The following is a 114,350-nucleotide window of genomic DNA, read 5'->3' on the forward strand; positions in this document are numbered from 1 at the left end:
ATCACCGAGGTCAATCCGGGGCGCAGCCTGACTTTCGAGCGGGTCAAGGACTGGTGGGGCGAGAAGCTGCCGGTCAATAGCGGCAAGTACAACTTCGACCGGGTCGAGGTCGAGTTCTACCGCGACAACCACGTCGCCTTCGAGGCGTTCAAGGCCGGAGAATTCGACTTCTATATCGAGCACCAGGCGAAGAACTGGGCCAGCGGCTACCGCTTTCCAGCCGTTGAGCGCGGCGAGGTGGTGAAGGCCGAGATTCCCCACCAGATCCCCACCCAGACCCAGGCCCTGTTCATGAACGCGCGGCGCACCACCTTCGCCGAGCGCAAGGTGCGTGAAGCGATCGGCCTGATGTTCGATTTCGAGTGGACCAACCGCGCCCTGTTCAACGGCTCCTATACCCGGGCCAAGAGCTACTACCCGAACAGCGAGTTCTCCGCCACCGGCAAGCCCAAGGGGGCCGAGTGGCTGTTGCTGTCACCCTACCGCAAGCAGCTGCCGGCGCGCCTGTTCACCGAGCCGTTCAGCATGCCGCAGACCGCCGGCCGCGGCATTCCGCGAGAAACCCTGCGCCGCGCCCTGGGGCTCTTGGCCGAAGCCGGCTGGAAACCCCGCGGCCAACGCATGCTGAACGATGACGGCCAGCCGCTGAGTTTCGAGATTCTGCTGGTCAACCCCAGGCTGGAGCGGATTCTTCAGCCCTACGCCGAGAACCTCGCGCGCATCGGCATCGAAGCCAACCTGCGCACCGTCGACCGGGCCCAGTACAAGCAGCGTCTGGATCAGTTCGATTTCGACATGATTCTGCTGACCCTGCCACAGACCCTCAGCCCCGGCCTGGAACAGTGGCTGTACTTCCACTCCAGTCAGGCCAAGATCAAGGGGGGCAAGAACTACGCGGGCATCAGCCATCCGGTGGTCGACGCCCTGCTCGACAAGCTGCTGGCCGCCAGAACCCGCGACCAGCAGGTCGCCGCGACCCGGGCCCTGGACCGCGTGCTGCTGTGGCAGCACTACACCATTCCCAACTGGTACATCAGCCATCACCGCCTGGCGTACTGGAACCGCTTCGCCTTCGTCGCCACGCCGCCCTACACCCTGGGCCTGCGCACCTGGTGGCTGAAACCTTCGGAGATCACCCGATGACGCATCCGTTGCGCTCATTCTTCGCCCACAGCAGCGGCCTGTTGCTGCTGGCCCTGGCCAGCCTGAGCCAGGCCGCGCCGCAGCACGCGCTGACCCTGTATGGCGAGCCGCCCAAGTACCCCGCCGACTTTCACCACTTCGACTACGTGAATCCCGATGCGCCCAAGGGCGGCACCTTGCGCCAGTCCGGCTTCGGCGGCTTCGACAGCCTCAACCCTTTCATCAACAAGGGCGTGGCGGCAGACGACATCGGCCTGATCTACGAGACCCTGACCCGCCATAGCCTGGACGAACCCTTCACCGAATACGGCTTGCTGGCGGAGAAAATCGAGAAGGCCCCGGACAACGCCTGGGTGCGCTTCTACCTGCGTCCCGAGGCGCGCTTCCATGACGGCCAGCCGGTGACCGCCGAAGACGTCAAATTCACCTTCGAAGCCTTGATGACCCACGGTGCCCCGACCTACCGCGCTTACTACGCCGATGTAGATCGGGTCGAGGTCGAAGGGCCGCGCCAGGTGCGCTTTATCTTCAAACAGGCCGGCAACCGCGAGCTGCCGCTGATCCTCGGCCAGCTGCCGGTGCTGCCCAAGCACTGGTGGGCGGACCGCGACTTCAGCAAGGGCAACCTGGATGCCCCGCTGGGCAGCGGGCCATACAAGGTGGCACAAGTGAAAGCCGGCCGCTCCATCGTCTATGAACGTGTCGAGGACTGGTGGGGCAAGGACCTGCCGGTCAATCGCGGCTTCTACAACTTCGACCGCATGCGCATCGATTACTACCGCGACAACACCGTGGCCCTGGAGGCGCTCAAGGCCGGACAGTTCGATTATTGGCTGGAAACCAGCGCAAAGAACTGGGCCACCGCCTACGACGTCGCCGCGGTAGCCAACGGTCAACTGATCAAGGAAGAGATCGAGAACCACAACCCCACCGGCATGCAGGGTTTCATCTTCAACATCCGCCGACCGCTGTTCGAGGATCGCCGGGTGCGCGAGGCCCTCGGCCTGCTGTTCGACTTCGAATGGGCCAACAAGCAGCTGTTCAACGGCGCCTACACCCGCACCCACAGTTACTTCGACAATTCCGAGCTGGCCTCCAGGGGCCTGCCGAGCGAGGCCGAGCTGCAGATCCTCGAGCCGCTGCGCGACAAGCTGCCGCCCGAGGTCTTCAGTCAGGCGTTCAGCCTGCCGGTCACCGACGCCAGCGGCATCATCCGCGAGCAGCAGCGCCGCGCCTACCAATTGCTGCAAGAAGCCGGCTGGCGGATCGAAGGCGATCACATGCTGGATGCCGAGGGCAAGCCGGTGAGCTTCGAGTTCCTGCTCGCCCAACCCGAGTTCGAGCGGGTGCTGCTGCCCTTCAAGCGCAACCTGGCGGACCTCGGCATGGACCTGGTGATTCGCCGAGTGGACGTCTCCCAGTACATCAACCGCCTGCGCTCGCGGGACTTCGACCTGATCGTCAGCGGCTTCGGCCAGTCCAACTCGCCGGGTAACGAGCAGCGCGAGTACTGGCACTCCAGCAGTGCCGACAAGCCCGGTAGCCGCAACTTCATCGGTCTCAAGGACCCGGCCATCGACCAGTTGGTCGAGGGCCTGATCAATGCCGACTCGCGCCAGAGCCTCATCGACCACACCCGCGCCCTGGACCGTGCGTTGCTATGGGGCCATTACGTCATTCCCAACTGGCACATCAAGACCTGGCGCGTGGCCTACTGGAACCACCTGGCCCACCCACAGGTCACGCCGCTCTACGACATCGGCCTGAACACCTGGTGGTTCCGCGAGTTGCCGCAGGCGGAGGCGCCCAGCGGCGCCGAAGCTTCGAGCACGGAGCAGTAGCATGCTGGCCTATATCCTGCGGCGCCTGCTGCTGATCATCCCCACGCTGTTCGGCATCCTGCTGCTCAACTTCGTCATCATCCAGGCCGCTCCCGGCGGCCCGGTGGAGCAGATGATCGCCCAGCTGGAGGGCTTCGAAGGGGCCACCAGCCGCATCGCCGGAGGCGGCGCCGAGGTGGCCGTGGCCAGCGCCAACTACCGTGGCGCCCAGGGCCTGGACCCCGAGCTCATCGCCGAGATCGAGCGCCTGTACGGCTTCGACAAACCGGCGCCCGAGCGCTTCTGGATCATGCTGAAGAACTACGCGCAACTGGATTTCGGCGAGAGCTTCTTCCGCGACGCCGAGGTGATCGACCTGATCGTCGAGAAAATGCCGGTATCGGTGTCCCTCGGGCTGTGGAGCACCCTGATCATGTACCTGGTATCCATCCCCCTGGGCATCGCCAAGGCCGTGCGCCATGGCAGCGCCTTCGACGTCTGGACCAGCTCGGCGATCATCGTCGGCTACGCCATTCCGGCGTTCCTGTTCGCCATTCTGTTGATCGTGCTGTTCGCCGGCGGCAGCTACTTCGACTGGTTCCCCCTGCGTGGCCTGACCTCGAACAACTTCGATGAGCTCAGCCTGGGCGGCAAGATCATCGACTACTTCTGGCACCTGGCCCTGCCTGTCACCGCCTTGGTCATCGGCAACTTCGCCACCCTGACCCTGCTGACCAAGAACAGCTTCCTCGACGAGATCAACAAGCAGTACGTGACCACCGCCCGCGCCAAGGGGCTGTCGAAGAACGGCGTGCTCTACGGCCATGTATTCCGCAATGCCATGCTGATCATCATCGCCGGCTTCCCTTCGGCGCTGATCGGCATCTTCTTCACCGGCTCCCTGCTGATCGAGGTGATCTTCTCCCTCGACGGCCTCGGCCTGATGAGTTTCGAGGCGGCGATCAATCGCGACTACCCCGTGGTGTTCGGCACCCTGTTCATCTTCACCCTGCTGGGACTGGTGTTGAAACTGATCGGCGATCTCACCTACACCCTGGTCGATCCGCGCATCGACTTCGAAAGCCGGGAGAACTGAGATGGCCTTGTCTCCTATCAATCAACGGCGATTCGAACGCTTCAAGGCGCACAAGCGCGGCTGGTGGTCGCTGTGGATCTTCCTGGTGCTGTTCGTCCTGACCCTGGGTGCCGAGTTGATCGCCAACGACAAGCCGCTGGTCGTGCAGTACGACGACCAGTGGTATTTCCCCGTGCTCAAGCGCTACCCGGAAACCACCTTCGGCGGCGAATTCCCACTGCAGGCCAACTACAAGAGCCCCTATATCCAGGGGCTGATCGAGGAGAAGGACGGCTGGATGATCTGGCCGCCCATCCCCTTCAGCTATTCCAGCATCAACTACGACCTTGAGGTGCCGGCGCCGGCGCCGCCGTCCACGGCCAACTGGCTGGGCACCGATGACCAGGGCCGCGACGTGCTAGCCCGGGTGATCTACGGCTTCCGCATTTCGGTGCTGTTCGCCCTGACCCTGACCGTGCTCAGCTCGATCATCGGGGTGCTCGCCGGCGCCCTGCAGGGCTTCTACGGCGGCTGGGTCGACCTGCTCGGGCAACGCTTCCTCGAGGTCTGGTCGGGCCTGCCGGTGCTCTACCTACTGATCATCCTGGCCAGCTTCGTGCAGCCGAACTTCTGGTGGCTGCTGGGCATCATGCTGCTGTTCTCCTGGATGAGCCTGGTCGACGTGGTGCGCGCCGAGTTTCTCCGCGGGCGCAACCTGGAGTACGTGCGTGCCGCCCGCGCCCTGGGCATGGAGAACGGCGCCATCATGCTCCACCACATCCTGCCCAACGCCATGGTCTCGACCATGACCTTCATGCCCTTCATCCTCACCGGCGCCATCGGCACTCTCACCGCCCTGGATTTTCTCGGCTTCGGCCTGCCGCCGGGCGCGCCGTCGCTCGGCGAACTGGTGGCCCAGGGCAAGTCCAACCTGCAGGCGCCCTGGCTGGGGATCAGCGCATTCGCCGTCCTGGCCCTGATGCTCAGCCTGCTGGTGTTTATTGGCGAAGCGGCGCGCGACGCCTTCGACCCGAGGAAATGAGATGAACGACTCAGCCCCCCTGATCGAAGTCCGCGACCTGTCCGTCGAATTCGTCACCGGCGAGCAGAAGCAACGCGTGGTCGAGGGCGTCAGCTTTTCCATCAAGCGCGGCGAGACCCTGGCCCTGGTCGGCGAAAGCGGCTCAGGCAAGTCGGTCACCGCGCACTCGATCCTGCGCCTGCTGCCCTACCCTCTGGCACGCCACCCGAGCGGCAGCATTCATTACGCCGGCGAAGACCTGCTCAAGCTCGACGAGAACCGCCTGCGCGGCATCCGTGGCGACCGCATCGCCATGGTCTTCCAGGAGCCCATGACCTCGCTGAACCCGCTGCACAGCATCGGCAAGCAGATCAACGAGGTGCTCGCTCTGCACAAAGGCCTGAGCGGCGCGGCCGCCACCGAGCGCACCCTGGAGTTGCTCGATCTGGTTGGCATCCCCGAGCCACGCAAGCGGCTCAAGGCCTACCCCCATGAGCTGTCCGGCGGCCAGCGCCAGCGCGTGATGATCGCCATGGCCCTGGCCAACGAGCCGGAATTGCTGATTGCCGACGAGCCAACCACCGCGCTGGACGTTACCGTGCAGCTCAAGATCCTCGAACTGCTCAAGGAATTGCAGGCTCGCCTGGGCATGGCGCTGCTGCTGATCAGCCATGACCTCAACCTGGTGCGAAGAATTGCCCACCGCGTATGTGTCATGCAGAGCGGAAAGATCGTCGAACAAGCGTCGTGTGAAAAGCTGTTCCATTCGCCGCAGCATCCCTATACCCAGGAACTGCTCGGCGCAGAGCCCAGCGGTGATCCGGTGGCAGTCACTGCCGGCCCGCCACTGCTGGAGGTCGACAATCTGCGGGTGTGGTTTCCGATCAAGAAGGGCCTGCTGCGGCGCACCGTCGACCATGTCAAGGCAGTGGACGGAATCAGCTTCAGCGTGCCCCAGGGTCAGACCCTCGGCATCGTCGGCGAAAGTGGTTCCGGTAAGTCGACCCTGGGCTTGGCGATCCTGAAGCTGCTCGGCAGTCAGGGCGCCATCCGTTTTCAGGGGCAGGCCCTGGAGGATCTGTCGCAACACAGCGTGCGGCCCTTGCGGCGGCAAATGCAGGTGGTGTTTCAGGATCCGTTCGGCAGCCTGAGCCCGCGCATGTCGGTGGGTCAGATTGTCGGCGAAGGCCTGCACATCCATCGCATGGGCACGCGGGCTGAACAGGAGCAGGCGATCATCGACGCACTTGTGGAGGTGGATCTGGACCCGGAAACCCGGCACCGCTATCCCCATGAGTTTTCCGGCGGGCAACGGCAGCGGATCGCTATCGCCCGTGCGCTGGTGTTGAAACCGGCGCTGATACTGCTAGACGAGCCCACCTCGGCGCTCGATCGCACAGTCCAGCGCCAGGTCGTGGAATTGCTGCGATCGTTGCAGGTCAAGTACAACCTGACCTACCTGTTCATCAGCCACGATCTGGCAGTGGTTCGGGCGTTGAGCCACCAGCTGATCGTGGTCAAGGAAGGGCAAGTGGTGGAACAGGGTCCCGCGGAGCGGATCTTCGCCGCGCCGCAACATATTTATACTCAGCAGCTGCTGGAAGCCGCCTTTCTGGCTCCAGGCGCTACTGACTAATCCTTGAAAGCAGGAAGAGGAAGAGCACAATGGGTTTTCTAACCGGTAAACGCGTTCTGATCGTTGGCGTTGCCAGCAAACTGTCCATCGCTTCGGGCATCGCCGCGGCCATGCACCGCGAAGGCGCCGAACTGGCCTTCACCTATCAGAACGAGAAGCTCAAGGGGCGCGTCGAAGAGTTCGCCGCCGGCTGGGGCTCGGGCCCCGAGCTGTGCTTTCCCTGCGACGTGGCCAACGATGACGAGATCGTCAGCGTCTTCGAGGCCCTGAGCAAGAAGTGGGACGGCCTGGACTGCATCGTTCACTCGGTCGGCTTCGCCCCGGGCGACCAGCTGGACGGCGACTTCACCGAAGTCACCACCCGTGAGGGCTTCCGCATTGCCCACGACATCAGCGCCTACAGCTTCGTGGCCTTGGCCAAGGCCGGTCGCCAGCTGATGCAAGGCCGCAATGGCAGCCTGCTCACCCTGTCCTACCTGGGCGCCGAGCGCACCATGCCCAACTACAACGTCATGGGCATGGCCAAGGCCAGCCTGGAAGCCGGCGTTCGCTACCTGGCCGGCAGCCTCGGCCCAGAAGGCACCCGCGTCAACGCCATCTCCGCCGGCCCCATCCGCACCCTGGCGGCTTCGGGCATCAAGAGCTTCCGCAAGATGCTCGCCGCCAACGAGAAGCAGACCCCCCTGCGTCGCAACGTGACCATCGAGGAAGTCGGCAATGCCGGCGCCTTCCTCTGCTCCGACCTGGCCTCGGGTGTCAGCGGCGAGATCATGTACGTCGACGGTGGCTTCAACACCACGGCCATGGGCGCCATGGAAGACTGATCGGCGAACCGCTGACCATAAAAAAGCCCGCATCTACGCGGGCTTTTTTGTCGAGCGCAATTCAGCTTCGCTCGGCCTCCGAGGAGGTCAGCTCGAACGGGCTGTTGCTGCGCCGCTGGTTGCGGTCCTCGCGCGGGGTGGCGCCGAAGAAGTTGCGGTAGGCGCTGGAGAAGTGCGGCCCGGAGGAGAAGCCGCAGGACAGGCCGATCTGGATGATCGACTTGCTGGTCTGCATCAGCAACTGACGCGCCTTGTTCAGGCGCAGCTCCAGGTAGTACTGGCTCGGTACGCGGGTCAGGTACTGCTTGAAGATGCGTTCCAGCTGGCGGCGCGACACGCACACGTGCTGGGCGATCTCGTCGGTGGTCAGCGGCTCCTCGATGTTCGCCTCCATCAGCAGCACCGCCTGGGTCAGCTTCGGGTGGCTGGACCCCAGGCGGTTCTGCAATGGAATGCGCTGACGCTCGCTGCCCTCGCGGATGCGCTCGACCACCAGCTCCTCGGAAACCGCGCCGGCCAGTTCGGCACCGTGATCGCGGGCCAGCAAGGCCAGCAGCAGATCGAGCACGGCCAGGCCGCCACAGGCGCTCAGGCGGTCGCGATCCCAGTCGAACAGGTGGCTGGTGGCGATCACCTTGGGGAAGCGCTCGGTGAAATCGTCCTGCCAGCGCCAATGCACGGCGGCGCGGTAACCGTCGAGCAGGCCCAGTTGCGCCAGGGGATAGACCCCCGCCGAGATGCCGCCGATCACGCAGCCGCCGCGCACCAGGTGCTTGAGGGCACTGGACAGCGCCGGGGCGATTGCCGCCGGCGGCTCATCGGCGAGCAGGAAGAGCTTGTCAAAGCCCTCCAGCTCGCCTTGCCAGGGCACGCCCGGCAGGCGCCAGGCGCCCTCCTCGGGCACCTCGGCCTGGAGGAAGGACAGCTCGTAGACCACCTCGGGGTGGACGCGCTGGGCGACACGCAAGGCTTCTTCGGCCAGGGCCAAGGTCAGGGGCTTGGTATTGGGCCAAAGCAGGAAGCCGATTCGATGGGCAGTCATGGGGGGCAGTTTAGGCTCTGATGGCTTCTTGTGGCATACCGCGACGCATGCGCTGGCGCTTATTTAAGGCTACCGGACAAGAATTGCTGAAGCCGCTCGGACTGGGGATTGACCAGCACTTCCTTCGGGCAGCCACGCTCTTCTACCACGCCCTTGTGGAGGAATACCAGCTGGTTGGACACCTCGCGGGCGAAGCCCATCTCGTGGGTCACCACCACCATGGTGCGGCCTTCCTGCGCCAGGTCCTGCATGACCTTGAGCACCTCGCCGACCAGTTCCGGATCGAGCGCGGAGGTCGGCTCGTCGAACAGCATCACCTCCGGCTCCATCGCCAGTGCACGAGCGATGGCCACGCGCTGCTGCTCTCCGCCGGACATGTGCCCCGGGTAGGCGTCCTTGCGGTGCGCCACGCCGACCTTGTTCAGGTAGTGCTCGGCCTTCTCCCGGGCCTCCTTCTTCGCCACGCCGAGGACGTGCACCGGCGCCTCCATGACGTTCTCCAGGGCGCTCATGTGCGACCACAGGTTGAAGTGCTGGAACACCATCGACAGGCGTGAGCGCATGCGCTGCAGCTGCCTGGGGTCGGCGGCCTTGAGCCCGCCCTCCTTGTTGGCCACCAGCTTGAGCTCCTCGCCGTTGAGCAGGATCTTGCCGCCGTAGGGCTGCTCCAGCAGGTTGATGCAGCGCAGGAAGGTGCTCTTGCCCGAGCCGCTGGAGCCGATGATGCTGATCACGTCACCGGCCTTCGCCGCCAGGGACACGCCCTTGAGGACTTCATGGCTGCCGTAGCGCTTGTGCAGATCCTGAACTTCGAGTTTGTACATGGTTTCCACTCTCTTGAATCAGTCGCTCAGCAGGCGACCCTGGCGAATAGGGGTTTTGCCGGCCACCTTGGCCAGCCATAGACCGGGTTGGGCGAAGCGCATCCGCTCACGCACGTAGAGCACGCCGTCGGTGGAGGCGCGAACGACGCTATGACGGTCGTCCAGCGGGTCGATCACCTCGAACAACGGATCGCCGACCTTGACCCGTGCGCCCAGCGGCTGCAGAAAACTCACCACCCCGGCATGGGGGGCGTAGGCGTATTCGGCACCTTCGAACGGCGTTGCCTCGCAGCAGTCCCGCGGCGCGGCCGGCCAATCGCCGGCGACCAGTCCCTGTTCGGCGAGGAACGCCAGGATGCTCTCGGCACTGGCCTCGGCACGCTTCGCCTCGGTATCGGCCATGCCGCCCAGCTCCACGGTGGCAGCCAGGCAGGCCAGCGGAATCTTCGCCGCCGGAAAGCGCCGGGCCAGCTGCAGCCAGGGGGCCGAGCAGGCTTCGTCGAAGGAGCTGCCGCCGCCGTCTTCGGTGGTCAACACCGCACCGGCCATCAGTCGCGCGGCCAGGGGCCGCAGCTGCGGCCACTGCTGCGGCAGGGCATACAGATGCACCAGCGCCTCGAAGTCGCAATGCAGATCGAGTACCAGGTCGGCATCGCAGGCATGCCCCAGCAGCAGGCGCTGCAGGCCCTGCAGCTCGGATTCGGCCGGCGGCAGCGCCTCGAGCGCCGCCTGCATGGCGGCGCGGATCAGCCGCACATTGGCCGGACCGTCCTGCCCCAGGCTGCCATCCAGGGCCGGGGCGATGGCGCCCGCCAGGTCGAAGAAGTCGCGGTTGAAGTTCTTGCCGCTGGCGAACTCGAAACGCCCCTGGTGGGTGGCCTGGAACAGCTGGGCCAGGCCGATGGGGTTGGCCACCGGCACCAGCTCGACCACCCCGGTCAGCCGCCCCTGGGCCTCCAGCTCCAGCAGCCGGTGCTTCAGCGCCACGGCCACCCGCATGCCCGGCAGCTCGTCGGCGTGCAAGGACGCCTGGATATAGGCCTTGCACGGCCCGCTGCCGAAACGGAATACGCTCAACCGGCGTTCGGTGCCCGGGCAACCCCAGGGCAGGACATGCTCGATCCGTTGCATGCTCGCCTCCTCAGGCCTTGCGCGGCGCCATGTAGCCCAGCCAGCGGCGCTCGGCCAACTTGAACAGGCGCACCAGGACAAAGGTCAGGCACAGGTACAACAGGCCAGCGGTGATGAAGGCCTCGAACGGCAGGTAGTGCTGGGAGCTGACGGTGCGCGCCGCACCGGTGATGTCGATCAGGGTGACGATCGACGCCAGGCTGGTGGTGTGCAGCATCATGATCACTTCGTTGCTGTACTGCGGCAGGGCCCGGCGCAGCGCCGAGGGCAGCAGGATGCGGCGGTACAGCTTGGCCCGCGACATGCCCATGGCCTTGGCCGCCTCGATCTCGCCATGGGGCGTGGCGCGCAAGCTGCCGGCGAGGATCTCGGCGCTGTAGGCGCTGGTGTTGATGGCGAACGCCAGGCAGGCACAGAAGGTCGCGTCCGACAGGTACGGCCAGAGCATGCTGTCGCGCACCCCCTCGAACTGGGCCAGGCCGTAGTAGATCAGGAACAGCTGCACCAGCATCGGCGTGCCGCGAATCACGTAGGTGTAGAGCCAGGCCGGGAAGTTCACCAGCTGCGACTTGGACACCCGCATCAGGCCCAGTGGCACGGCCATCGCCAGGCCCAGGGCCAGGGAGATCAGCAGCAGCTTGATGGTCACCAGCACACCGTCAAGGTACAGCGGCAGGTTCGACCAGATAACGTTGTAATCGAAGATCATGCGCTCGCTCCCTTACTCACAGATCCGCGGCTTTGACGCCGACCGAGTAGCGTTTTTCCAGGTAGCGCAGCGCCAGCAGCGACACGCTGGTCAGCACCAGGTAGAGGGCCGCGACCGCGAGGTAGAAGGTAAAGGGCTCGCGCGTGGCATCGGCCGCGCTTTTCGCCTTGAACATCATGTCCTGCAGGCCGACCACCGAGATCAGCGCGGTGGCTTTCGTCAGCACCAGCCAGTTGTTGGTGAAGCCCGGGATGGCGAAGCGGATCATCTGCGGCACCAGGATGCGGAAGAACACCTGCACCCCGCTCATGCCGTAGGCTGCGCCCGCCTCGCCCTGGCCCTTGGGGATCGCCATGAAGGCGCCGCGGAAGGTCTCGGACAGGTAGGCGCCGAAGATGAAGCCCATGGTGAACACGCCGGCGATGAACGGGTTGATGTCGATGTACTCGTCATGGCCGAGCATCGGCGCCACGCGGTTCACCAGGTCCTGGCCGCCGTAGAAGATCAGCAGGATCAGCACCAGGTCGGGAATGCCGCGAATCACCGTGGCGTAGGCTTCGCCCAGCATCGCCAGCCACCTGATCGGCGACAGGCGAAAGGCCGCGCCGATCAGGCCGAGGAAGACCGCCACCGCCACGGAGGACAGGGCCAGCTGCAGGGTGAGCCAGGCGCCGTCGAGAATGGTCGAGCCGTAGCCGTTGAGCATGCGCTAGTTACCTCATGCGGGCGCCGCAGGGCGCCATGGAGCACAACGAAAAAGTGGCGCAAATTCACCCTAGGTCAATGTGCGCCACTTTCGGTGGATTGCGATTACTCGCCGTAGACGTTGAAGTCGAAGTACTTGTCCTGGACTTCCTGGTACTTGCCGTTGGCGCGGATCGCCGCGATGGCCGCGGTGATCTTGTCGGCCAGCGCGGTGTCGCCCTTGCGCACGGCGATACCGGCACCCTGTCCGAAGTACTTGTGCTCGGTGAAATCAGGGCCGACCAGGGCGAAGCCCTTGCCGGCATCGGTCTTGAGGAAGCCGTCGTCGATGTTCACCGCATCGGCCAGGGTGGCGTCCAGTCGCCCCGCGGTCATGTCGAGGAAGATCTCGTTCTGCGAGCTGTAACGCACCACTTCGATACCCGCCGGAGCGAAATTGTCGGTGGCGTAGCGATCGTAGATCGAGGCGCGCTGCACGCCGACCTTCTTGCCCTTGAGGTCGACCAGCGGATCCTTGATCTCGGTATCTGCCTTCATCGCCAGCTTGGCCGGGGTGTGGTAGTACTTCTTGGAGAAGTCCACCGACTTCAGGCGGTCTTCGGTAATGCTCATGGACGACAGCACCGCGTCGAACTTGCGTACCTTTAGCGCCGGAATCAGGCCGTCGAACTCCTGCTCGATCCACTTGCACTCGACCTTCATCTCTTCGCACAGGGCCTGGCCGATGTCGTAGTCGAAGCCGGTGATGTTGCCCTCCGGAGTCTTGTAGGCGAACGGCGGGTAAGCCGCTTCGATGCCGATACGCAGCGGCTTGGCGTCTTCGGCCATGGCCAGCGGGGACAGCATGGAGAGCGCCAGGGCGCCGAGAAGTGCAATCTTCTTCATCTTGTGACTCCTTCGAGTGGAATGGGCTTCGCTTGGCAGCCTGCCGGTGCGTGCGCATGCATCCAGCCATGCACGAATTGCCGGGAACGTCGCCGTCTTTGCCGCCTTAGACGCGGGCAAAAAGCGCCCCGACTGGGTGAGCGGCATTCTAGCGAGAGGCCCGAAGTCGAAATTTCCTCAATGCGACAAGTAATTACAAAAGGCCAGGAAGGACGGGTAAGACGCATTGACAGCCTCCAGCAAACATGCAGAGACCAGAAGAAGGGATAACCGGTAACTAAAGCAATAAGCGCGCCCATTTAGCCTCAAGCCAATGGATATCGACCTTCCAAGGCTTTCGGGCACGTACTTGCGGGCGCCGGGCGGTGAAATTGCGAGTCGAATGTTTCCGTTCGCCCCAGCGCCACCGGCAAAAACGTTACCTGGAACCGCGCTGCGTACGGGACCACCAGACGGGCTCGACGACCCGAGGACGGTTGCTCATGAGCACGGCGCCGTTGGGCCCGCCCAAAGCACAACGCCCGCCACGGCTTGTGGCCGGGGCGGGGCGCTGTCGGCAGGCGCCGGTCAGGCGGCCTGCATGCCGCGATGAGTGTCGATGAGGTGCTGCACCACGCCGGGATCGGCCAGCGTGGAGATATCGCCGAGTGCATCGTATTCGCCGGTGGCGATCTTGCGCAGGATCCGGCGCATGATCTTGCCCGAGCGGGTCTTGGGCAAGCCCGGGGCCCACTGGATCACATCCGGCGAGGCAATCGGACCGATTTCCTTGCGTACCCAGTTCTTTAGCTCCAGACGCAGCTGTTCGCTGGGCTCTTCCCCCTGATTCAGGGTGACATAGACGTAGATGCCCTGCCCCTTGATGTCGTGGGGCACACCGACCACGGCGGCCTCGGCGACCTTGGCGTGCGCGACCAGGGCGCTCTCGATTTCGGCGGTGCCCATGCGGTGGCCGGAGACGTTCAGCACGTCATCCACGCGACCGGTGATCCAGTAGTAGCCGTCTTCGTCGCGGCGGGCGCCGTCGCCGGTGAAGTACATGCCCTTGAAGGTCTTGAAGTAGGTGTCGACGAAGCGCCCGTGATCGCCATACAGGGTGCGCGCCTGGCCCGGCCAGGAATCGACGATCACCAGGTTGCCCTCGGCGGCGCCCTCGATCAGCTGGCCTTCGTTGTCCACCAGCGCCGGTCGCACGCCGAAGAACGGCAGGGTCGCCGAACCCGGCTTGAGCGCGGTGGCGCCCGGCAGCGGGCTGATCAGGATGCCGCCGGTCTCGGTCTGCCACCAGGTGTCGACGATCGGGCAACGCTCCTGACCGATGGTGCTGTGGTACCAGCTCCAGGCCTCCGGGTTGATCGGCTCGCCCACCGAGCCGAGCAGGCGCAGGCTGGAACCGTCGGCGCCCTGCACCGCCGCATCGCCCTGGGCCATCATGGCGCGGATGGCGGTTGGCGCGGTGTAGAGAATATTGACCTGGTGCTTGTCGATGATCTTCGACAGACGGGTGATGTCCGGATAGTTCGGCACGCCCTCAAACAGCAAGGTGGTGGCGCCGTTGGCCAGCGGACCGTAGACGATGTAGCTGTGGCCGGTGACCCAGCCGACGTCGGCGGTGCACCAGTAGATGTCGCCGGGCCGGTAGTCGAACACCCGCTCATGGGTCAGCGCGACGTACAGCAGGTAGCCGCCGGTGGTGTGCTGCACGCCCTTGGGCTTGCCGGTGGAGCCCGAAGTATAGAGGATGAACAGCGGGTCCTCGGCGCCCATCTCCGCCGCCGGACAGTCGCTGCCGGCCGCCTTGACCAGCTCCTCGTACCAGAGGTCGCGGGACGCGTCCCAGGCGATATCGCCGCCTGTGCGCTGGCACACGATGACCTTCTCCACGCTGGCAGTTTGCGGATTGTTCAGCGCCGCATCGACGTTGGCCTTGAGTGCGGTGCGCTTGCCGCCGCGCACGCCTTCGTCGGCAGTGATCACCACCTTGGAACGGCAATCGATGATGCGCCCGGCCAGGGCCTCCGGGGAAAAGCCGCCGAAAACCACCGAGTGGATCGCGCCGATGCGGGTGCAGGCCAGCATCGCCACCACCGCCTCGGGGATCATCGGCATATAGAGGGTCACCACATCGCCACGCTGCACGTCCTGACTGCGCAGAGCGTTGGCAAACCTGCAGACCTGCTCGTGCAGTTCGCGGTAGGTGATGTGCTTGTGCTCGGCCGGGTCGTCGCCTTCCCAGATGATCGCCACCTGCTCGCCACGCTCGGCCAGGTGGCGATCCAGGCAATTGTGGGCCACGTTCAGGGTGCCATCGGCGAACCACTTGATATCGACATGCTGATCGTCGAAGGACGTCTGCTTGACCTGAGTGAAGGGCTTGATCCAATCGAGCCTCTGGGCCTGTTCACGCCAGAAGCCATCGGGATTGCTCACCGATTCCTGGTACATGGCTTGGTAGGTGGCTTCGTCGGTCAACGAACGGGCAGCCACCTCTGGGCGCACGGGATACAGGGACGCAGCACTCATCGATTACACCTCGGTGGGGTAGTTGTTGTTCTTCAAGTAGGGGCTTTTTAGCGCGAGGAGCCGATTACGGACCATTCGACCATGGTATGACCGCCCTGCAGCAGGGCGCCGCGGGCGGACAAAAAAAAGGCGACCCAACGAGGGGCCGCCTGGAAACTAACTCCAAAGGGAATGGAGATATGCTTGCATCCAAATCACGCAGGGTTCGGATGGACTCAGTCTCCACTACGGGCGCCCGGGTGGACTATTGCACCAAGGTCTAACAGGACTCGCTCGCCCGGCCATCGAGGCTGTCGGCGGACGCCCGGCCGATGCCGGCGACCACCAGACAGGCCACCGCAGTGGCCAACAACCAGAACCCGCCGAAGATCCCCATCACCTCCCCGTAGGACATGCCGTGATTCCAGGGCCGGGCCACGCCGAGAAAGGCGGCGAATAGCCAGGCGCTCATGGACAACGCCCCCAACAGGGCCAGGCGAATCCGCGCCGCACCCGGCAGGGCAACCAAAGGCGCCTGATGCAGCAGGGGAAAACCGGTCCGGTGCAGCAGCACCCCGTTCAGGGTCAACAGCACGACGACGCTGCCCTTGGCCCAGAGTTTCTGATTGAGCAGGTATTCGAGGCCTTCGCTGAGGTATCCCTGGGTCACCAGCGCCAGGCCAGTCAGCCACAGGGCCAGCAGCGCCAGGCTGACCAGCTGCATGACTTCCGCCAACTGGTCCCGCTTGACCGCATCCAGCTCGGCCTTGCGCCAGCGCCAGAGCTTGTGATCGGTCTGCAGGAGGGTGCCCAGGGCGATGCAGGTAGCCAGCAGATGGCTGTAGACGAGAAGCGTTTTGAGCATGGATTCACCTTCTTATTATCGGGCTGCATTCCATGCGGCCAAAAAATTGAAGGCGAATGCTACGGCTTCTCATTTAGATCAACAACTTATCCTCAGCGCCCGCCCTACTCCTTGCCGAGACCGTGTTGACGCAGCTTGTTGGCGATGGTGGTGTGCGACACGCCGAGTCGCTTGCCCAGTTGCCGGCTGCTCGGATGGTCCTGATACAGGCGCTCCAGCACGGCCCTCTCGAAACGCCCGAGGATGGCGTCCAGGCCGCCCTCCAGGGAGAAATCGCCGAGGGGCTGCGGCGCACCGTAGTCGGGCAGGCGGATATGCTCGGCCTTGACCGTGCCGCCCTCGCACAGCGACACGGCCTGGAACAGCACGTTCTCCAGCTGGCGCACGTTGCCCGGCCAGTGGTAGTGGGCGAGCTTGTCCAGCACCGGGGGCGCCAGCCTGGGCAACGGGCAACCGATCTGCCGGCTGGCCTGGTCGAGGAAGTGCTCGACCAGCGGCGCCAGGCCGTCCAGGCATTCGCGCAGCGGCGGAATGTGCAGGCTGAGCACGTTGAGGCGATGGTAGAGGTCCTGGCGGAACTCGCCCCGGGCGCACAGCTCGGACAGGTCGACCTGGGTGGCGCAGACCACGCGCACGTCCAGGTACACCTCCTCGTCGCTGCCAACCCGGCGGAAACAGCCATCCTGCAGAAAGCGCAGCAGCTTGGCCTGCAGGCGCGGACTCATCTCGCCGACGCCATCGAGAAACAGGGTGCCGCCCGCGGTCAGCTCGAGCAGCCCCAGCTTGCCCTCCGGCCGTGCGCCCTCGAAGGCACCGGGGCCGTAGCCGAACAGTTCGGTCTCTGCCATGGACTCCGGCAGCCCGGCGCAGTTGAGCGCCATGAACGGCGACTGCCCGCGCGGGCTGGCCAGGTGGCAGGCGCGGGCCAGCAGCTCCTTGCCGGTGCCGGTCTCGCCCTCGATCAACAAGGGTGCGTCCAGCGGCGCCATGCGCCGTGCCTCGCGGACCACCGCGGCCATCACCTTGGAGCTCTGGAAGATGCTGTCGAATCCGCGCAGCTCCTGCTTGCGCACATGGTAGATGCGCTCGCCGATGCGGTCGGCGCGGTGCAGGGTCAGGACCGCCCCTGCCAGGGCATCGCTCTCGTCGTGCTCGGTCTGCAGCGGCGCGATGTCGGCGAGGAACACGTCGCCCTTGACCTTGACCCGCAGGCCGTTGATCCGCGACTTGTTGGCCCGCACCAGCTCGGGCAGGTCGAAATCCTCGGCGTAGCGCGACAGCGGGATGCCCGGCACCTCGTCCACCCTTACGCCGAGCAGCTGGGCGGCGGCGCGGTTGGCGGCGACGATGGAGCCGCCCATGTCGATCGACAGCACCGGGAAGTCCAGGGCGCCGAGCAGCGCATTGAGCTCCAGGTGACGGCGCTCACTGGGCATCAGACCCACACGCTTGACGCCGAACACCCCGGAAATCGCCTCGAACTTGGGGCGCAACGACTGAAACTGCAGGTTGATCAGGTTCGGGCAGTGCAGGTAGATGGCATTGCCCTGCTCGCCCCCGACCTCACCGCGGGCCACGTTGATGCCGTATTCGACCAGCAGGTTGAGGATGTCGCGCAGAATGCCGATGCGATTCTGGCAGTGGACTTTGATGCGCATAGCGGGCCCCGATGGCGATGAGTGAGCGGCTGCGGGCCTTAGAATCGCGCGCTTAGCCTTAATGCTTGTCAAGAATATGTGACAGATCACCCCGACAGCAAGAAGACGCCGAGCCACACCGCCAGACGCGTAATCTATTCTTTACGAAATGGGCACCCCAGCGCGCCCCGCGCACGCGCAGGGACGGCTGCGAAATTGCACATCCTGGGATATTCATAGTCCAACACAACAACAAGGCCCCCTCAGGAGGCAGCGATGAAATCCACGCAGTACGTGGCCCGCGAACCGGACGAAAGCGGCTTCATCCGCTACGGCGACGCCGAACATCAGGTGTGGAACACCCTGATCACCCGGCAGCTCAAGGTGGTCGAAGGACGGGCCTGCCAGGAGTACCTGGACGGCATCGATCAACTCGGCCTGCCGCTCGAGCGCATCCCCCAGCTCGGCGAGATCAACCAGGTGCTGCAGTCCGCCACTGGCTGGCGCGTCGCCCGCGTGCCGGCCCTGATCCCCTTCCAGACCTTCTTCGAACTGCTGGCCAGCCAGCAATTCCCGGTAGCCACCTTCATCCGCACCCCGGAGGAACTGGACTACCTGCAGGAACCGGACATCTTCCACGAGATCTTCGGCCACTGCCCGCTGCTGACCAATCCCTGGTTCGCCGAGTTCACCCACACCTACGGCAAACTCGGCCTCAAGGCCAGCAAGGAAGAGCGGGTCTACCTCGCCCGCCTGTACTGGATGACCATCGAGTTCGGCCTGGTCGACACCAGCCAGGGCCGCAAGATCTACGGCGGCGGCATCCTCTCCTCGCCGAAGGAGACCGTCTATTGCCTGTCCGATGAGCCCGAGCACCAACCCTTCAGTGCCCTCGAGGCGATGCGCACGCCCTATCGCATCGACATCCTGCAGCCGCTGTATTTCGTGCTGCCGGAGCTCAAGCACCTGTTCGACCTGGCCCATGAAGACATCATGGCCCTGGTCCACCGTGCCATGCAGCTGGGCCTGCACGCACCCAAGTTCCCGCCGAAAGCGGCCTAGGGTGGACAACGCCGCCTGCGGCGGCCTATCCACCCCGAGTCTTTCCACGGTGGACAAGGGCTGCGGCCGTTGTCCACCCTAAGAACCCCCTTATTAAGGAGAACCCCCATGAGCCTTGCCCAAGCCCACTGCGAAGCCTGCCGTGCCGGCGCCCCGCTGGTATCCGACGAGGAGCTGGCCGAGCTGATCAAGCAGATCCCCGACTGGAACATCGAGACCCGCGGCGATCACATGGAGCTGGAGAAGGTCTTCGCCTTCAAGAACTTCCGCCACGCCCTGGCCTTTACCAACGCCGTCGGTGCGCTCGCCGAGGAAGAGGGTCACCACCCGGCCCTGCTCACCGAGTGGGGCAAGGTCACCGTGACCTGGTGGAGTCACGAGGCCAATGGCCTGCACCGCAACGACTTCATCATGGCCGCGCGCACCGACGAGGTGGCAAAGAGCGCGGAGGGCCGCAAGTGAGCCACTTCGGCCAGATCGCCCGGGTGCCCGGCGACCCCATTCTCGGCCTGATGGAAGCCTTCCGCGCCGATCCCCATCCAGCCAAGCTGGACCTGGGCGTGGGCGTCTACAAGGATGCCCAGGGCCAGACGCCCATCCCCCAGGCGGTGAAACTGGCCGAGCAGCGCCTGGTCGAGCGCGAAACGACCAAGAGCTATATCGGTGGTCACGGCGATGCGCTGTTCACCGCCCACCTGGCCAAGCTGGTGCTAGGTGCCGACTCCGCGCTGCTGACAGACGGCCGCGCCGCCGCCAGCCAGACACCCGGCGGCACCGGCGCCTTGCGCCTGGCGGCGGACTTCATCGGGCACTGCCTGGCGGGTCGCGGCATCTGGCTAAGCGACCCGACCTGGCCGATCCACGAAACCCTGTTCGCCGAGGCTGGCCTGCGTGTCGGCCACTACCCCTATGTCGGAGCGGACAACCGCCTGGATGTGGAGGCGATGCTCGAGGCCCTCGCTCGCCTGCCCCAGGGCGACGTGGTGCTGCTGCATGCCTGCTGCCACAACCCCACCGGCTTCGACCTCGGCCAGGACGACTGGCGCCGGGTGCTGGAGGTGGTCAAGGCGCGCGAACTACTGCCCCTGATCGACTTCGCCTACCAGGGCTTCGGCGCTGGCCTGGAGCAGGACGCCTGGGCCGTGCGGCTGTTCGCCGAGGCACTGCCGGAGGTGCTGATCACCAGTTCCTGCTCGAAGAACTTCGGCCTCTACCGCGAGCGCACCGGCGCCCTGCTGGTCTGCACGGCTGACACCGAGAAGCTTGTGGATGTGCGCAGCCAGCTGGCCGCCATCGCCCGCAACCTGTGGTCGACGCCACCGGCCCACGGCGCCGCCGTGGTCGCCGGCATCCTCGACGATGCCGAGCTGAAAGCGCTGTGGCTGCAGGAGCTCGACGCCATGCGCCAGCGCGTCGCCCGCCTGCGCCAGGGCCTGGTCGAGGCCCTGGCGCCCCATGGCCTAGCCGGGCGGTTCGCCCATGTCGCCGAGCAGCGCGGCATGTTCTCCTACACCGGTCTGACGCCCGCACAGGTTCAGCGCCTGCGCGATGAGTTCAGCGTCTACATGGTCGGCTCGGGGCGCGCCAACGTCGCCGGGCTGGACGCCAGCCGACTGGACCAATTGGCCGCGGCCATCGCGCGGGTCTGCGCCTGACAGCCGCGACGACAAGCCGGCCGCGCGCCGGCTTTTCGCCGCCCGAGCTGGCCACTGGACTATAGTTCGGGCACTGCCCTCGCCGAAGCGGACGCCCCTTGATCCAGCCAGCCAACCTGCTGTTTCGCGCCTACCTGCGCACCATCCATAGCCTGGCGTTCTACCCGACGTTGATTTCCCTGGGTTTTCTGCTGGTGTGCCTGCTGAATATCGCCGTCGAGTACCAACCCTGGCTGATGAGCCTCAAGGCCCACCTGGACATCGGCCTGGTGCGCAATGCCGATAACGCGCGGCTGATTCTCGGCACCCTGGTGGCCGGCGTCATGTCGCTGATGGTGTTCAGCTTCTCCATGGTCATGGTGGTGCTCAACAACGCCTCCGCGGCCCTTTCGCCGCGGGTGGTGCCGGGCCTGATCAGCAGCAAGGGGCACCAGAAGACCCTGGGTTTCTACCTCGGCACAATCCTCTACGCCCTGCTGCTGATCACCACCATCGAGCAGAACAACAGCAACCAGGTGCCCAGCCTCGGCGTGCTGGTCACCCTTGGGCTGGGCATCGCCTGCCTGGGTTTGTTCGTCGACTTCATTCGCTCGATCTCCCTGTCGATCCAGGTCGAACACATCCTCAACAACCTCTTCGCCACGACCCTGGACAAGCTCGACGGCAACGCCAAGAAACTGCTCGAATGCCAGGACTCGCCGTCCTGGCCGGCCGACGACAGCTGGTCGTCGGTCAACGCCCAGCGCAGCGGTTACTTCAAGGAACTCAACGTCGCCACCCTCAACGAACTGCTGGAGGCCAACGACCTGCGCATGGCCGTGCTGGTGCACCGCGGCTTCTTCGTCATGGCCGGGCACCCGCTGTTCAAGCTGGACCGCGACGTCGACGAACAACTTTGCGAGCAACTGCGTGACTGTTTCCATTTCTTCGTCGAGCAGTACGCCAGCTCCCACTACGTGTTCGGCTGCAAGCACATCTCCGAGATTGCGGTGAAGGCCCTGAGCCCTGGGATCAACGACCCGGGCACGGCGATCACCGCCATCGACATGCTCACGGTGCTGTTCAGCAAGCGCATGGCCCTGCCCGACCTGGACGTCTCGCCGCGGCCCGACGGTCCGCCGCGGCTGTTTTTCTTCGAGCTGCCCCTGGACCAGCTGTTGCAGCTGCTGTTCGGTCCGCTGCGCACCTATGGCTGCGAAGACCCCCAAGTGCTGACCCATCTGCTGCAGGCCTTCAAAAACCTGCTCTACCAGGGGCCCCGCGCCCACCACCAAACGGATCTGATCCGCCACGCCCGTAGCGTCGTCGAGACCGCCGATTCCCACATCCTCAACCGCCGCGATCGCGAAGAAATCAATGCCATGATCGAGCGTTTCAACCGGGCGGCGAAGGCTGCGCCGCCGGCTCTGCGCCCGCTCAAGATCGATCAAGACTGATGCAAGAGCGCACCACATTGGTGCGATGAGTGATGGAAAATAAAATCAGCATCCGTTTATCTTTTATTTTTCCTATATATAACAAACACTTAAATAACAACCTTAGGGATCATTGGCCCGCTTCGTGCTTGCCATCGAGAGCATAGTTCCCTAGGGTAGCTCGCCATGTGGTCTCAAATTGCCCCTATCAGTTCACTGCTGAGCGGGGTCGCGTTACTCCTGCTCGGCAATGGCCTGCTCAATACCCTCCTGACGCTACGTGGTGTCGCCGAAGGCTACTCCACCTCGATGCTCGGACTGATCATGTCCGGGTACTTCGTCGGCTTTCTCCTCGGCACCTGGCTGGCGATCCCGCTGGTGCGTCGCGTTGGGCACATCCGTGCGTTCGCCTTTTGCGCGGCGCTGGCCGCCATCACCGCCCTGCTCCACGTGTTGCTGGTCGACCCCTGGGTCTGGCTGGCGTTGCGGGTGCTCTATGGCGTGGCCCTGGTCAGCCTGTACATGGTCATCGAGAGCTGGCTGAACGCCCAGGCGCCAAGCGACAAGCGCGGCCAGGTGTTCGCCATCTACATGGCGGTCAACCTCGGCGCCCTGGCGGCCGCCCAGCAACTGCTCGGACTGGCCGAACCCAGTGACTTCTTGCTGTTCGCCCTGGCGGCGATGCTGATCAGCGCGGCGCTGATGCCCATCACCCTGACCCGCCAGGGCCAGCCCAGCGTGCCGGACAGCCTGCACACCAACCTGCGCCAACTGCTCGGCATCGCCCCGCTGTCGATCGCCGCCGCCGGACTGTCCGGCCTGGCCCTCGGCGGCTTCTGGGGCATGGCGCCGGTGTACGCCAGCCTGAGCGGCTTCGACGCCACCGGCGTGGGCCTGCTGATGAGCAGCGCGATTCTCGGCGGCGCCCTGCTGCAGTGGCCGATCGGCCGCTACTCGGACAACCACGACCGGCGCCTGGTGCTGCTCTGGGTGGTGATCCTGGCGGTGCTGGTGTCCGTGCTGATGAGCCTGCTGCCGGCCGGCCGGCCCCTGCTGGGGCTGATATTCCTGTTCGGCGGCCTGTCGTTCGCCATCTATCCGGTGGCCGTCGCCCAGCTGATCGACCAGCTGCACGGCGACGAGATCCTCGCCGGCTCCAGCAGCCTGCTGATGGTCAACGGCATCGGCGCGGTCTGCGGCCCGCTGCTGGCCGGCGCCCTGATGGAGCAGTTCGGCGCCCAGGCGCTGCCGCTGTTCTTCGCCGCGGTACTGGGCCTGCTGGCCGCCTACACGGTCTATCGCCTGCGTCACGTCAGCGACCTGGTCAGCGGCGAGCACGCGCACTTCGTGCCGATGCTGCGCACCAGCCATACGGTGCTCGAGCTGATGCCCGACGCACCGGCGCCGGAGGTCGAGCGTCGGGCCGAGGAAGCCGTGACCGAATCCCCGTAGGCGCCGGTTCGCCAGCGCCTGCAACAAACCCGGCAGCCGCCTTGCGGCGAGACTGCCCAACACGCAGAGCCCGAGGCCTGCCGCGCAATGATCGCGCAGCATTGCATCACTAGGCTCATAGCTCGTCGGCCCAGGTCGGCGCGTCAACTGCAACCACTTAGGACAGGGAGACAGCGCATGCTACTTGCTACCGATCTTGATGGAACCTTTCTCGCCGGCGATCCCGAGGATCGCCTGAGCCTCTACCAGACCATCGCCGCCCACCCGGAAATCCGCCTGGCGTACGTCACCGGTCGCAGCCTGGAGGCGGTGCTGCCACTGCTGGCCGACCCGACGCTGCCACAGCCGGACTTCATCATCGCCGACGTCGGCGCCAGCCTGGTGCATGGCGATACGCTGCAGCCGATTCAGCCGCTGCAGAGCGCGGTGGACGCCCTCTGGCCCGGCGAGAGCCAGGTCGCCAGTGCCATCGAAGGCTTCGAGCTGGAGCGCCAGGACGTGCCCCAGGCCCGTCGCTGCTCGTACTTCTGCAGCCCCGAACAGGCGGCCAACCCGGCCCTGCTGGACGCCGCCCGTGCCCTGGGCTGCGACCTGCTGTACTCGGCCGAGCGCTACCTCGACTTCCTGCCCCAGGGGGTGAACAAGGGCAGCAGTCTCAAGGCCCTGGCCGACTGGCTGGAGCTGGACGCCGACCAGGTCCTGGCCGCGGGCGACACCCTCAATGACCTGTCCATGCTCAGCGGCGAGTTCAAGGGCGTCTGCGTCGGCCAATCGGAGGCCGGCCTGCTCGAAGCCACGGCCCAGCACTCGCGCAGCCTGCACGCCGAGCGTCCAGGCTGCGGCGGCATCCTCGAGGCCTTCGCCCACTTCGGTTTCCTCGGCGCACACGGCATCGCCGCCGAGCGCCGCCAGGCGGCCCAGCCCGGCAAGTCCGAACTGGTGATGGTCTACCACCGCCTGCCCTACGAGGAATACCGCGGCGCCGACGGCACGCTGCAACGCCGCCGCCCGACCTCGCCGAACGGCATCATCCCCACCCTGCTCAGTTTCTTCGGCGACGGACGCCCAGGCTCCTGGGTCGCCTGGGCCGTGCACGAGGACGACAACGAGCCCTTCGACACCCACACCACCGTGGACGCCGAGCGCTACCCCAAGCTCACCGCCGCACGGGTCAAGCTGAGCAAGGAAGAGGTCGACATCTTCTACAAGCGCTTCTCCAAGGAAGCCTTCTGGCCGACCCTGCACACCTTTTGGGAGCGAGCGACCTTCAACGAGGACGACTGGCAGGTGTTCTGCAAGGTCAACCGCGCCTTCGCCGAACGCACCGCCCTGGAAGCCGCCGAAGGCGCCACCGTGTGGCTGCACGACTACAACCTGTGGATGGTCCCGGCCTACCTGCGCGAGCTGCGCCCGGACCTGCGCATCGCCTTCTTCCACCACACCTACTTCCCCTCGGCGGACGTGTTCAACGTACTGCCCTGGCGCCGGCAGATCATCGGCAGCCTGCTGCAGTGCGACTACGTGGGCTTCCACATTCCGCGCCAGGTGGAGAACTTCGTTGACGTCGCGCGTGGCGTCACGCCGCTGCAGACGGTCAGCCGGCAGAACTGCGCGCCGCGTTTCATCACCTACGGCTGCGCGGTCGGCCTGGAACGCATGACCACGGCGGTGGACACCGGCAGCCGGGTGGTCAAGCTCGGCGCCCATCCGGTCGGCCTGGACATCGACCGGGTACGCAGCGCCCTGGAGAACCCGAAGATCCGCGAGATGATGGCGCGCCTGCGCGAGGAGCTGTCCGGGGTCAAGCTGATCCTCTCGGTCGAGCGCCTCGACTACACCAAGGGCATCCTGGAAAAGCTCAACGCCTACGAGCGCCTGCTGGAGGAGAACCCGGAACTGCTCGGCAAGGTGACTCTGGTCACCGTCTGCGTGCCGGCGGCCAAGGAAATGACCATCTACGACGAGCTGCAGGGGCAGATCGAACAGGCGGTGGGGCGGATCAACGGCCGCTTCGCGCGGATCGGCTGGACGCCGCTGCAGTTCTTCTTCCGCAGCCTGCCGTTCGAGGAAGTCAGCGCCTGGTACGCCATGGCCGACGTCATGTGGATCACCCCGCTGCGCGACGGCCTCAACCTGGTGGCCAAGGAGTTCGTCGCCGCCCAGGGCCTGCTCGGCGGCAGCGGCGTGCTGGTGCTCTCCGAATTCGCCGGCGCCGCCGCCGAGCTCAAGGGCGCCCTGCTGACCAACCCCCACGACCCGGCAGACCTGACCCAGACCTGCTACCTGGCCCTCAACCTGCCCAAGGCCGAGGCCCAGGCGCGCCTGCGCCAGCTGTTCGACATCGTCAGCTACAACGACATCCGCCGCTGGGGCGACGAGTTCCTCGCCGGCGTGGCCGAAGAGGCGCCGCAGCAGGAAGGCGCGCCGCTGGTGCTCGCCTCCTGAGCCGGGCTCGGCCGTAGGCCCTGCCCCAACTGAAAACGCCTGCTCTGGAGCAGGCGTTTTCAGTCAGGCCGGCGGCGCGACTGGCGTCACCGGCTCGGCTTCAGCCGGGCGGTCGAGGTTCAGGGAAACCTCAGGTAGGCCTTGATCTTCATCCCCTCAGCGATCTTCGCCGGCAAGCTGAGCGCGCAGCCGCGCTTCCTGCTCGCGCAGCTCGGGTGTGAACTCTTCGCCGAAGTCCTCGGCCTCGAAAAGCTGGCGAATCTCGATCTCCGCGTCACCGGGCATCGGATTGGGGCAGCGCTTGACCCACTCGATCGCCTCCTCCAGGGACTGCACCTGGAATATCCAGAAACCGGCGACCAGCTCCCTGGTTTCCGCGAAGGGGCCGTCGATCACTTCGCGCTGCGCCCCGGAGAAGCGCACCCGGGCGCCCCGTGAGCTCGGCTGCAGACCTTCGCCGGCCAGCAACACACCGGCCTTGACCAACTCCTCGCTGTACCGCCCCATGGCCGCGAGCAACTCCTCGCTGGGCGGCGCGCCCGCCTCTGACTCCTTGCTGGCCTTGACCATCACCATAAACCGCATAGTCCTGCTTCCTTATCAGGTTGTTGGGGGAGAACCAGCCCGGCAATTGCCTCGCTGTTCTATCCAATAGTCGAGCACGGCAAGCGGCAATCGACAACCCGCGAGGTCCTTGTCATTCGACCAAGGCAGCCGCCTGTCGGCCCTCGTGAGCGGCGCCCGCCGTCGGCACGCCGGCGCAAGCTGTGCTATCGCTGTAGAAGGCGCCGACGCGCCAGGACCAGACGGGAGGGTCGGACGATGCCTCAGGCGTTACTGCTCGACATCAGTGGCGTGCTCTACCAGGACACGCAGCCGATACCCGGCTCGGTGCAGGCGGTCAGGGACCTGCAGGCCAAGGGTTGTCCACTGCGCCTGGTGACCAACACCTCTCGCCTGACCGCGGCAGCCATCCATCGCCAGCTCAGCGGCATGGGCTACCTCATCGAACCCGAGCAGATCTACAGCGCACCCCGGGCCATGCGTCACTACCTGCAGGCGCACGGCCTGCGCCCCTACTGCCTGATCCACCGCAACCTGGAAGCCGAATTCGCCGACCTGCTGGAACTGCCCGCCCCCAATGCGGTGGTCATCGGCGATGCCGCCGAGCGCTTCGACTACCTGCATCTGGAGCGCGCCTTCCACCTGCTGCTGGACGGCGCGCCCCTGCTGGCCATGGGTGACAACCGCTATTTCAAGCTCGAAGGCGCCCTGCGTCTGGACGCTGGCCCCTTCGTGCGCGCCCTGGAGTACGCCGCCGGGGTACAGGCCAAGGTGCTCGGCAAACCGTCGCCGGCGTTCTTCCAGGGCGCCCTGGACGAGCTCGGGGTATCCGCCGAGCAGGCGCTGATGATTGGTGACGATGTCGAGAGCGATGTGCGCGGAGCCCAGCGGGCCGGCCTGCAAGGCTGCCTGGTGCAGACCGGCAAGTACCGCCCCGGCGACGAGGACAAGGCCCCCGCCGCCCTGCTGGCCAAGGACCTGGCAGATGCGGTGCGCCGCTATTGCTGACGCATCAGCCGTGGATCGCCGGCTCGCGGTAGTGCCGCGGGCAGGCCTGGTAAAGCTCGAGGTACTGGACAGGCGCCTGCGCGCCGAAGGCAAGCGGGCCATCGCCTGGGACTACCGCAACCTGTATTTCTCCTGGCCGTTCATCAGCGCCGGCGGCGCCTACAGCATCGGCAAGCACCAGGGCCTCTACGACCTCGCTGACCTGGGCATCGACACCCCCGCGGCCATCGCCGGGGTTGAGGGCATCAAGCAACTGCTCGACAGCGGCGTGTTGCCACGCGACAGCGACTACGCCGGCATGATGGCGGCCTTCAAGCGCGGCGAGCTGGCGATGATGATCAACGGCCCCTGGGCCTGGAACGAATTGCGCGCCGCCGGCATCGACATCGCCCTGGCCAGCATTCCCGGCCCCGGTGCGGACCGACCCGGCCGCCCCTTCGTCGGCATCCAGGCCGCCGCCCTAAATCACCACAGCCCCAACCAGGAAGCCGCCCGACGCTTCCTCGAGGACTACCTGAGCAGCCCGGCCGACCTGCGCCAGATCGACCAGGACAAGCCCCTGGGCGTGCCGGCCAATCTCGAACTGATGCAGGAAGCGCAGCGCGACCCGCTGATACAGGCCAGCTTCGACGCCGCCATGGCCGGCGAGATCATGCCGGACATCCCCGAGATGAAGCGCTTCTGGGGCCTGTTCAACGGGCGCTTCGACGCCATGCTGCAGGGCGCCCGGCGCCTGCACTATCCCATGCAGGGCCAAGCCGTGAACTAGCCTGGGAAACCTGGGTGGAAAACGCCGCACGGCTTTCCACCCTGCGCACCGTAAGTCGCCCATTTCTGCAATGCCGGACAGAACCACACAGTGACCACGCCGCGTATTGCTTCTCGCCACCACCCCGCGCTACTGTCGCCGGCTCCTCCCCTGACAAATGGATTTGTTGCGATGATGTATAAAATCCCGCCCCTCGAGCCGCCCCTGCGGAGCCCCCGCGCCAGGGCGCGCGGCGCGGTTTTTCCCCAGAATGTTATCCATCAAATGATGCGTTTAAACGCATCATTTGAGGTCTAATTTTAGTTATAGGAATCATTCTTTCTCTATGTACAACGCAATTAAAAAATACGCACCAATCCTTTTCATCAGCACAGCTATTGTGTCGGGTTTAAATTATTTTTCGTACCAAGCTATTATTCAAATCACTCAAGCACAAACCGACACAGTCCCAACGAAACTAATTTTAGAAATCATCACCACAATTGCAATCCACATAATTGCTCTGTCAGCGGTGCCATTAACTCTGTCTGCAAAAAACAGAATGCTCACCAGTTACGTGGCTCTGACCACCCTTGGCGCAATTTATACAACGCATATGACTGGAATGAACGCAGCGGGGCCAACAATAGCTATTGTAGCTTTCTCCTACCTGGCCTTTTATGGTTACTCAAAGGCTAAAGGCATCTACAATTATTACCGAACAAAATAGAGAGCGCGGTGAATTCCTATAACAAATGGTTCAAATCGTTCGCTTCGCTCACTGGGACGAGCTAAAGTCCGCTCCCTAACCAAACGTTATGCACAAAAATATGACTCGATATTTCTTTGTAATTTTCATTACCCTTGTAACGATAACTTTAAATGGTGCGGTATTATCCGAGAGCCTTAGTGATGTCACGCTTATGATTTCACTACTAGCTATTAACGCATTTTCATTGTCCCTGATTTTATTTTGGCTTGGGGGGTATTCAAGAACTTCAAACAAGGCTAAGTATCTTGTTCTTGGTCATGCAGCATTGTTCTTATCAGTTGGTGTAGGATTTCTTGCACTTGGGTATCATGCTATCGAAGCGCAAAGTTGCCAGTTTCTTTTGAATGATGGCGATTCAAAAAATCTTATACACAAGGCTGGCCTTTGGGCCACAGAAAACAGTTACTGCCCATGGTTAGGGGCTGGCCTCATAGCATTTGGGGTATTCATGGCATGGCCAAGCTTAAAGCTATTCATTGGAATCCAAGCAAAAGGCACATAACAAGCATATATGGACGCGCCCCACAAGCAGTGAGGAATCGCTTTTCAAGCCTGTCGTGAACGCGGTTGCATTCGTATATCCGGCCTGTTGCGGGCAGTCATGCCCTGGCCACTCTGTAGTTCGCACAGCGGGGGCCAAGCGTTCAAACGATCGTATATGGACGCTCCCCACAAGCATTGGTTAACGCGCTTGTTGGCCCTAACCACGGTGCAGTGGCCCCGCGATCGCTCACCCGTATACGACGCTAGCAGCTGCTCCGCAAACCTGACTCAAGCACCCCACAGACCAAGGAAGGCAAGATGAAGAAAGTCCTCGTACCGCTGATAGCTCTGCTTACATTTTCCGCATTTACCCTCTATGTCATGGCGACGGCCGACCAGTCATTACTGCAGTTCGGCATCCAGTTGCTGTCACGCTCGGATACCGCGCAGGTGGTGTTCGACCTCTATATCCTTGCAGCCCTGACTTGCGTCTGGATGTACCGGGACGCCCGCGCTCGAGGCAAATCGTTCGGCTATGTGCTTCCTTTCTTGCTGGTCACCGCCGTCTTTGTCTCGATTGGCCCGCTTCTGTACATCGTGACGAAAGGCTTGTCCAAGCCAGGCGCTGCGGTGAATACGCCACCGGACGGCGAAACGGCCTCACTTCGCTAACCTCATAGTCGCAGCTGCACCTCGACCTGCCGGCGAGCTCGATTATCAGGAGGACAGAGAAGTGAATCACTCGGCGAAATTCTGGGACAGAATCGCAACCCGTTACGCGAAACAGCCGGTGGCGGACGAGGCGGCCTACCAGCGCAAGCTGGCGATCACCCGGGAGTATCTGCAGCCGCACATGCAGCTGCTGGAGTTCGGCTGCGGCACGGGTTCGACCGCGCTCTGCCATGCCCCCCATGTGCAGCATATTCACGGCATCGACCTGTCGTCGAAGATGATCGAAATTGCCCAGGCCAAGGCGGCCGAGCACAACATCGGCAACGTTACCTTCAGCCAGGCCACCCTCGACGAGCTTGAGCTGGCCGAGCAGTCCCTGGACGTCGTACTGGGCCTGAATATCCTGCACCTGCTGAGGGACAAAGACGCCGCCATCGCCAAGGTGCACAGGCTGCTCAAGCCGGGCGGGCTGTTCGTCTCCAGCACCATCTGCATGGGCGACTCGCTGATGCTCAAGGCCATCAAGCACCTCGTCTCCATCGGTGCCTTGCTGCGGCTGCTGCCATCGCTCGATGCCTTCACCCGACAGCAGTTGGTCGGTAGCCTGACCGACGCCGGCTTTGTCATCGAGCAGCTGTGGCAGCCTGGCAAGAACAAGGCGCTCTTCATCGTGGCGAAAAAACCCTAGCAGTCGCGGAGATAGGCTGCACGGGATCGCTGAAGGGGACCGGTAGCGCGCTGGCTTCGCCTACTGCCCTGCCCCGTGGCGGTTGCGGCTCGCCTGGACGATGCGCTGGGCCGGCACGCGCAGTTGGGTCAGCAGGTACTCGGCGAAGGCCGGGGAATATGGCTGTCGGGCGATGGCCTGCTCCATGCACGCAAGCCAGGCCTCGGCATGGGCCTCATCGATCGGCCACTGGGCATGGAAGGCGGGAATCGCAATGGCGCCGTATTTCTCCTGGAACAGCCGCGGGCCGCCGAGCCAGCCGCTGAGGAAACAGGCCAGCTTGTCCCGGGCCAGCTCCAGGCTTGCCGGGTGCATGCGGCGGATGTCGGCCGCCGCCGGCGACTCGTCCATGATTCGATAGAAGTCGTCGACCAGGCGGCGCAGGCCCCCGATGCCGCCGGCCGCCTGGTAGGAGGCATCACCGATGCCAAATTGCGCCGTACTGCCCACGCTGCGTCTCCCCTGATCAAAAGCGCCATTGTACTGCCGGCAGGCCGATTTCCCGCCAGCGAGACGGACGGGCATCTCGGCGGTTGAACAGGAGCCCCGACCCAAGCAGAATACTGGACATAAATCCAGCCAAGCCCTCCATGCCGACGCCCCTCTCCGCCGACTTCTATTACCTGAGCAACTTCCAATCCGCCCTCGCCTGGATCGGCGAGCGCTATGAGGACCTGCTGAGCGATGAGGAGCGGGCGTTCATCGAGCAGTTTACCGCGCTGGACCTGGCCGCCCAGGCCTTGCTGGTGCGCATGGTAATGCGCAAGGGCCCGCACTTTCGCGCGAGCAAGCTGAACTATGCCGAGATCGGCGACATCCAGGCCCCGGCGGCGCAGCTGCTGGCCCTGGGATGGCTGAGCTACAGCGCGCCGCTCACGGCCGAGGAGGTCGTCGCCCTGCTGCGCAAGGACGAGCTGCTCGCCCACCTGCCCCTGGCCGATCGCCGTGCCTCGCTTAAGAAAAGCCAGCTGCTCGATCAGCTGCTGGCGGCCGATCCCGAACCCCAGCCTTTCGCGCGCTGGTGCCCGAATCTTGCGGACAGCCTCTACAGCCTCACCGTCATGGAGCTGTGCAATCGCCTGCGCCTGCTGTTCTTCGGCAACCTGGGCCAGGACTGGTCCGAATTCGTGCTGGCCGACCTGGGGGTGTTTCGCTACGAAACCGTGGCCATTACCCCCGACTCGCGCGCCTTCCGCAGCCGCGAGGACCTGGAGGGCTACCTGCTGCTGCGCGACCATCGTCTGCGCTTCGAGGCCGGCGAAGCCATCGAGGACCTGCTGGCGTCGCTAACGGCCTTCGCTTCGGCCAACCCCTACCTGCAGTCGCGCCACGCCAAGCTGCTGTACCAGATCGCCCAGCACCAGGAAAAGCAGGGCGAACTGGCACAGGCGCTGGACCTCTATCGGCGTGCGGAGTACGGCGACGCCCGCTGGCGGCAGCTCCGCGTGCTGGAAAAACTCGCCCGTCACGCCGAGGCCCATGAGCTGGCGCTGCAGGTCAGCGCCGCGCCGCGCAGAGACCAGGAAGCCCAGCAGGTGCAGCGCGCCCTGGTTCGGCTGCGGCGCAGCCTGGGGCTGCCGGCGGACAAGCGCCGGGCTTCGGCGCCGGAGCGGCGCCTCGAGTTGACCCTGGAGCAGCCTGTAGCGTGCAGCGTCGAGTACGCGGTGCGCGAGCACCTGCAGCGCGACGACGCGCCGGTGCATTACGTGGAGAACACCCTGATCTGCAGCCTGTTCGGCCTGCTCTGCTGGGAGGCGGTGTTCGCGCCCCTGCCCGGCGCCTTCTTCCACCCGTTCCAGAGCGGCCCGGCGGACCTGCTCAGCGACGACTTCCACCCCCGGCGCGAGGCCCTGTTCGCCCGCTGCCTGGCCCGCCTGGATTCGGACGAGTACCGGCCGCACATCCGCCAGATGTACCAGGCGAAGTTCGGCATCCAGTCGCCCTTCGTGTTCTGGGGCCTGCTCAGCGAGGAGCTGCTGGAACAGGCGCTGGCCTGCATTCCCGCGGCGCACCTGGCGGCCTGCTGCCGACGCCTGCTGCGCGACATCCGCGCCAACCGCGCCGGCATGCCCGACCTGATCCAGTTCTACCCGGCCGAAGGGCGCTACCGGATGATCGAGGTCAAGGGCCCCGGCGACCGCCTGCAGGACAACCAGAAACGCTGGCTGGCCTTCTGCGCCGAACAGGGCATGCCGGTCGAGGTCTGCTACGTGCAGTGGGCCCAGCCATGAGCTATTCGGTGGCGGTTCGCGCCCTCTGCGAGTTCACCGCCAAGGAGGGCGACCTGGACCTGCGCTTCACCCCCTCGCCCTCGGCCCAGGAAGGCATCGCCGGCCACCAGACGGTGGTCAGCCGCCGCGGCCCGGACTATATCGCCGAACTGCCCCTGGCCGGCGTCTACCCCGGGCTGCTGGTCAGCGGCCGCGCCGATGGCTACGACCCCGAAAGCAATCTGCTGGAAGAGATCAAGACCCACCGCGGCGACGTGGCGCGCATTCCGCAGAACCATCGGCTGCTGCACTGGGCGCAGGTCAAGGTCTACGGCTGGCTGCTGTGCCTGAACTACGAGCTCGGCGACGTCGAGCTGGCGGTGGTGTATTTCAACGTGGTCACCCAGCAGGAAACTGTGCTGCGCGAGCGCTTCGGCGCCGCCGAGCTCAAGGCGTTCTTCGACCTGCAGTGCAGCCGCTTCATCGCCTGGGCCGAGCAGGAAGGCGTGCACCGCAGCGCCCGCGACCACAGCCTGGAACGCCTGCAGTTCCCCTATCCGCAGTTCCGTCACGGCCAGCGCCAGCTGGCCGAGAGCGTCTACCGCTCGGCCAGGGACGGCCACACCCTGCTGGCCCAGGCCACCACCGGCATCGGCAAGACCCTCGGCACCCTGTTCCCCCAGCTCAAGGCCTTTCCCGCGCAGAAGCTCGACCGTCTGTTCTTCCTCACGGCCAAAACGCCGGGCCGGCGCCTGGCCCTCGATGCCCTGGCCAGCCTGCGCAAACAGGAAGAACAGATGCCCCTGCGGGTACTGGAGCATGTGGCCCGGGACAAGGCCTGCGAGCACCCGGACAAGTCCTGCCATGGCGACTCCTGCCCCCTGGCCAAGGGCTTCTACGACCGCCTGGCCGCCGCCCGCCAGGCCGCCGTCGAACGCCGCTGGCTGACCCAGCAGGACGTGCGCCAGGTGGCCCTGGCCCACCGGATCTGCCCCTACTACCTGAGCCAGGAGCTGTGCCACTGGGCCGACGTGGTGGTCGGCGACTACAACTACTACTTCGACATCGGCGCCCTGCTCTATGGCCTGACCCTGCAGTACGACTGGCGCGTCACCCTGCTGGTGGACGAGGCCCACAACCTGGTCGAGCGCGGACGCAGCATGTACACCGCCGAGCTGATCCAGGACGAGTTCCACGCCCTGTGCAGCGCCGCCCCGGCACGCCTGAAGGGCGCCCTGGAGCGCGTCGCCCGGCACTGGCACCAGCTGCACCAGGACCAGGAGCTGGCCTACCAGATCTACCCTGCCCTGCCCGACCTGTTCGTGGTCTCGCTGAACAAGGCGGTGGGGGCGATCAAGGACCACCTGACCGACCAGCCCAGCAGCAACGAACGCTCGCTGCTGCAGTTCTACATGGACGCCTCGCTGTTCTGCCGCCTGGCCGAGGCCTACGGCCCCCACTCGCTGTTCGACATCACCCGCAACGATGCCCAGGGCAGTTTTCCCAGCTCCGACCTGTGCCTGCGCAATGTGGTGCCGGCGGTCTTCCTCGCCGACCGCTTCGCCACTGCCCACAGCACCACGCTGTTCTCCGCCACCCTGCAGCCGGCCGACTACTACCGCGACCTGCTCGGCCTGCCGGAAGAGACCCAGTGGCTGAACGTGGCCTCGCCCTTTTCCGCCGCGCAGCTGGACGTGCGCATCGTGCGCAACCTCTCGACCCGCTACCCGCACCGCGAATCCAGCCTCGCCCCGATCTGCCAGATCATGGCCGAGCAGTACCGGGCCAAGCCAGGCAACTACCTGGCCTTCTTCAGCAGCTATGCCTACCTGCAGCAGGTGCTGGAGCTGTTCCGGGTACTGCATCCCGAGGTGCCGACCCTCCACCAGTCGCGCAGCATGAACGAACTCAACCGCCAGGCCTTTCTCGACCGCTTTACCGATCACTCCCGGGGCATCGGCTTCGCCGTGCTGGGCGGCGCCTTCGGCGAGGGCATCGACCTGCCGGGCAAGCGCCTGATCGGCGCCTTCATCGCCACCCTGGGCCTGCCGCAGGTCAACGCGATCAACGAGGAAATCAAGGCGCGCATGGAGCAGATGTTCGGCAATGGCTACGACTACGCCTACCTCTATCCTGGGCTGCAGAAAGTGGTGCAGGCCGCCGGCCGGGTGATCCGCACCACCGAGGACGAGGGCGTGGTCTACCTGCTCGACGACCGCTTCGCCCAGGCGCAAACCCGGCAACTGCTGCCGGACTGGTGGCAGCTGACGACGGTCCGGTTCTAGTGATCCCAAACCCTGGCGATCGAAGGCCGGGCTCGCCTTCTTGTATATACATGTAATGAAATATATATAATCGGCCAGGCCATCACTCAGAGCCCCCTCGGATCATGAATCGCACGCAGATCTACCGCGCCGCCACCTATGTAGCAACGCCCTGGAAGAACGGTTTGGGAAGCACGCTCGAGGTGGCGCGTGACGCTGGAGAGGGGCTGGAGGGGTTTGGCTGGCGCCTGTCGATTGCGGACATCGATCAAGCCAACGGTTTTTCTTCGTTCTCCGGTTACCAGCGGGTCATCACCGTACTGGAGGGCGAAGGCATGCGCCTTGAGGTCGATGGCGAGCACTCCGCACCGCTGCTGGCGTTCGAACCCTTTGCCTTTTCCGGCGACAGCTCCGTGCACTGCCAGCTGCTGCGGGGGGGCATCCGCGACTTCAACCTGATCTATTCGCCCGAGCGCTTCGCCGCGCGCCTTCAGTGGCTGCGCGCCGATGAAACGCAGCGGGTGTTCACCAGCGCCAGCACCCTGCTGCTGTTCGCCGCCGGCGACCCTGTCGAGGTGCAGCTCGATGGCGCCCCCTGCGCCACCCTGGGCCGCTACGATTGCCTGCGGATCGAGCGCGTGGCGGCGCTTGCCGAGCTTCAGATTCAGGGCGGTGCTTCGGCGCCCTGCTGCCTGATCGAGCTCAGTCCGCGCTGACCGCCGACCCGCCGCTATAGGGGCTCCGTCCAGGCAGAAAGACGCCGCGGCAAGGCCGCGGCGCTGGGGGACGGCGATAACCTTTCGGCTTAGCGCCCGTAGTGCGCCTTGCCCCAGTGCAACAGGGTCTCCAGCAACTGACGCAGGACCCCACGCACCGACTCGGCCAACTCGGGCCGGTAGTCGAAGGGCGGGGCCTCATCCATGTAGGTGCACTGCGCCAACTCCAGCTGGATGGCGTGAATGTTGTCGTCCGGCCTGCCGTAGTGGCGGGTGATGTGCCCGCCCTTGAAGCGGCCGTTGAGCACCTGACTATAGCCGTCCGCCCCGGCGCAGACCTGCTGCAGTTGGCTCGCCAGCTGTGCAGAGCAACTGGCGCCCTCGTTGCTGCCGAGGTTGAAGTCCGGCAGGCGGCCCTCGAACAGGCGCGGCACCCGGGAGGCGATCGAGTGGGCATCGAACAGCAGGGCGTAGCCGAACTCGTCGCGCAGGCGTTGCAGCTCGGCCTCCAGGGTCGCGTGGTACGGCGCCCAGATTTGCTCCAGGTAACGCGCCCGCTCGGCCTGCGACGGCTCGAGCCCCTCGCGGAACAGGGGCGCGCCATCGAACAGGGTCGCGGGAAAAAGCCCGGTGGTCGCGCTGGTGTACAGGGGCTTGTCGTCGGCCGGGCGATTGAGGTCGACCACATAGCGCGAGTAGCTGGCCGCCAGGGTGCTGGCACCCAGTTCCCGGGCGAAGTCATAGAGCCGCGGGATGTGCCAGTCGGTGTCCGGCAGGCCGCGAGCCTGCTCGACCAGCCCCGCCTCGACCGCCGGCGTCAGGCGCAGACCGGCGTGGGGCATGCTGATCAGCAAGGGCACACGGCCGCGGTGGAACTCGAACGCCTCGTGGTTATTGGACATCGGTCTGCTCCTCGGCATGGCGGATCACCCGTTTGTTCAGTTCGCCGCCCAGCCAGTAGGCCAGCTCGGCGGGCCGCTGGATATCCCAGGCGACGAAGTCGGCGACCTTGCCCACTTCCAGGCTGCCGTGGCTGTCGGCCAGGCCCAGGGCCTTGGCCGCGTGCAGGGTGACCCCGGCCAGCGCCTCCTCGGGAGTCAGGCGGAACAGGGTGCAGGCCATGTTCATCATCAGCCGCAGCGACAGCGCCGGCGAGGTGCCGGGGTTGAGGTCGCTGGCGATTGCCAGCGCCACGCCGTGTTCGCGCAGCGCCTGCATGGGCGGCAACTGGGTTTCCCGCAGGAAATAGAAGGCGCCGGGCAACAGCACCGCGACGCTGCCGGCGGCCGCCATGGCCTGGACGTCGCTCTCATCCATGAACTCCAGGTGATCGGCCGACAAGGCGCCATAGCGCGCCGCCAGGCTGGAGCCGTGCAACGACGACAGCTGCTCGGCGTGCAGCTTGACCGGCAGGCCCAGCTCGCGGGCGCGCTGGAACACCCGCTCGACCTGGGCCGGCGAGAAGGCCAGGTGCTCGCAGAAGGCATCGACGGCATCGACCAGGCCTTCGGCCGCCAGGGCCGGCAGCATCTCGTGGCAGACCAGATCGATGTAGTCGTCGGCGCGCCCGGCGAATTCCGGCGGCAGCGCATGGGCCGCCAGGCAGGTGGCCTTGACCGTAACCGGCAGACACTCACCGAGGCGACGGATCACCCGCAGCATCTTGCCCTCGCTGGTCAGGTCGAGGCCGTAGCCGGACTTGACCTCCACCGTGGTCACGCCCTCGCGCAGCAGACAGCGCAGGCGCTGCGTGGCGGCGGCCAGCAGCTGCTCCTCGGTGGCGGCGCGGGTGGCGCGCACGGTGCTGGCGATGCCTCCGCCGGCAGCAGCGATCTCGGCGTAGCTGACGCCCTGCAGCCGCTGCTCGAACTCGGCGCTGCGGTCACCGCCGAACACCAGGTGGGTGTGGCAGTCGATCAGCCCGGGCGTCAGCCACTTGCCGCCAAGGTCGAGGGTCTCGGCATAGTCGCCGGCCGGCAGCTCGGCGCGCGGGCCGATCCAGGCGATGCGCTGCCCCGCGGTGACCAGTGCGGCATCTTCGATGATCGAATACTGCCCGCCGGCCATGGTGGCGGCGTGACAGTTGAGCCAGAGACGTTGCATAGGGTTCGGTTCTCCTCGCGGTGCATGACGGCCAATCGGTGGCCGGAAACGCGCAGGCGCCCGCAAGCCTCGTTGATCCGCGGCTTGCGGGCGCCGGGGCGCGATCAGCCCTGGGACGGCAGCAGCTGCGCCGACAGCAGGTCGCTCAGGCAGCGCGACGCGATCAGCTCGCTGGCGGCCTCGATGTCCGGGGCGAAGAAGCGATCCTGCTCGTAGTGCGGCACCCGCTCACGCAGGATGTGGCGCGCCTGCTCCAGCTTGGCGGAGCTCTTGCGCCCCTCACGGAAGTCCAGGCCCTGGCAGGCTCCCAGCCATTCCACGGCGAGGATGCCACGCACGTTGTCGGCCATCTCCCACAGGCGCTTGCCGGCGGCCGGGGCCATGGACACGTGGTCCTCCTGGTTGGCCGAGGTCGGCAGGCTGTCGACGCTGTGCGGATGGGCCAGCGCCTTGTTCTCGCTGGCCAGCGCGGCCGCGGTGACCTGGGCGATCATGAAGCCGGAGTTGACCCCGCCGTTGGCCACCAGGAACGGCGGCAGCTGCGACATGTGCTTGTCCATCATCAGCGAGATGCGCCGCTCCGACAGCGAGCCGATCTCGGCGATGGCCAGGGCCAGGTTGTCGGCGGCCATGGCCACCGGCTCGGCGTGGAAGTTGCCCCCGGAGATCACATCGCCTTCGGCGGCGAACACCAGCGGGTTGTCCGATACCGCATTGGCCTCGGTGGCCAGCACCTCGGCGGCGTGGCGGATCTGAGTCAAACAGGCGCCCATGACCTGGGGCTGGCAGCGCAGCGAATAGGGATCCTGAACCTTGTCGCACTTCTCATGGGACTGGGAGATCTCGGTGCTCGGCGTGAGCAGGTCGCGGTAGGCCGCGGCCGCGTCGATCTGCCCGCGCTGGCCCCGGGCGGCGTGGATGCGCGGGTCGAATGGCGAACGCGAGCCGAGCATGGCCTCGACGCTGAGGCCGCCGCAGACCAGCGCCGCGGCGAACAGGTCCTCGGCCTCGAACAGCCCGCGCAGGGCGAAGGCGGTGGACGCCTGGGTGCCGTTGAGCAGCGCCAGCCCTTCCTTGGCCGCCAGGGTCAGGGGCTCCAGGCCGGCAACCGCCAGCGCCTCGGTGGCCGGCAGCCACTCGCCCTTGTAGCGCGCCTTGCCTTCGCCGAGCAGCACCAGGGACATGTGCGCCAGGGGCGCCAGGTCGCCGGAGGCGCCGACCGAGCCCTTGAGCGGGATATGCGGGTAGACCTCGGCGTTGATCAGGGCGATCAGGGCGTCGATCACCACCCGGCGAATGCCGGAGAAGCCGCGGGCCAGGCTGTTGACCTTGAGCAGCATGATCAGCCGCACCAAGGCGTCATCGATGGGCTGGCCGACGCCGGCGGCATGGCTCAGTACCAGCGAGCGCTGCAGGTTTTCCAGGTCCTCGCTGGCGATGCGGGTCGACGCCAGCAGGCCGAAGCCGGTGTTGATGCCATAGACGGTGCGCTTTTCCGCCAGCACCCGATCGACACAGGCGACGCTGGCCTCGATGGCCTCACTGGCGCTTGCGTCCAGGCTGACGGTTACCGGCCCCTGGTGGACCTGACGCAGCTGGGCCAGGCTCAGCTGGCCGGGCAGAATATTCAGGGCGCTCATGTTCAGGCTCCTTTGACCGAAGTAATCATTGGCAGATTAAGGCCCTGTTCATGGGCGCAGTCGATGGCGATCGGGTAGCCGGCATCGGCGTGACGCATCACCCCCGTGGCCGGATCGTTGTGCAGCACGCGGGCAATGCGCTCGGCGGCCTCGTCAGTGCCGTCGCAGACGATCACCACACCCGAATGCTGGGAGAAGCCCATGCCGACGCCGCCGCCGTGGTGCAGCGAGACCCAGGTGGCGCCGCTGGCGGTATTGAGCAGGGCGTTGAGCAACGGCCAGTCGGACACGGCATCGGAGCCGTCCTGCATGGCTTCGGTCTCGCGGTTGGGGCTGGCCACCGAGCCGGAGTCCAGGTGGTCGCGACCGATCACCACCGGCGCGGAGAGTTCGCCGCTGCGGACCATCTCGTTGAACGCCAGGCCGAGCTTGGCGCGCTGGCCCAGGCCGACCCAGCAGATTCGCGCCGGCAGGCCCTGGAAGGCGATGCGCTCGCGGGCCATGTCCAGCCAGTGGTGCAGGTGGGCGTCGTCGGCGATCAGTTCCTTGACCTTGGCGTCGGTCTTGTAGATGTCCTCGGGGTCGCCGGACAGCGCGGCCCAGCGGAACGGGCCGACGCCGCGGCAGAACAGCGGACGGATATAGGCCGGGACGAAGCCGGGGAAGTCGAAAGCGTGCTCGACGCCCTCCTCCAGCGCCATCTGGCGGATGTTGTTGCCGTAGTCGAAGGTCGGCACGCCCTGCTTCTGCAAGTCGAGCATGGCCTGCACGTGCACGGCCATGGACTGCTTGGCGGCCTTGACCACCGCCGCCGGCTCGCGCTGGGCGCGCTCGCGGTACTGCTCCCAGCTCCAGCCGATGGGCAGGTAGCCGTTGAGCGGGTCGTGGGCGCTGGTCTGGTCGGTGACCATGTCCGGGCGCACACCGCGCTTGACCAGCTCAGGGAGGAGCTCGGCGGCGTTGCCGTGCAGGGCAATGGAGATGGCCTGGCCTTCGGCGCAGTACTTGTCGATGCGCGCCAGGGCGTCGTCCAGGTCCTGGGCCTGCTCGTCGACGTAGCGGGTCTTCAGGCGGAAGTCGATGCGGCTCTGCTGGCATTCGATGGTGAGCGAGCAGGCGCCGGCCAGGGTGGCGGCCAGGGGCTGGGCGCCGCCCATGCCGCCGAGGCCGGCGGTCAACACCCACTTGCCCTTGAGGTCGCCGCCGTAGTGCTGGCGGCCGGCCTCGACGAAGGTCTCGTAGGTACCCTGGACGATGCCCTGGCTGCCGATGTAGATCCAGCTGCCGGCGGTCATCTGGCCGTACATCGCCAGGCCCTTGGCATCCAGCTCGTTGAAGTGTTCCCAGGTGGCCCAGTGCGGCACCAGGTTGGAATTGGCGATCAGCACCCGCGGCGCGTTGCTGTGGGTCTTGAACACACCGACCGGCTTGCCCGACTGCACCAGCAGGGTCTCGTCGTCGTTGAGCTGCTTCAGCGACTCGACGATGGCATCGAAGCATTCCCAGTTGCGCGCGGCGCGGCCGATGCCGCCGTAGACCACCAGTTCCTTGGGGTTCTCCGCCACTTCCGGGTCGAGGTTGTTCATCAGCATGCGCAGCGGCGCTTCGGTCAGCCAGCTCTTGGCGTTCAGCTGGGTGCCGCGCGGGGCGCGGATTTCGACATCGCGGAATCGGCTCGAATTGCTCACAGGAAATCCTCCAGAAAGTAGTGCTGCCTGCCTGACAGCGCCTGCGCATCGAGGCAGGCCATGTCAATATCTAATCATGTATATACAAGCAAGATCAAGCCGTTTATGCCCCCACTGAGGCCCCGCCCGAAGAGCACGTCTTGCTCGCCAGAATGACAACTTGAAAAGTCCGCCCGGAGGCGGCCAGCGGCCGCAAGAACGGATCGCCTGCTCGCCAGGCTAAGACTCGGCCGCTTCAGGCCATCTGACGCAGCACCTGAGCGAAGGCCTCTTGGGTCTGATCCTGGGCGGCATGCCGCCCCTCGCGAATCACCCAGCGCCCGGCGACCATCACGTCGCGGACCTGCCGATCGCCACCGGCGAACAACCAGCGATTGAGAATGCCGTCGCCCACAGCCGTGGCGATGTACGGGTCATTGCCATCGAGCACCACCAGGTCCGCGCGCTTGCCGACCGCCAGCGCGCCAATCGACTGGCCGAGCGCCTGGGCGCCACCGGCCACGGCGGCATCGAACAGGCTGCGACCGATCATCGGCTGATCGCGGCGGTAGATGCGGTTGCGCTTCTGGTCACGCAGGCGCTGGCCATACTCCAGCCAGCGCAACTCCTCGGCGACGCTCACCGAGACGTGACTGTCCGAGCCGATGCCGAGTCGCCCCCCCTGGGCGATGTAGTCCACCGCCGGAAAGATGCCATCCCCCAGGTTGGCTTCCGTCGTCAGGCACAGGCCTGCGACGGAGCCGCTGCGGGCCATGCTGCCGACTTCCTCGGCATCGGCATGGGTGGCATGCACCAGGCACCAGCGGCGATCCACCGGCACATGCTCGAACAACCACTGCAGCGGGCGCCGCCCACTCCAGGCCAGGCAGTCGCTGACCTCCTTCTGCTGCTCGGCGATATGGATGTGAATCGGGCAGTCGCTTTGATCGGCCGCCAGGACCTCGGCGATCTGTTCCGGGGTGACCGCGCGCAGCGAGTGAAAACACAGCCCCAGCTGCTGCAGCGGCTGCTCAGCCAGAGTGCTACGCAGTCGCTCGATCAACCGCAGGTAGCTGTCGGTGCCGTGGACGAAGCGCCGCTGCCCCTGATTGGGGGATTGCCCGCCAAAGCCTGCATGAGAATAGAGCACCGGCAGCAGCGTCAGGCCGATGCCGGCATCCTGGGCCGCATTTCCGATGCGCAGGGCCAGCTCCGCGGGGTCGGCGTAGCCCTGGCCCTGGCTGTCATGGTGCACGTAGTGGAATTCGGCGACGCTGGTGTAGCCACTCTTGAGCATCTCGATATACAGCTGGCGCGCGATGATCTCGAACTGCTCGGGATCCAGCCGCTCGACCAGCCGGTACATCAGGTCACGCCAGGTCCAGAAGCTGTCATTGGGATTCGCCGCCACCTCCGCCAATCCCGCCATCGCCCGCTGGAAGGCATGGGAGTGCAGATTCGGCATGCCCGGCAAGACGGGGCCGGCGAGCCGCTCGGCTCCCTCTTTTGCACCGTCGATGGTGACCTTCTCCAGGCAGCCAAAGGCATCGACATCAAGGCGCACGTTTTGCGCCCAGCCTTCGGCGAGCAATGCACGTGGGGCGAAAAATGCAGGCATAATGATCGTCCTAAGTACTGGCCTTTATTTGTATATACATATACAGACCTTAGAGACTACTGTAAACGATTGCCCCGAACAGCAAGGAGCATCACATGGCGAATACCGAATCCAAGCCCGCCTCCCTGGCCTCCCAGCTCAGCGATGCCCCGGCGCCGCTGTATGCTCAGGTCAAGCAGTTGATCATCCAGCAGATCAAGAATGGCACCTGGCCGCCGCACCATCGGGTGCCCTCGGAGAGCGAGCTGGTCGAGGAGCTTGGATTCAGCCGCATGACCATCAACCGCGCACTGCGCGAGCTGACCAACGACGGCCTGCTGACCCGCATGCAGGGCGTAGGCACCTTCGTGGCCGAACCAAAGGGCCACTCGGCGCTGTTTGCCGTGAACAACATCGCCGACGAGATCGCCGCCCGCGGCAACCGATATCATAGCCAGCTGATCCAGCTGGAGCGGGAGCCCGCCAGCCACGAAACCGCCCAGGCACTTGAGCTGCGCGAGGGCCAGGAGGTCTTTCACTCGATCATCGTGCACTTCGAAAACGATCTGCCGGTGCAACTCGAAGATCGTTACGTCAACGCCCTGCTGGCGCCCGACTACCTCAAGCAGGATTTCACCCGGCTCACGCCCTACGCCTACCTCTCCAAGGTGGCGCCGCTGACCGAGGGCGAACACGTGGTCGAGGCGATACTCGCCGACCCGGAGGAATGTCGCCTGCTGCAGGTCGACAGCGCCGAGCCCTGCCTGCTGATCCGCCGGCGCACCTGGTCAGGCCAGCGCGCGGTGTCTTCGGCGCGCCTGCTCCACCCCGGCTCGCGACATCGTCTGGAGGGGCGCTTCAAGGGTTAGGCATCGCCGATGCGAGAGATAGGTCTGCGGTCGCCATTTCCCGCACTCGGACGATCGGGGAAATGGCGGCCGGTACCGGAAAATCCTCGCCTGTGAGGCCAGGCACTGCTGCATGTCATCCAGAAGCCTGTGCAGGGAGGGCATGGTATTCATGGCGGTACATCGCCCCCCCCCACGAGAGCCGCGCCCCGAATCGGCCGGAGGCACACCGGAAGCCACGCGCCGTCCCCGTCTCGCCGCTTCTCCGTGGCGCCGATGATGGAGCGGGCAGATTGCCAGCATCGACCGGATTGTCACGCTGATAGCCGAATAACTCGTAACGGCAGAGATGAGCACGCAGGCAGGACTGCATTGGATCGCGAACTGCCGGTCACAACGGGCAGAAAGCGGCCAAGAACGGTCGCTCGAAGCTGTCTACGAAACCAGGCGCAATTCAATTTAAAGACAGCGACTATGGGCGGCGCTTATCACGACCAAAAAACTTGGATCAGACGGTACCAAGGAGTCCTCCACGCCGACGTCATAATCCGCGAGCCGCTGTTTCATGTAGGCCGCTATTTTCCGTTTGCCGAAGGATGCGATGTCAGCCGAATAATTCAGCGCGCTCTGGTTGATTTGGTACCGGCCGCGCCATCGGGTGAGGTGCATACCGAGTGTTGAGTCCAAGCAATGGTGCTGCTTGATACTCCAAGAGGCCGCTTGAGCACCCGCCCCCGTTTCAACCCGTGCCCGTTTCTCAATGGCTGCGCTGTCAAAGAAGTCGATAAGCACCCGCTCCCTTGGGTGCCGGATGAGCCCGTCTAGCAACCTGTCGAGGCACGCGGGGCTATGCCAGTTAGCGCTGATTCGGCAGACGATGCAGACAACCTTCGCCTCGCTACTGACAAGGTGCTCCAGGATATCGCCGTGAACTACGCTGCCAATCGCTGGGCACTCCAAGCGCGCCCGATCAATCATGTACCTCGAATACTCGACCAGTTGTACTGATCGGTGGCTTGAGAGCAGTTCAGCCACTTCGGCAAAACCCGAGAACAAGATGGGTGCATGATCCCCACTAGGCAAGCGCCGCATGACCGCACTGGCGATGTCGTCAAGGGGATAGTAGGTGCGGTAGATCAGGTTCCAATCAATGGCGCCGCCGTAGAGCTCATCATTGGTTGTTGTCACCACTCAAACTCCCCCAGTTTTACAGCCCAGATGACGTGCTTGCGGTGTCTACGGCGCGGTTGGTCTAAGAGGGCGAAGCCATTGGCAAAGCCGCCGCAACTGTTCACGGGAGACCAAGATCAGCGCATTGCCAGTGAAGACCAATGTAATTCCAATGAGCGATTCGAGTGTCCATTGGTAGTTTTCGAACAGGGTAGAAATACCCAGTGCAACGATTGGGAAGAGCACCATTGCGTAGGCCGCTCGCTCTGCACCGATGCGCCCGAGCAGGGTCAGGAAGCTACCAAAGGCCAGCACCGAACCGAACAACGCCAGATAGACCAAAGACCCTGTGTAAGTCCAGCTCATCTCATAGGTGAAGGCAGATCCCTGGGCGAGAGCGATCAAGCCGAGCGCGGCGGCGCCATACAACATGCCATAGGCGTTGGTCTGCACCACGGGAAGCTTCGCCAGTTGATTGCGCGTCGAAACCATATTGCCCAGCGACGCGATGAAGGTACCCAGCAAACTCAAAAATATCCCCTGCAAGGCTGCTGCATCGACCTCCAGCTTCGTCAGTTCCGGCAGGAATACCAGGCATATGCCCGCCAGCCCAACCAGGGCCCCGACCAGTAATGATGCCGCGGGGCGCTTGCCGAAGAACAACGCCCCATTGGCGATATTCATCAAGACGATGGTTGAAAAAACGACCGCGATCAGGCCGCTGGGCACATCAGCGGTTGCCCAATAGACCACCAGATAGTTCAAGCCAAACAGCGTCAGCCCTTGTGCCAACATCCAGAGATGCTGGCGAAAATGAAAGCGCATCGGCAGCTTCATTAGCCAGCACCAGGCCAACAATATGAGCGCAGCCAGAGCGAAGCGGTATGCGATCGACACCTCTGGCGGCACCACGCCCAACTGGGACTTGATCGCGAAAAAGGTCGAGCCCCAGATAAATACCGTGATGAGATAAAGCGAGGGTGTGCGCATCAGCATGGAGGGCGGCCTGGTCGTGATGGAATCAACGGTTGACGTTATACGTAGGCCGAATCCATTATCAAACCTATTAAATTTAATAAAATAAATTACGCCTCCTAATGGATAGCCATGGCTCGCGATATCAATATCAGCTTTATCCGCACCTTTCTGGCCGTCGCTGAATCCGGCGGCATGACCTCGGCTGCCCATGCACTCAACCTCACCCAAGGAGCAGTCAGCCAGCAGATCATGCGGCTAGAGGCGTTGTTCGGAGCTCCGCTGTTTGAGCGTCAGAACAAGAAAATTCGCCTGACCCCGGAGGGCGAGCGCCTGATGGCCAGGGCTCATCGGCTGATCTCGCTCAATGACGAAACCTGGCAGCTAATGACTCAGCCGGCGTTCACCGGCGAGATCAAACTGGGGGTTCCTTTGGACATCGTGCGGCCGATCATGCCGCCGATCATGCGACGCTTCAGTCGAGAACATCCCAATATCCAGCTCACCCTGGTCAGTGACATGACCGAAACCCTGTTGGTGGCGCTGAAGAACGGTGAGGTTGATCTCACGCTTACGACAGAAAGCCAACCCGCTAAAGGGGATGCGCTTCTGCTCAGTGACTGTCTTATTTGGATCGGCGCACAGAATGGTGAGGCCTGCTACAGAACGCCCTTACCGGTTTCCCTGGGGTCCGAGTTTTGCGCGTTTAGAGGTCCTACCCTCGAAGCGTTGAACAAGGCAGAACGCGATTGGCTGGCGGTCTGCAGCGTGGGCAATCTGGAGTCTATCTTGGCCACTGTCGAAGCAGATATGGCTGTCGCTCCCTATCTATCCTCTTTGCTTCCTGAAAACCTCACACCCATCCATCCAGATGTGGGCTTGCCCTCCCTACCCGCCTGTCATGTCAACTTACGGATGCCAGAGTCAGGCAGCTCGCTGATAACAAGGGAACTGGCCAAGCACATACGACAGGGCTTTTCTGCTTTTCAAACCCTGGGGGCGGCTAAAGAATAGTTGTCGTCGGCTAGATCGGTGGATGCGCATATCTGTTATGGGGCGGCGGCTACCGCTCGTGAAAGGCCGGAGTCGACCCGAGGCGGATATGACTAAGGTAGATAACGAAATCTCTTTCGCCTCGAAAATGCCGAGAGTGTTTATGCCCGAGTGCCGCCTGGCTTGAGCAGTCAGGCACCCTAACTTCTGTGTGGGAAAAGCCGGCCTTTCCCCGCTCAGCGATAGTTTCGGCGTATGACGACAAGCTCGAGCTTATGGAGCTTGTATCACCGTTGTGGCGGCAACTCAGGGTTGGCTTGTCTTCCGGGCAAGGTTGCCGCCATCAGTCTCACCTGTGACCCCAACGCGAACTGCGGACTTCGGTCGCGTTACTCGCCCTGCCAGCGCATCTGGCTGGCGCGCCGGGAAGCATACTCAAAGGCATCGTGATAGCAGTAACTGTTGCGGATGGGCTCCGTGATCTTCCAGATTGCACTGGCGCCCTGTTCGATAGTCAGGAAATCGCCTGGCTGCAGGTCCACCACCTCGCCGTCCGAAAAGGTCAATTCGGCTCTTCCCTGATGCACATAGAGCGAAACCCTGCGCTCGTAAGCGTATTGGAATTCGGGATCGGCACAGCCCCATATGGCCCAGTTGGCGATCTTGCGCTTGGTGTCTTCGGTGGCCTTGCGGCGCTTGAAGAACCGGGAATCGACGATACGTTCGCTCAGACGGGTCATAACGCTCTCCTTCAGATGGCACGGTGATACAAAACGAACTCTGGAGTCAGAGGCGTTTTGCCGAGGATCAGGTCGGCGGCCTTCTCGGCGATCATGTACACGCAGGCATTGATATTGGCGCTGGGCACGGCGGGGATCACCGAGGCATCGACGATGCGCAACCCTTCGATGCCGCGCAGCTTGAGGTTCAGGTCCACCACGGCGCGCTCATCGCCGTTCGCCCCCATGCGTGCCGTGCCGCAGGGGTGGAAGGCCGAGGAGGCATCTTTGCGGATGAATTCATCCAGCTGCGCATCCGTTCGCACATTCACGCCGGGCAGATCCTCCCGTCGGTGGAAGTCCTTGAAGGCAGGCTGTGACAGCAGCTCGCGGCCCATCTTCAGGCCTTGGCGCATTTCGTACCAATCCCGCTCGGTGGCGAGGTAGTTGGGGTCGATCAGCGGCGCATCCATTGGGTTCGCCGAGGCCAGCCGGACCCTGCCCCGGCTTTCCGGCCGCATCGGGCCTGCCCCCAGGCGGTAGCCGTTCTTCGATGGATTGGGGATCCAGTTGTCGCCGAAGAACACCGGGAAGAAATGGAACTGGATATTCGGGTGCGTGACATCCGCATCGGTGCGCAGGAACGCCCCAACGTTACATTGGTTGATCGAGGCCACGCCGCCCTTCCAGCCGAACCACTGCAGCCCGGCCCAGAGCATCAGGTGCGGCTTGAGGTATCTGTTCAGGGACACCGGCTGGTCCGTCTCCACCTGGATATGCGCCTCCAGATGGTCCTGCAGGTTCTCGCCCAGCATGGGCGCAGGGTGGACGACCTCGATGCCGTGCTCGCGCAGATGCTTTTCGGGACCGATCCCCGAGAGCATCAGAATCTGCGGCGTGCCGAACACCCCGGCGGACATCACCACCTCGCGCGAGGCTTGCACCCTGTGGATGCGCCGGCCCTTGGCCAGTTCCACGCCCGTTGCGCGGCCGTTCTGGACGATGACCCGCAATACCTTGACGCCGGTGACCACGTCCAGATTGGCGCGCTTCTCCTGGGCATGCAGGTAGGAACGCGCGGAGCTGCTGCGCACGCCTTTTTCCACCGACATCTCGAAGCGGCTCACGCCCTCCTGCACATAGCCGTTCACATCGTCAGTCAGCCCGTGGCCAGCCTGTTGGCCTGCCTCGAGAAACGCGGCGTTCAGCGGGTTGAGGTCCTGCTGGGTCTTCACGCCCACCGGGCCCGAATGGCTGCGGTAGTCGTCCGCCGGACCGTCGCGCCGCTCGAGCTTCTTGAAATACGGCAGGCAATCGGCAAAGGACCAACCGGTGCAGCCTTCGATATCGGCCCAGTCGTCATAGTCGCGCGGATTGCCGCGCAAGAAGGTCATGCCGTTGATCGAGGACGACCCGCCCAGCACCTTGCCGCGTGGCTGGTCGATCGCACGATTGTTCAGCTGGCGCTGCGGCGTGGTCTTGAACCAATAGTTGTACTTGCTCGTCGGCTTGAATGCCGAACGCAAGCCGGCCGGCATCTGGATGATCCAGCTGCGGTCATCGTCGCCATGCTCCAGCAGCAGCACCGAATACTGGCCGCTCTCGCTCAGGCGATGGGCCAGTACGCAGCCGGCGGTGCCCGCGCCAACGATGATGTAGTCGTAGCGGCTCTTCACAGGTAGTCCTCCTCGAACGGGCAGTCGCTCAGCGGCACGGGCCCATCCCTGGTGATCAGCACAGGCTGTTCGAGCTTCACCCCTTCATCGCCACCGACCTCGCCGATGTAGCTCTCGACGCAGACGCACATGCCCTCCTGGAAGGTGCCGGCGTACTGCCAGGTTTCGTGGTCCTCGGGGTAGTAGATCACCGGAAACTCCACGCCGAAGCCGATGCCGTGGACCATCTCGGCATAGCGGTTGGGGACATAGATGTCGGGCATCTTCCAGGACAGTTCGCCGAATTCAGCGAAGCTCATGCCCGGGCGCAGCAGCGCCATGTTGTGCTGCAACTGCTCATGGGCGTGGGCATACAGGCGCCGTTGCTCTGCCGTTGGCCGCCTGTCGCCGATCACGAAGGCGCGGGTCTGGTCGACGAAGACGCCGTCCGGGCCGATCAGGTCGCTGTCGACGACCAGCATCTCGCCCGCCTCGATCACCTTGCTCGAGGTCTCGGTGAACCAGGGGTTGGTGTGATGCCCCGAGCTCAGCAAGCGCGTCTCCTGCGCTTCGCCGCCATGCTCCAGGTTGTACTGGTTCATGAGCGACATCAGGTAGTTCTCGGTCACCCCGGGCACGGCGTGCTGACGCATGAAGGCGATGGCCTCGGTGCAGACCTGCATCGAGTTCCTGATGATCGCCACCTCATCGGCCGACTTGATCGAACGGGCGATCTCCAGCGGAGCCTTGGCGTCCATCATCCTGATACCGCGCTTCTGCAGGGCCAGCAGCGGCAGCAGATCGGCCCGGTCGATGCCCAGGGTGGCGCCGGGCCCGCAGGTGGTTTGCAGCAGGTCGATGATCTCTTCGGCCCACTTGCCGGCGTGCTCTTCGGCGCGGCTGCCGGAGCCGAAGTAGTCCCAGGACTTCGCCGGACGGGCCTCGTCGATGGTTTCCAGGTCATCGGACAGGTGCAGTGCACCGCCGTAATCGAACAGCACCACCGGCCCGGCCGCCGGGACGAAGACGTAGCGCGCCAGGTGGTGCGAGGTCCAGACCTGCATGTTGCGGCAACCGGTCGCGTAACGCAGGTTCAGCGGATCGAAGAGCACCGCCGCGTCCATCTTGAAGTGGGCCAACAGTTCGCGCGTGCGCTTGAGCCGATAGGCACGGACGCGTTTCTGGTCGAGGGTGGCGGACAGATCCAGCATGACTCACTCCAAAGGAAGGCTGTTGAGCGAGTATGGAAGGATGGTATGGTTAATAAAAACTAATTAATTTTACCTTATAGGTAAGTGAAATTTAATCATGTTGCCGGCGCTAGACCTCGAACTCATTCGAACATTCCAGACAGTCCTGCAGGAAGGTGGCTTCAAACCCGCGGCCGAAAGGCTCAATAGAACCCCCGCCGCTGTCAGCATGCAGATCAAGCGGCTCGAAGAGCTGCTGGGTCAGCGGCTTCTGGAACGCAGCAATCAGGGAATTGCCCTGACCGCCGCCGGAGACATCCTCAAGGAAAAGGGCGAAAAGCTGCTGAGCCTGAACTACGAACTGCTCAGCGATCTACGCCAGGGCGAGCTGTTCGGCAAATTGAGTTTCGGCACACCCACCGACTATGCGCCGACGCTGTTGCAGCAACTGCTGCCCATCTTTGGCCGTGAGTTCCCCAAGGTCACCCCTACCATCATTCTCGAGCCCAGTCGCTCATTGCGAGCACGCATCCAGTCCGGGGTACTGGATATGGCCATCGTGGCGCAAGAGCCCGGAACTGATGAGGGCATTCATCTCTGGTCGGAAGAAATCGCCTGGTTTGGTGGCGCAAGAACTCAGGACGGTAAAGCCAAGGTGGGGGTGCTGACGACCAACTGCATCTTGCGTGATCGCGCGCTCGAAGACCTGAAGACTGTTCCCCGTGACCACAAGCTGGTACTCGAGGCCGCGACCGTCGCCTCCCTGCGAGATGGCGTCGAAGAAGGGTTTTGTCAGGCCTTTTTGCCGGTGTCCGTGGCTGGCAGTCTCGCGCGCTCCAAGGAAGTCAGGCCGTCCCAATCGCTTATGCTGAACTTCGTCCTGATTGCAGGCGTCGGTGCCGACGGCAGCAAGACTCAAAGTGTCGCGTCCAAGTTCAGGCGCGCGCTCCTGGGTTAATCCCAGAGTTCGCCTGGCGAAGCAGGCCACTACACTGGTTATTCAGCTAAATGACCATGTGAGACAAGGCTATGTTGGAGTTGCCATATACGTCGGTGATTGAAGGAAATGCAGTTAGGTGGGGACGCAGTGGCAGTGGTGCGCCCTTGGTCGCTATCCATGGCACACCGTTCTCATCCCAGGTCTGGCGCAGAATCATTCCCCATCTGGTCGATCGGAGGACGGTTTATTACTTCGATCTGGTGGGGTATGGGCAGTCCGAAATGCGGGCGGGCCAGGATGTCTCCCTGGCAATCCAGAACAAGGTGCTCGCCGCCCTCTTCGAGGAGTGGGGCATCAGCCGACCTGACGTTCTGGCGCACGATTTTGGCGGAGCCACAGCCCTGCGTGGCTACTACCTGAACGGGCTCCGCTATGCCTCTCTCACGATCTTCGACGCTGTGGCGTTAGCCCCATGGGGCTCGCCATTCGTGCGCCATGTTCGTCAGCATGAGGCCGCATTTGCCGGCATGCCAGACTACATGCACCAGGCTTTGCTAAGGGCGTATCTGCAAACTGCTGCGTGTAATCCACTTTCCGATGAAGCGATGCACCTGTACACGAGTCCATGGGTGGGAGCAGTCGGCCAGGCAGCCTTCTATCGACAGATTGCGCAGATGGATGAAAGGTTTACCGATGAGGTTCAGGGCCTCTATGGCGCAATGGACTGTCCTGTCAGCGTCCTGTGGGGGCGGGAAGATGCCTGGATCCCAGCCGAGAAGGGCAAAGTGCTTGCTGAGCTGATCTCGGATCAGCCGTGTTTCCTGGTTGAAAACGCTGGGCATCTCATGCAAGAGGATCGCCCGGAAGCGATCGTTGCGGCAGTGCTCAAACAGATCGGCTCCGGCTGAAGCCGAGTGTCCGCTATGGGCGGTTTTTAGCCTGTCGCGACTGGCAGCTTCACGCCCTGAGGACGTCAATCAACCTTAGTCCCTAGGAATGCGCGCCCTGCGCCGACAGCGCCTGATCCCAGTAAGGCTCCCCGCCAAAATACTCGGCGTAAAAATCGATGAAGGCCCGCACCTTGGGAGCCATCAGGCGCGAGCTGGAGTAGATCGCCCAGATCGCGGTCTCCGCCACCAGAGGACTGTCCTTCAGCACCTGGATCAGCTCTCCACGCGCCAGGTGCTGGTAGACACTCCAGGTGGAGCTGATGGCGATGCCCAGACCGTCGACACAGGCGTCGCGCATGGCCTCGCCGTTGTCGGTGCGCAATTGGCCGGTGGGTCTAACGCTGACATGACCGGCCGGACTGTCGAACACCCAGGTTTCCAGCCCCAGCAGATTGATGCACTGATGATTCAGCAGATCCTGCGGCGCGGCCGGTTCACCGCACTGCTTCAGGTAGTCCGGCGAGGCGCAGATGATGCGCCTGTCCGGTGCCAGCTTGCGGGCAACCAGGCTCGAGTCTTTGAGCTCGGCATTGCGGATCGCGATATCGAAGCCGCCCTCGACCAGGTCGACTATCGAGTCGGACAGGCGCAGATCCAGGGACAAATGCGGATAGCGGGCGAGGAACGTCTTCAGCGCGGGGAGCAGGTGCATGCGCCCGAATGAGGCGGGCGCCGTCACCCGCAATGTCCCTCGGGGGGCCGTACTCCCCGCGCCCACCGAGGTGCGCGCCACCTCCACGCTGGCCAGCACCTCCTCGGCGTGCGGCAGAAACGCCTCGCCCTCCTGGGTGAGCGACACCTTGCGTGTGGTGCGGTGCACCAGGCGCACTCCCAGCCCCTCCTCCAGCTTGCTGATATGCGCACTGGCCACCGCCGGCGACAGGCCCAGCTCCTGCCCTGCCTGACTGATGTTATGGGTGACGGCCAATCTGACGAAGAGCTTGAGATGCTCGATATTCATATGTTTATCAATAAAAACAAAAAAGTGATTGTGCTTGATGGTCAATTATCAATGAAAAGCCTATCAAATATCCTAGCTCTATCGACCTCGCCGCCCTGGCTAAACCCTTTCGGTGGTATCGGCGCTACGCCCCGCACCTTGGGTGCCCGTACCGCCGGCTCGAACAGCCATCACGTCCTTATCGCGGGCCTGGACGAGCCCGCCTGACCTAGACACAACCCGCTTTGGCCCCCGCCGAGGTGTTCAAACACAGCACTCGCGACCGACGGTATGCGACCGGTGCTGCGCACTTTCCCGAAAAATCAGGAGACGCTCAATGAAAGCCATGACCCTCAATGAATATGGCGAAACTGCCGAGTTCCAGGTGACCGAACTGCCGAAGCCCTCGGTGAAGGCCGGGCACGTGGTGGTCCGCGTGGCGGCGACCAGTGTCAATACGGTCGATACCATGATCCGCCAGCTGGGTAAGGACTTGCCGCTCTCCCCCGCCCTGCCCGCCGTACTGGGCATGGATTTCGCCGGCACCATTGAGGCAGTCGGCGAAGGCGTCAGCGGTTTTGCGCCGGGTGACGAGGTCTACGGTTGCGCCGGGGGCCTGGCCGACCTGCAAGGTACGCTGGCTGAGTACATGCTGGCTGACGCCAAGCTGATAGCTCACAAACCGAAATCGCTTTCGATGCGTGAGGCAGCAGCCCTGCCACTGGTGGGTATTACCGCCTACGAAGGTCTGCAACGCGCCGGCACCCACGCCGGACAGCGCGTACTGGTGCATGGTGGTGCGGGCGGTGTTGGCCATGTTGCCGTGCAATTGGCCAGGCACTTGGGTGCTGACGTCTACGCCACCTGCTCGGGTGATCGGCAGGCGAGCGTGATCAACGGCTATGGCGCCACGGCGATCAACTACAAGGCCGAAACGGTCACCGAGTATGTGGCGAAGCACACCGGCGGCGACGGTTTCGAGATCGTCTTCGATAGCGTTGGCGGCGCCAACATGAGCAACTCCTTCGACGCAGCCGCGTTGAATGGGCAGGTTGTCACCACTGTCTCCATGCTGGAACTGGACCTGACGCCCGCGCACTTCAAGGGTCTATCCGTACATGTCGTGTTCATGCTGATCCCGATGCTGCACAACCACAAGCGCGATGAACACGGCGCCATTCTCACCAAACTGGCCGAGATCGCGGATGCGGGTGCCCTCAAGCCACTGCTGGATGATGCCCAGTTCGGCCTCGAAGACATCGGCAAAGCCCATGCTCGCCTGGGCAGCGGACAAGCCATGGGCAAGGTGGTCGTAGAAATCTGAGTCCGACGAACATCGGGCTAGTAGCCGGTGGGCCTCGTTCATCCCGGGTGAGCAGAGCCCACTCAACTTAGAGCAAGAGATGTGTCAATGACGTTTGAACACGCCCTCCCTGAGAGATTCAGGTCCGTCAATCGGGGCTATGACGCCACTTTTCGTCCGCACAGGCTAAGCCTCGGACTGGTGGTTCCCCTCGAGCGCTATACCAGCGGGCCTGTGCCGTCGATGGTTGACCACCTTGAGCGGGTCCGCCTGGCCGAGCAACTGGGCTTCGCCGCCGTCTGGCTACGCGACGTCCCCTTCAACGTGCCGTCTTTCGGTGACGCGGGCCAGCTCTACGACCCCTTTGTCTACCTTGGACTACTGGCAGGACAGACCAGCCGAATCGCGCTGGGCACGGCGAGTATCGTGCTGCCGCTACGCCATCCGGCCCATGTCGCCAAAGCGGCGGCGAGTATCGATGTGCTGTCGGGTGGACGGCTCATCCTCGGAGTCGCCTCGGGCGATCGGCCGGATGAGTACCCGGCACTCAACCTGACCTACGATGACCGTGGCGAGCGCTTTCGCGACAGTTTCGCCTACATCCGGCGCATGGAGCAGACGTCTCCCGCCTTTGCGAACAGCTACGGCAGCTTGCCGGGGGGTATGGATATGTTGCCCAAACCCCTCTCGGGAAAACTGCCGCTGCTGATTACCGGCGCCAGCCAGCAGAGCCCGGATTGGCTCGCCGGCAACGGCGATGGCTGGATAACCTACCCGCGCCCGGTTGCGACACAGGCGCAGGTCATCAGTGACTGGCGCAAACGCGTAGAGGCTGCCGGCCATCCCGCCAAACCGGCCGTGCAATCGCTCTACGTGGATCTGTTGGAGGCAGCCGATGCGTCGCCCCAGGCTATCCACCTCGGTTTTCGCTCAGGCATGAACCATCTCCGTGCCTACCTGAAGTCCTTGGAAGAAATTGGCATCAACCACGTGGCATTGAACCTGCGGTTCAACCAAGCCGACATTGAAACAACCCTGCAACGGATCGCTGACGAGCTATTGCCGGACTTTACGACCTGAGGTGACAACCGATGCAAAAGACCATTCTGATCACGGGCGCTACCGACGGCATAGGCTTCGAAACGGCCAAGCTTCTGTACTCTCAGGGGCATCGGCTTCTGCTGCACGGACGCAGTCCAGATAAATTGCAAGCCACCAAGAAAGCACTCTCGACCTTGCCGGGTGCTGGGCGCATCGAAGGTTACCTGGCCGACCTGGCGCACTTGAGCGAAGTCATGTCGCTCGGCCAAGCGATCACCGAGGCTCATCAGCGACTGGACGTCGTGATCAACAACGCGGGCATCTTTCGCTCGCCTGATACCTGCACAGCTGACGGGTTGGACCTGCGCTTTGCGGTCAACACCTTCGCCCCCTATCTGCTGACCCGGCAACTGCTGCCATTGCTTGGACCTGAAGCCCGGGTGATCAACCTCTCTTCCGCTGCACAGTCGCCGGTAAACCTGGATGCGCTGGTCGGCCGAAGGCAGATCCCAGACCAGCTGGAGGCCTATGCCCAGAGCAAACTGGCCCTGACCATGTGGTCCCACGGCATGGCGCATGCGCAAAAAGACAGGGGGCCGCTGCTGGTCGCGGTGAACCCCGGGTCATTGCTGGCAACCAAGATGGTGAAGGAAGGCTTCGGCCTACCTGGCAAGAATCTCCAGGTCGGCGCCCAGATTCTTGTTCAGGCAGCGCTAGCAGAGGAGTTCGCAACAGCTTCTGGCCGGTACTTCGACAATGACATAGGACGGTTCGCCGCGCCCCATCCCGATGCCCTAGACCTGCAGAAGTGCGAAGACGTGATCCAGGCTATCGAGTTGGTTCTGGTCGGAAAAACCTAGTCAGGACTTGCCCAGTCCAGTAGCCACCACGTGGCCATGGACCGGCGGAATCGCCAGGCGCCCCTGAGTGCTATCGGTGGTCTGAAAGAACCATTCGGAAATCAGATCAGCACCCAGGCCCACTGCAGGTCTGCCTCCTCGCGCAGTGGCGAATTGGCAGACACTTCTCGGGCTTTGAAGGAACGAGCAGCCGTCGCTTGGGAATCTGAAACCGAAGAGCATCCCGCCTTCAGATGTATATGGTGGCGCGGCTAGCCACCACCATATCTATTGGAAGTTAACGCAGACTGACAAACTTGCTCTTCATGTAAGCGTCCAACGCTTCGATGCCACCCTCGACACCATAACCGCTGTCACCCCACCCACCCAGTGGTACTTCGGCAATGTGCGCCGGGACATCGTTGACACCAATGGTTCCAGCGGTCAGTTGCTCGCTGAAGCGTTGTTGACGCTTCGAGTCACGGGTGAACAGGTAGGCTGCCAGGCCATAATCGACGTCATTGGCAATCCGCAGCACTTCGTCTTCGTCATTGAACGGCAGGATCGGGACTACTGGGCCAAAGATTTCGTTGCTCATAAGGTCCGCATCCAGGCTGACGTTGGTAAGCACCGTGGGCTCGAAATAGAACCCCTGCTCACCGATGCGCCGACCGCCGATTTCGATCCTGGCTCCCTTCGATACGGCGTCTGCAATTAGCTGTTCCATAGCCTGCAGGCGACGCTCATTGGCAAGCGGCCCCATTTGCGTGGTGCTGGCGCTACCATTGCCAACGATCAAATGCTTGGCATGCTCGCAGAACAGCGCGACAAACTGCTCATACTTGCTTTCATGGACAAAGAAGCGTGTGGGGGAAACGCACACTTGACCGGCGTTGAAGAACTTCTTGGCGACCAACATCTTCGCGAGAGGCTCGATGTCGACATCATCGAAGATGATAACCGGGGAATGGCCACCCAATTCCATCGTGACAGGTTTCATGACTTCGCCGGCCTTTGCCGCCAGCAATTTGCCCACCGGCGAGGATCCGGTAAAGGTGATCTTGCGCACGGACGGGGCTGCGATCAGCTGGCTTGATATCTGCGCGGGGTTACCGAGTACCACGTTTAGCGTCCTGGCTGGAACGCCGGCGTCAAGCAGTGCTTTGACAAGTTCAATCGCCGAGCCGGGAGTTTCCTCTGCCGGCTTGACGACACAGGAACAACCTGCGCCCAGCAGCCCGGCAAGTTTCTTGGCGGTAAGCACAACTGGGAAGTTCCATGGGGAAAAGGCGGCGACCACGCCAACCGGTACCATGCGAATCTCGATAGTGTTCCCGCTGTCGCGCCCACTCATCAAACGGCCAGCCATGCGCCGCGCTTCCTCGCCGCCCCACTCGATAAAGTCAGCGGCGCGCTCGACCTCGCCTACCGACTCGGCCAAGGGCTTACCCTGCTCCAGAGTCAAAACCTGCGCGATGTCCTGTTTACGCTGGCGCAATAGCTCCGCGGCACGCTTTAGAATCGCGCCTTTCTCCCATTGCGGCACCGCTTGCCAATCCTTGAGGCCCTGATCGGCTGAAGCAACGGCCCGGTCAATATCCGAGGACGTCGCATGACAGAAGTGGCCAATAACCTCTTCGGTTGCCGGATTAATAACTGGCTCTTTGACGCCGTCGGCCCCATCGGTCCACTGCCCGTCGATGAAAAGTTGATATGTTTTCATGTTGCCTCCTCTATAAATGGACGAACAAATCCATTCCACTCTAATAGCGGTTGATTGTTTTTGATGAGCGGCTTGCCGGTATGGCCGGTGTGAAAGGCGCGTGCCCGTTGACCGGCCAACTGACGTGACTGTGTTATTTAACCGGCTTGAATTCTGACTTCATCCACTCGGCAAATTGCATTTCTTTAGGGGAGATGCTGTAGTACTCCGGCTCTACGATAAAGAAATTTTCGCGGCTTTTCATGTCGCCGTATTCGAGCCTCACCAGGCTTCCATCGTCAAGAAATCCATCGACCAGCGAATTTATTCCCAGCGCTATGTAGTTCCCTGACGCTGCAGCCTTGTAGGCCAATAAATTGCTCTCGACATGCAGATTGCTGGCCTTGATGTGCAGGCTTCGCTGATGTTCGCTGGACCACTCCTGCCATCCAGTCTTGTTGCCCATCACGGACACCAGGGGGTGATCGAATATATCTTCAAGCCTGTTTATCGCACTGTGCGTCGCGGGCGAACAAACCGGAAAAATATTATCTTGGGTGAGCTGGTAGCATTTGGCGTCACTCCAGGTCCCGTCGCCATAACGAATTTCTATTCCGCGTCCGATTTCACCGAAATCAGTGAGCCATAGACCGGAGTACAATTCGACCTGGGTGTCCGGGTAGAGCTTGTGAAACTCATGAATTTTTCCGGACAGCCAAGTATCGGCAAAGGAATAGTTTGACTTTATGGTGACGATGTCGGTGTGCCCAGAGCCAAACAGCTGATCGGTGGTGGCGGAAATTTTTTCCAAGGCAACTTTTATGACATTGTAGTAATGCTTGCCTACGTCAGTCAGGGAAATGCCTTTCTTTCCTCTTACGATCAGGCGCGCGCCCAGATAGTCCTCCAGGGACTTGATCTGCTGGCTAACGGCAGACTGCGACACGTTGAGCCTTTCCGAGGCTTCGGTAATCGAGCCTGACTCGACGATAATCTTGAAAACGAACAACCAATTATGCGGCGGCGGTCTTTTCATCGTCTGATCCTCATTCGTCTAACCAGGTCGACCAGGGATTGCCTAGGCTTGAGCAACTGTTTCGCTCTGCTAGTCAGCAATCCCTGGAACCTCAGTCGGCTCGACTCGCGAACTATTACGCTCCCCGCCACATTATTGCGCAGTTCATTGCGAGCGCCCGATTCGAGTCGCCTCCTCGGCAGCCCGATCCTCCATCATATAGCGCATCGTGGTGATCATCATGCAGAACAGAATCAGCAACAGTGGTAGCGCGACGATCACCGATGCCGTCTGCATGCTTTTCAGCCCCCCCACGAACAGCAGTGCCAGCGGCAGGATCGTGATCACGAAACACCAGAACAGGCGGTTGGACTTTTCGGGCTCTTGACCTTCACCGAGCTCGCTGGAGGTGGCGCAAGCCAGTACATAGGCGGCGGAGTCGAAGGTCGTAGCCAGGAGCACGATGCCGGATACGGCCAGAGCGATCAGAAGAAGGGTGGAGCCTGGCAGCGTCTTGAAAATCTCGACAATGGCTGCAGCGCCGCCTTTGCTGTTGACGATTTCCGACACGGCAAGGGTTTCAGTCATCTGCAGATCGATGCCATAGCCCCCCACCACGATGTAGAACATGGCAGTGCCGGCAGTGCCGAAGACGAGCATGCCGAGGATCACTTCTCGGATGGTCCTTCCCTGAGAAATGCGCGTTACGAACATGCCCATAAAGGGGGCGTAGGCGATCCACCAGGCCCAATAGAACACCGTCCAGGCCTGCGGAAAACCACTTTGGCCGACGCTGTCAGTCCAAGTGCTCATTTTTATGAAGTTTTCGACGGCATAACCCACGGAATCGAAGCCAAGACCAATAATAAACTTGCTCGGACCGACCATCAGGATGTACAGCACAATCGCCACCGTCACCACGGTCGAGAAAATACTCAGGCGCTTGATGCCCTTGGCCAGGCCCAGTCCACTGCTGATCGTGAAGACTGCCGTACAGGCGAGAATGATGGAGATGTCCATGGTGAGGCTAGGCTCGATCCCCAGCACACTGGCTACGGCCATGCCGATCATGGGTGTGCCCAAGCCGAGAGAGGTGGCGGCGGCGCCCAGGATGCCGAACAGGAACATATAGTTGATGAAAGTACCTACGGGACCATCAACCAGGCCTCCGAGCGCGCCGCGGCATGACTCGCTGAGGTTGTAAATATGCTTCTTGCGCACGTAATAGATGTAGGACATCGCGATGGCGGGCACGCAATAGATTGCCCAGGCAGAGGGGCCCCAGTGAAAGAGGCCATAGGCCTGACCCACTACGTACATTTCAGTGGTTTTCGGCTCTATCCCGAAAGGCGTCCAGGCATAGTGATACGCCCATTCGGTTCCCGCCCAGAGCATCAACCCGGTGGCGATACCGGCCAGGAACACCATCATGATCCATGAGCTTCTGGAGAACTCTGCGGGTGCAGCCTGGTCCGCACTGAGCTTGATGTCGCCGTAGCGAGTACACGCGAGATAAATCAGAAAGCCCATCGCCGCGAGCGGCAGAGATAGAAATGCAAAGTCAAACGTATGCGTCATCGACTTGAACAGCGAGTCGATAAAACCCTTACCCTCTTCTGGCAGCAATATAAGCGGTAACGCAACGGCGATAACAATTAGAATGCTGAAGATTTGCATTCTTCTATTGCTGTTATTTCTAGTACTGGTGACGGGCTCTATAGGAGTGTCTATAGACTCTTGATAGCTGGCGTTCATGATCTACCTCTAGCTTATTTTTATAATATGCAGCGCCGAATGTCTTTCGATACTCAACGGGGCACGTTAAGGCATTCCTTTTGCGTTGGTGTAGCGCTATGTATCCGTATGTCTATGCTTCCAGTTTGAGGGGCAGCCTAATCCAGGAGCATGTGTACTGATTGCCAGGCAGGCGGTACTGGGTTTAGCTCTACCTCCCGAATAACTTAAACATTACGCGGACTCGCTGTTTACTTTCTCCGCCGCGGCCTACTATCGGCTTGGCGGTTTTGGCAGGTCTTACTTTTTGCTATGGAACATAGTGGTCAATATGGCGGCAGAAGAAAATTCAAATTATTTCTGCTACGCAGTAGAAAAGCTTATGTTGCCCCGCCGCCTGTTCTGGCATCAGGCGACGTCGAATAAATCCAATTATTCCGCTAAATAAGCCTATCCACACAGCCTGAGCGCTATCGCGCAAGCCCCATGGGCTTTTCCAGTACCGAGTGCGCCGGCAGATGCGGACACGCCCGGCACGAGGGCTTCATTCACAGCTGTAAAACGCAGAAGCCAGGGGGTCAGCCCTGGCTTCTCTTGACACCTGTGGGCCTCCCCTGAACCGAGGACGGCCTGGCAAGCCAGCAACGGATCTCTGACTGGCTCTCCATTGCTTCAGCCGGCAGTAACCCTGTCGACGATCAACTGCGACAACCCCAGATAGGATGAAGGCGATAGCACCTTTACCAGCGCATCTTGATCGATGTATCGAGTGACATCCTGGTTTTGCGACAGCACATCGTACAAGGAGCAGTCATGGCTCTGTGCTTCGAGGCAGGCTTCATAGACGATGTCGTGAGCGGCCTGCCGGCCTACGTGTGGCGCCAGCGCCATCATGGCTGCCTCGGCGACGATAAGACCTTTGCTGATGTCGAGGTTCTTGGCCATTTTATCGGGGAACACTTCCAGGCCCTCTAGCAAGAAGACCGCCTGAGAAAGCGCACAATGTGCCAGGACAAAGGCCTGGGGCAGCCCGATCCACTCTGCGTGCCAAGGGCCTGTCGCCCGCTCGAAGTCAGCTTCCTGGGCATCCATCAGCAATCCAGCGGCCTTGATGACACCCATATTGCAGCCACGAATGACCTCGCAGGAAATTGGATTGCGCTTCTGTGGCATCGTCGACGACGCACCGCGATCCTTGACGAAGGGCTCGGCAACTTCGGAGATCTCGTCCATGCACATGATCATGATGTCGAGCGCGATCTTACTCAGCGATCCGGTCATCAACGCGAGGGCGCAAGCCACTTCGGCAAACCCGTCTCGGGTCGCATGCCAAGGAGCGTTCGGGGTTACAAGGTCCAGCTCTTCGGCCACGGCGCCCGTCAGCAATTCAGCCTTGTCGCCGATGGAGGCCAGGGTACCTGCTGCACCCCATAGCTGAGCCATCAGCACGCGCGGACGCAGCTCCTGAAGACGGCTTTGCGTGCGACGAAGGCTGTCGAGCCAGACCGCCGCTTTGTAGCCAAAGGTGACCGGCAATGCATGCTGCAGATGGGTGCGCCCCGCCATTACGGTGTTGCGGTGCTCTTTGGCGAGCACGATCAGCGCTTTTTCCACCCGCTTGAGGTCCCTGTCGATCACCTCCAGTCCATCGCGAATCTGGAGTACCGATGCGGTGTCCATAATATCCTGAGTGGTCGCCCCCCAATGGACGTAGCCGCCGGACTCGCTGCCGGAGGCTTCAACCAATTGACGCACCAGGCCGAGAATGGGGTAGCCCACCGTACCGGTGTCATGGGCCAGGCGCTCCATGTCAATCTGGATAGTGCTCGCAGCCTCGTCGATCTTCCGAGCTGCGTCTTCCGGGATCAGCCCGAGTTTTGCCTGGGCGCGAGCCAAGGCCGCCTCGGTTTCCAGGTAGGCCTTTACACGCGCGTCGTCATTGAAGAGCAGCTGCATTTCCTGCGAGTGGAACAGTGGCGCAAATATTTTCGAATCAAGAATCGAAGACGTCATTTGGAAATCCTCAGCGGAGGCAAATTAATTGTTGATGATCAGTGCCATATGAGAACGGAGCTGCGCAGGAGCCTGGATAGGGATCAGCAAACTGGCTGCGGTCGTAGAAGCCAGCTCGCTGAGAGGCGGCTGAGCAACCAATACGGCCTAATACTGTCTCGCTTTTACGAAACTAAGACACGGTTCCGCGCAGCGCCCGTCTGTTAATCGATATTCGGACTGCTCAGGTCCTGCTTGGCGTTTACTTCATCACGATCGATGCACGGGTCACCTTGCGCGACATGGAGTCGGAAAGTGCCAGTTCTACGTCTTCGAGCGAGTACTCGGTATCGAGGATTTTATGAAACGGCAGTTTCTCGATGTTTTCACTCAGAAACTTCAGCGCCTTGTACAGGTAAACGGGCTGGTAGCGCATCACCGGGATGATGGTGATTTGACTTCGGGTGATATAACCGGGGTCAATGGCAATGGTTTTGCCCGGGGTTACATTGCCCATCGTGACGAACTTGCCGCCGCTACGAACCAACTCCAATCCCTCGGCAAACGCCTCGGGCACACCAGCCACTTCCAGGCAAACATCAGCGCCACGACCATTGGTGAGTGCTTTTACCGCTTGAATTCGATCGTCTTTGGTCTGATGCTCGCGCATGTCGATGACATGGTCGGCGCCGAACTCCTTGGCCAGTTCGAGTCGATTCTTGTCTGCGTCAATTACAATGACGCTAACCCCTTTGCGTTTGGCAAGGGCGATCGCGTAAATCCCCAATCCACCTGCGCCCTGAATCACCAGAGTGTCTTGGGTCGTGATCTCTGACAAGTCGATGCCGTAGTAAACTTGCGACAGGGCGCAGTTCGCGCCGGCAGCCAATTTGTCGGGTACGTTGTCAGGAACCTTGTAGAAAAACTGCCCGGGATGGATGTAGTAATGCGTCGAGAATGTGGTGTGGAAGTGCGGCGCTTCTTCTGGTTGCTTGGCCCAGAAGCTGTAGGCATTCTCGCAAAGGTTGAGTTTGCCCGACAGGCAGGAGGGGCAGCGCTGGCAAGCGATAAAGTAGGTGGCGGCAATACGGTCGCCCACCTTGATAGCGGCGCCGGCATTATCAGTCAAAACCCCTTCGCCGATCTGGTGGACCAAGCCCACCGTTTCGTGGCCCAGGCCGCCACTCTTCTTCGGGTGGTGGCCGCACCATATATGCAGCTCCGAGCCACAAACGTTACTGCACAGGACTTTAGTAATAATCGATCCAGGCTTGGGCGCGGGGATATCATATTCCTGGAACTCTATCTGTCCAGGCTGCTTCATTACTGCAATCTTGCCTATCATGATGATCTCACTGAGAATTTATTGGTTTTATGGTCGGAAATACATTCTGGAGCTTTGCCGCCCGCCTTGAATGCTGATAGTGCAATTCGCTATTAGGCTTGACGATCCATCGACGCGCTTTGCAGTGTGTACTTCCACGACAGCGTCGGAGGCGATTGGCGGTTCGGCAGTGGCCAATGCACCTTCAGGCAGACAGTGGGCCAGAGAGCCGTGATGCAGGCTCTCCTGGCCGCTCCGTTTGACGTCTACGGGGTGTAGAGCTGCTGTCAAACAACGCCGTTTTTGCGAGTGTCTACCGACTCGGTGATGCAGATGACTGGCTCGTCCCATGGGTGGTGCTCGAAAATGCTTGCAACCACTTTGGAAAGGAGCTCCTTATCTCGAGGGATCGAAAATTCGATCTTTGTCGAGGCGATGGAAAACGGCTTGTCGATTTCCCCGCCATAGGTATCGGAACCGGCGCGTGGCGTGCACCTTTCTATGCCGGGGTGTGAGCACCACGAGACGCCATCATAGTTTCCGTACTTGAGATTGGTGGCACTGGAAATAGCGGCCAAGACCTTTTCCAAGTAGTCCGCGATCACATAGACCTTGATTCGAAATGTCTCAACAAACATGATATTGCTCACGGCCGGTCCTCTTATTCGTAGAAGCCATCAGTTGATTTAATGAGGGAGTTGAACTGTTCACTGTCATGACCAAACCAAACATCGGACCCGGTCTGCTTGGAAAGCTTCTGGATTCTCTCGACTGTTCTCATGTAACCGAGCGAGTCATAAATGGTCGCGGGCAGCCGGCTCGGATTGCTGTAATTTTCTGCGGAATAAACGGCATCGGATGCAAGAATCAACGGACCGTGGCCAGGAAGTTCGATGTGCAAACCGAGCATGCCATAGGAGTGACCGCCACCGAAGTTCAGGATCCGGATTCCATCGAGCAGGTCCAGATCGCCTTCAGCTTCTTTGACTACGCGCCAGGTCAGGTCGTTCTTGATCCAGGCATCCACATCGTCCCAAATAAACCCTTCGGCGGTTCTGTTTTGTGCGTAGTTCGAAAGGGCGGCGTTGAACTCGTTCTGGTGAACGATGATTTTGGCGTTGGTGAACAACTCCAGGCACCCCGAATGATCAAGGTGCAAGTGGGAGACGACTACATAGTCGATATCGCGCGGGTCAACGCCGATTTCCGCCAAGCGACTATGCAGGTGGCAGTCCTGGCCATTGACCATCGCCGTATAGTGAAACATGTCCTGAATTTCTTTGGGCCATCTGCCGTTTTCACCCATGCTATTGGGGTTGCACGCAGTGTCGAACAGCACCTTGCCGTCTGGATGATCGATGAGCACGGTAAAAATGGGGAACTCAATCAATTCAGCGGGCTTGTTCGGGTTGTCGATAGTGGCCGGGTTGTGCATGCTGATCATGAAGTTCTTATCCATCTTCATACGACCATTATCTAGAACGTAAACCTTGGGCATTTGCTTAATGAAATTGGACATAGCTGTCTCCTCATATTGTTCTTGGACTAATATCTGATTCTTTAGCCTGCTTATTACGGCTTTCATACTGCGCAATATTGAACCAGAACAAAATTCAAATTTTTTCTGCTAAGCAGTAGGAAAACTTATGCTGCAGCACTCAGCTCTATCCCAGGGAGAGAGCAGCCCTGGGAGTAGCACGCCCCGCCGTGGTGGACGTTCACTCGTTCGCTCGAGCGCCGACTGGACAAGCCCCGGAAGGAAAGTACGCTGCAGAGCCTTTGCGGCTGGTATTGCAGCTGCGAAAGGGCCGCGCGGCATCCTGAAGTCGCAGCGTTATCGAAGAGCCTTGAGGATGTGTCGAGTGACTTAAGAAATGTGTAGTAGCGGCAGTACGGTCGTGGTCGCCCAAGCGGCCGCTGGTCGCGAACAGGCCACCCGCCTAAAGTCCCTGCCACTCCAGCAATCACCGGAAGTTGAGGATCGCGGGCGCGCTGGAAATGCGCTCCAGGTCTGCCCCGAGCGATTGGCGTTGGGTCCTTGGTACAGCGCGTCCTTTAGATTCGCTCGCTTTATCGGAAGCGACCATGCGTCTGGTGCACGCGGAACCCCTTCTGGGGCCACATTGGTATTCCTACGCTGGTCGATTCTGTTGAAAAGTCCCTTTGTGATTTCTGCCCACAAAAGAGCTTTGCCTACGTTGAAATCTAAGCCGTAGCGGAAGACGGAACCGCCGTGGTTTTTACGCAACAACGTTCAGATCATGCGTACTTGAGCTCTGGAAAGGCGGCTCCAGTCAAGTCCGGCTTTATCAACACAATCGGTCGACAGCAGCCGCTCAGAAGCCAACCTTCAGTCTATGCAGATCTTTTCTGCCCGCCTTCCCCGAGCAGCCAGTCGCGCACCGCCTCGGTCGGTTCGGGGTGGCGTTGCTTGCGCGGCACCACCACGTAGAAATCCAGGTTGCCGCGTAACTCCGCGGCGAATGGCTGGACCAGGCGCCCGGATGCCAGCTCAGCCTGCAGCAGAAAGCGGCTGGCCAGCGCGATGCCCTGGCCCGCTATCGCCGCATCGATGGCCAGGCTGGTCTGGTTGAACTGCAGGCGCTTGCTCCCGACCACATGGGGTTGACCTAACGCCTGCTCGAAAAACGCCGGCCAGAGGCTGTGACTGTCCTCAAGCAGCACCTGGCCGCTCAGGCTGGCCGGGGTCAGGGGGGCGTCCAGCGCGGCGAGCAAGCTGGGGCTGCACACCGCGATCAACTCCTGGGGAAACAGGAAGTCCACCTCAAGGCCCGGTCCGAACGGCGGTCGGCCCTGGCGGATGGCGAGGTCGACGCCGTCGGCATGGAAGCTCGACAGCTGCTCGGTCGCGAGGATACGCAGGTCGATCAGCGGATTGGCGGCCACGAACCCCGGCAGCCTGGACAGCAGCCACTTGGCTGCGAAAGTCGGCGTGACGCTGATGGTCAGGCGCGCGGGGGTGGCGCGCAGGCTTGCGGTGGCGTCGCCGATCAGCTCGAAGGCGCGTCGGATGTTCGGCAGGTAGGCCCGTCCGGCGTCCGTCAAGGCCACCCCATGAGCCTCGCGCACGAACAGGCGCACGCCCAGGTCGTCCTCGAGCTTGCGGATCTGCTGCGCCACCGCGCCCTGGGTGACGTTCAGCTGTTCGGCCGCCAGGCGGAAGTTCAGCTGCTGGGCGACCGCATCGAAAACGCGCAGGGAATTGAGGGGCGGCAAGCGCGTCGAATTTTTTCTATCCATGTAGTTTTTCTACAGTCATAAGGCAACCGAACTGGTTCGAGCCGAGGCGTTCATGCCCCTATAGTTAATCGAATGTTGACGAATATCCAGCGCTGACCTAGGGCGCTCACCAGGAGGTCATATGTCTGTAGAAAAAGTAGCCATCCTCACGGCCGCCGGCAGCGGCATGGGCGCCGCGGCGGCCAGACGCCTGGCCGCCGACGGCTTCAGGGTGGCGATCCTCTCCGCCTCGGGCAAGGGTGAGGCCCTGGCCGAGCAGCTGGGCGGGCTCGGCGTCACCGGCTCCAACCAGTCCAACGACGACCTGCAGCGCCTGGTCGACCTGACGCTCGAACGCTGGGGGCGCATCGACGTGCTGGTCAACAGCGCCGGCCACGGGCCGCGCGCGCCGCTGCTCGAATTGAGCGACGAGCAGTGGCACCAGGGGCTCGACGTCTACCTGCTGAGCGCGATCCGCATGGCGCGCCTGGTGACCCCGAGCATGGTCGCGCAGCGATCGGGCAGCATCATCAACATTTCGACCTTCGCGGCCTTCGAGCCCGACCCGGTATTCCCCACCTCCGGGGTATTCCGCGCCGGCCTGGCGGCCTTCAGCAAGCTGTTCGCCGACCAATACGCGGCCGACAACGTGCGCATGAACAACGTGCTGCCGGGGTTTATCGACAGCCTGCCCGAGCAGGAGCCGTTCCGCGCGCGCATTCCCATGGGCCGTTACGGCCGGGCCGAAGAAATCGCCGCGACCATCGCTTTCCTCGCCTCCGAGGGTGCGGGCTACATCACCGGGCAGAACCTGCGGGTCGATGGCGGCATCACCCGCTCGGTCTGAGCACAGGAGCACCTACCCTGAACAAGCATCTGGGCTACGTTGCCTTCGTCCTGCTGGGGCTGGTCTGGGGCAGCAACTTCATTTTCATGAAGTGGGCGGCGCAGTGGATCAGTCCTGCGCAGATCACCCTGCTGCGGGTCGTGTTCGGCTTTCTGCCGATCCTCACCCTGGCCCTGAGCATGCGAGTGCTGAGCTGGCGCCACCTGCGCCACCTCCATCACTTCTTCGTCATGTCGCTGCTGGCGACGGCCGCCTACTACTTCGCCTTCGCCCAGGGCACGGCCCTGCTGCTGTCAAGCGTGGCCGGCATGCTCAGCGGGGCCATCCCGCTGTTCGCCTTCGTTGCCGCGCTGGTATTCCTGCGCGACGAGCCACTGAACCCGAAGTCGGTGGGCGGCACGCTGCTGGGCTTCTTGGGCATCCTGCTGATCGCCCGCCCCTGGACCGGCATCGGCGATGTCGACCTGGCCGGGGTGGCTTACATGCTGGCCGGCTCCATGAGCGTGGGCGTTTCCTTCGTCTACGCGCGCAAGTTCATCAGCCCACTGCAGCTACCGGCCGTGGCGCTGGCCACCTACCAGATGGGTTTGGCCTGCCTGGTGCTGCTCCTGGTGACCGATCTCGCTGGCATCGACAGGCTCTACCAGGACAGCCGCGCTACCTGGGGGCTGATCGCCGGCCTCGGCTTGTGCGGTACCGGGCTCGCCTTCGTTCTCTACTACGTGCTGGTGCAGCGGCTCGGGGCCGTCGTCGCCGCCAGCGTGACCTACCTGCCGCCGTTGGTGGCACTGGCGATCGGCGTGCTCTGGGTGGGCGAGCCGGTCGAGGCGCTGGACATCGCGGCGATGATCGCCATCCTAGTGGGGGTGTGCACGCTGCAACTTGGGCGCCAGACAACGCCAGGGCCGCAAGAGGTCGCCCAGCACGCGGTGGTTAAGCCGGAATGAGTCGGATGGGCAAGTCGCCGCCGGTTGCCTATCGCGATCACTTCCAAGTTTCGCCCAGTCAAGACAGCAAGCTGGAAGGCCAAGGGAGCGTTCAAGAGAGTTGCTCTCTAAAGAGACGGTCGGTAGCGAGTTCTCATCTTGGTACCCCTTCAGTACCGCCTACTTCGCCCACTCGATCAGTCCGATTTTGGCCTGCTACAGCATGTCGCGACTCGGCCTGGAAGAAAGCCAGGGTCGGGACGGCAGAGAAGCTTCAGGAGCGTTTTCTGCGTCCGGCTCTATCAGGATTTGCCTCGATCCGCGTTCACGACCTGAAGCACACCTTCGGTCGAAGACTCAGGGCAGCCGGGGTAACGGAGGAAGACAGGAAGGCCTTGCTCGGCCACAAGGACGGCAGCATCACCAGCCATTACTCGGCCGCAGAACTGGGCAAGCTGATCGATGAAGCCAACAAGATATCGGCGACCGACTCCCGCGGGCCGGCGCTGACAATACTGAGGAGGATGGCAGGATGAAGAAAGTCCCGCAAAAGTCCCTATACGAAAAAGCCCGGACCTTTCGGAACCGGGCTAAATCGTTGAAATATATGGTCGGGACGGAGTGATTCGAACACTCGACCCCTTGCACCCCATGCAAGTGCGCTACCAGGCTGCGCTACGCCCCGACTAGGCGTGAATCTGTTTTCTTAATCTCGAAAACGCCGCGAACTATACACTAAGCTTCTGAAATATGGAAACTTTTTTGAATCGTTCGCTATTTTCGAAGGACCATCAGGACATCTTCCAACTCAGTGATCATCTGCTTGATCAATTGCTTGTACTGAGTGGTGTCATCCCTGGCTTCATCGCCGGAGAGGCGCTGCCGCGCCCCGCCAATGGTAAAGCCCTGGTCGTACAACAGCGCGCGAATCTGGCGGATCATCAGCACATCCTGTCGCTGATAATAACGCCGATTTCCGCGACGCTTGACCGGGTTGAGCTGGGGGAACTCCTGCTCCCAATAGCGCAGGACGTGCGGCTTTACCGCACAGAGCTCGCTAACCTCGCCGATCGTGAAATACCGCTTGCCGGGTATGGCAGGTAATTCGTCGTTATGACTTGGTTCCAGCATAAGCCTCGACCCTGGCTTTAAGTTTCTGGCCTGGACGGAAAGTCACCACACGGCGTGCCGTGATCGGAATTTCCTCTCCCGTTTTTGGATTACGACCGGGGCGCTGACGCTTATCGCGCAGATCGAAGTTGCCGAACCCCGAGAGCTTGACCTGCTCGTTGAGTTCCAGCGCTTGGCGGATCTCTTCGAAGAACAGTTCGACCAACTCCTTGGCTTCCCGTTTATTCAGGCCTAGCTCTTCATACAGACGTTCCGCCATTTCAGCTTTCGTCAGAGCCCCCATACGCTACTTCCTTAACGTGGCGTTGAACCTTTGTTCCAGGGAGGTGAGGATGTTCTGCGTTGTGGTTCCCACCTCGTCATCATTAAGAGTGCGCGATGGATGCTGCCAGGTCAAGCCGACGGCAAGGCTTTTTCTATGCGGATCAATACCTTTACCGTGATACACGTCAAATAGCCTGAGGTCGGTCAGCCACTCTCCGGCGGCCTCCCGTATGGCTGACAACAGCGCTTCGGCCGGCACCTCGCGATCCACCAGCAGCGCAAGGTCGCGGCGTACCTCGGGGAATCGCGACAGCTCACGGAACGCGGGCAGCCGCCCTTCGATGACTTCGCTCAACAGTAGCTCGAACAGGTAGACCGGCTGATCGAGCCCCAGCGTCTTGGCCAATTCAGGGTGAATCGCACCGACGAAGCCGACCAGGCGCCCTTCGCGCTCGATGCGCGCAGTTTGCCCCGGATGTAATGCGGGGTGCTCACCCGGCACGAAACTGAAGCAATCCGCCGCACCCGCGCTGGCGAGCAGCGCCTCAACATCGGCCTTGACGTCATAGAAGTCGACGCCATCGCGACCGTGCGCCCAGCCTTCTGGCAGGCGACTGCCAGCTACGACCCCGGCCAGCATGGCCTCCTGCTTCAAATCCGCCAATTGGCCAACGAAGCGCAGGCCGCTCTCGAACAGGCGCACACGCGACTGCTGGCGATTGAGGTTGTGCTCCAGCGCCTTGACCAGGCCCGGCCACAGCGACGAACGCATGGCGGCCATGTCAGTGGAGATGGGATTGGCCAACATCAAGGGCTCAACGCCCGGATTGAACAGCTCGAACTGCTTTGGATCGATGAAGCTGTAGGTGATCGCCTCCTGATAACCGCGCGCCACCAGCAGTCGACGCAGCGCGGGCAGTTCGACCGCCGCTTCCGTCTTGGCCTGTGGCGCCAGGCGCGCCTGCGGATAACGCACTGGCAAACGGTTGTACCCGTAAAGACGGCCCAGTTCTTCGATCAGGTCCACTTCCAGGCTGATGTCGAAGCGATGGCTGGGTACTTCAACCCGCCACTGCCCATCGCCGCTGGCGCTAACGCTTAGGCCAAGGGCGCTCAGCATCCGCTCGACTTCGGCGTCGTCCATCTTCAGCCCAAGCATCTGCTCGATGCGCTCGGCACGCAGAGTAACAGGCGCCACGTTCGGCAGTTGCGCCGCATCGACCACCTCGATAACCGGCCCCGCCTCACCGCCGACGATCTCCAGCAGCAGAGCGGTCGCCCGCTCCATGGCCTCGCGCGCCAGTTGCCAGTCCACGCCACGTTCGAAGCGGTGCGATGAATCGGTATGCAGCCCGTAGGAACGCGCCTTGCCGGCAATCGCAATGGTGTCGAAGAAGGCACTTTCCAGGAACAGATCGCGGGTTTTCGCGCTGACCCCGCTGTGCTCACCGCCCATTACGCCGGCGATCGCCAGGGCGCGCTGGTGGTCAGCGATGACCAGGGTATCGGCACGCAGGCTGACTTCCTGGCCGTCGAGCAGGACCAGCTTCTCGCCCTCCTCGGCCATGCGCACGCGAATACCTTCCTTGATTTCCGCCAGGTCGAAAGCATGCATCGGCTGGCCAAGTTCGAGCATCACATAGTTGGTGACGTCGACGGCGGCATCGATGCTGCGCACGTCGGCACGGCGCAGACGCTCGACCATCCACAGCGGCGTCGGCCGGGACAGGTCGACATTGCGCACTACCCGCCCCAGGTAACGCGGACAGGCCTGGGTGGACAGCACCTCGACTGGGCGCACCTCATCGTGGCTGGCCGCCACGGCAGCAATCTGCGGACGAGCGACGGGCGCACCGTACAGCGCGCTAACCTCGCGAGCCAAGCCGGCCAACGACAGGCAGTCGCCACGGTTCGGAGTCAGATCGACTTCGATGCTGGCGTCATCCAGCTCCAGATAGGCGCGGATATCCTGACCCACCGGCGCGTCGCCAGGCAGCTCCATGAGGCCGTCATTATCGTCGCTGATCTGCAACTCTGAGGCCGAGCAGAGCATGCCGTTGGACTCGACACCACGCAGCTTGGCTTTCTTGATCTTGAAATCACCCGGCAGCTCGGCGCCGATCATGGCGAACGGAATCTTCAGGCCAGGGCGCACGTTCGGCGCACCACAAACCACCTGAAAGGTCTCGGCACCGTTGCTGACCTGGCAGACGCGCAGCTTGTCGGCATCCGGATGCTGCTCGGTGGCCAGCACCTCGCCCACCACGATCCCACTGAAGGCACCAGCGGCCGGCGTTACGCTGTCGACCTCGAGACCGGCCATGGAAAGGCGCGCCACCAGTTCATCGCGGGAAACCTGCGGGTTTACCCAGGTGCGCAGCCATTGTTCACTGAATTTCATCCTGCTCTCCTAAAACAATTCGGTTACGGTCGTGCGGCTCTAGCGAAATTGCGCCAGGAATCGCAGGTCGTTATCGAAGAACAGGCGCAAGTCGTTGACGCCGTAACGCAGCATGGCGAGACGCTCTACACCCATGCCGAAGGCAAAACCCTGGTACTTCTCGGGGTCAATGCCGGACATGCGCAGCACGTTCGGGTGAACCATGCCGCAGCCCATCACTTCAAGCCAGCCGGTCTGCTTGCACACGCGGCAGCCCTTGCCGCTGCACATCACGCACTGCATGTCGACTTCGGCCGATGGCTCCGTGAAGGGGAAGAACGACGGGCGAAAGCGCACGCCCAGTGGCTTTTCGAAGAACACCCGCAGGAACTCCTCGATGGTGCCCTTGAGGTCGGCGAAGCTGACGCCCTCATCGACCAACAGGCCTTCGACCTGATGGAACATCGGCGAGTGGGTGATATCGGAATCGCAGCGATAAACACGCCCCGGGCAGACGATGCGGATCGGCGGCTGCTGCGACTCCATGGTGCGCACCTGTACCGGCGAGGTATGGGTACGCAGCAGCATGTTCGCGTTGAAGTAGAAGGTGTCATGCATCGCCCGCGCCGGGTGGTGGCCGGGGATATTGAGCGCCTCAAAGTTGTGATAGTCGTTTTCCACCTCGGGGCCTTCGGCGATGCCGTAGCCTATCCGAGTGAAGAATTGCTCGACCCGTTCAAGAGTCCGGGTGACCGGATGCAGACCGCCAGAGGCCTGGCCGCGGCCCGGCAGGGTCACGTCGATGCGCTCGGCGGCCAGCTTGGCGCTCAGCGCGGCCTGCTCGAGTGCCGCCTTGCGGGTGTTCAGCGCGTCCTGGACCCGATCCTTGGCCGCGTTGATCAAAGCACCGGCTTGCGGACGCTCTTCCGCCGACAGGTTGCCCAGGGTCTTCATCACCTGGGTCAGCTCGCCCTTCTTGCCCAGATAGTGAACCCGCAGTTGCTCCAGGGCGTTCACATCGTCGGTGTGGCTAACGGCCTCAAGCGCTTGCGAGACCAGCACATCCAGATTTTCCATTTACAGACTCCAGATACGAAATAGGGGAAGAGCTTGAAGGCTCTTCCCCTATTGGTGACGTTTAGCACCGGGCAAGCCCGGTGATTGTCGGGGACTTAAGCCAGTACGGCTTTCGCTTTCTCGACAATCGCAGCAAACGCCGCTTTTTCGTTCACTGCCAGATCAGCCAGAACCTTACGGTCGATCTCGATGGACGCTTTTTTCAGGCCAGCGATCAGACGGCTGTAGGACAGACCGTTGACACGCGCACCAGCGTTGATACGAGCGATCCACAGGGCACGGAACTGACGCTTGCGCTGACGGCGGTCGCGGTAGGCGTACTGGCCTGCCTTGATCACTGCCTGCTTGGCGACGCGGAATACGCGCGAACGCGCACCGTAGTAGCCTTTAGCGAGTTTCAGAATTTTTTTGTGACGCTTGCGAGCGATAACGCCGCGCTTTACACGAGCCATGAGTAATTTCCTCTAAATCTTGACCGAATTAACGAACGCGCAGCATGCGCTCCACTTTTGCCACGTCAGACGGGTGCAGCAAGCTGCTACCACGCAGTTGACGCTTACGCTTGGTGGACATTTTGGTCAGGATGTGGCTCTTGAAAGCGTGCTTGTGCTTGAAGCCGGAAGCGGTTTTCAAAAAACGCTTCGCTGCACCGCTCTTGGTTTTCATCTTTGGCATGTTCGGATACTCCGCATTCAGTTGATAAACATAACCGCAAGGCCTGCCGTGCCCTGGAGGTTACTTCTTCTTTTTGGGGGCGATGACCATTATCAGCTGGCGTCCTTCCATCTTTGGATGCTGTTCAACCGAGCCGTATTCGGCGAGGTCGTTTTCGACCCGCTTCAACAACTCCATGCCCAGCTCCTGATGCGCCATCTCACGGCCACGGAATCGCAAGGATACCTTGGCCCTGTCCCCCTCACTAAGGAAACGTACCAGGTTGCGTAGTTTTACCTGGTAATCCCCTTCCTCCGTCCCTGGACGAAACTTGATTTCTTTGATCTGGACTTGCTTCTGATTCTTCTTCGCCGCAGCAACCTGCTTCTTCTTTTCGAACAGGTGCTTGCCGTAGTCCATGATCCGGCAAACCGGAGGCACGGCATCGGCGGAAATTTCCACCAGATCTAGCTTGGCTTCTTCAGCCGCGCTAAGCGCTTCTTCAATAGAGACGATGCCAATCTGCTCGCCATCCGCGCCAATTAACCGAACCTCGCGTGCCGAGATATTCTCGTTGATCGGGGCTTTCGGTGCAGTTCGTTTATCTTGTCTCATTTCACGCTTAATAATGATTACTCCAAATCTTGGCGACCACGCCGGGAAACCGCCTGCGCGAGGAAATCAGCGAATTGGGCGACGGGCATGGAGCCCAGGTCAGCACCTTCGCGGGTACGCACGGCGACAGTTTGCGTCTCAACCTCCCGATCTCCAATAACCAAGAGATAGGGAACCTTGAGCAAAGTATGCTCGCGGATTTTAAAGCCGATTTTTTCGTTTCTCAAGTCAGACTTGGCACGAAAACCGCTTTGAGCCAGAGTTTTTTCGACTTCGAGGGCAAATTCGGCCTGTTTGTCGGTGATATTCATCACCACCGCCTGAGTCGGCGCCAGCCACGCCGGGAACGCACCTTCGTAGTGCTCGATCAGAATACCGATGAAGCGCTCGAACGAACCCAGGATGGCACGGTGCAGCATCACCGGATGCTTGCGACTGTTGTCCTCGCTGACGAATTCCGCCCCCAGACGGACCGGCAGGTTGAAATCGAGCTGCAGGGTACCACACTGCCAGACCCTACCGAGACAGTCTTTCAGCGAGAACTCGATCTTCGGCCCGTAAAAGGCGCCCTCCCCCGGCTGCAGGTCATAAGGCAGTCCGGCGCTATCCAGGGCAGCAGCCAGCGCCGCCTCGGCGCGATCCCAGAGCTCGTCGGAGCCCACACGCTTTTCCGGACGAGTCGACAGCTTGAGCTGGATATCCGAGAAACCGAAGTCGGCGTAGACCGACTGGGTCAGCCTGATGAAGTCCGCCGATTCGGCCTGCATCTGCTCTTCGGTGCAGAAGATGTGCGCATCGTCCTGCGTGAAGCCACGCACTCGCATGATGCCGTGCAGCGCACCGGACGGCTCGTTGCGGTGACAGGCGCCAAACTCGGCCAGACGCATCGGCAGCTCGCGGTAGCTCTTCAAGCCCTGATTGAACACCTGCACGTGGCAGGGGCAGTTCATCGGCTTGATCGCGTAATCGCGGCTTTCCGACTCGGTGGTGAACATGTTCTCGGCGTAGTTGGCCCAGTGCCCGGACTTCTCCCACAGCGAGCGGTCGACCACCTGCGGCGTCTTGATTTCCAGGTAACCGTGCTCGCGCTGCACCTTACGCATGTACTGCTCGAGCACCTGGTAGAGCGTCCAGCCATTCGGGTGCCAGAACACCATGCCCGGCGCTTCTTCTTGGGTATGGAACAGATTCAGGCGCTTGCCGATCTTGCGATGATCGCGCTTCTCGGCTTCCTCGATGCGCTGGATATAGGCCGCCAACTGCTTCTTGTCAGCCCAGGCCGTGCCATAAACGCGCTGCAGCTGCTCGTTCTTGGCGTCACCGCGCCAATAGGCGCCGGACAACTTGGTCAGCTTGAACGATTTGAGGAAACGGGTATTCGGCACGTGCGGGCCACGGCACATGTCGACGTATTCTTCGTGGTAGTACAGACCCATGGCCTGCTCGTCCGGCATATCCTCGACCAGGCGCAGCTTGTAATCCTCGTCACGCGACTTGAAGACCTCGATGACCTCGGCGCGCGGCGTGACCTTCTTGATGACGTCGTAGTCCTTCTCGATCAGCTGCTGCATGCGCTGCTCGATGGCGGCCACGTCATCCGGCGTGAAGGGACGCTCGTAGGCGATGTCGTAGTAGAAGCCTTCCTCAATGACCGGACCGATCACCATCTTCGCCGTCGGAAACAGCTGCTTGACCGCATGACCGATCAAGTGCGCGCAAGAGTGGCGGATGATCTCCAGCCCCTCTTCGTCCTTCGGGGTAATGATCTGCAGGGTCGCGTCAGCGGTGATCGGGTCGCACGCATCGACCAGCTTGCCATCGACCTTACCGGCCACGGTGGCCTTGGCCAGACCCGCACCAATGGATTGCGCCACCTCGGCCACGGTGACCGGGTGATCGAACGAACGCTGACTGCCGTCGGGAAGAGTAATGATGGGCATGGCGCCTCCTCTCCTAGTGGTGACCTCTACCAAAGGCCACGTGGGTTGGGATGAGCCAGTAAGCGATCCGGCGGTATACCTGCCTTACAGTGACAGGAGCTCTCGAGCCAACCGAAACCGAACCAGAGTCACTGGAGGTCTGTGCATAACGGAAAAAGGGATGCTTCCAGAAAGCCTTCTAGCTGGCAAGCCGCCCAATAAAAAAGGGTCGCATCAGCGACCCTTTTTATCGAATTTGGCAGGCACAGTTGGCTTCAAACCAACGCCCCCACCCTGTCAAGGTGACGGCTAGCAGTGCCTAACCTTCTGATTCCAAAGAGAAAGGGTGTCTCTATGAGCATCACGAAAGCGCGCACTCTACCATAAAAGAATCAATAACTTAGCATTGTATTTTCGTACAGCAGTCAGGCGATTTAGCCGCCCGCCAAGATCGATTCTTCAGACCGCATAGCCCTTGCACACCTGCTCCTTACCATGCCCCCAGGCCGCAGGAGCGGACGCCCACCATCACAATCAAGCCGTACTTCTGCTCATTGGGTTTGGCAGGCGCCCTTGCTCAAGGCACGGCGCAGGACAGGACCGCTTAAGCCTTTACCGCCAGACCGAACTCGGCGCACGCATCCTGCAACCATAGCCAGATGTAGTCGGCGAAGCTGCGGCGCACCAGCAGCTCCCAGGTGTCTTCGCCGGTGTGGCGGATCACCAGCTGGGATTTGGCGAAGACGGTGCCAACCGCCTTGCCCACCGGGAAGTTGCGCGGGTGCACGTCGTAGGACGTCGACTTCATCAGCAGCTCGCGGACCTTGGGACCGCTCAGCTCGACAATGGTCTGGCCGCCACTGACGTTGACCACCTGGTGGTGGTGCCCGGCCAGGCCGGCACGCAGCTTGCGCTCCACCTCGAACTCGGAGCCACCGGGCACTACCAGCAACCACTCGTCCGGACCGAGCCACTGCAATGAGGTTTCGTCGCGACTGACCAGGGTCAGCGCGCTCGGCAGCTCTAGACCGAGTGCCTTGTGCACGGCAGCGGAGAACGCGGGATCGTGGCCGTCGCCGCGCAGGATCAGGTGGCCGAGCAGTTTCTTCTCGCGCAGGGTCACCCCGGCGCTGCTCTTGCCCTTGCGTGCCAGCTCGTCGAGACCGGCGTGGAACAGCGGGGATTCGGCCTGGCCGGCATCGGGGCGCTGCTTGTAGATGTTGAATGCTGTCATCTCGTTAACCTTCGAGGTTGCCTGGTTGACCTCCAGGGCCAGCTCGCCAGCGCCTGGAGGTGAATGCTGAAGCCTCAGATGTTCTGCCGTTCGCCCTTCGGGTCTAGGAACACCGCACTGACGATCTCCGCCTCGATCACGCTGCCATCGACCAGCGGCGCGAACACCCGCTCGCCCAGGCGCTTGAGACCGCCCTTGACCAGCGCCATGGCGAAGCTATGGCCCATGCAGCTGCTGAAGTAGCTGGAGGTCACGTGGCCGACCATGCTCATCGGTACCGGCTGCTTCGGGTCAAACACCAGTTGCGCGCCTTCCGGCAACACCTTGCGCGAATCGAGCGGCTTGAGGCCGACCAGCTGCTTGCGGTCCTCGCGCCGGCAGTCCTCGCGGTTCATGCCGCGCCAGCCGATCCAGGAGAACGGCTTGTTGCGACCGACGCACCAGCCCATGTTCAGGTCGTCCGGGGTGACCGAACCGTCGGTGTCCTGACCGATGATGATGAAGCCCTTCTCGGCCCGCAGCACGTGCATGGTCTCGGTGCCGTAGGGGGTCAGGTTGTACTTCTTGCCCGCCTCGGCGATCTGCTCCAGCACGCCGATGGCGTAGTCGGCCTGGACGTTGACCTCATAGCTCAGCTCGCCGGTGAAGGAGATGCGGAACACCCGGGCCGGCACACCGCCGACCTTGCCTTCCTTCCAGGTCATGAAGGGGAAGGCGTCCTTGTCCAGGTCGATGTCGGTGACCTCGGCCAGCAGCTTGCGGCTGTTGGGGCCGGACAGGGTCAGGGTGGCCCAGTGGTCGGTGACCGAGGTGAAGTACACCTTCAGCTCCGGCCACTCGGTCTGGTGGTAGATCTCCAGCCATTCCATCACCCGACCGGCGCCGCCGGTGGTGGTGGTCATGACGAAATGGTTGTCGGCCAGGCAGGCGGTGACACCGTCGTCGAAGACCATGCCGTCTTCCTTGCACATCAGGCCGTAGCGCGCCTTGCCCACATCCAGTTTGGTCCAGGCGTTGGTATACACACGGTTGAGGAACTCGCGCGCATCCGGGCCCTGGATGTCGATCTTGCCCAGGGTCGAGGCATCGAGGATGCCGACGCTGTCGCGCACGGCCTTGCACTCGCGGCCGACTGCCGCGTGCATGTCCTCGCCCCGCTTGGGGAAATACCAGGGGCGCTTCCACTGGCCGACGTCCTCGAACTCGGCGCCGTTCTTCAGGTGCCAGGCGTGCAGCGCGGTGTAACGCTTGGGTTCGAACAGCTCGCCACAGTGACGCCCGGCCACGGCGCCGAAGGTCACCGGGGTGTAGTTCGGGCGGAACATGGTGGTGCCCATCTCGGGGATGCTGATGCCCATGGAACGGGCGGCGATGGCCAGACCGTTGATGTTGCCCAGCTTGCCCTGGTCGGTGCCGAAGCCCAGCGCCGTGTAGCGCTTGACGTGCTCGACCGACTCGAAGCCCTCGCGGGTGGCCAGCTCGATGCCGGCCGCGGTGACGTCGTTCTGCAGGTCGACGAACTGCTTCGGCGCCCGTGCGGTGGACTTCTCATGGGGCACCTGGAACAGCGCCACACTCGCCTCCTCATGCCGCCCGAAGACTTTCGGCAACTCGCCGCCGACCGGCTTGAAGCCGACCTCCGCCGCCGCCTTGGCGCCCGCCTCGAAACCGTCGGCCAGGGCGTCGCCGAGGGCGAACACACCGTTGACCGCGCCGGCGCACAGGCGCTGCTGAAAACCTTCACCCGGCACGAACGCGAGGATGTCTTCGCGCCACACCGGACGACCGCCGAGGTGCGAGGCCAGGTGCACCACCGGGCTGTAACCACCGGAACTGGCCACCAGATCGCACTCCAGCCAGTCGCCGGAACTGATGACCTTGTGGGTCTGGGCATCGATTCGTGCCACACGGGCCGCGCTGACGCGCTTGCTGCCACGGGCCTCTATGACCGCGCTGCCGGTGATCACCCGCAGCCCCTTGGCACGCGCCTCTTCGACCCAGGCGCCGCGCGGATTGGGTCGGGCATCGGCGATGGCCACCACCTGCTGGCCGGCCTCCAACCAGTCCAGGGCCACGCGGTAGGCATAGTCGTTGGTCGTCGACAGCACCAGTTTTTTGCCAGGTGCCACGCCATAGCGGCGCACATAGGTGGACACCGCACCGGCCAGCATGTTGCCCGGCACATCGTTGTTGGCGTACACCAGCGGGCGCTCGTGGGCGCCGGTGGCCAGGACCACGCGCTTGGCACGCACGCGGTGCATGCGCTGACGCGTGACTCTTTGTCCAAGCGGGCCCATGGGCGCGACTTCGCCGAGGTGGTCGGTCAGGCGCTGGTGAATGGTGAGGAAGTTGTGGTCGTGGTAGCCGTTGACCGTGGCACGCGGCAACAGGGTCACTTCCGGCAGGCTCGAAAGCTCGGCCAGGGCCTTGGCCACCCACTCGGCGGCCGGCTTGCCATCGAGGGTCTCGCGACTGTCGAGCAGGCTGCCACCGAACTCTTCCTGCTCGTCGGCGAGGATCACCCGGGCGCCGCTGCGGCCGGCGGCCAGGGCCGCGGCCAGGCCGGCGGGGCCGGAGCCGACCACCAGCACGTCGCAGTGCTGGTTCAGGTAGTCGTAGCTGTCCGGGTCGTTTTCCCGCGGCGCACGGCCGAGGCCGGCGGCCTTGCGGATGTACTTCTCATAGGTCAGCCAGAGGTTCTGCGGGTACATGAAGGTCTTGTAGTAGAACCCCGGCGGCATCATCTTGCCGCCGACCTTGCCGAGTATCCCCATGAGGTCGGTGTTGACGTTCGGCCAGCCATTGGTGCTGGTCGCCACCAGGCCGCTGTACAGGGCTTGCTGGGTGGCACGCACGTTGGGGATCTGCGCCGCTTCGGTGGAACCGATCTGCAGCACCGCGTTCGGCTCTTCGGCGCCGGCGGCGACGATGCCGCGCGGACGCGAGTACTTGAAGCTGCGGCCGACGATGTCGACGCCGTTGGCCAGCAGCGCGGCGGCCAGGGTGTCACCGGCAAAGCCCTGGTAGGTCTCGCCGTTGAACTTGAAGCTCAGGGGCTGGCTGCGATCGATGCGCCCGCCATGGGAGAGACGATTGATCTGGCTCATACCTTATCTCCTGAGGCACGGGCGACCTGTCGAGCAGGCTTGGGCTCGCCCGTCACGCTCGGCTTTTCGCCAATCTTGTAGGTTTCGAATATTTCGTAGCTGATGGTGTCGCGCGTGGCGTTGAAGTACTGCCGGCAGCCGGCCGCATGAATCCACAATTCGTGATGGATGCCACGGTGGTTGTCGCGGAAGAACAGGTACTCGCCCCACTCCTCGTCGGTGCAGGTATTCGGATCGAGGGGACGCGGGATATGCGCCTGGCCTTTGGCGTGGAACTCCTCTTCGGAGCGCAGCTCGCCGCAATGGGGACAGAAGATGTTCAGCATGTCGGATTTCTCCTGTTAGTGGGCGACGCCGGCAGCGCCGTGCTCGTCGATCAGGGCGCCGCTGTAGAAGCGGTCCATGGCGAAGGGTTTGGCCAACGGGTGCATCTCACCCTTGGCCAGGCTCGCGGCGAAGACGTGGCCGGAGCCCGGAGTCGCCTTGAAGCCGCCGGTCCCCCAGCCGCAGTTGAAGAACAGGTTCTTCACCGGGGTCTTGCTGATGATCGGGCAGGCATCCGGACAGGTGTCGACGATGCCGCCCCACTGGCGGTTCATGCGCACCCGCGAGAGGATCGGGAACAGCTCGACGATGGCCTGCAGGGTGTGTTCGATGGTCGGGTAGGAACCGCGCTGACCGTAGCCGTTGTAGCCGTCGATGCCGGCGCCGATGACCAGGTCGCCCTTGTCCGACTGGCTGATGTAGCCATGCACGGCGTTGGACATGATCACGCTGTCGATGATCGGCTTGATCGGCTCGGACACCAGCGCCTGCAGCGGGTGGGATTCGAGCGGCAGACGGAAGCCGGCCAGCTTGGCCATGTGCCCGGAGTTACCGGCGGTGACCACGCCGACGCGCTTGCCGCCGATGAAGCCACGGGTGGTCTCGACGCCGATGCACGCGCCGTTTTCCTTGCGGAAGCCGATCACCTCGGTCTGCTGGATCAGGTCCACACCCAGGGCGTCGGCGGCGCGGGCATAGCCCCAGGCAACCGCATCGTGACGGGCCACGCCGCCGCGACGCTGCAGGGAAGCGCCCATTACCGGGTAACGGGTGTTCTTGCTGCAATCCATGAAGGGGATCAGTTCCTCGACCTGCTTGGCATTGAGCACTTCGCCGTCGATGCCGTTGAGGCGGTTGGCGCTGACCCGGCGCTCGATGTCGCGCATGTCCTGCAGGGTGTGGCCGAGGTTGAAGACGCCGCGCTGGGAGAACATGACGTTGTAGTTGATGTCCTGGGACAGGCCTTCCCACAGCTTCATGGCGTGCTCGTAGAGCTGCGCCGACTCGTCCCACAGGTAGTTGGAACGCACGATGGTGGTGTTGCGCGCGGTGTTGCCGCCGCCCAGCCAGCCCTTCTCGATGACCGCGACGTTCTTCACGCCGAACGCTTTGGCCAGGTAGTAGGCAGTCGCCAGACCGTGGCCGCCACCGCCGACGATGATCACGTCGTAAACCGGCTTGGGCGTGGGGTTGCGCCACATGCGCTGCCAGTTCTCATGGTGGCTGAAGGAATGCTTGAGCAGGCCGAAGCCGGAATAACGTTGCATGGGTATGCTCCTGAAATCTGTTCCCCCCAAGCCTCGCAAGAGGCGTTGGGGGGTGAGGGAAACCGGGGGGACTCTGGCGTACCTAAAATCCGCCGCTTCCCTCATCCGCCCTGCGGGCACTGCTCCCGGAGGGAAAAGGAAAACTCAGCGATAGACCGGGTAGTCCGCGCACAGGCCAGCGGCCAGCTTGGCCACCTGGGCCTCGACGTCGGCGTCGCCGAGGTGATCGAGGATGTCGCAGATCCAGCCGGCCAGGGCGACGCACTGGGCTTCCTTGAAGCCGCGGGTGGTCACCGCCGGGGTGCCGATGCGCAGGCCCGAAGTGACGAACGGCGACTGCGGGTCGTTCGGTACGGAGTTCTTGTTCACGGTGATGCCGGCACGGCCGAGGGCGGCGTCGGCGTCCTTACCGGTCAGGCCCTGCTTGATCAGGCTGAGCAGGAACAGGTGGTTGTCGGTGCCGCCGGAGACCACGTCGAAGCCGCGCTCGATGAACACCTGGGCCATGGCCTGGGCGTTCTTGATCACCTGGGCCTGGTATTCCTTGAAGCCAGGCTCCAGCGCTTCCTTGAAGCACACGGCCTTGGCGGCGATCACGTGCATCAGCGGACCGCCCTGGGCGCCGGGGAAGACCGCGGCGTTGAGCCTCTTCTCGATTTCCGGGTTGGCCTTGGCCAGGATCAGACCGCCACGGGGACCGCGCAGGGTCTTGTGGGTGGTGGTGGTGACCACGTCGGCGTAGGGCAGCGGGTTCGGGTACAGGCCGGCGGCGACCAGGCCGGCGACGTGGGCCATGTCGACGAACAGCAGGGCCCCGACCTTCTCGGCGATGGCGCGGAAACGCGGGAAGTCCAGGGTCTTGGAGTAGGCGCTGAAGCCGGCGACGATCATCTTCGGCTTGTGCTCGACGGCCAGACGCTCGACTTCGTCGTAATCGATCAGGCCGGTGGCGGTGTCCAGGCCGTACTGCACGGCGTTGTACAGCTTGCCGGAGGAGCTGACCTTGGAACCGTGGGTCAGGTGGCCGCCGTGGGCCAGGCTCATGCCCAGGATGGTATCGCCGGCCTGCAGCAGGGCCAGGTAGACGGCGCTGTTGGCCGAGGAGCCGGAGTGCGGCTGGACGTTGGCGAAATCGGCGCCGAACAGCTGCTTGGCGCGGTCGATGGCCAGCTGCTCGACCACGTCGACGTGCTCGCAACCACCGTAGTAACGCTTGCCCGGGTAGCCTTCGGCGTACTTGTTGGTCAGGCCGCTGCCCTGGGCCTGCATGACGCGCTGGCTGGTGTAGTTTTCCGAGGCGATCAGCTCGATGTGGTGCTCCTGACGCGCTTCTTCGGCGTTCATCGCCGCCAGCAGTTCGTCGTCGTAGCCTTGGATTTGATCTTGTTTGCTGAACATCGCTGATCTCCTGCGACAGAGTGAAGTCGCTCTTGTTGGTATAGGGCCGCCCTGCGCCCGAACGGGTTAACCCCCGTCCCCTGCCCCGACGCCCAAAGTGCCGTAGATGGTGCGGCTAGGCGGGACGCTGGATGGGTAGGACTTGTTGCGAAGGATTGTGCGAAATGGCCCGGGGCGCCGTTTGTTCATTTCCGACGCGAAAATGTTCGGGACGCCGGGTTACAGGTGGCGCGAAACCGATCAGTTCATCGCCCGGCAAGCCTGCCGAATAGCTCGTGCTAGAGGCCTTAGGGCGGATACTGGCAGGCGGCGGTAAAAGTGTAAGATTGGCGGCTGCGTGGGCGAAGCCAATAAGCCCTAGAATTACAAGAGTCTCCTCCGACCGAACCGCCCTACATGCACGGCAGGCCGAAGCGACGACTCTGCGCCGATGGAGGAAATCGACATGACACAGGCACTGCAACCACGGGAGGCAATCAAGAAGCCGCTTTCAACCGTGGCAGAGCCGAGGGTGAAAACCTTTGGCTTCCTGCTCACCCCCAACTTCACCACCATCGGCTTCGCCTGCGCCATCGAAACCCTGCGCATGGCCAATCTGGCCGCCCGGCGCACCCTCTACCGATCCCTGCTGATTGCGGTAGATCACGAGCTCGTGCGCGCCAGCAACGGCATGTGCGTGGTGCCCGATCACTCGATCGCCGATGCGCCGGAATTGGACGCACTGTTCGTGGTGGGCTCCAACCCGATTCCGAGCAAGCACGACCGCAACCTGCTCAACTGGCTGCGCAAACTGGCCCATCAGGACGTGCCGCTGGGCGGCATCTGCACCGGCAGCCACTTGTTGGCCAGCGCCGACCTGCTCAAAGGCCACCGCTGCACCATTCACTGGGAAGACATCGAGCAGCTCAAGGAGAAGTTTCCCGGGATCATCATCTCCAACCAGCTTTATGAGCTGGACCGCAACCGCTACACCTGCTCCGGCGGCACCGCCTCCATGGACATGACCCTGCACCTGATCGCCCGCGAACCGGGCGGTGCGGAGATCGCCACACAGGCGGCAGAGCTGCTGCTGTGCGACCGCATGCGCGGCTCCCGCGAGCAGCAGCGGGTGCCACTGCGGCAGAAGCTCGGGCATGCCCAGCCGAAGCTGAGCCAGATAGTCGCGATCATGGAAGCGAACCTGGAAGAGCCTCTGGAGCTGGAAGAGCTCGCCCAGCTCAACGAGGTGTCGGTGCGCCAACTGGAGCGCCTGTTCCATAAGCACCTGGAGCGCAAGCCCAGCCAGTACTACCTGGAGCTGCGCCTGAACCGCGCCCGCGATCTGCTGCTGCGCACTGACGCTCAGGTGCGGGACATCTCCCTGTCCTGTGGCTTCGCCTCTCCGGCGCACTTCTCCAAGTGCTACAGCCGCCTGTTCGGCCACTCGCCACGTGACGAGCGCAAGCAGAGCGCACTGGGATGAGTCATGTTCCGTGCGGAGTGTTAGCGCCCCCTGCAAAGATCGCCAAAAGCAAAAGGCCACTGACTTCGCCGAGTCAGTGGCCTTGTTTTCAACCGAATGGACTATCGCGCCCGCTGCGGTAGTGACACCCGAGTCCGGGTCAACATGGAGACGGCGACATAGGTGATGGATGAGGCCAGACAGCCGATCAGTGGCCCCTCGACCCAACCGATATCGGTGCTCAGCAGCAGGCCACCGCTGGTGAAGAAGCCCACCAGCATCGCCACCAGGGCGCCGGCCACGTTGCCCTGCCAGAAGGTGGAGATGAACACCGGACCTATCATGGCCGCCAGCAAGGTGCCGGAGCCGAGAATACCCAGCCAGGACAGCATGAACGGCGGCGCATACATCATCATCAGCAGCCCCAGCAGCCCGAGCGCCACGACGGCCACACGGTTGACGGTCAGGGCATGGGGCGAGTCCACCTCGGCGTGCTTGTTCAGCGCCAGGCGCAGGTCATGGGAGGTCGCCGACGCCACGGTGTGCAGCATCGAGTTGGCGGTGGACTTCATGGCGAAGATGATGAACAGGGTGATGATCCCCTGCAGAGCCGGATGCATGAACGTCTGCAGGTACATCGGCATGGCGCTGTCGGGATCGGCCAGTTGCGGACCGAAGGCGCGCATGTACAGGCCAACCAGCGGGATCAGGCTGAGCAGCGCGCCGAGAATCGCCACGTAGATGCCGACCTTGTGCATCTTCACGTTCGGCTTGAAGGCGAGGAAGCGAATGGCCATGTATGGCAGAACTGCCGCGAACAGGAAGGCATAGGGCAACACCAGGAACACCGAACCCTTGCTCTGGCCATAGGGGGCCGCCGTTTCCGGATTCAGCAAGCTCGGATTGATGGCGTTGAGGTTGGCTTCCCAGAGCCCCAGATCGACGCTGGTGAACATCTGCACCATGATCACTATCGCCGCCAAGGCCATCCCGCAGACCATCACGGTATCGGTCCAGGCCACCGCGGCCAGGCCACCCAGCATGGTGTAAAGGATGATCACCGAAATCATCAGCCAGGCGCTGCTGGTCATCTCGATATTCAACCAGGACGCGCCGAGCATGCCGACCGCCTTGATCTGGCTGACCAGGAACACCATCAGCAGGATGATGGTCATGAACGCCGCCACGCCCTGCAGCAATCGCCCACCGGCACCGCCGCCATGAATCTGGCCGATGTACTCGGGGATGGTGTTGCTGCCCATGTGGATGGCGCGATTTTGCATATGATTGGCGAAGAACAGCACCGCGATCATGATCGCCGGAGCGAAGAAGAAGTTGCCCAGCAACTCGATGGCCCCGAACTCGTAAGCCACCGCCGGCGAGCCCATAAAGCCCCAGCCGCTGAAGCCGGTGGCGACAATGGTACTGGCACCGACGAAGGCGCCGAGACTCCTGCCCGCAAGCAGGAAGCCACCCTCGTCGCTGTCCTTGACCTTGCGCGAGGAGAGAAAGCCGATGCCGATCATTACCGCGAAGGTGACGAGCAGCAGGCCCCAATTGAACAGTTCATAGAAGTCCATTGTGCTTACCCTCGCTGCCTGGCTTGTTCTTTGGCGGAGCGGCACAGATAGGTTCCAGCCGCGATCAGGAACATGAGAATGTTGAGCGCCACGAAGAGCGTCAGTACCCAGGAGTTCATATTCAAAACCTCGTTATTGTATTTGTAATAGTTGTTCGCGAAGTAACGAAACGGATACGGCCACCCCGTAGAGGTAGTGGGTTTCCTCGCAACTCCGCACTCTGAGTGCACATCGATTGAATTGGGTCAGGTCTTTCCTGTGTGGTGGTCTTTGATCCTGTTGGCCGGCGCCGCATGGCGATGTCCGTCCAGCAGCTGATCAATCCCTTCTAGAGCGTTCGTGTATGCCAGGGCGATAAGACCGGCACCCGGAAACTGTCTGGGGCACCGCTTCGTTTCTTGGCGGTTCCGGATAAGCCGAGAGATAACGCGCCTGCTCTTTCGCTTGTCCAGTTTCCCTGGAGATGGGTTTTCACAACTCTGTTGAAAACAACTAAACCGCTTTCCGTCTGCAGCGAAAAACACCCCACCGGGAAACAGGCTGGATGTATTCATCTGATTGCCTCCTGGCCAGTTGGCCGTGTTGGCGACGGTGGAGGAGCCGTGCCCCGCGTGGAGAGCACGACTCCAACCGGACATCACTTACGAATGATGTTCTTCTCCGGCCCGTACGGGAACTTGGTGATGTTCTCCGCGCCCTGTTCGTTGACGATCAGGATGTCGTGCTCGCGGTAGCCACCAGCACCCGGACGACCTTCCGGCAGCATGATCATCGGCTCCATGGACACCACCATGCCCGGCTGCAGCACCGTGTCGATGTCCTCGCGCAGCTCCAGCCCGGCTTCGCGGCCGTAGTAGTGGCTGAGGGTGCCGAAGGAGTGGCCGTAGCCGAAGGTGCGGTACTGCAGCAGGTCGTGCTTGAGGAAGATCTCGTTCAGCTCACGGGCGATATCGCTGCAGCGCATGCCCGGCTTGATCAGCTTGAGACCCGCCTCGTGCACTTCGACGTTGGCCAGCCACAGACGCAGGTGGTCGTCAGAGCAGTGGTCGAGGAACAGGGTGCGCTCCAGCGCGGTGTAGTAGCCGGCGATCATCGGGAAGCAGTTCAGGCTGAGGATGTCGCCCTTGTTCACCTTGCGGGTGGTCACCGGGTTGTGCGCGCCGTCGGTGTTGATGCCGGACTGGAACCAGGTCCAGGTGTCCATCAGCTCGACGTCCGGGAAGGTACGGGCGATCTCGCGCACCATGGCCTGGGTGGCATGCAGGGCCACTTCGTACTCCGGCACCTGGTCACGCAGCGCTTCTACGACGGCGGCGCCACCGATGTCGGCGATGCGCGCACCGTGACGGATCATCTCGTGCTCTTCGGCGGACTTGATCATGCGCATGCCCATGCACGGGGCAGCGATGTCGACCAGCTCGGCGTCCGGGTAGCGGTCGGCCAGCTTGGCGCGGTTCTGCAGGTTGATGTGGTCGTACTCGATGCCGATGCGGCGTGCCTTCGGCAGCGCCTGCTGGATGGCGACGAAGTAGTTGTCGCGCTGCCAGTCGGTGTAGACGATGTTGTCGGTGCCGGCGGTGCGGCGCCACGGCTGGCCACCGTCGATGTTGGCGCTGATGCTGACCACCGCGTCCTGGGTCACCACCAGGGCGTAGGGACGACCGAAGGAGCAGAACAGGAAGTCGCTGTAGTAGTTGATGTTGTGGTACGAGGTGAAGACCGCGGCGTCGATGTCCTGGGCGGCCATGTGGGCGCGCAGTTTGGCCTGGCGGTTGGCATACTCCTGGGCGGAGAAGGTGGAGTTGACCTTTTCGCCGTTCTGAATCCGGATCGTCTTGGGCATCTGCATGGCGTGAATCCTTTTTGTTTTCCAGTGACTCGGTCCGCCGGAATGGGGAGCCGTTGGAAAGCATTGCACCAGATGCACTTCTGCCATTTTTGTGCGTTCCCGACCCGAAATTGGTCAGATCCGCTTCCCTTCTCTCGATGCTCTAAGGCCTGAGCGTCCCTCGGTCTATCGCGTCTCTCCTGACGCCTGCCGTCACACTCCACACGGCCTCTGTTGAGCACAACACGGAGCACTGACAGCACAAAGCCACGGCCTACTCCAGGTCCGTGGCTTTGTTCTTACGGGCGTTTCACTAGGCACCCGTACGGGTGCCAGTATGGCGACCACCCTGATTTCAGACTCAGTCCTTGGCGATGCTCTCTTGCCGCAACGCCTTCACCAGGCTCAGGCACATCAGCAGCATGATCACGGAGAACGGCAGCGCACTGGCGATAGCGGCAGTCTGCAGTGTGGCCAGCGAAGCCGCCCCCCCGGCCACCAGCAGCACGCCCGCTACCAGTCCCTGCTGCACACCCCAGAACACTCGATGGCGGGCCGCGGTATGCACAGCACCATGGGACATGATGGTCGTCATCACCAAGGTCGCCGAGTCCGAAGACGTGATGAAGTAGGTAGCAACCAGTACCGCGCCCAACCAGAGTGCCATGGTGCCCAAGCCACCCAGCGACATGGAGTCGACAGTGGCGAAGAAGGCATTGGCCACATCCTTGGAAACCGCGGCACTGATGCCCCCGTCGGCAAACAGCTCATTGCTCACCGCCGTACCACCGAAGGCGACGACCCAGATGAAGGTCAGCAGCGAGGACACGCCGATTACGCCGAAAATGAACTCGCGGATGGTGCGGCCGCGGGAAACGCGGGCGATGAACACGCCAACGAAAGGCGCCCAGGACAGCCACCAGCCCCAATAGAACACCGTCCACCAACCCTGCCAGCTTGATTTCCAGCCTTCCCACTTGGCCGGGTCCTGATGGCTGGCGTCGGTCCAGAAGCTCATTTCGATGAAACTTGCCAGGTAATCGCCGGTGGCATCGACCAGCGACATGATCAGGTAACGCGTTGGTCCCCAGATGAAGAAGAACAATACGAGCGCCACGGTCAGCCAGATATTCAGCTCGCTGAGGCGTTTGACTCCTCGATCCACGCCAGACACCGCGGAGATCATCGCCACCAGGGTGATCACGGCGATTATCGCCAGCTGCACCACCACCGAACTGTCCAGTCCGACCAGGCGGCTCAGACCCGCGTTGATCTGCTGCGCACCAAGGCCCAGAGAAGTTGCAACGCCGAAGATGGTGGCAAGAATGGCCATGATGTCCACGGTGTGGCCGAGGGCGCCATCCATGCGCTTGCCAAACAACGGCCGCAGTGTGGAGCGGATGGTCAGCGGCAATCCCTTGCGATACGCGGCATAGGCCAGCGCCAGGGCCACGATGCAGTAGATCGACCAGGCGTGCAGCCCCCAGTGGAAAAAGGTGATACGCATGGCACTTTCCGCCGCTTCTGGGCTCATGCCCTCGGCCGCAAACGGGTTGCTCTGCAAGTGAAAGATCGGCTCGGCGATGCTCCAGAAGATCAGCCCGATGCCCTGGCCGGCGGAAAACACCATGGCGAACCAGGAGAAATAGCCATATTGCGGCTTCTCGTCGGCGTGCCCGAGGCGGATGCTGCCGAAGCGGCTGAACGCCAGCCAACCGTTGAAGAGCAGGAACAACGCGGCGATCAGCACGTAGTACCAGGTGAAGTAGTAGGTGATGCCGCTGCGGACCCGATCGAAGAGTGCCGCCGCTTCCTCCTGGAATCCCAGTACCGCGAAGATCACGCCGACGATAATCGCCAGTGAACCAAGGGTGACAACTGGATTGAGGCCCTTGAGCCAGGGACTCTGCGAGATCGCTACACTAACCTCGTGTAAGTCACTCTTGAAATCGTGACTCAACAGCGTGGGCGCGGCCTCGACCGCGCATTCTTCTGGTTTCATGTTACAGCCCTCTGATTGTTTTTGTGGGTGCTGGTCAAACGTACGCGGCGGCCGGATCAAGACATCGGTTCGAATGCCTCCTGCAGCGCGGCAGCGATTCCCGCGACACAGACCTCAAGGATCAACTCCCCCTTTTCCCGGCTGGCGCCGCGCGCGGAGGAAAGGGTGCCGGACGCAGGCGTTCGCTGCGGCACGATGGGGAAGACGTCATAGGGGGGGAAACTTGCAGGGGGATGATCGACGACACGGGTCATGTCGACGAGCTCGGGGTACAACGCCAACATCAACGAGGTCTCGAACACACCGCCATGCTCGATGTCCCAGCCGAGGAAGCCCTCAGGGTAAAGCTGGGTGATTACCTGCGGATCGTTCACGAAATCCCAGTAGGACAGCAGCACCACCTTGAAATCGTCGATGCCTGCGTAACGCAACTCGCGCAGGGCAAGGTCGATCCCCTCGACGACGAACATCGAGTTCTCGTAGTGCCCGTTCATCAGGGCCAGCCTGCGCGCACCATGTCGTGCGAGCTCGCGGATGATGTCCTGCACCGTGCTGGTGAGGGTGGCGCCATCCAGACTGGTGGTGCCAGGAAAGTGATTGCCGCCGCCGGACTTCTGTTGCGACTTGTATCCATATTGCAGTCCCGGCAGGACCAGTGCGCCAATACGCTCGGCAACCCGCTTGCATACGGCGGTGGGCAGCAGCACATCGACGTTCATGCACATATGGTGACCGTGCTGCTCCAGTGCACCTACCGGCAACATCAGCACGCAATCGCCTTGGCCGACCTTGGCTTCGTACTCCTTCCAGGTCAGCTCGCCTACAAAAACGCTTTTGGTCATCGATTCGTCTCCTGAGCGTGCGGGCACTGATGGCCCTTCCTGCTTGGCATTGCAGCAAATTCAAAGGGGCGGCTTTTGTAAGTATCCGACCCGAAATTGGCCAGACTCGACAACCAAGTCGCCGGCCAGGGCCTGGAAGGATGAATCTTTGGCCTCCTGCCGCGCCCTGAAGGCCGCTGCGGCGGCAGCCAATATGCGCGGTCAGACCAGCTGGGGGATGTGAATGGGATATATGGAGAGGCGAAGGCCTAGAGTCGCCTCAGCCTGGCTGGCGTGACGCGTCCTTACCGACTCGAAACCGACGTGCCCGGTATCTAGCGACCTACCAGTGAGATTGAAAAGCGCTGCCTTCGGAACGCATTGAACGAGGTACCAAGGTTTGGTTGCACGCCATCGCGAAGCTATGCGATGGCGTAGTGGAGAACATCTTCGTGATCTCTGGGGTCGGACGGAGGAGATGCCCACTCGGCCATCGTGCCGACAGTCCCGCCTGTACCTAAGTAGCCGCTCGCTGCGCAAATAGTCAGGGCCAGCCCGAAATGGCCGAACCTGCTAGCACGCTTAACCACGGGTTTGTCACGACAGGGACTGCCCTCCAGCGACAGCAGCGCGTAGGAGAGCCACAGAACGTCCAGAAACTCGCAGATATGCCGCCCTTTCAACCCCTCAGAAAGTCCAGCACGGGCTGCGTGAAAGCCTCACCGGCCTCGACATTGGACAGGTGCGCCGCTGGCAGCTCGAGTAGCCGCGCCCCCGGGATACGCTCCGCCATGAAGCGACCATCGGCCACCGTGGTGACCGGGTCGGCGCTGCCGGCGACGATCAGGGTCGGAGTCCGAATCGACTCGAGTTGCTCGCGGTAGTCGGCATCGCGCACCGCCGCGCAGTTCGCCGCATAGCCGCGGGAAGATGTCTGCGCCAGCATCGCCACCACGGCTTCGACCCGGGCGGGCTCGGCTGCGGCAAAGCCGGCAGTGAACCAGCGCGCGATGGAGGCATCGCGCAAGGCCTGCATGGCCGCCTGGCCATCGCGCAACACGCTGTCGATGCGCGGGTTCCACACCTCGGGACTGGCGATCTTGGCTGCGGTGTTGCACAGCACCAGCTTGTCCAGGCGCTCGCCGGCGTCGATTGCCAGCCACTGGCCGATCAGGCCACCCATGGACAGACCGCAGAAATGCGCCTTGGCAATATCCAGGGCATCGAGCAACGCCAGTACGTCGCGGCCATTCTGCTCGATGCTGTATAAGCCATCGCTGACCAGCGAGTGGCCATGGCCGCGGGTGTCATAGCGCAACACACGGAAATGCTCGGTGAAGGCTGGCATCTGCGCATCCCACATGTGCAGGTCCGTGCCCAGGGAGTTGGACAAGACCAGTACCGGCGCGCCTGCCGGCCCTTCGAGCTGATAATTCAGTGCACCGTCGGCGAGTTGGACAACCGGCATTTGGCGATTCCTCACTAGAACATTCATTACAGGAGGCCGACCCGCGTTGCGCAACTGGCTCTGCGTGCGCCCGGGTCGCCCATCATCAACTATCGCGGTTCACACCCGCTCGATGGCCAGCGCCAGGCCCTGGCCGACGCCCACGCACATGGTCGCCAGGCCGCGCTTGCCGCCGGATTTCTCCAGCTGATGCAGGGCGGTCAGCACCAGGCGCGCGCCGCTCATGCCCAGGGGGTGACCCAAGGCGATGGCACCGCCATTCGGGTTGACCTGGGCCGCTTCGTCGGCCAGGCCCAGGTCGCGCAGCACCGCCAGGCCCTGGCTGGCGAAGGCCTCGTTGAGCTCGATCACGTCGAAATCGGCGACGCCGAGATTCAGCCGCTCGCACAGCTTGCGCACCGCCGGCACCGGGCCATAGCCCATGATGCGCGGCGCCACACCGGCGCTGGCCATGCCCAATACCCGCGCACGCGGTGTCAGGCCGTGTTTGCGCACCGCCTCGGCACTGGCCAGGATCAGCGCCGCGGCGCCATCGTTGACCCCGGAAGCGTTGCCGGCGGTGACCGTCTTGTCCGGGCCGTTGACCGGCTTGAGCTTGGTCAGGACCTCCAGGGTGGTGTCGGGGCGCAGGTGCTCGTCCTGCTCGATGACGGTATCGCCCTTCCTGCCCTTGATCACCACCGGGACTATCTCCTCGGCGAAGAAGCCAGCGGCCTGGGCGGCGGCGGCGCGCTGCTGGCTGCGCAGGGCGAAGGCGTCCTGGTCGGCGCGACTCACCTGGTAGTCGTCGGCGACGTTATCGGCAGTCTGTGGCATGGCATCCACGCCGTACTGCGCCTTCATCAGCGGGTTGATGAAGCGCCAGCCGATGGTGGTGTCCTCGATCTTCTGAGTGCGGCCGTAGGCGCTGTCGGCCTTGCCCATCACATAGGGAGCGCGCGACATGGACTCGACGCCGCCGGCGATGGCCAGCTCCATCTCGCCGCTGGCGATGGCGCGGAACGCCGTGCCAATCGCATCCATGCCCGAGGCGCACAAGCGGTTGAGGGTCACCCCTGGCACCGAGTCCGGCAGGCCGGCCAACAGCAAGGCCATGCGCGCGACGTTGCGATTGTCCTCGCCGGCCTGGTTGGCGCAACCGAGAAATACCTCATCCACCTGGCTCAGGTCGAGCTGCGGGTTGCGCGCGATCAGCGCCTTGAGCGGCACCGCCGCCAGGTCGTCGGCACGCACGGTTGCCAGACCGCCGCCGAAGCGACCGATGGGCGTGCGCACGGCATCGCAGATATAGACGTCGCGGCTCATTCCTCACCCCCGGCCTGGCCGTGGGCGGCCGCGGTGCGGGCTTCCAGGGCACGCAGGGCTTCGAGCTCGACGGCAGTTGGGGCGGCGGTCTCGGCGACGCTGTCGGCGAAGCGAATGGCCCAGCCGGTGGCGGCCACTACCTGCTCGCGGGTCACCCCCGGGTGCAGCGAGGTGACGATGAACTCGTTGGTGCCGGCTTCCGGCTCCATGATGCACAGGTCGGTGATGATGCCCACAGGGCCGGCGCCGGGCAGGCCCAGCTGCTGGCGGTGGTCGCCGCCCTCGCCATGGCCGACCGAGGTGATGAAGGCCAGCTTGTCGACGAAGGTGCGGTGCGACTGCTTGAGGATGATCAGCACCTGCTTGGCGGAGCCGGCAATCTCCGGCGCGCCGCCGGCGCCCGGCAGGCGCACCTTGGGTGCGTGGTAGTCGCCGATCACCGTGGTGTTGATGTTGCCGTACTTGTCGACCTGGGCGGCGCCGAGGAAGCCGACGTCGATGCGCCCGCCCTGCAGCCAGTAACGGAAGATCTCGCCGGTGGGCACCACGGTGTCGGCGGTCTCGGCCAGCTCGCCGTCGCCGATCGACAGCGGCAGCACGCTGGGCTTGGCGCCGATCGGGCCGGATTCGTAGATCAGTACCACGTCCGGCGAGGACGTCAGGCGCGCCAGGTTGGCGGCCTTGGACGGCAGGCCGATGCCGACGAAGCACACCGCGCCGTTGTTCAGGCGGCGGGCGGCGGCAACGGTCATCATTTCATTGGTGCTGTAGGCGCTCATCACTTGGCCTCCTGCTGCGCGGCCAGTTTGGCCTTGAACTCTGAGAAATCGGCGGTGCCGCGGATGTATTCGTCGATCCAGGCGCTGAAGCTCTCGCGATCTCGGGCGATCGGGTCCCAGGCCTGGTAGAAGCGGTTGTCGCGCTCGGAGTAGCCCAGGGCATAGGACGGATGGGCCCCGCCCGGCACATGGCAGACCGCGGTCAGCGCCCAGCTCGGCAACACGCAGGCGTTCATCGGCGCATTCAGGTCGTCGACGATCTCCTCCACGGTGACGATGCAGCGCTTGGCCGCCAGGGCCGCCTCCTTCTGCACGCCGAGGATGCCCCAGAGCAGCACGTTGCCCTTGCGGTCGGCCTTCTGCGCATGGATCACGGTGACGTCCGGGCGCACGCTCGGCACCGCCGCCAGCACTTCGCCGGTGAACGGGCAGGTGACCGTCTTGATCAGCGGGTTGACCTTGGGCAGGTCCGAGCCGGCGTAGGCGCGCAACACGGCAAACGGCAGGCCCGAGGCGCCGGCGACATAGGCGTTGGCCAGGTCCGCATGGCTGTGTTCCTCGATTTCCAGCGGCTGCGGCCAGCCCTTCTCCACCGCGTCGCGCAGGCGGTGCAGCGAGCCGACGCCGGGGTTGCCGCCCCAGGAGAACACCAGCTTCCTGGCGCAGCCGGCACCGATCAGCAGGTCGTAGACCAGGTCCGGGGTCATGCGCACCAGGGTCAGTTCGCGCTTGTTCTGGCGGATCAGCTCATGGCTGGCGGCGGTGGGGATCAGGTGCGTGAAGCCTTCGAGGGCGACGGTGTCGCCGTCGTTGACGAAGCGTTTGATCGCCTCGCCCAGGGAAATGATTTCGGCCATCGGAGTTACTCTCGCTCGGTTGACGATGCCACCGGCTGAGGGTGGCGGGTGAGTCAACGGTAAGCCGAGCGGCCCACTCAAACAATCCGATAATCGCTTATCCGTGCGATTACCGAACACTGTCTAGGCGAGCGCCTCCGCCATGCCCTGGGTCAGGGTGCGCTGCTCGTGCAGGCGCTGGACGATGCGCTCGACTATCTCCAGCCGCGCCACGGCCCCGGCGCGCATCTCGTCCATGGCGCCCAGGGCGGCGGCAGCCTTCTCCAGGCCCGTGCCGGTGGATTGGCCGATGTGCTCGAGCCCTGCCCTCGCCTCCTGCGCCGATTGCTGCAGGCCGGCGGCGATCTGGCGAATCTCGCCACTGGACTCGTTGGCGCGCTGGGCCAGGTGGCGCACCTCGTCGGCGACCACGGCGAAACCACGACCGTGATCACCCGCTCGCGCTGCCTCGATGGCGGCATTGAGCGCCAGCAGGTTGGTCTGCTTGGCAATGTCCTGAATGCTGCCGACGATGGCGCCGATGCGCAGCGACTGTTGCGACAGGCCATCGAACACCCGGTCGATGCTGTCCATGTAGCCGGCCAGTTCGCGGATCGCCGCCTCGCACGCCTGGATGCTGGCGGCGCTGAACTGCACCTTCTCGCCGCCGGCGCGCGCCAGGTCGGTGGCGTACTGCATGTCCTGCTCGGTGCGCTGGATGCCCTCGAGCAACTGCGCCAGGGGGGCGCGCAGCGCAGGCACGGGAGCGACCGGCGCTTCGACCGGCGGTGCCGCTGCCGGCAACGGCGGTTCCGGCGCCGGCGGTAGCGGCGCAGGCACCGACACCGGCACCTCGACCAGGGTCGGCGGCAAGCGCTGATAGAGCAGCCCGGCCAGGGCGAGGCAGGCGAACACCAGTGCGGCCAGCACCTCTTGCAGGGGGCTGTCGAGCAGCAGGCCGGCGGCGGCCAGGGCCGCCGTCAGCTGCAACAGCGCCGCCAGGTGTTTCTGCCAGCGGCGTGGGGATTGAACAGCTAGCTGGGTCATGGTGGGATCCCTGGCCTCACAGGCCGATATGGTTCTGCAGGATCTCGGGCTGGGTCTTCAGCTCGGCGCTGGGGCCGTCATAGACCACCCGCCCCTTGACCATGATCATGCTGCGATCGGTCAGGTCGAGCAGCACGTTGACGTTCTTGTCCACCACCAGGGTGGCGATGCCGCTGGCCTTGATCAGCCGGATCACCTGCCAGATCTCCTTGCGGATCAGCGGTGCCAGGCCCTCGGTGGCCTCGTCGAGGATCACCAGCTCGGGGTTGGTCATCAGCGCGCGACCGATGGCCACCATCTGCTGCTCGCCGCCGGAGAGGTTGCCGGTCAGGTGAGCGAAGCGCTCGGCCAGGCGCGGGAAGGTCGCCAGCACCCGCTCCAGGTCCCAGTCGCGGCGTCCGTCCAGGCCCGGCCGGACGGCCATGATCAGGCTCTCGCGCACGCTCAGGTTGGGGAACATGCCCCTGCCTTCCGGCACGTAGCCGATGCCGCGGCGGATGATCTGGTGGGTGGCGCGGCCGCTGCAACGCTCGCCACGGATCAGCACCTCGCCGTGGCGCGCCGGGGTCAGGCCCAGCAGCGAGCGGATGGTGGTGCTCTTGCCCATGCCGTTGCGCCCCATCAGCGCCAGGGTCTCGCCCGGCCGGATCTGCAGGTCGACGCCATGCAGGACGTGGCTGTTGCCGTAGTAGGTGTGCAGGCCGGTGGCCTGCACCAGGGCTTGTGTGCTCATCAGAATTGCTCCTCGCCGTCGCCCAGATAGGCCTGCTGTACCGCCGGATCGTTGCGCACCTGGTCCAGCGGACCGCTGGCCAGCAGCTCGCCGTTGACCATCACGGTCAGGCGATGGGCGATGCTGAACACCGCGTCCATGTCGTGCTCGACCAGGACCATGGCGTACTGCTTGGACAGGCTGGCGAGCAGCTCGACCACCCGCGCCGACTCGTCCTTGCCCATGCCGGCCATGGGCTCGTCGAGCAGCAGGAAGCTCGGTTCGGTGGCCAGCACCATGCCGATTTCCAGCTGGCGTTGCTCGCCGTAGCTCAGGGCATCGGCCAGGCTGTCGCGGTGCCGGGCCAGGCCGCACAGCTCCAGGGCCCTTTCGGCGCGCTCGCGCACCTCGGCGTAGGCCTCGCAGCGGCGGAAGAAGCGGAAGGAGTTCTTCAACCGCGATTGTGCGGCCAGCCAACAGTTCTCCAGGCAGGAGAAGCTGGGGAAGATGTTGGTGCGCTGGAAGCTGCGGCCGATGCCCAGGTGCGACACCCGGTTGGGTGCCAGGCCGGTGATGTCGCGGCCGTGAAAGAGGATCTGCCCGGCGCTGGGTTTGAGGTGGCCGGACAGCAGGTTGACCATGGTGCTCTTGCCGGCGCCGTTGGGGCCGATGATCGCGTGCACCTCGCAGGGCGCCACGCTCAGGGAGATGTCGCTGACCGCGCGCAGGCCGCCGAAGGCCTTGCTCAGTCCGCGGGTTTGCAGGACAGGGGTGCTCATAGGCCGGCCTCCTTCTTCACCACCACGGGAGTGGAAATCGCCGTTTCGTCGGCAGGTCTGGTTGGGCGCCTTTCACAGAGTTTCAGTAGCAAGCCGGCGATGCCGCCGGGCAGCAGCAGGACCATGGCGATCACCACCAGGCCCATGGGCAGCTCCCAGTGCGGGGTCAGGCCGGCGAACAGCTGGTGCAGGCCCTCGAAGGCGAAGGCGCCGAAGATGGCGCCGAACAGGCTGCCCATTCCGCCGAGGATGACCATCACCAGGGCGTGGGCCGAGAGCTGCCAGCTGACCTGGCCGGGGCTGACGAAACCGTACTGGGTGGCCGAGAGCATGCCGGCGTAGCCGGCGATGGTGCCGGCGATGACGAAGGCCGCCAGCTTGTAGAACAGCGGGTTGTAGCCCATGGAGCGGACCCGCTCCTCGTTGTGCTTGATACCCAGCAACACCCGGCCGAACGGCGCACGCAGGAAGCTGCGCAACAGCAGGTAGACCAGCACCAGCGAGCCGAGCACCAGGTAGAACAGGCTGCGTGGGTTCTCCAGGTCGAGCAGCTGGACCCCGGCGATGCGCACATCGGGCTTGAGGAACAGGTAGATGCCGTCCGAGCCGCCGGCGAAGGACGCGTCGTGGAACAGGTAGTAGAGCATCTGCGAGAAGGCGATGGTCGCCATGATGAAGAAGATGCCCGAGGTGCGGATGATCAGCAGGCCCATCAGCAAAGCGGCGGCGGCGCTGACCGCCAGGCACAGGGCCAGGGCCAGCCAGAAGTTCACCGCCTCGAACTCCGGGGCGAACAGCACCAGGCTGTAGCCGGCGATGCCGAAGAAGGCCGCCTGGGCCAGGCTGACCATGCCGGTCACGCCGACCAGCAGGTCGAGGCTGAGGGCGACCAGGGCGAGGATCATGATGTGGGTCAGTTGCTGCAGGTGAAAGCCGTGCTGCTCGCCGCTGAGGCTCTCGCCGAACAGCGGGAAGCCGGCCAGCAGCAGGGTCAGCGCCAGCAGCAGATAGCGAATGACAGGGGGTAAGGGACGCATGATTGGTTTCCTCCGAGGGGCAGGTGTCAGGCGAACAGCCCGCGCGGTTTGAACAGCAGCACGACGGCCATCAGCACATAGATCGCCATGCCCGCGTACTCGGGCACCAGCACCGCGCCCCAGGTGGCGGTCAGGCCCACCAGCAGCGCGGCGAGGAAGGCGCCGCGAATCGAACCCAGGCCGCCGATCACCACCACCACGAAGGCGATGATGAGGATCTGGTTGCCCATGCCCGGATACACCGAGGACACCGGCGCGGCGACCATCCCGGCGAGCGCGGTGAGCGCGGTGCCGGCGGCGAACACCAGGGTGTAGATGACCCGGATATTGATGCCCAGGCCCTGGACCATCTCGCGGTTGCTGGCGCCGCCGCGGATGATGATGCCCAGGCGGCTGTGCTGCAGGATCAGGTACATGGCCAGGGCGATCAGCCCGCAGATGGCGGAGATGAACAGCCGGTAGACCGGGTACTCGAGGGTCTCGGTGAGCTGCACCGAGCCTTCCAGCAGCGCCGGAATCGCCACGCTGTGGACGTCGTTGCCCCAGGCGATGCTGCGCAGCGAATCGATCACCAGGATCAGGCCGAAGGTCATCAGCACCTGGTCGAGGTTGTCGCGGCGGTACAGCGCCTGGATCAGGAAACGCTCGATCAGCACCCCGAGCAGCGCGGCCAGCGGCAGGCCGAGGAGGATGGCGAGAAACAGGTTGCCGGTCAGCGCAGTGAGCCAGAAGGCCAGGTAGGCGCCGACCATGTACAGGGCGCCGTGGGCCAGGTTGATGATGTGCATGATGCCGAAGATCAGCGTCAGGCCGCTGGCGATGAGGAACAGCAGCAGGCCGTACTGCAGACCGTTGAGGGTCTGGATGAGAACTGTGGGGAAATCCATCGGGAGTACCTGGCGTAGACGAGTGAACCCCGGGCGCCACTCAGGGCGCCCGGGTGTGCCGCTGGACCTAGAGCTTGCAGCCCGGCGCCGGGTCGGCCAGGGCGCTGGCCGCGGTGCCCGCCACCCGGTTGGCGCCGTCACGCACCTCGCGCAGGTAGACGTTCTGCACCGGGTTACGGGCCTTGGAGAAGGTCCACTCGCCGCGCGGGCTGTCGATGCGCGCCTGGCTCATGGCGGCGAGCCAGGCGGCGCGGTCAGAGGTGTTGCCGGCCACCTGTTGCAGCGACTGGGCCAGCAACAGGCCGGTGTCGTAGCCCTGCACCGCGTAGACGTCCGCTTCCTTGCCGAACTGCTGGCGGTAGTCCGCGCGGAACTTGTTGTTCTGCGGGGTATCCAGGCTGTCGGAATAGTGCAGCGTGGTCAGCACCCCCTCGGCGGCCTGGCCCTGCGCGGCCAGGGTGCCCTCGGTGAGGAAGCCCGAGCCGAGCAGCGGGATCTTGCCCTGCAGGCCGGCGGCGGCGTAGTCCTGGACGAACTTGGCGGCGCCGCCACCGGCGAAGAAGACGAACACCGCGTCGGGCTTCAGGGCGGCGATCTCGGTCAGCTGCGACTGGAACTCGACGTCCGGAAAGGGCACGTAGATTTCCTTGCTGACGGTGCCGCCGGCCTTCTCGAAACCTTCCTTGAAGCCGTCCACCGACTCGGTGCCGAAACCGTAGCGCCAGGCCAGGGTGACGACGTTCTTGTAGCCCTTGTCGACAGCCACCTGGCCCATCGGGTAGGCGGTCTGCCAGGAGCTGAAGGAGGTACGGAAGATGTTCGGCGCGCACAGCGGGCCGGTGGCGGCGTTGAAGCCGGCGTTGGGGATGATCAGCGGAACGCCGCTGTCGCGGGCCACCTTGACCGCGCCCATGCCGACCCCGGAATGCACCGGGCCGACCACCACGTCGACCTTGGCGCCGTCGACCAGCTTCTGCATGTTCGGCACCGCCTTGCCGGGATTGGCCTCGCTGTCGACGCTGACGTACTCCACCGCACGGCCGCCGAGTTCACCGCCCTGCTGCTCGATGGCCATCTTCATGCCGTTGGTGATGGCCTCGCCGAGGGCCGCGTAGGTGCCGGTATAGGGCAGCAGCAGGCCGACCTTGACCGGCTCGGCCGCCTGCGTGCCGGCGCACAGGGCCAGGGTCAGGGTGGCGGAGCTCAGGGTGATACCGACTTTCTTATAGTTGTTCATCGTGGTTATCCATTTACGCAAGGTTATAGGAGGTGTCGCAGGTCTCCGCCGTGCCGCTCCGGCGCCCAGGCCAGAGCGGCACGGGGCTTAGAGCAGGTTCCAGGTGTAATTGAAAATCAGGCGGTTCTCGTCGACGTCGCTGCGGTAGTTGGAGCGCGCGGTGACGTTGCGCACCTTGACGCCCAGGCCCTTGAGCGAGCCGCTCTGCACCACGTAGCCGAGGTCCAGGTCGCGCTCCCACTCCTTGCCCTCGAAGCCGCGGCCGGTGTCGACGTTGTCGCCCGTCAGGTAGCGCACCCCGGCCACCAGGCCCGGCACGCCCAGGGCGGCGAAGTCGTAGTCGTAGCGGACCTGCCAGGAGCGCTCGTCGGCCGAGTCGAAGGTGAAGGTCGGCACTTCGTTGCCCAATGGGCTGACGTTGGCGAACACCCGTGGCAGGCCGTCGTCGCCGAACATCGCCTGGTAGCCGAGGTAGAAGGTGTGGGCGCCGTACTTGGCCGACAGCAGGGAGAAGGCCGCCTGATTGTCCAGCTTGCCGAGCAGTTGCTCGCCGTCCTCGGTCGAGTCGAAGTAGCCGAGGCTGGCGCCGAGCACCCAGTCACCCACCGGCTCGCTGTGCTTGAGGCTGAAGTAGCGCTGGTTGTAGAGGTCCTCGAGCTGGGCGTACCAGGCGCCGACCGAAGTGCGGTTGGCGTTGAAGGCGTAGTCGGAGCCGCCGTAGTTGAAGCGGTCGGTGGTGATCAGCTGGCCGGCCTGGCGCCGCGGGACGAAGCCGACCATGGCGCCCAGTGCCTCGTCGCCGGCCTCGTTGCGCAGGCTGGTGGAACGCAGCTGGCCGGCCTGCAGGGTCAGCCCGGCGATCTCGTTGGAGACCAGGCTGGCGCCCTGATAGGTCGGTGGCAGCAGGCGGATGTCGCCGAAGAACAGCACCGGCAGCACCAGCTGCTGCTCGCCGACCTTCAGTTCGGTCTTCGACACCCGGACCTTCACCGCCGCCCCCAGGCGGCTGTACTCGTCGGCTGCCTTGCCTTCGTCGGTCACCGGCAGCAGGCCGGTGTTGATCCGGTCCGGGCTGCTGTCGAGCTTGAGGCCGAGCAGGCCGACGGCGTCGACGCCGAAGCCGACCGGGCCCTGGGTGTAGCCGGACTTGAAGTTGAGGATGAAGCCCTGGGCCCACTCCTCGGCCTTGGACTGTTTGTTCGGTCCGACCAGGTCGGAGAAGTCGCGGCTGAAGTAGTAGTTGCGCGCCGTGAGGGTGGCGCTGCTGTCTTCGAGAAAGCCCGCTTCGGCCGCCATCAGGGTCGAGGGCAAAGTCAGGGCGACGGCCAGGGCCAAGGGGGCCCGCAGTACACGGGGTGCACGGATCGATTGCTTCATGGATTCACTCTTGTAGTTGTTGTGTTGGTGTTGACTTCCACCCTTGCCGGCAACGCAAGCGGGTGGTCTTACCCCCGCCCTGCCCAGGCCTCTGCCCGGCAGCGCGGCAATAAAGGTTTGCCGCTAGCGCGCCGCCTCCCGTTCGCCGAGTGACGAGGCCTGGCAGCGCTCGCTGCGCCGTGCGCCGAGCAGCAGATGGGCGGCGATGCCGAAGATCAGTCCCCAGAACGCCGCCGACAGGCCGAGCAGGGACATGCCCGAGGCCGTGACCAGGAAGGTGATCAGCGCCGCCTCGCGGTCTTCCGGCACCGACATGGCGCCGGCCAGGGCGCCGGCGATGGCGCCGAACAGCGCCAGCCCGGCCAGTGCCGCGATCAGCTCCTTGGGCAGGGCACTGAACAGCGACACCAGGGTCGCGCCGAACAGTCCCAGCAGCAGGTAGCACAGCCCGCCGACGACGCCGGCCACGTAGCGCTTGCGCGGGTCCTCATGGGCCTCGCGGCCGGTGCAGATGGCCGCGGTGATGGCCGCCAGGTTCAGCCCGTGGCAGCCGAAGGGCGCCAGCAGCAGGCTGCCCAGGGCACTGGCACTGATGATGGGGCTGGCCGGGGTCTGGTAGCCGGCGTTGCGCAGCACCGCCATGCCGGGAACGAACTGCCCGGTCAGCGCCACCATCACCAGCGGCAGGGCGATGTTGAGGATCGCCGCCAGGCTGAACTCCGGGGTGATCCACACCGGCACGGCCAGGCCGATCACCAGCGCCTCGCCGTGCAGTTCGCCGCTGGCCAGAGCCACCAGGCAGCCGACCAGCAGCACCGCCATCACCGCGTAGCGCGGCAGCAGGCGCTTGCAGATCAGGTAGCTGGCGAACATCGCCAGCACCAGCCAGGGCTGGCTTTTCAGCGAGACGAACAGGCCGGTGCCGAAGCTGAACAGGATGCCGGCCAGCATGGCCGCGGAGATCGCCGCCGGCAGGCGGCCGATGATGCGGTCGAAGGCGCCGGACAGGCCGACCAGGAGGATGATCAGGTTGGCCACCAGGTAGGCGCCGACCGCCTCGTTCAGGCTGATCTGCGGCAGCAGGGTGACCAGCAGCGCCGAGCCCGGAGCCGACCAGGCGATGACCAGCGGCACCCGGTAGCGCAGGCTCAGGCCGATGCCCAACACGGCGCTGCCGATGGAGATGGCCCAGACCCAGGACGACAACACGGCATGGGACAGGCCGGCGCTGTCGGCCGCCTGGAAGATGATCACCAGGGGCCCGGCGTAGGAAATCAGCGTGGCGATGCAGCCCGCCACCAGGGCCGACAGCGAAAAATCATGGAACAAGGCTTTCATGGGACCTCGTCGTCAGGGTGCAGCTCGCCATCCGTGGCCAGGAGCCCGGATCGCTGTTGTTGTGGGTGAAGCGGGAGCCTTCGGGTGGATGGCGCTGTGGCCATCCGCCCTTGGCTTCAGGAGTCGCCGTAGGGTGCGCCATGCGCACCCTGCCAACCGCACGCGGCCTCAATGGTGCGCACGGCGCCCCCTACGCACTCAGGCTTCCTGCAGGGCCCGCGGACGCTGGCTGCGCTGTTCGGCCGCCGGTGCCGGCGCCTTCTGCACCTCGAAGTCGAACGCCAGCGTGGCGAAGCGACTCTGCACGCCACGGGCCTCGGCCGCTGCGGCGTCCTCGACGAAGCGCAGCTTGCCGACCAGGCCTTCGCGGGTGGCGTAGGCGAAGTCGTCCCACAGGTACTGGTCGCCATCCAGGTTGATCTGGGTGGTCAGGTGGCGATGGCCCGGCGCCGAGACGAAGAAGTGGATATGCGCCGGACGCTGGCCATGGCGGCCGAGCAGGTCCAGGCATTCCTGGGTCGGCCCGTCCGGGGCGCAGCCGTAGCCGCTCGGCACGATGCTGCGCGCGCGGTAGCGGCCTGCGGCGTCGGTGACGATGCGCCGGCGCAGGTTGTACTCGCTCTGGCTCTGGTCGAAGAAGGAGTAGTTGCCCTTGGTGTTGGCGTGCCACAGGTCGACCACCGCGCCGGCCACCGGCTGACCCTCGGTGTCGCGCACCACGCCCTCGAGGAACATCACAGTGGCTTCATTCAGCTCGCTGCCGTCGTCCATCCGGGCCTCGCCCTCGCAGATCGGCGCGCCGGCCACGTACAGCGGGCCCTCGATGGTCCGCGGGGTACCGCCGCTGAGGCCGGCCTCGGCGTCCTTGGCATCCTGCAGCAGGTCGAGGAAGTGCTCCAGACCCAGGCCCGGCACCAGCAGGCCGAACTCGCTGCGTGCGCCCAGGCGATTGAGGTAGTCGACGGCGGTCCAGAACTCGTCGTCGCTCACCTGCAGGTCTTCGATGATCTTCGCGGCGTCCTGGACGATGCGCAGCACCAGCTGCTTGACCCGCGGGCTGCCCTGGTCGTTCGTGAGGCCGGCGGCTTCTTCGAAGAACTTCTGGATCTCGGCAGTGTGGGAAATTTTTACGGTCATGACGGTTAACCTCGAGTTGTTGTTATGGCGCCGGGATTAGCGGTCGTCGGAATGGATCGACGAGGGGTGGCGGCACAGGCCGTCGATCTCGATATCCATGTAGGGAAACAGCGGCAGCTGCATCAGGGTGTCGTGCAGCGCCTCGACACTCTCCACATCGAACAGGCTGTAGTTGGCGTAGTGCCCGGCGATGCGCCACAGGTGGCGCCACTTGCCCTCGCGCTGCAGGCGCTGGGCCAGTTCCCTCTCGTCGGCCTTGAGCTGGCTGGCGCGGGCCGGGTCCATGTCTGCCGGCAGTCTTACGGTCATCTTTACGTGGAACAGCATGGGCTTCTCTCCTCGGCTGGCGGGCCGGTGGCTGTGGCGTTAAGGGCGGCGGAAGAACGCCAGGCGTTCTTCGTCCAGGCTCAGGCCCAGGCCCGGGGTGGCCGGCACCTGCAGGTGGAAGTCGCGGTACACCGGCGCCTCGCTGACGATCTCCTCGGTCAGCAGCAGCGGGCCGAACAGCTCGGTGTGCCAGGTCAGCTGGCGCAGGGTGAGAAAGGCATGGGCCGAGGCCAGGGTGCCGATCGCCCCCTCGAGCATGGTGCCGCCGTACAGGGCGATCCCAGCCGCCTCGGCAATCTGCGCGGTGCGTAGCACGGCACGCGGGCCGCCGTTCTTGGCGATCTTCAGGGCGAAGATGCTGGCCGCACCGTCGGCCGCCAGGCTGAAGGCGTCCTCGACGCTCTCGATCGATTCGTCTGCCATGATCGGCGCCGGGCTGCGCTGATTCAGGCGGATCTGCCCGCCGCGGTTGATCCGGGCGATCGGCTGTTCGATCAGGTCGATGCCGTTGTCACCGAGAATGCGGCAGGCACGCAGGGCCACCGACTCGTCCCAGGCCTGGTTGACGTCGACCCGCACGCTGGCCGAGTCGCCCAGGGCCTGCTTGATGGCGATCACATGCTTGAGGTCACGGTTGACCTCGCCGGCGCCAATCTTCAGCTTGAAGATGCGGTGGCGGCGCGCCTCGAGCATCTGCTCGGCCTCGGCGATGTCCTTGGCGGTGTCGCCCGACGCCAGGGTCCAGGCCACCTCCAGGCTGTCGCGCACCCGGCCGCCGAGCAGCTCGCTGACCGGCAGACCGAGGCGCTTGCCCTGGGCGTCGAGCAGCGCGCTCTCCAGGCCGGACTTGGCGAAGGTGTTGCCCTTTGCCGCCTTGTCCAACCGCTGCATGGCGGCGTTGATGTTGGCCGCGTCCTGGCCGAGCAGCAGCGGGCCGAGGTGGCTGTCGATGTTCTGCTTGATGCTCTCCGGGCTCTCGTTGCCGTAGGCCAGGCCACCGATGGTGGTGGACTCGCCCAGGCCTTCGACACCGTCCGAGCAGCGCAGGCGGATCACCACCAGGGTCTGTTTCTGCATGGTGTGCATCGCCAGCTTGTGCGGGCGTATGGTCGGCAGATCGACGATGATCGCCTCGATGCTTTCAATCAGGACTTGGCTCATTTCGGCTCAGATTCCGCAGGGTGTGATCAGGAAGCCGCCACGGCAGTGCCCAGCGCGGCATTGCGGCGGCGCTGGCTGCTGATGGCGAACAGGGTCATGGCGAGGGCCGCCACCGCGCCCGGCACGGCGAAGGCCATGAAGTTGAGCTGCAGCGGCAGGTTGATGCCCATCAGCGCGCCGCCCAGCAGCGGGCCGACGATGGCGCCGTTGCGGCCGATGCCCGAGGCCCAGCCGAGGCCCGTGGAGCGGATCGACAGGCCGTAGAACTGCGCGGCGGCGGCGTACAGCAGGATCTGCGTGCCGATGGTGGTGGCGCCGGCAATGAAGATCAGCAGGTAGAGCAGCGCGGGCGCGCTCTTGAAGCCGAGCAGGCTGATGGAGACGGCGGCGGCGACGAAGAAGGCCACCATCACCTTGCTCAGGTTGAAGCGATCGCCCAGCCAGCCGCCGAGGATGGCGCCGGCCATGCCGCCGAAGTTCAGCGCCAGCAGGAACGACAGGCTCGAGCCCAGGCTGTAGCCGGCGCTGGCCATCAGTTTCGGCAACCAGGAACTGAGCGCGTAGACCATCAGCAGGCAGCAGAAGAATGCCAGCCACAGGCACAGGGTGCGCAGTGCGCGGCCCTCGCGGAACAGCTCGAACACGGCCACGCCGTGGCCCTTGTTCTCACTCATCACCAATTCGCCGCCATTGGCGAGCGACACGTCCGGCGCGATCCGCTGCAGGATGGCGCGGGCCTGGGCATGGCGACCCTGGCGCACCAGGAAGCCGACCGACTCCGGCAACTTCCACAGGATCAGCGGCAGCAGCAACAGCGGCACCCCGGCGGCGAAGAACATCGACTCCCAGCCGAAGCGCGGCAGCATGTAGATACCGACGCCGGCGGCCAGCATGCCGCCCAGCGAATAGCCGCTGAACATCACCGCCACCAGGGTGCTGCGCAGACGCTTGGGCGCATACTCGTTCATCAACGCCACGGCATTGGGCATCAGGCCACCGCAGCCGAGGCCGGCGAGGAAGCGGCAGATGCCGAACTCGGTCGGGTTGCTGGCGAAACCGTTGACGATGGTCGCAGTGGAAAACAACGCGAAGCAGATGGCGATGCCCTTCTTGCGGCCGATGCGATCGGCCAGGGTGCCGAAGGCCAGGGCGCCGAACATCATGCCGAACAGCGCATAGCTGCCCAGGGCGCCGGCCTCGAGCGGGGTCAGGCCCCACTCCTGCATGATCGCCGGCAGCACCACGCCATAGATGAACAGGTCATAGCCGTCGAAGATCAGCAGCAGGGCGCACAGCGCCATGACCATCCAGTGGAAGCGGGTAAAGCCCGCGTTGTCGATGATGTCGTGTACGTCGATTTTGCTCATGGCTCGGGACTCTTTTGTTGTTGTGATACGAGTGCGTCCTGGCGGGTCTATCCCTCGGCGGTGGCGAGCGGGCTCAGCCCAGGTCGCCACCACCCACCGGCAGGGTCACGCCGGTGATGTAGGCGGCTTCGTCGGATGCCAGGAAAAGGATCGCGCCGACCTGCTCGTCGATCGTGCCGTAGCGCTTCATCAGGCTGCTCTGCACGGTCTGGTCGACGATCTGCTGGTACCAGCGCCTCTCCTGCTCGCTCTGCTCGGCGCTGTTGCGCGGAATGCGCCGCGGCGGCGCCTCGGTCCCGCCCGGCGCGGTGGCGTTGACGCGGATGCCGCGCTCGGCGGTTTCGAACGCCAGGCAGGCGGTCAGGGCGTTGACGCCGCCCTTGGCCGCGCCATAGGGCACGCGATTGACGCCGCGGGTGGCGATGGAGGAAACGTTGACGATCGCGCCGCTGCCCTGCTCGAGCATGTGCGGCAGGGCGGCGTGGCAGCACCACAGGGTGGGGAACAGCGAGCGGCGCACCTCGGCCTCGATCTCCTCGGCCCGGTAGTGCTCGAACGGCTTGGCCCAGATGGTGCCGCCGACGTTGTTGACCAGGATGTCCACACGGCCGAAGTATGCGACTGCCGACATCAAGACCCGCTGGCACTCCTCGAATTGCTCGAGGTCGGCGGTCAGGCACAGCACCGGGCTGACACGCTGCAGCTCATCGGCCAGTTCATGCACCAGCTCGGAGCGGTCGACCAGCACCAGGTGCGCGCCCTCCTCCGCCATGCGTTCGGCCACCCGCCGACCTATGCCCTGGGCGGCGCCGGTGATCACCGCGACCTTGTCTTGAAAACGCTTGAACATAACCCGACCTCACTCAGTGCAGTCGTCCCGGAGCCTGGAAGTGCTCCAGGCGACTGCCCTATCGAATAAAACAGGCCCGCTTACCAGGTAGGCGGACCAAAGGAGCTCTCAGGCGCTGGCAGCGAACTTCTCGTAGTAGAAGTTCGCAGGCTGAATGCCTTGCTCGCGAATGTAGTGACTGACCGCCTCGACCATCGGCGGCGGGCCGCACAGGTAAACGTCTACCTCGCCGTCGTTGAGGTGCTTGGGCTCGATGTGCTGGGTGACATAGCCCTTCTGTGGGTAGCTGCTGTCCGGACTGGCCACGCAGGCGCTGAAGCTGAAGTTGGGGATGCGCGCGGCTAAGGCCTCGAGCCTGTCCATCTCCACCAGGTCGAAGTCGTTGGTCACCCCGTAGATCAGGTGCAGCGGATGTTCGCTGCCCTGCTCGGCGATCTTCTCCAGCATCGCGGTGAAGGGCGCCAGGCCGGTGCCGCCGGCCAGCAGCAACAGCGGCCGCTTGATCTCGCGCAGGTAGAAGCTGCCCAGGGGGCCGGCCAGAGTCATGCTGTCGCCCGCCTTGGCCAGGCCGGTGAGGAAACTGCTCATCAGCCCACCCGGCACGTTGCGGATCAGGAAGCTGACCTCGCCATTCTTCTGCAGCGTGCTGAAGGAGTAGGCGCGGGTCTGCTCGCTGCCCGGCACCTGCAGGTTGACGTACTGGCCCGGCAGGAAGCTCAGCTTGGCCAGCGACTCGCCCTTGATCGACAGGGCGATGGTGCTGTCGGAAAGCTGGCGCACCGCGCTGATCGCCGCCTCGAAGCTGGCCTGCTGGGTCTTGCACAGCTCGGAGGACGCCGGCACGCGGACCACGCAGTCGCTCTGGGCACGCATCTGGCACGTCAGCACGTAGCCCTGTTCGGCCTCTTCCTCGCTCAGGGCGTCCTCGACGTAGTCCTCGCCCAGCTCGTAGCGGCCGGCCTCGGCGAAGCACTTGCAGGTGCCGCAGGCGCCGTCGCGGCAGTCCAGGGGGATGTTGATGCCCTGGCGGTAGGCGGCGTCGGCGACGGTCTCGCTGGCGTCGGCATCGATGAAGCGGGTGACCCCGTCTTCGAAATTCAGTGCGATCTTGTGGCTCATGGCACACCTCGCTTGGCAGTGGTTACACACGGTTTCGGGCGTTTTTTGGCGCGAGCTCGCCCCTGACGGGAAGGCAATAGGCCTCCCTGCCTCAGATGCGCGCCTGCGCCGGCTCCGAACGGGTAATCAGATGTGGTAGACGTCGATGACCTGACGCACGTAATCGTTCTTCAGCACCACCTTCTTGGCCTTGATCAGCGGGCTGTCGCCGCGCACGTCGAGGGTGTAGAAACTGGTTCCGAAGTAGCTGTCCACCGTCTTGTAGCGGAAGCTCAGGGTGTGCCAGTTGAAGCGCAGCTTGCACAGCCCCTCGGCCTGCTCGAGGATCTCGATGTTGCTGATGTTGTGCGAGGTGCGGGTGTCCGGCATGGTGGCGCTGGAGCGCTCGGTCTTGATGCGGAAGACCCGGTCCTCCAGACCGCCACGGCTGCCGTACCAGATCAGCGAGATTTCGCTTTGCGGGTCCTCGGTCAGCTCGTCGTTATCGTCCCAGGACGGCATCCAGAAACTGGCGTCGGCCGCGTACAGCTCCAGCCAGCTGTCCCACTCCTTGTCGTCCAGGTAGCGCGCTTCGCGGTAGAGAAAGTCGCGCACGGCGTCATAGGAAATGCTCATCACACGCCCTCCACAGGAATCAGTTGCGCTTGTTCCTTGCGCAGCGCCTCGATCATGGTCCGCTGCCAGTACTGGTGCTGCAGCACGAACAGGCCTTCATCCTCGGTGCGCACACCTGAGAGCAGCGGTTTCAGCTCGATTTCCTCGGCGGCCTGATCGGCGCCCTCGATCCAGTGCTCGGCACCGCGCGACATGTCGTTCCAGCCGCGGCTGCCCTGATAACCCAGCTGGCAGGAGCGGAACTCCTCCAGATCGTCCGGGGTGGCCATGCCGCTGACGTTGAAGAAATCTTCGTACTGGCGGATGCGGCGGCTGCGGGCATCGCTGCTCTCGCCCTTGGGCGCGATGCAGTAGATGGTGATCTCGGTCTTGTCCACGGAGATCGGCCGGGCGATGCGGATCTGCGAGCTGAACTGGTCCATCAGGTAGACGTTCGGGTACAGGCACAGATTGCGCGAGTTCTCGATCATCCAGTTGGCCCGGGCCTGGCCGAACTCGCCGGCCAGCTCGTCGCGGCGCTCGTACAGCGGACGGTCCTCGGGGTTGGCCCAGCGGGTCCAGAGCAGAAGATGGCCCTTGTCGAAGGAGTAGAAGCCGCCGCCGTTCTTGGCCCAGCTGCCGGCGCTCATGGTCTTGATCTCTTCGCCGGACTCGCGCTGCTTGCGCTGCTGCTGGGTGGCGGCGTAGTTCCAGTGCACGGAGCTGACGTGATAGCCATCGGCACCGTTCTCGGCGGTCAGTTTCCAGTTGCCCTCATAGATGTAGCTGCTCGAGCCGCGCAGCACTTCCAGGCCATCGGCCGACTGGTCGACGATCATGTCGATGATCTTCGCCGACTCGCCGAGGTGCTCGACCAGCGGTGGCACGTCCGGATTCAGACTGCCGAACAGGAAACCGCGATAGGACTCGAAGCGCGCGACCTTGGTCAGGTCGTGGGAGCCTTCGCAGTTGAAGCTCGACGGATAGCCGGCCTCCTTGGGATCCTTGACCTTGAGCAGCTTGCCGGAGTTGTTGAAGGTCCAGCCGTGGAACGGGCAGGTATAGGAGGCCTTGTTGCCGGTCTTGTGCCGGCAGAGCATGGCGCCACGGTGGCTGCAGGCGTTGAGGAAGGCGTTCAGCTCACCGTCCTTGTTGCGCGCGATGAAGATCGGCTGGCGCCCCATGGTGGTGGTGAGGTAGTCGTTCTTCTCGGGGATCTGGCTCTCGTGAGCGAGGTACAGCCAGTTGCCCTCGAAGATGTGCTTCATCTCCAGATCGAACAACCGGGGATCGGTGAACATCTCCCGCTTGCAGCGGTAGATGCCCTTGTCCTTGTCTTCTTCAAGCAGGCTATTGAGGTATTCGAATCCCAGGGTCATGGCCGTGGCTCCGTTGTTATTGTTTCAACGTGGTTAAGGCTACGAGCCCGGCTTGTCGGACAATATCCGCTTTGTGCACGACCGTTATCCGTTTTCTGCAGGTTGCAGAAAATGGCTATCCCGGCAGGCGAACGGACACGCGAAAGCCGCCAGGGCCGCGCACGCGGAGGGCTCTGGGATGTTTCAGGGGATGGGGGAAAGCAGGGACACCGGCGCGAGAGCGCGCCGGGTCGATAATCAGCCGCGCCGGCGCAGGGTGTCCGACGGCAGTTCGCCGAAGCTGTTCTTGTAGCTCTCGGAGAAACGGCCTAGGTGTGTGAAACCGTAGTCCAGGGCGATCTCGGTGACGCTGCGCACGTGGCAGCTCGGGTCGCTCAGGCAGCTGTGAATGCGCGCCAGCTTGCGCTCGCGCACGTACTGCTTGGGTGTGCTGCCGGAGTGGCGCTCGAACAGCGCATAGAGCGAACGCAGGCTGATCTGCGCGCAGGCGGCCAGGTGTTCGGCGCTGATGTCCTGCTTGAGGTTGTTTTCGATGTACTCGATCAGGTGCTCGAAGGGCGCGGCCTGGGGCAACGGCAACTCGCGGCAGAGATTGCTGCCGAGCTGGGTCAGCAACTTGCTGGCGATGATGCGGCTGTAGTGCTCCTGGGTCTGCAGGGCGTTGTCGTCCGCCTCGGCCTCCAGGCACACCAGACCGAGCAGGCGGGTCAGGCTCTCCAGCTCCTGCAGGCTGTAGAGGTTGCGGGTGAAGTGGATGCCCTGCTCCGGAATCCGCCAGCGCTGCTCTTCGCATGCCGCCTGCAGCAGACTGACCGGCAGCTTGACGATGAACTTCTCGCAGTCATCGGAATAGGTCAGGTCGACCGGATCGTCGGGGTTGATCAGCAGCAATTCGCCAGGGGCGAGGAAGTGCTCATCGTGATGCTGGCGCCACAGGCAGTGGCCCTTGAGCAGAATCTGCAGATGGTAGATGGTCTCCAGGGCCTCGGAGGTGACCCGCGCACTGCCGCCATAGCTGATCCGGCACAGGTCCAAACTGGCGAACTTGCGGTGACTGAGACTCGCCGCCACGCCGCCCTTGCTCGGCAGCTGGATGCAATGGTGCCCCACGTGCTGGTTGACGTAACCCGACACGGCGTAAGGGTCGGCATGGTCGAACACCATGCTTTTATCACTCAGAAGCAGCATTCACGCAGTACCTGATTATTG

At 63.4% G+C, this 114,350-nt stretch carries 100 protein-coding genes, 1 tRNA gene and 1 pseudogene (1 of these 102 only partly in view); 33 read left to right on the forward strand and 69 right to left on the reverse strand.

Going from position 1 to position 114,350, the window contains the following annotated elements:
- The 6 genes in view from KDW96_RS01490 to fabI are tightly spaced (at most 29 nt apart) and all read left to right on the forward strand, a layout consistent with a single transcriptional unit that may run on beyond the window.
- Positions 1-1,143 carry the 3' portion of an extracellular solute-binding protein gene (locus KDW96_RS01490; RefSeq protein ID WP_255840608.1) on the forward strand. 687 nt of this gene lie to the left of the window's left edge, so 1,143 of the gene's 1,830 nt are visible here — the last part of the coding sequence; the start codon falls outside the window, past its left edge; its stop codon occupies positions 1,141-1,143.
- Positions 1,140-2,984: an extracellular solute-binding protein gene (locus tag KDW96_RS01495; protein ID WP_255838628.1), complete on the forward strand. Its 1,845-nt coding sequence runs from the start codon at positions 1,140-1,142 to the stop codon at positions 2,982-2,984. Before KDW96_RS01490 ends, KDW96_RS01495 begins: the two co-directional genes overlap by 4 nt.
- 1 nt (position 2,985) lies before the next feature.
- Positions 2,986-4,059, forward strand: coding sequence for a microcin C ABC transporter permease YejB (locus KDW96_RS01500; RefSeq protein WP_255838629.1), 1,074 nt, complete (start codon positions 2,986-2,988; stop codon positions 4,057-4,059).
- A 1-nt stretch (position 4,060) separates the two neighbouring features.
- Positions 4,061-5,080, forward strand: a complete 1,020-nt coding sequence (locus tag KDW96_RS01505) for an ABC transporter permease (protein ID WP_255838630.1) — start codon at positions 4,061-4,063, stop codon at positions 5,078-5,080.
- Position 5,081: 1 nt separating this feature from the next.
- On the forward strand, positions 5,082-6,695 hold the full coding sequence (locus tag KDW96_RS01510; RefSeq protein WP_255838631.1) for an ABC transporter ATP-binding protein: 1,614 nt from the start codon (positions 5,082-5,084) through the stop codon (positions 6,693-6,695).
- 29 nt (positions 6,696-6,724) lie between these two features.
- A complete protein-coding gene (gene fabI, locus KDW96_RS01515; RefSeq protein ID WP_255838632.1) occupies positions 6,725-7,519 on the forward strand; it encodes an enoyl-ACP reductase FabI in 795 nt (264 codons plus the stop codon).
- A 61-nt stretch (positions 7,520-7,580) separates the two neighbouring features.
- On the opposite strand, the gene argR is transcribed toward fabI, so the two are convergent.
- The 9 genes from argR to KDW96_RS01560 all read right to left on the reverse strand — a co-directional run bounded on the left by argR (position 7,581) and on the right by KDW96_RS01560 (position 17,840).
- Positions 7,581-8,561, reverse strand: a complete 981-nt coding sequence (gene argR, locus KDW96_RS01520) for a transcriptional regulator ArgR (protein WP_255838633.1) — start codon at positions 8,559-8,561, stop codon at positions 7,581-7,583.
- Positions 8,562-8,620: 59 nt separating this feature from the next.
- On the reverse strand, positions 8,621-9,385 hold the full coding sequence (locus KDW96_RS01525; protein ID WP_255838635.1) for an ABC transporter ATP-binding protein: 765 nt from the start codon (positions 9,383-9,385) through the stop codon (positions 8,621-8,623).
- Positions 9,386-9,403: 18 nt separating this feature from the next.
- Positions 9,404-10,516 carry a succinylglutamate desuccinylase/aspartoacylase family protein gene (locus KDW96_RS01530; protein WP_255838636.1) on the reverse strand — a complete coding sequence of 371 codons (1,113 nt, stop codon included), beginning with the start codon at positions 10,514-10,516 and terminating at the stop codon, positions 9,404-9,406.
- A gap of 10 nt (positions 10,517-10,526) precedes the next feature.
- Entirely contained in the window at positions 10,527-11,225 is a 699-nt protein-coding gene (locus KDW96_RS01535) for an ABC transporter permease (protein ID WP_255838638.1), read from the reverse strand.
- A 16-nt stretch (positions 11,226-11,241) separates the two neighbouring features.
- Positions 11,242-11,931, reverse strand: coding sequence for an ABC transporter permease (locus KDW96_RS01540; RefSeq protein WP_255838639.1), 690 nt, complete (start codon positions 11,929-11,931; stop codon positions 11,242-11,244).
- 104 nt (positions 11,932-12,035) lie between these two features.
- On the reverse strand, positions 12,036-12,815 hold the full coding sequence (locus KDW96_RS01545) for an ABC transporter substrate-binding protein (protein ID WP_255838640.1): 780 nt from the start codon (positions 12,813-12,815) through the stop codon (positions 12,036-12,038).
- A gap of 567 nt (positions 12,816-13,382) precedes the next feature.
- Positions 13,383-15,338: an acetate--CoA ligase gene (acs, locus tag KDW96_RS01550; protein WP_255838642.1), complete on the reverse strand. Its 1,956-nt coding sequence runs from the start codon at positions 15,336-15,338 to the stop codon at positions 13,383-13,385.
- Between the two features lie 259 nt (positions 15,339-15,597).
- Positions 15,598-16,182, reverse strand: coding sequence for a hypothetical protein (locus tag KDW96_RS01555; RefSeq protein ID WP_255838643.1), 585 nt, complete (start codon positions 16,180-16,182; stop codon positions 15,598-15,600).
- A 104-nt stretch (positions 16,183-16,286) separates the two neighbouring features.
- The gene (locus KDW96_RS01560) at positions 16,287-17,840 is read right to left on the reverse strand and encodes a sigma-54-dependent transcriptional regulator (protein ID WP_255838644.1); all 1,554 of its coding nucleotides are present in this window, start codon (positions 17,838-17,840) and stop codon (positions 16,287-16,289) included.
- A gap of 255 nt (positions 17,841-18,095) precedes the next feature.
- Here KDW96_RS01560 and phhA point away from each other — a divergent pair, with 255 nt between their 5' ends.
- From phhA to ggpS, 6 genes are all read left to right on the forward strand, one after another.
- The gene (gene phhA, locus KDW96_RS01565; protein WP_255838645.1) at positions 18,096-18,881 is read left to right on the forward strand and encodes a phenylalanine 4-monooxygenase; all 786 of its coding nucleotides are present in this window, start codon (positions 18,096-18,098) and stop codon (positions 18,879-18,881) included.
- A 108-nt stretch (positions 18,882-18,989) separates the two neighbouring features.
- The gene (locus tag KDW96_RS01570; protein ID WP_255838646.1) at positions 18,990-19,343 is read left to right on the forward strand and encodes a 4a-hydroxytetrahydrobiopterin dehydratase; all 354 of its coding nucleotides are present in this window, start codon (positions 18,990-18,992) and stop codon (positions 19,341-19,343) included.
- Positions 19,340-20,536: an amino acid aminotransferase gene (locus KDW96_RS01575; protein ID WP_255838647.1), complete on the forward strand. Its 1,197-nt coding sequence runs from the start codon at positions 19,340-19,342 to the stop codon at positions 20,534-20,536. Before KDW96_RS01570 ends, KDW96_RS01575 begins: the two co-directional genes overlap by 4 nt.
- A 98-nt stretch (positions 20,537-20,634) precedes the next feature.
- Positions 20,635-21,972, forward strand: a complete 1,338-nt coding sequence (locus KDW96_RS01580) for a DUF2254 domain-containing protein (RefSeq protein ID WP_255838648.1) — start codon at positions 20,635-20,637, stop codon at positions 21,970-21,972.
- Between the two features lie 165 nt (positions 21,973-22,137).
- Positions 22,138-23,403 carry an MFS transporter gene (locus tag KDW96_RS01585; protein ID WP_255838649.1) on the forward strand — a complete coding sequence of 422 codons (1,266 nt, stop codon included), beginning with the start codon at positions 22,138-22,140 and terminating at the stop codon, positions 23,401-23,403.
- Between the two features lie 177 nt (positions 23,404-23,580).
- Entirely contained in the window at positions 23,581-25,848 is a 2,268-nt protein-coding gene (gene ggpS, locus KDW96_RS01590; protein WP_255838650.1) for a glucosylglycerol-phosphate synthase, read from the forward strand.
- Positions 25,849-26,004: 156 nt separating this feature from the next.
- Here the strand turns inward: ggpS and KDW96_RS01595 are convergent, their stop codons facing one another.
- On the reverse strand, positions 26,005-26,433 hold the full coding sequence (locus KDW96_RS01595) for a YciI family protein (protein WP_255838651.1): 429 nt from the start codon (positions 26,431-26,433) through the stop codon (positions 26,005-26,007).
- A 237-nt stretch (positions 26,434-26,670) separates the two neighbouring features.
- On the opposite strand from KDW96_RS01595, the gene KDW96_RS01600 reads away from it, so the two are divergent.
- From KDW96_RS01600 to KDW96_RS01625, 6 genes are all read left to right on the forward strand, one after another.
- A complete protein-coding gene (locus KDW96_RS01600) occupies positions 26,671-27,420 on the forward strand; it encodes a TIGR01458 family HAD-type hydrolase (RefSeq protein ID WP_255838652.1) in 750 nt (249 codons plus the stop codon).
- Positions 27,421-27,430: 10 nt separating this feature from the next.
- A complete protein-coding gene (locus KDW96_RS01605) occupies positions 27,431-28,189 on the forward strand; it encodes an extracellular solute-binding protein (protein WP_255838653.1) in 759 nt (252 codons plus the stop codon).
- A 325-nt stretch (positions 28,190-28,514) separates the two neighbouring features.
- On the forward strand, positions 28,515-28,898 hold the full coding sequence (locus KDW96_RS01610) for a hypothetical protein (protein WP_255838654.1): 384 nt from the start codon (positions 28,515-28,517) through the stop codon (positions 28,896-28,898).
- A gap of 88 nt (positions 28,899-28,986) precedes the next feature.
- Complete coding sequence (locus KDW96_RS01615; RefSeq protein ID WP_255838655.1) at positions 28,987-29,442, forward strand: hypothetical protein; 456 nt, start codon at positions 28,987-28,989, stop codon at positions 29,440-29,442.
- Positions 29,443-29,741: 299 nt separating this feature from the next.
- A complete protein-coding gene (locus KDW96_RS01620; protein ID WP_255838656.1) occupies positions 29,742-30,095 on the forward strand; it encodes a DUF2834 domain-containing protein in 354 nt (117 codons plus the stop codon).
- 61 nt (positions 30,096-30,156) lie between these two features.
- Positions 30,157-30,783: a class I SAM-dependent methyltransferase gene (locus tag KDW96_RS01625; protein WP_255838657.1), complete on the forward strand. Its 627-nt coding sequence runs from the start codon at positions 30,157-30,159 to the stop codon at positions 30,781-30,783.
- Positions 30,784-30,843: 60 nt separating this feature from the next.
- On the opposite strand, the gene KDW96_RS01630 is transcribed toward KDW96_RS01625, so the two are convergent.
- Positions 30,844-31,272 carry a group II truncated hemoglobin gene (locus tag KDW96_RS01630; protein WP_255838658.1) on the reverse strand — a complete coding sequence of 143 codons (429 nt, stop codon included), beginning with the start codon at positions 31,270-31,272 and terminating at the stop codon, positions 30,844-30,846.
- 140 nt (positions 31,273-31,412) lie between these two features.
- On the opposite strand from KDW96_RS01630, the gene KDW96_RS01635 reads away from it, so the two are divergent.
- From KDW96_RS01635 to KDW96_RS01645, 3 genes are all read left to right on the forward strand, one after another.
- Complete coding sequence (locus KDW96_RS01635) at positions 31,413-33,053, forward strand: VRR-NUC domain-containing protein (RefSeq protein WP_255838659.1); 1,641 nt, start codon at positions 31,413-31,415, stop codon at positions 33,051-33,053.
- Positions 33,050-35,317 carry an ATP-dependent DNA helicase gene (locus KDW96_RS01640; protein WP_255838660.1) on the forward strand — a complete coding sequence of 756 codons (2,268 nt, stop codon included), beginning with the start codon at positions 33,050-33,052 and terminating at the stop codon, positions 35,315-35,317. The genes KDW96_RS01635 and KDW96_RS01640 overlap by 4 nt, the downstream gene beginning before the upstream one ends.
- Positions 35,318-35,421: 104 nt before the next feature.
- A complete protein-coding gene (locus KDW96_RS01645; RefSeq protein ID WP_255838661.1) occupies positions 35,422-36,012 on the forward strand; it encodes a HutD/Ves family protein in 591 nt (196 codons plus the stop codon).
- 89 nt (positions 36,013-36,101) lie between these two features.
- Here the strand turns inward: KDW96_RS01645 and hutG are convergent, their stop codons facing one another.
- The 5 genes from hutG to KDW96_RS01670 all read right to left on the reverse strand — a co-directional run bounded on the left by hutG (position 36,102) and on the right by KDW96_RS01670 (position 43,040).
- Positions 36,102-36,914, reverse strand: coding sequence for an N-formylglutamate deformylase (gene hutG / locus KDW96_RS01650; protein WP_255838662.1), 813 nt, complete (start codon positions 36,912-36,914; stop codon positions 36,102-36,104).
- The gene (hutI, locus tag KDW96_RS01655; RefSeq protein ID WP_255838663.1) at positions 36,904-38,115 is read right to left on the reverse strand and encodes an imidazolonepropionase; all 1,212 of its coding nucleotides are present in this window, start codon (positions 38,113-38,115) and stop codon (positions 36,904-36,906) included. Before hutI ends, hutG begins: the two co-directional genes overlap by 11 nt.
- 104 nt (positions 38,116-38,219) lie before the next feature.
- Positions 38,220-39,755, reverse strand: a complete 1,536-nt coding sequence (gene hutH, locus KDW96_RS01660; protein ID WP_255838664.1) for a histidine ammonia-lyase — start codon at positions 39,753-39,755, stop codon at positions 38,220-38,222.
- A 2-nt stretch (positions 39,756-39,757) separates the two neighbouring features.
- Entirely contained in the window at positions 39,758-41,443 is a 1,686-nt protein-coding gene (hutU, locus tag KDW96_RS01665; RefSeq protein WP_255838665.1) for a urocanate hydratase, read from the reverse strand.
- 235 nt (positions 41,444-41,678) lie between these two features.
- Positions 41,679-43,040, reverse strand: a complete 1,362-nt coding sequence (locus tag KDW96_RS01670; RefSeq protein ID WP_255838666.1) for a formimidoylglutamate deiminase — start codon at positions 43,038-43,040, stop codon at positions 41,679-41,681.
- 95 nt (positions 43,041-43,135) lie between these two features.
- On the opposite strand from KDW96_RS01670, the gene hutC reads away from it, so the two are divergent.
- Positions 43,136-43,888 carry a histidine utilization transcriptional repressor HutC gene (hutC, locus tag KDW96_RS01675; protein ID WP_255838667.1) on the forward strand — a complete coding sequence of 251 codons (753 nt, stop codon included), beginning with the start codon at positions 43,136-43,138 and terminating at the stop codon, positions 43,886-43,888.
- Positions 43,889-44,326: 438 nt separating this feature from the next.
- Here hutC and KDW96_RS01680 read toward each other — a convergent pair whose 3' ends face one another.
- Both KDW96_RS01680 and KDW96_RS01685 read right to left on the reverse strand, forming a co-directional pair.
- The gene (locus tag KDW96_RS01680) at positions 44,327-45,055 is read right to left on the reverse strand and encodes a hypothetical protein (protein WP_255838668.1); all 729 of its coding nucleotides are present in this window, start codon (positions 45,053-45,055) and stop codon (positions 44,327-44,329) included.
- Positions 45,056-45,103: 48 nt separating this feature from the next.
- Positions 45,104-46,033: a DMT family transporter gene (locus KDW96_RS01685; protein ID WP_255838669.1), complete on the reverse strand. Its 930-nt coding sequence runs from the start codon at positions 46,031-46,033 to the stop codon at positions 45,104-45,106.
- 111 nt (positions 46,034-46,144) lie between these two features.
- On the opposite strand from KDW96_RS01685, the gene KDW96_RS01690 reads away from it, so the two are divergent.
- A complete protein-coding gene (locus KDW96_RS01690; RefSeq protein ID WP_255838670.1) occupies positions 46,145-47,026 on the forward strand; it encodes a LysR family transcriptional regulator in 882 nt (293 codons plus the stop codon).
- Between the two features lie 368 nt (positions 47,027-47,394).
- On the opposite strand, the gene KDW96_RS01695 is transcribed toward KDW96_RS01690, so the two are convergent.
- The 3 genes from KDW96_RS01695 to KDW96_RS01705 are packed head-to-tail and all read right to left on the reverse strand — an operon-like array spanning position 47,395 to position 50,590.
- Positions 47,395-47,745, reverse strand: a complete 351-nt coding sequence (locus KDW96_RS01695; protein WP_255838671.1) for a cupin domain-containing protein — start codon at positions 47,743-47,745, stop codon at positions 47,395-47,397.
- Between the two features lie 11 nt (positions 47,746-47,756).
- The gene (locus tag KDW96_RS01700) at positions 47,757-49,400 is read right to left on the reverse strand and encodes a choline dehydrogenase (RefSeq protein WP_255838672.1); all 1,644 of its coding nucleotides are present in this window, start codon (positions 49,398-49,400) and stop codon (positions 47,757-47,759) included.
- On the reverse strand, positions 49,397-50,590 hold the full coding sequence (locus KDW96_RS01705) for a M24 family metallopeptidase (protein WP_255838673.1): 1,194 nt from the start codon (positions 50,588-50,590) through the stop codon (positions 49,397-49,399). The genes KDW96_RS01700 and KDW96_RS01705 overlap by 4 nt, the downstream gene beginning before the upstream one ends.
- Before the next feature lie 97 nt (positions 50,591-50,687).
- On the opposite strand from KDW96_RS01705, the gene KDW96_RS01710 reads away from it, so the two are divergent.
- Positions 50,688-51,527: a LysR family transcriptional regulator gene (locus KDW96_RS01710; protein WP_255838674.1), complete on the forward strand. Its 840-nt coding sequence runs from the start codon at positions 50,688-50,690 to the stop codon at positions 51,525-51,527.
- 71 nt (positions 51,528-51,598) lie between these two features.
- A complete protein-coding gene (locus KDW96_RS01715; RefSeq protein ID WP_255838675.1) occupies positions 51,599-52,417 on the forward strand; it encodes an alpha/beta fold hydrolase in 819 nt (272 codons plus the stop codon).
- Positions 52,418-52,499: 82 nt separating this feature from the next.
- Here KDW96_RS01715 and KDW96_RS01720 read toward each other — a convergent pair whose 3' ends face one another.
- Positions 52,500-53,420 carry a LysR family transcriptional regulator gene (locus KDW96_RS01720; protein ID WP_255838676.1) on the reverse strand — a complete coding sequence of 307 codons (921 nt, stop codon included), beginning with the start codon at positions 53,418-53,420 and terminating at the stop codon, positions 52,500-52,502.
- On the opposite strand from KDW96_RS01720, the gene KDW96_RS01725 reads away from it, so the two are divergent.
- The 4 genes from KDW96_RS01725 to KDW96_RS01740 all read left to right on the forward strand — a co-directional run bounded on the left by KDW96_RS01725 (position 53,406) and on the right by KDW96_RS01740 (position 56,603).
- Positions 53,406-53,627 (forward strand): hypothetical protein, encoded by a 222-nt coding sequence (locus KDW96_RS01725; protein WP_255838677.1) that lies wholly within the window; start codon positions 53,406-53,408, stop codon positions 53,625-53,627. The genes KDW96_RS01720 and KDW96_RS01725 overlap by 15 nt on opposite strands.
- A 109-nt stretch (positions 53,628-53,736) precedes the next feature.
- Positions 53,737-54,723, forward strand: a complete 987-nt coding sequence (locus KDW96_RS01730; RefSeq protein ID WP_255838678.1) for a zinc-dependent alcohol dehydrogenase family protein — start codon at positions 53,737-53,739, stop codon at positions 54,721-54,723.
- Between the two features lie 87 nt (positions 54,724-54,810).
- On the forward strand, positions 54,811-55,782 hold the full coding sequence (locus KDW96_RS01735) for an LLM class oxidoreductase (protein WP_255838679.1): 972 nt from the start codon (positions 54,811-54,813) through the stop codon (positions 55,780-55,782).
- Positions 55,783-55,793: 11 nt separating this feature from the next.
- The gene (locus tag KDW96_RS01740) at positions 55,794-56,603 is read left to right on the forward strand and encodes an SDR family NAD(P)-dependent oxidoreductase (RefSeq protein WP_255838680.1); all 810 of its coding nucleotides are present in this window, start codon (positions 55,794-55,796) and stop codon (positions 56,601-56,603) included.
- Between the two features lie 277 nt (positions 56,604-56,880).
- On the opposite strand, the gene KDW96_RS01745 is transcribed toward KDW96_RS01740, so the two are convergent.
- From KDW96_RS01745 to KDW96_RS01780, 8 genes are all read right to left on the reverse strand, one after another.
- Entirely contained in the window at positions 56,881-58,305 is a 1,425-nt protein-coding gene (locus KDW96_RS01745) for an NAD-dependent succinate-semialdehyde dehydrogenase (protein WP_255838681.1), read from the reverse strand.
- Between the two features lie 133 nt (positions 58,306-58,438).
- Positions 58,439-59,320 carry a LysR family transcriptional regulator gene (locus KDW96_RS01750; RefSeq protein WP_255838682.1) on the reverse strand — a complete coding sequence of 294 codons (882 nt, stop codon included), beginning with the start codon at positions 59,318-59,320 and terminating at the stop codon, positions 58,439-58,441.
- Positions 59,321-59,464: 144 nt separating this feature from the next.
- A complete protein-coding gene (locus KDW96_RS01755; RefSeq protein ID WP_255838683.1) occupies positions 59,465-60,976 on the reverse strand; it encodes a BCCT family transporter in 1,512 nt (503 codons plus the stop codon).
- Positions 60,977-61,705: 729 nt separating this feature from the next.
- Positions 61,706-63,046, reverse strand: coding sequence for a class-II fumarase/aspartase family protein (locus KDW96_RS01760; RefSeq protein WP_255838684.1), 1,341 nt, complete (start codon positions 63,044-63,046; stop codon positions 61,706-61,708).
- Between the two features lie 241 nt (positions 63,047-63,287).
- A complete protein-coding gene (locus KDW96_RS01765) occupies positions 63,288-64,370 on the reverse strand; it encodes a zinc-binding dehydrogenase (RefSeq protein ID WP_255838685.1) in 1,083 nt (360 codons plus the stop codon).
- A 266-nt stretch (positions 64,371-64,636) separates the two neighbouring features.
- Positions 64,637-64,999, reverse strand: a complete 363-nt coding sequence (locus tag KDW96_RS01770; protein WP_255838686.1) for a YqfO family protein — start codon at positions 64,997-64,999, stop codon at positions 64,637-64,639.
- An 11-nt stretch (positions 65,000-65,010) separates the two neighbouring features.
- Positions 65,011-65,868, reverse strand: a complete 858-nt coding sequence (locus KDW96_RS01775) for an N-acyl homoserine lactonase family protein (protein WP_255838687.1) — start codon at positions 65,866-65,868, stop codon at positions 65,011-65,013.
- Between the two features lie 836 nt (positions 65,869-66,704).
- Positions 66,705-67,610 (reverse strand): LysR substrate-binding domain-containing protein, encoded by a 906-nt coding sequence (locus tag KDW96_RS01780; RefSeq protein ID WP_255838688.1) that lies wholly within the window; start codon positions 67,608-67,610, stop codon positions 66,705-66,707.
- A gap of 121 nt (positions 67,611-67,731) precedes the next feature.
- Here KDW96_RS01780 and KDW96_RS01785 point away from each other — a divergent pair, with 121 nt between their 5' ends.
- From KDW96_RS01785 to KDW96_RS01795, 3 genes and pseudogenes are all read left to right on the forward strand, one after another.
- Positions 67,732-68,436: an SDR family oxidoreductase gene (locus tag KDW96_RS01785; RefSeq protein ID WP_255838689.1), complete on the forward strand. Its 705-nt coding sequence runs from the start codon at positions 67,732-67,734 to the stop codon at positions 68,434-68,436.
- Between the two features lie 86 nt (positions 68,437-68,522).
- Positions 68,523-69,383: a DMT family transporter gene (locus tag KDW96_RS01790; protein ID WP_255838690.1), complete on the forward strand. Its 861-nt coding sequence runs from the start codon at positions 68,523-68,525 to the stop codon at positions 69,381-69,383.
- Positions 69,384-69,589: 206 nt separating this feature from the next.
- Positions 69,590-69,898 (forward strand): annotated as a pseudogene (locus tag KDW96_RS01795) (tyrosine-type recombinase/integrase); the annotation flags it as partial.
- Between the two features lie 72 nt (positions 69,899-69,970).
- Here KDW96_RS01795 and KDW96_RS01800 read toward each other — a convergent pair.
- The 14 genes from KDW96_RS01800 to glyA form a co-directional block, all read right to left on the reverse strand.
- Positions 69,971-70,047: transfer RNA gene (locus KDW96_RS01800), tRNA-Pro, on the reverse strand.
- A gap of 89 nt (positions 70,048-70,136) precedes the next feature.
- On the reverse strand, positions 70,137-70,493 hold the full coding sequence (locus KDW96_RS01805) for a MerR family transcriptional regulator (RefSeq protein WP_208709890.1): 357 nt from the start codon (positions 70,491-70,493) through the stop codon (positions 70,137-70,139).
- Complete coding sequence (gene ihfA, locus KDW96_RS01810; protein WP_003243414.1) at positions 70,474-70,776, reverse strand: integration host factor subunit alpha; 303 nt, start codon at positions 70,774-70,776, stop codon at positions 70,474-70,476. The genes KDW96_RS01805 and ihfA overlap by 20 nt, the downstream gene beginning before the upstream one ends.
- A 3-nt stretch (positions 70,777-70,779) precedes the next feature.
- Positions 70,780-73,158, reverse strand: a complete 2,379-nt coding sequence (gene pheT, locus KDW96_RS01815) for a phenylalanine--tRNA ligase subunit beta (RefSeq protein ID WP_255838691.1) — start codon at positions 73,156-73,158, stop codon at positions 70,780-70,782.
- Between the two features lie 39 nt (positions 73,159-73,197).
- Positions 73,198-74,214, reverse strand: coding sequence for a phenylalanine--tRNA ligase subunit alpha (gene pheS, locus KDW96_RS01820; RefSeq protein ID WP_255838692.1), 1,017 nt, complete (start codon positions 74,212-74,214; stop codon positions 73,198-73,200).
- 95 nt (positions 74,215-74,309) lie between these two features.
- Positions 74,310-74,666, reverse strand: coding sequence for a 50S ribosomal protein L20 (gene rplT / locus KDW96_RS01825; RefSeq protein ID WP_058069470.1), 357 nt, complete (start codon positions 74,664-74,666; stop codon positions 74,310-74,312).
- 28 nt (positions 74,667-74,694) lie between these two features.
- Positions 74,695-74,889: a 50S ribosomal protein L35 gene (gene rpmI / locus KDW96_RS01830; protein WP_009394045.1), complete on the reverse strand. Its 195-nt coding sequence runs from the start codon at positions 74,887-74,889 to the stop codon at positions 74,695-74,697.
- Positions 74,890-74,949: 60 nt separating this feature from the next.
- The gene (infC, locus tag KDW96_RS01835) at positions 74,950-75,501 is read right to left on the reverse strand and encodes a translation initiation factor IF-3 (protein WP_255840609.1); all 552 of its coding nucleotides are present in this window, start codon (positions 75,499-75,501) and stop codon (positions 74,950-74,952) included.
- Positions 75,501-77,423 carry a threonine--tRNA ligase gene (gene thrS / locus KDW96_RS01840; RefSeq protein WP_255840610.1) on the reverse strand — a complete coding sequence of 641 codons (1,923 nt, stop codon included), beginning with the start codon at positions 77,421-77,423 and terminating at the stop codon, positions 75,501-75,503. The genes infC and thrS overlap by 1 nt, the downstream gene beginning before the upstream one ends.
- 583 nt (positions 77,424-78,006) lie before the next feature.
- Complete coding sequence (locus KDW96_RS01845; RefSeq protein WP_255838693.1) at positions 78,007-78,636, reverse strand: sarcosine oxidase subunit gamma; 630 nt, start codon at positions 78,634-78,636, stop codon at positions 78,007-78,009.
- A gap of 74 nt (positions 78,637-78,710) precedes the next feature.
- Entirely contained in the window at positions 78,711-81,743 is a 3,033-nt protein-coding gene (locus KDW96_RS01850; RefSeq protein WP_255838694.1) for a sarcosine oxidase subunit alpha, read from the reverse strand.
- On the reverse strand, positions 81,740-82,069 hold the full coding sequence (locus tag KDW96_RS01855; RefSeq protein ID WP_255838695.1) for a sarcosine oxidase subunit delta: 330 nt from the start codon (positions 82,067-82,069) through the stop codon (positions 81,740-81,742). Before KDW96_RS01855 ends, KDW96_RS01850 begins: the two co-directional genes overlap by 4 nt.
- Positions 82,070-82,084: 15 nt before the next feature.
- Positions 82,085-83,335: a sarcosine oxidase subunit beta family protein gene (locus tag KDW96_RS01860; RefSeq protein WP_255838696.1), complete on the reverse strand. Its 1,251-nt coding sequence runs from the start codon at positions 83,333-83,335 to the stop codon at positions 82,085-82,087.
- 144 nt (positions 83,336-83,479) lie between these two features.
- On the reverse strand, positions 83,480-84,733 hold the full coding sequence (glyA, locus tag KDW96_RS01865; RefSeq protein WP_255838697.1) for a serine hydroxymethyltransferase: 1,254 nt from the start codon (positions 84,731-84,733) through the stop codon (positions 83,480-83,482).
- A 445-nt stretch (positions 84,734-85,178) separates the two neighbouring features.
- On the opposite strand from glyA, the gene KDW96_RS01870 reads away from it, so the two are divergent.
- Positions 85,179-86,195, forward strand: a complete 1,017-nt coding sequence (locus KDW96_RS01870) for a GlxA family transcriptional regulator (RefSeq protein ID WP_255838698.1) — start codon at positions 85,179-85,181, stop codon at positions 86,193-86,195.
- Between the two features lie 101 nt (positions 86,196-86,296).
- Here KDW96_RS01870 and KDW96_RS01875 read toward each other — a convergent pair whose 3' ends face one another.
- From KDW96_RS01875 to KDW96_RS01995, 25 genes are all read right to left on the reverse strand, one after another.
- On the reverse strand, positions 86,297-87,754 hold the full coding sequence (locus tag KDW96_RS01875) for a sodium:solute symporter family protein (RefSeq protein ID WP_255838699.1): 1,458 nt from the start codon (positions 87,752-87,754) through the stop codon (positions 86,297-86,299).
- A 637-nt stretch (positions 87,755-88,391) separates the two neighbouring features.
- The gene (creA, locus tag KDW96_RS01880) at positions 88,392-89,603 is read right to left on the reverse strand and encodes a creatinase (RefSeq protein ID WP_255838700.1); all 1,212 of its coding nucleotides are present in this window, start codon (positions 89,601-89,603) and stop codon (positions 88,392-88,394) included.
- Between the two features lie 340 nt (positions 89,604-89,943).
- The gene (locus KDW96_RS01885; protein WP_255838701.1) at positions 89,944-91,644 is read right to left on the reverse strand and encodes a BCCT family transporter; all 1,701 of its coding nucleotides are present in this window, start codon (positions 91,642-91,644) and stop codon (positions 89,944-89,946) included.
- Positions 91,641-92,426: a creatininase gene (locus tag KDW96_RS01890; protein WP_255838702.1), complete on the reverse strand. Its 786-nt coding sequence runs from the start codon at positions 92,424-92,426 to the stop codon at positions 91,641-91,643. The genes KDW96_RS01885 and KDW96_RS01890 overlap by 4 nt, the downstream gene beginning before the upstream one ends.
- 658 nt (positions 92,427-93,084) lie before the next feature.
- Positions 93,085-93,873 carry a 3-oxoadipate enol-lactonase gene (gene pcaD / locus KDW96_RS01895; RefSeq protein ID WP_255838703.1) on the reverse strand — a complete coding sequence of 263 codons (789 nt, stop codon included), beginning with the start codon at positions 93,871-93,873 and terminating at the stop codon, positions 93,085-93,087.
- A gap of 99 nt (positions 93,874-93,972) precedes the next feature.
- Positions 93,973-95,178 (reverse strand): 3-oxoadipyl-CoA thiolase, encoded by a 1,206-nt coding sequence (gene pcaF, locus KDW96_RS01900; protein WP_255838705.1) that lies wholly within the window; start codon positions 95,176-95,178, stop codon positions 93,973-93,975.
- Positions 95,175-95,957, reverse strand: coding sequence for a CoA-transferase subunit beta (locus KDW96_RS01905; RefSeq protein ID WP_255838706.1), 783 nt, complete (start codon positions 95,955-95,957; stop codon positions 95,175-95,177). The genes pcaF and KDW96_RS01905 overlap by 4 nt, the downstream gene beginning before the upstream one ends.
- Positions 95,957-96,814 carry a CoA transferase subunit A gene (locus KDW96_RS01910; RefSeq protein ID WP_255838707.1) on the reverse strand — a complete coding sequence of 286 codons (858 nt, stop codon included), beginning with the start codon at positions 96,812-96,814 and terminating at the stop codon, positions 95,957-95,959. Before KDW96_RS01910 ends, KDW96_RS01905 begins: the two co-directional genes overlap by 1 nt.
- A 123-nt stretch (positions 96,815-96,937) precedes the next feature.
- Entirely contained in the window at positions 96,938-97,840 is a 903-nt protein-coding gene (locus KDW96_RS22055; RefSeq protein ID WP_304665572.1) for a methyl-accepting chemotaxis protein, read from the reverse strand.
- A 16-nt stretch (positions 97,841-97,856) separates the two neighbouring features.
- Positions 97,857-98,573: an ABC transporter ATP-binding protein gene (locus KDW96_RS01920; RefSeq protein WP_255838708.1), complete on the reverse strand. Its 717-nt coding sequence runs from the start codon at positions 98,571-98,573 to the stop codon at positions 97,857-97,859.
- Positions 98,573-99,331, reverse strand: coding sequence for an ABC transporter ATP-binding protein (locus tag KDW96_RS01925; protein ID WP_255838709.1), 759 nt, complete (start codon positions 99,329-99,331; stop codon positions 98,573-98,575). Before KDW96_RS01925 ends, KDW96_RS01920 begins: the two co-directional genes overlap by 1 nt.
- Entirely contained in the window at positions 99,328-100,368 is a 1,041-nt protein-coding gene (locus KDW96_RS01930; protein WP_255838710.1) for a branched-chain amino acid ABC transporter permease, read from the reverse strand. The genes KDW96_RS01925 and KDW96_RS01930 overlap by 4 nt, the downstream gene beginning before the upstream one ends.
- 26 nt (positions 100,369-100,394) lie before the next feature.
- A complete protein-coding gene (locus KDW96_RS01935) occupies positions 100,395-101,255 on the reverse strand; it encodes a branched-chain amino acid ABC transporter permease (RefSeq protein ID WP_255838711.1) in 861 nt (286 codons plus the stop codon).
- Between the two features lie 67 nt (positions 101,256-101,322).
- A complete protein-coding gene (locus KDW96_RS01940) occupies positions 101,323-102,492 on the reverse strand; it encodes an ABC transporter substrate-binding protein (RefSeq protein ID WP_255838712.1) in 1,170 nt (389 codons plus the stop codon).
- 87 nt (positions 102,493-102,579) lie between these two features.
- The gene (locus KDW96_RS01945) at positions 102,580-103,869 is read right to left on the reverse strand and encodes an OprD family porin (RefSeq protein WP_255838713.1); all 1,290 of its coding nucleotides are present in this window, start codon (positions 103,867-103,869) and stop codon (positions 102,580-102,582) included.
- Between the two features lie 123 nt (positions 103,870-103,992).
- Positions 103,993-105,207 carry a benzoate/H(+) symporter BenE family transporter gene (locus tag KDW96_RS01950; RefSeq protein WP_255838714.1) on the reverse strand — a complete coding sequence of 405 codons (1,215 nt, stop codon included), beginning with the start codon at positions 105,205-105,207 and terminating at the stop codon, positions 103,993-103,995.
- A 198-nt stretch (positions 105,208-105,405) separates the two neighbouring features.
- Positions 105,406-106,344: a catechol 1,2-dioxygenase gene (gene catA / locus KDW96_RS01955; RefSeq protein WP_255838715.1), complete on the reverse strand. Its 939-nt coding sequence runs from the start codon at positions 106,342-106,344 to the stop codon at positions 105,406-105,408.
- A gap of 36 nt (positions 106,345-106,380) precedes the next feature.
- Positions 106,381-106,671: a muconolactone Delta-isomerase gene (catC, locus tag KDW96_RS01960; protein WP_255838716.1), complete on the reverse strand. Its 291-nt coding sequence runs from the start codon at positions 106,669-106,671 to the stop codon at positions 106,381-106,383.
- A gap of 39 nt (positions 106,672-106,710) precedes the next feature.
- Positions 106,711-107,832 (reverse strand): muconate cycloisomerase family protein, encoded by a 1,122-nt coding sequence (locus tag KDW96_RS01965; RefSeq protein ID WP_255838717.1) that lies wholly within the window; start codon positions 107,830-107,832, stop codon positions 106,711-106,713.
- A gap of 26 nt (positions 107,833-107,858) precedes the next feature.
- A complete protein-coding gene (locus KDW96_RS01970; RefSeq protein WP_255838718.1) occupies positions 107,859-109,199 on the reverse strand; it encodes an MFS transporter in 1,341 nt (446 codons plus the stop codon).
- 73 nt (positions 109,200-109,272) lie between these two features.
- On the reverse strand, positions 109,273-110,049 hold the full coding sequence (locus tag KDW96_RS01975; RefSeq protein WP_255838719.1) for a 1,6-dihydroxycyclohexa-2,4-diene-1-carboxylate dehydrogenase: 777 nt from the start codon (positions 110,047-110,049) through the stop codon (positions 109,273-109,275).
- Between the two features lie 108 nt (positions 110,050-110,157).
- Positions 110,158-111,168 carry a benzoate 1,2-dioxygenase electron transfer component BenC gene (gene benC, locus KDW96_RS01980; protein ID WP_255838720.1) on the reverse strand — a complete coding sequence of 337 codons (1,011 nt, stop codon included), beginning with the start codon at positions 111,166-111,168 and terminating at the stop codon, positions 110,158-110,160.
- A gap of 126 nt (positions 111,169-111,294) precedes the next feature.
- Positions 111,295-111,783 carry a benzoate 1,2-dioxygenase small subunit gene (benB, locus tag KDW96_RS01985; protein WP_255838721.1) on the reverse strand — a complete coding sequence of 163 codons (489 nt, stop codon included), beginning with the start codon at positions 111,781-111,783 and terminating at the stop codon, positions 111,295-111,297.
- Positions 111,783-113,141 carry a benzoate 1,2-dioxygenase large subunit gene (gene benA, locus KDW96_RS01990; RefSeq protein ID WP_255838722.1) on the reverse strand — a complete coding sequence of 453 codons (1,359 nt, stop codon included), beginning with the start codon at positions 113,139-113,141 and terminating at the stop codon, positions 111,783-111,785. Before benA ends, benB begins: the two co-directional genes overlap by 1 nt.
- Before the next feature lie 237 nt (positions 113,142-113,378).
- Positions 113,379-114,329 carry an AraC family transcriptional regulator gene (locus tag KDW96_RS01995; RefSeq protein WP_255838723.1) on the reverse strand — a complete coding sequence of 317 codons (951 nt, stop codon included), beginning with the start codon at positions 114,327-114,329 and terminating at the stop codon, positions 113,379-113,381.
- Positions 114,330-114,350: the final 21 nt, after the last annotated feature.

This window comes from Pseudomonas benzenivorans, assembly GCF_024397895.1.
Taxonomy (GTDB): Bacteria; Pseudomonadota; Gammaproteobacteria; order Pseudomonadales; family Pseudomonadaceae; genus Aquipseudomonas; species Aquipseudomonas benzenivorans_A.

What these genes read in the sequence shown, in the direction of transcription:
- KDW96_RS01495 (WP_255838628.1), top strand. Translation starts at nt 1,140, where the DNA reads ATGACGCATCCGTTGCGCTCATTCTTCGCCCACAGCAGCGGCCTGTTG.
- KDW96_RS01500 (WP_255838629.1), top strand. Translation starts at nt 2,986, where the DNA reads ATGCTGGCCTATATCCTGCGGCGCCTGCTGCTGATCATCCCCACGCTG.
- KDW96_RS01505 (WP_255838630.1), top strand. Translation starts at nt 4,061, where the DNA reads ATGGCCTTGTCTCCTATCAATCAACGGCGATTCGAACGCTTCAAGGCG.
- KDW96_RS01510 (WP_255838631.1), top strand. Translation starts at nt 5,082, where the DNA reads ATGAACGACTCAGCCCCCCTGATCGAAGTCCGCGACCTGTCCGTCGAA.
- fabI (WP_255838632.1), top strand. Translation starts at nt 6,725, where the DNA reads ATGGGTTTTCTAACCGGTAAACGCGTTCTGATCGTTGGCGTTGCCAGC.
- argR (WP_255838633.1), bottom strand. Translation starts at nt 8,561, where the DNA reads ATGACTGCCCATCGAATCGGCTTCCTGCTTTGGCCCAATACCAAGCCC.
- KDW96_RS01525 (WP_255838635.1), bottom strand. Translation starts at nt 9,385, where the DNA reads ATGTACAAACTCGAAGTTCAGGATCTGCACAAGCGCTACGGCAGCCAT.
- KDW96_RS01530 (WP_255838636.1), bottom strand. Translation starts at nt 10,516, where the DNA reads ATGCAACGGATCGAGCATGTCCTGCCCTGGGGTTGCCCGGGCACCGAA.
- KDW96_RS01535 (WP_255838638.1), bottom strand. Translation starts at nt 11,225, where the DNA reads ATGATCTTCGATTACAACGTTATCTGGTCGAACCTGCCGCTGTACCTT.
- KDW96_RS01540 (WP_255838639.1), bottom strand. Translation starts at nt 11,931, where the DNA reads ATGCTCAACGGCTACGGCTCGACCATTCTCGACGGCGCCTGGCTCACC.
- KDW96_RS01545 (WP_255838640.1), bottom strand. Translation starts at nt 12,815, where the DNA reads ATGAAGAAGATTGCACTTCTCGGCGCCCTGGCGCTCTCCATGCTGTCC.
- acs (WP_255838642.1), bottom strand. Translation starts at nt 15,338, where the DNA reads ATGAGTGCTGCGTCCCTGTATCCCGTGCGCCCAGAGGTGGCTGCCCGT.
- KDW96_RS01555 (WP_255838643.1), bottom strand. Translation starts at nt 16,182, where the DNA reads ATGCTCAAAACGCTTCTCGTCTACAGCCATCTGCTGGCTACCTGCATC.
- KDW96_RS01560 (WP_255838644.1), bottom strand. Translation starts at nt 17,840, where the DNA reads ATGCGCATCAAAGTCCACTGCCAGAATCGCATCGGCATTCTGCGCGAC.
- phhA (WP_255838645.1), top strand. Translation starts at nt 18,096, where the DNA reads ATGAAATCCACGCAGTACGTGGCCCGCGAACCGGACGAAAGCGGCTTC.
- KDW96_RS01570 (WP_255838646.1), top strand. Translation starts at nt 18,990, where the DNA reads ATGAGCCTTGCCCAAGCCCACTGCGAAGCCTGCCGTGCCGGCGCCCCG.
- KDW96_RS01585 (WP_255838649.1), top strand. Translation starts at nt 22,138, where the DNA reads ATGTGGTCTCAAATTGCCCCTATCAGTTCACTGCTGAGCGGGGTCGCG.
- ggpS (WP_255838650.1), top strand. Translation starts at nt 23,581, where the DNA reads ATGCTACTTGCTACCGATCTTGATGGAACCTTTCTCGCCGGCGATCCC.
- KDW96_RS01595 (WP_255838651.1), bottom strand. Translation starts at nt 26,433, where the DNA reads ATGCGGTTTATGGTGATGGTCAAGGCCAGCAAGGAGTCAGAGGCGGGC.
- KDW96_RS01600 (WP_255838652.1), top strand. Translation starts at nt 26,671, where the DNA reads ATGCCTCAGGCGTTACTGCTCGACATCAGTGGCGTGCTCTACCAGGAC.
- KDW96_RS01610 (WP_255838654.1), top strand. Translation starts at nt 28,515, where the DNA reads ATGTACAACGCAATTAAAAAATACGCACCAATCCTTTTCATCAGCACA.
- KDW96_RS01615 (WP_255838655.1), top strand. Translation starts at nt 28,987, where the DNA reads ATGCACAAAAATATGACTCGATATTTCTTTGTAATTTTCATTACCCTT.
- KDW96_RS01620 (WP_255838656.1), top strand. Translation starts at nt 29,742, where the DNA reads ATGAAGAAAGTCCTCGTACCGCTGATAGCTCTGCTTACATTTTCCGCA.
- KDW96_RS01635 (WP_255838659.1), top strand. Translation starts at nt 31,413, where the DNA reads ATGCCGACGCCCCTCTCCGCCGACTTCTATTACCTGAGCAACTTCCAA.
- KDW96_RS01640 (WP_255838660.1), top strand. Translation starts at nt 33,050, where the DNA reads ATGAGCTATTCGGTGGCGGTTCGCGCCCTCTGCGAGTTCACCGCCAAG.
- KDW96_RS01645 (WP_255838661.1), top strand. Translation starts at nt 35,422, where the DNA reads ATGAATCGCACGCAGATCTACCGCGCCGCCACCTATGTAGCAACGCCC.
- hutG (WP_255838662.1), bottom strand. Translation starts at nt 36,914, where the DNA reads ATGTCCAATAACCACGAGGCGTTCGAGTTCCACCGCGGCCGTGTGCCC.
- hutI (WP_255838663.1), bottom strand. Translation starts at nt 38,115, where the DNA reads ATGCAACGTCTCTGGCTCAACTGTCACGCCGCCACCATGGCCGGCGGG.
- hutH (WP_255838664.1), bottom strand. Translation starts at nt 39,755, where the DNA reads ATGAGCGCCCTGAATATTCTGCCCGGCCAGCTGAGCCTGGCCCAGCTG.
- KDW96_RS01670 (WP_255838666.1), bottom strand. Translation starts at nt 43,040, where the DNA reads ATGCCTGCATTTTTCGCCCCACGTGCATTGCTCGCCGAAGGCTGGGCG.
- hutC (WP_255838667.1), top strand. Translation starts at nt 43,136, where the DNA reads ATGGCGAATACCGAATCCAAGCCCGCCTCCCTGGCCTCCCAGCTCAGC.
- KDW96_RS01685 (WP_255838669.1), bottom strand. Translation starts at nt 46,033, where the DNA reads ATGCTGATGCGCACACCCTCGCTTTATCTCATCACGGTATTTATCTGG.
- KDW96_RS01690 (WP_255838670.1), top strand. Translation starts at nt 46,145, where the DNA reads ATGGCTCGCGATATCAATATCAGCTTTATCCGCACCTTTCTGGCCGTC.
- KDW96_RS01695 (WP_255838671.1), bottom strand. Translation starts at nt 47,745, where the DNA reads ATGACCCGTCTGAGCGAACGTATCGTCGATTCCCGGTTCTTCAAGCGC.
- KDW96_RS01705 (WP_255838673.1), bottom strand. Translation starts at nt 50,590, where the DNA reads ATGCTGGATCTGTCCGCCACCCTCGACCAGAAACGCGTCCGTGCCTAT.
- KDW96_RS01710 (WP_255838674.1), top strand. Translation starts at nt 50,688, where the DNA reads ATGTTGCCGGCGCTAGACCTCGAACTCATTCGAACATTCCAGACAGTC.
- KDW96_RS01715 (WP_255838675.1), top strand. Translation starts at nt 51,599, where the DNA reads ATGTTGGAGTTGCCATATACGTCGGTGATTGAAGGAAATGCAGTTAGG.
- KDW96_RS01725 (WP_255838677.1), top strand. Translation starts at nt 53,406, where the DNA reads ATGCTCGATATTCATATGTTTATCAATAAAAACAAAAAAGTGATTGTG.
- KDW96_RS01720 (WP_255838676.1), bottom strand. Translation starts at nt 53,420, where the DNA reads ATGAATATCGAGCATCTCAAGCTCTTCGTCAGATTGGCCGTCACCCAT.
- KDW96_RS01730 (WP_255838678.1), top strand. Translation starts at nt 53,737, where the DNA reads ATGAAAGCCATGACCCTCAATGAATATGGCGAAACTGCCGAGTTCCAG.
- KDW96_RS01735 (WP_255838679.1), top strand. Translation starts at nt 54,811, where the DNA reads ATGACGTTTGAACACGCCCTCCCTGAGAGATTCAGGTCCGTCAATCGG.
- KDW96_RS01740 (WP_255838680.1), top strand. Translation starts at nt 55,794, where the DNA reads ATGCAAAAGACCATTCTGATCACGGGCGCTACCGACGGCATAGGCTTC.
- KDW96_RS01745 (WP_255838681.1), bottom strand. Translation starts at nt 58,305, where the DNA reads ATGAAAACATATCAACTTTTCATCGACGGGCAGTGGACCGATGGGGCC.
- KDW96_RS01750 (WP_255838682.1), bottom strand. Translation starts at nt 59,320, where the DNA reads ATGAAAAGACCGCCGCCGCATAATTGGTTGTTCGTTTTCAAGATTATC.
- KDW96_RS01755 (WP_255838683.1), bottom strand. Translation starts at nt 60,976, where the DNA reads ATGCAAATCTTCAGCATTCTAATTGTTATCGCCGTTGCGTTACCGCTT.
- KDW96_RS01760 (WP_255838684.1), bottom strand. Translation starts at nt 63,046, where the DNA reads ATGACGTCTTCGATTCTTGATTCGAAAATATTTGCGCCACTGTTCCAC.
- KDW96_RS01765 (WP_255838685.1), bottom strand. Translation starts at nt 64,370, where the DNA reads ATGATAGGCAAGATTGCAGTAATGAAGCAGCCTGGACAGATAGAGTTC.
- KDW96_RS01775 (WP_255838687.1), bottom strand. Translation starts at nt 65,868, where the DNA reads ATGTCCAATTTCATTAAGCAAATGCCCAAGGTTTACGTTCTAGATAAT.
- KDW96_RS01780 (WP_255838688.1), bottom strand. Translation starts at nt 67,610, where the DNA reads ATGGATAGAAAAAATTCGACGCGCTTGCCGCCCCTCAATTCCCTGCGC.
- KDW96_RS01785 (WP_255838689.1), top strand. Translation starts at nt 67,732, where the DNA reads ATGTCTGTAGAAAAAGTAGCCATCCTCACGGCCGCCGGCAGCGGCATG.
- KDW96_RS01790 (WP_255838690.1), top strand. Translation starts at nt 68,523, where the DNA reads ATGAAGTGGGCGGCGCAGTGGATCAGTCCTGCGCAGATCACCCTGCTG.
- KDW96_RS01805 (WP_208709890.1), bottom strand. Translation starts at nt 70,493, where the DNA reads ATGCTGGAACCAAGTCATAACGACGAATTACCTGCCATACCCGGCAAG.
- ihfA (WP_003243414.1), bottom strand. Translation starts at nt 70,776, where the DNA reads ATGGGGGCTCTGACGAAAGCTGAAATGGCGGAACGTCTGTATGAAGAG.
- pheT (WP_255838691.1), bottom strand. Translation starts at nt 73,158, where the DNA reads ATGAAATTCAGTGAACAATGGCTGCGCACCTGGGTAAACCCGCAGGTT.
- pheS (WP_255838692.1), bottom strand. Translation starts at nt 74,214, where the DNA reads ATGGAAAATCTGGATGTGCTGGTCTCGCAAGCGCTTGAGGCCGTTAGC.
- rplT (WP_058069470.1), bottom strand. Translation starts at nt 74,666, where the DNA reads ATGGCTCGTGTAAAGCGCGGCGTTATCGCTCGCAAGCGTCACAAAAAA.
- rpmI (WP_009394045.1), bottom strand. Translation starts at nt 74,889, where the DNA reads ATGCCAAAGATGAAAACCAAGAGCGGTGCAGCGAAGCGTTTTTTGAAA.
- thrS (WP_255840610.1), bottom strand. Translation starts at nt 77,423, where the DNA reads ATGCCCATCATTACTCTTCCCGACGGCAGTCAGCGTTCGTTCGATCAC.
- KDW96_RS01845 (WP_255838693.1), bottom strand. Translation starts at nt 78,636, where the DNA reads ATGACAGCATTCAACATCTACAAGCAGCGCCCCGATGCCGGCCAGGCC.
- KDW96_RS01850 (WP_255838694.1), bottom strand. Translation starts at nt 81,743, where the DNA reads ATGAGCCAGATCAATCGTCTCTCCCATGGCGGGCGCATCGATCGCAGC.
- KDW96_RS01855 (WP_255838695.1), bottom strand. Translation starts at nt 82,069, where the DNA reads ATGCTGAACATCTTCTGTCCCCATTGCGGCGAGCTGCGCTCCGAAGAG.
- KDW96_RS01860 (WP_255838696.1), bottom strand. Translation starts at nt 83,335, where the DNA reads ATGCAACGTTATTCCGGCTTCGGCCTGCTCAAGCATTCCTTCAGCCAC.
- glyA (WP_255838697.1), bottom strand. Translation starts at nt 84,733, where the DNA reads ATGTTCAGCAAACAAGATCAAATCCAAGGCTACGACGACGAACTGCTG.
- KDW96_RS01870 (WP_255838698.1), top strand. Translation starts at nt 85,179, where the DNA reads ATGACACAGGCACTGCAACCACGGGAGGCAATCAAGAAGCCGCTTTCA.
- KDW96_RS01875 (WP_255838699.1), bottom strand. Translation starts at nt 87,754, where the DNA reads ATGGACTTCTATGAACTGTTCAATTGGGGCCTGCTGCTCGTCACCTTC.
- creA (WP_255838700.1), bottom strand. Translation starts at nt 89,603, where the DNA reads ATGCAGATGCCCAAGACGATCCGGATTCAGAACGGCGAAAAGGTCAAC.
- KDW96_RS01890 (WP_255838702.1), bottom strand. Translation starts at nt 92,426, where the DNA reads ATGACCAAAAGCGTTTTTGTAGGCGAGCTGACCTGGAAGGAGTACGAA.
- pcaD (WP_255838703.1), bottom strand. Translation starts at nt 93,873, where the DNA reads ATGCCGGTTGTCCAACTCGCCGACGGTGCACTGAATTATCAGCTCGAA.
- pcaF (WP_255838705.1), bottom strand. Translation starts at nt 95,178, where the DNA reads ATGAGCCGCGACGTCTATATCTGCGATGCCGTGCGCACGCCCATCGGT.
- KDW96_RS01905 (WP_255838706.1), bottom strand. Translation starts at nt 95,957, where the DNA reads ATGAGCGCCTACAGCACCAATGAAATGATGACCGTTGCCGCCGCCCGC.
- KDW96_RS01910 (WP_255838707.1), bottom strand. Translation starts at nt 96,814, where the DNA reads ATGGCCGAAATCATTTCCCTGGGCGAGGCGATCAAACGCTTCGTCAAC.
- KDW96_RS22055 (WP_304665572.1), bottom strand. Translation starts at nt 97,840, where the DNA reads ATGACCCAGCTAGCTGTTCAATCCCCACGCCGCTGGCAGAAACACCTG.
- KDW96_RS01920 (WP_255838708.1), bottom strand. Translation starts at nt 98,573, where the DNA reads ATGAGCACACAAGCCCTGGTGCAGGCCACCGGCCTGCACACCTACTAC.
- KDW96_RS01925 (WP_255838709.1), bottom strand. Translation starts at nt 99,331, where the DNA reads ATGAGCACCCCTGTCCTGCAAACCCGCGGACTGAGCAAGGCCTTCGGC.
- KDW96_RS01930 (WP_255838710.1), bottom strand. Translation starts at nt 100,368, where the DNA reads ATGCGTCCCTTACCCCCTGTCATTCGCTATCTGCTGCTGGCGCTGACC.
- KDW96_RS01935 (WP_255838711.1), bottom strand. Translation starts at nt 101,255, where the DNA reads ATGGATTTCCCCACAGTTCTCATCCAGACCCTCAACGGTCTGCAGTAC.
- KDW96_RS01940 (WP_255838712.1), bottom strand. Translation starts at nt 102,492, where the DNA reads ATGAACAACTATAAGAAAGTCGGTATCACCCTGAGCTCCGCCACCCTG.
- KDW96_RS01945 (WP_255838713.1), bottom strand. Translation starts at nt 103,869, where the DNA reads ATGAAGCAATCGATCCGTGCACCCCGTGTACTGCGGGCCCCCTTGGCC.
- KDW96_RS01950 (WP_255838714.1), bottom strand. Translation starts at nt 105,207, where the DNA reads ATGAAAGCCTTGTTCCATGATTTTTCGCTGTCGGCCCTGGTGGCGGGC.
- catA (WP_255838715.1), bottom strand. Translation starts at nt 106,344, where the DNA reads ATGACCGTAAAAATTTCCCACACTGCCGAGATCCAGAAGTTCTTCGAA.
- catC (WP_255838716.1), bottom strand. Translation starts at nt 106,671, where the DNA reads ATGCTGTTCCACGTAAAGATGACCGTAAGACTGCCGGCAGACATGGAC.
- KDW96_RS01965 (WP_255838717.1), bottom strand. Translation starts at nt 107,832, where the DNA reads ATGAGCCAAGTCCTGATTGAAAGCATCGAGGCGATCATCGTCGATCTG.
- KDW96_RS01970 (WP_255838718.1), bottom strand. Translation starts at nt 109,199, where the DNA reads ATGAGCAAAATCGACGTACACGACATCATCGACAACGCGGGCTTTACC.
- KDW96_RS01975 (WP_255838719.1), bottom strand. Translation starts at nt 110,049, where the DNA reads ATGTTCAAGCGTTTTCAAGACAAGGTCGCGGTGATCACCGGCGCCGCC.
- benC (WP_255838720.1), bottom strand. Translation starts at nt 111,168, where the DNA reads ATGAGCCACAAGATCGCACTGAATTTCGAAGACGGGGTCACCCGCTTC.
- benB (WP_255838721.1), bottom strand. Translation starts at nt 111,783, where the DNA reads ATGAGCATTTCCTATGACGCCGTGCGCGACTTTCTCTACCGCGAAGCG.
- benA (WP_255838722.1), bottom strand. Translation starts at nt 113,141, where the DNA reads ATGACCCTGGGATTCGAATACCTCAATAGCCTGCTTGAAGAAGACAAG.
- KDW96_RS01995 (WP_255838723.1), bottom strand. Translation starts at nt 114,329, where the DNA reads ATGCTGCTTCTGAGTGATAAAAGCATGGTGTTCGACCATGCCGACCCT.